Source organism: Psychrobacter sp. UBA3483 (assembly GCF_002377905.1).
Classification (GTDB): Bacteria; Pseudomonadota; Gammaproteobacteria; order Pseudomonadales; family Moraxellaceae; genus Psychrobacter.
Genome location: NZ_DFQS01000044.1, coordinates 1 through 115,343, shown reverse-complemented (window position 1 = coordinate 115,343; position 115,343 = coordinate 1). Strand labels below are relative to the sequence as shown.

Below are 115,343 nucleotides of genomic sequence, written 5' to 3'. Positions count from 1 at the left end.
CTGCCATTCGCGGTACGCCGATGTTGGTGCAGCTATTTATTATCTTTTATGGCTTGCCAAGTGTTGGCGTGAAGCTCGACCCGTTTCCGTCAGCGATTATCGCCTTTTCGTTGAACATTGGCGCTTATGCGTCGGAAACGGTGCGTGCGTCGATTCTGTCTATTCCAAAAGGTCAATGGGAAGCGGGCTCCACAGTTGGTTTAACCTATCTACAAACCTTTCGCCATGTGATTTTGCCGCAAGCGCTGCGGGTGTCGGTACCGCCATTGTCCAATACCTTTATCAGTTTGGTAAAAGACACGTCTTTGGCGTCATTGGTGCTGGTCACGGAGCTGTTTAAACAGGCGCAAATCATTACCGCCCGTAATTATGAGTTTATGCTGGTTTATACTGAAGCGGCGTTTATTTATTGGGCAATTTGTCTGTTTTTAACCTTTATTCAGGGCAAACTTGAAACCAGGCTTGATCGTTATGTGGCGAAATAATTTTTGCTAAAAAATATAGCCATCTTGTCGTTTTTTACCATCAGCGTTTTTTCATTTGTAAGCGGAAACCTCTATGATTCAAGTCACTAATATCCACAAAGCCTTTGGTAGCAATCAAGTGCTCAAAGGCATCGACTTGTCCATTGAAAAAGGCAAGGTAGTGGTCATCTTGGGTCCATCAGGGTCGGGTAAAACCACGTTTTTGCGCTGTCTGAATGCGTTAGAGATTCCTGATCAAGGGGTAATTGCATTTGATGATGGCAGCTTGACCGTCGACTTTGCCACCAAGCCAAAAAAGAAAACCTTACTCGCTTTGCAACGCAAGTCAGGCATGGTATTTCAGTCTTATAATTTATTTCCGCATAAGTCAGCCATTGAGAATTTGATGCTTGGGCCGACGGTGGTACAAGGACAAAGTAAAGCGCAAGCGCGTGAGCAAGCGTTGGCGTTACTTGATAAAGTCGGCTTATCGGATAAAGCAGATTTGTATCCGTTTCAGTTGTCTGGTGGTCAGCAGCAGCGTATTGGTATTGCTCGTGCGCTGGCGATTGAGCCGTCATTGTTGCTATTTGATGAGCCAACTTCGGCGCTTGACCCAGAGTTGGTACAAGATGTGCTTGGAACGATGAAGCAGTTGGCTTCTGAAGGCTGGACGATGGTGGTGGTGACCCATGAGATTAACTTTGCGCGTGATGTTGCTGACCATGTGGTCTTGATTGAAGATGGTCACATAGTCGAAGAGGGTAGCGCCAAGCAGCTATTTGAAGATTCAACGCATCCACGCACGCAAGCGTTTTTGCAGCGTATCGAGCAGTAGTTCATTTTGAAAAAAGACTGGCTTCTAAATAGCCAGTCTTTTTTATTGTATAGTAAGTGAAAAGCAATACCGTAGCGTTTTTAGGACATTTTGACTATACCTTTATGCTTTTTAACATTAGCCTTTTAAAACCCTGCATTACACCTGCAATAAAAAATTCGTTAATAAACGCTTCGCCCCCTCAGTCGCAAACGACTCTGGGTGAAATTGCACACCTTGTATCGGGTAGTCAGTGTGCGCAAGTCCCATAATCTCATCACCTGCGACCGCTGCATCTGTCAGTCTTAAGTCATGATGGGCGTCATTACTCACGACGGCGGTAACAGTTAAGCAATCTGGTAACGTATCTGCCTTTACCATCAAGGAATGATAGCGCATGATTTCTATCTCTTGTGGCAAGCCTTGATAGACACCTGCATTATCATGGCGAATGGCTGAGACTTTGCCATGCATTGGTACGCTGGCTCGTACCACTTCGCCGCCAAAGACATGCGCAATGCCCTGCATGCCCAAGCAAACGCCCAATAGCGGCGTCGTCTTGCCCATAACCTCAATCACTTCGGCGCAAATACCAAAATAGGCCGAGTCGTCAGGCGCACCAGGGCCGGGTGAGATGATAATGCGGTCAAGATTCATCGCCTGCACATCAGCCAAGGTAATTTCGTTATTACGTTTGACGATGACATTTGCCGCTTGTTTAGCGCCGTCTTTATCACCATCCATGGTTTGTAAAATCTCGCCAATATATTGATAAAGGTTAAAGGTAAAAGAGTCGTAGTTGTCGATAATTAAAACATTCATAAGGCATAAGCTCTTTAGCAAAAGTACAATGGATTCACGCTGTCATAAAGCTGTCTAACACCACTTTCATCGCTGACAGCTTACGCTGGATTTCTAAGTATTCATCAGCAGGATTGGAGTCGTAAACATTGCCGCCGCAAGTTTGCGCATAAGCCGGCTCACCATTGATAAATAGACTGCGAATAGGAATGGCAAAAATACAATCACCATTAAAATTAAAGGAGCCTAGCGCGCCGCCATAAGCACCGCGGCCATCAGGCTCAAGCTCATTAATCACTTTAATGGCTTCCACTTTTGGCGCCCCTGATAAAGTACCGGCGGGGAAGTTGCTGGCAAGGGCGCTAAACATGTCTTCATCGGGATGCAAGATCCCGACGATTTCAGAAGAAATATGCTGCACGTGTGAGAAGCGTTTGATATCCATGAGATTACGCACCTTTACCGTACCAAATTGTGCCACACGGCCGATATCGTTACGATGCAAGTCAACGAGCATATTGTGCTCGGCAATCTCTTTGGCATCATTCAGTAGCGCGCGGGCAAGCTTACGGTCTTCTGCGATATCGACGCCGCGCTTGGCAGTGCCCGCTAATGGGTAGGTTTCCATCTCACCTTGACGCAGGCGAAACAGCAACTCAGGCGAAGCGCCAATGATGCATTGCTGAGCAAATTTCATAAAATACATATGCGGTGACGGATTAACCGCGCGTAGCTTTTCGTAAATTGGCATCTTGTCGCCGACAATGCGATATTTGGATTTAAAGCCAACTTCGCACTGAAAGATGCGCCCAGAGATGATGTCTTCTTTGACTTGCAGCACCGCTTTGGCGTGCTCCTCTTGACTCATGCCATCCCCCAAAAACTCTACTGAGGGTGGTTCATAATTGGGGATGGGGGCTTCAAGTAAGGCTTTGATTTGCTCGATGCGATTTTCTTGCTGCGCGGTTGGATAGTAAAAATAGAATATTTCGCCGGTCATCTTATCAAGCGTTAAGCCATCTAAATACACACCAAATTTGAAGGGTTCGAAATCATCACTGGCTTTGGCGTTGAGACTTGGCTCAAAAAAATTGACACTGTCATAACCCAAGTAGCCAACCAGTCCGCCGCTTTGGTCGCGCGCAATAACGTGCTGCGGGGTGATGCTGCGTAATAGCTGATAAGGATTGTCAGTTTGATAATGTGTGGTTTCGGCGGTTTTATTATCAGTAATTGCTAAGGTGGTACGGTCGATAGCGGCAATAGTCATCACTGGGTCAAAACCAATGGCATGGTGGCGCGCCATATGTCCATCCTCGCCCAATGATTCAAGCAAATAACAAGTTTCAAAAGCGTGCTCAATACGCTTAAATAACGCAAAAAAATCTATATCCTGCGTGAGTTTGATACGCTGTGGTTTGCTAGGAATTTCGATAGCAGCAGGTTGGTCAGGCTTGGAAGTAGAAGCGGTCATAACGATGTCCAAAATAGTTCAATGATTTATCAAAAAAATAAGGCAGAATGAAATTATGTTTTTGCCCAATTAAGCGTCTTTTTTATGCGTATTTTCTCTATGAGTTTTAAGTAGGGCGCTCACATCGTGACTTTGCATGGCTTTCGCACCGCGCGAGACAGTGGCGATACCGACGCCGAGCTGCTCAGATATCTCACGCTGGGTGATACCGCGCTCTAACAAATCAAAAATACGGATGCGATTGGCGATTTCTTGTTGTTCTTTATCGGTCAATAGCGCAGTAAATAGCTCGTCGATAGCGCTACTATCGTGACAGCTGGCCAAATGAGTTAATAGACTGTGATAAGGATTGGCGCTCATAATATATAATCTTAGTAAGAGAAAGGATAATAAGCAAAATATTGTTTCGTTTCAGTATTCTAGTACAGTAGTACAAGAAAAACAAGTAACGTGTTTGGACGTTTAGCGTTATTTGTTTAACGCTTGATGTTGAAGGTTAAATTGAAAATAAAAATAATAGCCAGCGCATGGTGATATGCTGGCTTTTAGGTCATTTATAATTTTAGATAAATTAACGCTGTGGACGTATAAACGGCATGTGTCTATTTACGTCTTTATAGAGTAAATACCTAAATGGACCAGGGCCCCCGGCGTAACAAGATTGCGGGCAAAATGCGCGTAGCCACATAAAATCACCTGCTTCAACTTCGACCCATTCACCGTTTAAGTGATAGACGGCTTTACCTTCTAGCACATATAAACCATGTTCCATGACATGGGTTTCATCAAACGGAATTACGCCGCCTGGTTGAAAAGTAACGATATTGACGTGCATATCGTGACGCATATCAGACTGTTCGGTAAATCTCGTGGTTTTCCAAACACCATTGGTTTCTGGCATCTCAATTGCTTCAACATCATGATCGCTGGTGACAAAGGCTTCTGGCGCATCAAGTCCTTCTACAAACTGATAGGCTTTGCGAATCCAGTGAAATTTAACAGGCTCATTACTATTATTTTTTAGCGTCCATTGACAGGCAGGTGGTAAGAAAGCATAACCACCGGCTTCAAGATGATGGGCTACGCCTTCGATAGTAATATCCATCTCACCTTCAACGACAAACAGCACGGCTTCGGCATTAGTGTCGAGCTCAGGCTTGTCGGAGCCGCCGTTTGGGGCGACTTCAACGATGTACTGTGAAAAAGTTTCTGCAAAACCGCTTAAAGGACGCGCAATCACCCACATGCGCATACCTTCCCAAAACGGCAGGTAGCTAATCACAATATCGGTGAGCACCCGTTTGGGGATAATCGCATACGCTTCGGTAAAAATAGCGCGGTCAGATAACAGTTGCGTTTGCGGCGGTAAGCCGCCAGTTGGGGCGTAATAGGTACTTTTAATTGGCATTATTAATAATCCTTAGGGGGTTTTGCTGTGTTAAATTAGTGTCTATCTTCAAGAGATAAAGGGTGAGTACGGCTGTTTAAGTCTTATTTTCATTTAAGCAAGGCATTAAAAATAGCTTAAATAGTTCAGCTTAGTCTGCGATTTGTGTATTTGGTTCGGCTTGTTCATTTGCTACTTCAATATTTACTTGCCAATCATCAATGGCCAGCTCGTAGCAGTTATTACCCTCACCATTGATACGGTCAATGACCAAAAAATCTGAGTCGCGACCAAGTGCCAGCAGCGGATGATGCCAGACATTGGCATCGTATTGCACGCCTTGATGCGATTTGGCATAAAACACTGATAAATCAGCGGCCGAACGTGGTGGTTCACCAGCTTGTGCGACGACGACAATATAATCTTGACCATTCATCGAAAAAAACGCTTGCGACCCAAAGGGATGATACTCCATCACCGATAAGGCGATAGGCAGTTCGCGCTTTTTGGCACGAAAGATACTGAAGCCAACATCGCCGCCGTCAAGCGTAGCCTGCGTAATCGCATGATGTCGACACGCATAACCTTTATTAATAAAGAAGCAGTTTTCAGAGGTCTGCTCTTCTTTGTCATAGGGTTCAATCACCGTACCATAAGGTGCAAATTCGGCCTTGGTTAAAGGCCTCGCGATAATTGTGGTAGTCATGATGTCACCTTTTGTTTAATGAGCAGTTTTATGTATTTAGTTTAGCTAGCGCCAGATGATTACATCCAGTTGGCGCTGTTGTCAGCCGTTGCCGGATGGTTTTCATACCAGTGTTTGGCAATGTCATCGCGGCGGCATATCCAGACATCGGGTTTGCTAGTAATGTATTGCAAGAACTTTTTGAGGGCGGTGATGCGACCAGCACGACCAATGATGCGGCAGTGCAAGCCAATGGTCAGCATTTTGGGTGCGTTTTTGCCATTTTTATCGCCTTCTTCATACAAGGTATCAAAGCTGTCTTTTAAGTATTGATAAAAAGGCTCAGCATTGGTAAAACCGGGGCTTGAAGCAAAGCGCATGTCATTGGTCTCTAGGGTATAAGGAATGACCAAATGCGGCTTGCGAACGATGGTGTGCCCATCTTCTACCTTGACATTGAGCCAGTAGGGCAGCTCGTCGGCATAAGAGTCTGAATCATAGATATAACCGCCTTGTTCGGCGACCAGCTCACGGGTGTTGGGACTATCGCGGCCGGTATACCAACCAAGTGGCTGACGACCGAGCATACGCTCAAATATTTCGGTAGCGCGGCGCACGTGTTCACGTTCCGTTTCGCGGTACATATACTGATAAGTAATCCAGCGTAGCCCGTGGCTAGCGATTTCGTGACCATCTTCTAGCACGCGCTCGATAATATGCGGCGTTTTTTCAGCGGCGGCGGCGCAGGTAAAAGTGGTGATAGGCAGGCCATACTCTTTAAAGGTATCGAGCACACGCCAAACGCCGACTCGGCTACCATATTCAAAGGCGGATTCGATAGATTGATGGCGGTTGTTAAATTCGGGCGTACCTAGTACATCCGATAAAAAACGCTCTGATTGACCATCGCCATGAATGACACTGTTTTCCGCGCCTTCTTCAATGTTTAGTACAAATTGTACCGCAATTTTTGCACCGCCCGGCCAATTGGCATTTGGCGGGTTGCCCGCATAGCCTTTTAAGTCGCGCGGATAGGTGTCGTGACTAAAATCACTGGTTATTTTTTGACTCATTTTAACTATCCTAAATACAATAAAGCAAAATAAAGGTGAGTATGGCTAATTATCTATTTTTGACTAATTAACTGTTTCATTAAATGACACGCTCATTAAAATAACTACAAACCTGAAGTATAAGCAATGATTTGCTGGCGTTCTGCATCAGTTAACTCGGTAAGATTGCCCAGTGGCATATAGCCAGTTTGTACCGCTGTGACGATTTTGGCTTGATGGATTTTTATATCGGCTGGGGTCTGCAAAATGATGCCCGCTGGCGGTGCGGCAAATCCTTGCTGGGTTGGCTGCGCTGCGTGGCAAGTGGTACAACGGGTGTGGACGATATCCATGATGGTATCATCCACTGAGGTAGCGACAGGTACAGCGTTGGCAGCGTTTTTATTGACCGCAGTATCAGCTTCAGTAGCAGCGCTCATTGCTAAGCTATCAGTCGCTAGCGGCTCATTATTTGGGGTAGCCGTATGAGTAGAAACAGAGGCATTAGCAGCGGGTAAGGGCTCAACAGGTGCAGGACGCATCCAAATAATCAATAAGATCGTTGCCAATGCCGGAATCCAGAGGAACTTTGGCTTGTGATGCCCCAAGTGTTTTTGATTAAAATAATGACGTACCGTTGCCGTAATGATACCGACAAATACCAACACCAACCAGCCGTGCGCATGTGAATACATCATCGGATAGTGGTTGCTAATCATGGTAAAAATAAGCGGCAAGGTAAAGTAATTATTCATTAGCGAGCGGTTTTTTGCTTGTAGCGCCAAATCGGCCACTTCTTTATCCGGTTTCACGCCGCGGCGCACACAATCAACCAGAGCGCGCTGGGCGGGCATGATGCCGAAGAAAACGTTCCCCGCCATTACCGTACCCAAAATAGCACCGATATGGATAAATGAAGCGCGATCACTAAACAGCTGATAAGAACCCCAGCAAGCGATCACTAGTAATATAAAGATAAGGCTGCTAAAAATCAGCGAGTTTTTACCAAGACGACTACGAACAATCACTTCATACAGAAAGTAGCTACCAAATAAAAACAATAAGCTGGTCGAAATCGCGCCGATACTACTGCCAAAAGCGACTTTACTGGGATCAATCAGATAGGCAGTCGCATTGAAATAATAAACGATAGCCAGCATCGCCATGCCAGTAAGCCAAGTGGTATAAGCTTCCCATTTAAACCAATGCAGGGTTTTTGGCATCTCTTCTGGTTCAAGCTTATATTTGGCTATTTCATAAAAGCCGCCGCCATGTACCGCCCATAAGTCACCGGATATACCCTTGTCCGCCTTCCACTGTGGCGGCTTACGTAAACTCATGTCTAGCCAAACAAAGTAAAAGGAGGCGCCAATCCACGCCACGCCAGCGATGACGTGAAACCAGCGGAAAAATAAAGCGACCCAGTCGAGAAGATATGCACCCATGCGCGAATTGTCCTTTTCTTTGCAATACTTTTTTATTCAATGTTTGGTTCAGCGTTCTGTCGTTAATTGAAAACGGTAAAACAGACAGCTATAAATCCATTAAGCCATTCATTTATGAACCGCGATAGGTACTATAGCCGTGTGCGCTGAGCAGTAGCGGTACATGGTAATGACCGCCATCACTGATCATAAAATCGATGACTACTTGCGGGTAAAATGCCGTGAGATTTTGCGCGTCAAAATAGGCTTGGGTCGCAAACGTCAAGGTATAACGGCCAACATCTAAATGATATTTAGCGATATCGATACTAGTATCAAATTTCCAGCTGTCAGCGGCAACTCGACCATCGGCGTTGGTGACACCTGTTGCCAATAGATAGGTCTCACCGTTTGCAGGCACGCGGTGGAGGGTGACTGCGATATCAGCGGCAGGTTTGCCAAGATGGGTATCTAAAATGTGGGAAGAGAGAGTGCCTGACATGATCATTCCTTTTATATAGTAAAAATAAGCACATTTGCTTTAAGCAGCGCCGAGTAGTTTTTGTAAGCGTAAACGGGTAATTTTATTTTGCTCAGTAGCCGCATTTAGTAGCTCAGTGGCGCGGTCGTTTGGCAGGCGTGTGAGTAATAAATCCAGCATTTCTTGCGCGCTTTTGCCCGTCGCAAAGACGATAAAGATAAAGCCAAATTTAGCAAGATACTCTTGATTGCCTTTTGCCAATGCTTCAATGACATCCATGTCAGCATTATTGGCACCAGATTGCTCATGCGCCGCGCTGTCTTGCGTATTGCGGTATTTTTCTTTTAATGAGTCAACGTTGCCGATTTGTGGATGACCATCAAAGGCCTCAAGCAAATTGGCTTCTTGGGTTTGCGCTTGCTGCCAAGCCTTGTCGCTACTGGCAAGTAGGTAGTCTATATCTGCAAAAGGGCGAGCGCCTGCTACGTCATGCGCCCATTTGCTGCTAGTGCAGCAGGTCAATAGTTTTGAGAGTGCTTCGTCTGGCGAGAGGGCATTAAATTGCGCTAGTGTTAAGCTCACGGTGACATCCTTTTCATTTAAATTTAAAACTCTTTATTCTTATGTTTAATTGAGTGATAAGTGGTTTAATAACATCCATTCTGCTTAAACCTGACCATTTGGTCAACTGTTTTATGCAAATTATTTTTATACGCTGGCGAAAACCCTGCTATATTTTCGCTAAATAAAAAATAAAATTGGCTTATCAGTGCTGTTATATGTTGCAATATGGCTACTTATTTATCCTCCTATCCAATGGTTTATCTTATGACCCAACCTAATCAAACATCTCAAGCGTCCGATTCTGAGGCGCCTATTCATCGTAATCAGCAAGATATCCGCGCCCAAAATCAAGCAGTAATTTTGGCAGCTGCAGAAGAAGAGTTTGTATTACAAAGCTATCGCGGCGCTACGATGCAGGGCATTGCTGATCGGGCAGGACTACCAAAAGCCAATGTCCATTACTACTTTAAAAATAAAAAAAACCTCTACAAAATGGTTTTGCGCTCTATTATTGAAGAATGGAACGATGGTTTGGTGACAATGACCGTCGATAGCGACCCAAAAGCCGTGATAGAGAAGTTTGTACGCACCAAATTACACCAAGCGTTTGTGCATCCAAACCGTCATAAATTGTTTGCGTTAGAGGTCATCGGCGGCGCCCCATATTTACATGACTTTATGTCGACAACCATGAAAGAGTGGGCGCTTGATAAATCACAAGTGATGAAAACTTGGCATGAGCAAGGCAGAATTGGCATCGCTGACCCATTGCAGCTGTTGATTTTGATTTGGGCAACGACGCAGCGTTATGCAGAATTTGAAACAGAAATCGTCGGTCTGCTACAAAAAGACGCTTATGATAAGCAAGATGAAGCGCGCGCGGCTGACTTCTTAATACCCTTTATTCTGCGCGGTTGCGGGCTTGAATAGCGGATTTTACATAGCGCGCCATTTATTCAACCAAGCCCGCTGCCGTTATAACGGCTGACCTTCAACCTCACTTTTCGACAACACGCGCACAGGTTTTAGACCATCTTCTATATGTTGATCAGACGTATCAAACTCGACGCCATAGTTCTTTGGCAAAATCATATCCAACGTGATAGCGACGATACCTGACATGGTCACTGCCGAGCCAAAGATATTGCGGAACAGCTGCGGCGTTTGCGCAAAGACATCAGGAACAAACGCGATACCCATCGATAAACCAAGCGAAGTCGCAATAATTAAGATATTACGGTGGGTAAAATTCACTGTGGATAGGATGCGGATACCCGCAGTAGCAACGGTTGCGAACATCAATAGCGTCACGCCGCCAACCACAGGCTTTGGCAGCTGCGTAAAGATAGCGCCAAGGATAGGGAATAGCCCCATGGTAAATAAAATCGCCGCCACATAAAAACCCACATAGCGGCTGGCGATACCAGTCATTTGAATGACGCCGTTATTTTGGCTAAAGGTAGTGACGGGAAAGGTATTAAATACCGCGGCAATCCACGAATTGACCCCATCACCTAGCACGCCGCCTTTGATACGCTTTTCGTAGACAGGACCTTGAATAGGTTCGCCTGAAATCATTGAAGTTGCGGTCAAATCGCCTGAGGTTTCGATACTGGTAATGATATACATAAAGGCAATCGGAATAAACGCTTGCCAATCAAAGCTCAAACCGTATTTAAAAGGAATAGGGACGGTAAGTAATGGCGCTTCAGAGACTAAAGAGAAGTCAATACGCCCCATCAACATCGCCGCAAATAAGCCCAGCATCAAACCGATAAAAATAGCGCTTGAGCGAATCACTTTATTGTTGACGATACTAATCAGTACCACACTGACCAGCACCCCGCCGCCCAGTAGTAAATTTTCCATACTACCAAAGTTTTCGGCACCCACCCCGCCTGCCAAATCAGTCAGACCTGTTTTGGTTAAAGACAAACCAATGGTGACAATGACGCAGCCAGTGACGATAGGGCTCATCAAAGATTTGAGTTTGGTGATGAACTGGCTTAAAAATATTTCGACAAATGCGCCGAAGAATGACACGCCAAAGATGACCGACAAAATCTCCTCTGGGCTACCGCCTTTATTTTTTACCACAAAACCTGCGGCAAGGACGGCAGCCAAAAAGCCAAAACTGGTGCCCTGTAATGCCATCAGCCCCGAGCCGACGGGCCCGACTTTACGGGTCTGAATAAAGGTGGCGACCCCTGATACCATCAGTGACATGCTAATCAGATAGGGGATGTGCTCTCCCAATCCCAAAGCGCCACCAATGATTAAAGAGGGCGTGATGATACCAACGAACGCGGCAAGTACGTGCTGTACCGCGCCTAAGAATGCTTTTGCAGGAGCGGGGCGGTCATGCAGTCCATATAATAAATCAGGGTTTCCTTGAGTAACTTCACTCATTTTGGCTTTCTCCTAAAGTGACTTTTAGTCCAATCTCTGAAGGTAAACCTAAACAGCGTAGGAAAACTGATGATTTGAGAGTTGAGTCCGTGACTTAAAAAAGCCTTTCAGTAAACTCTAGATCTTCATCTTGTTTCTCTAGCTATCTAAGCATTTACTAATTTTCCAACAGAGAGTCGCACTTTTCCGTGTGCTAATAAATAAAAGCAGCTCACCATTATTTATCAATATTGCCAGATATGGTGATTAAAACCTGACTAATTAGTCAGCTATCTAAGGGTATAGCGAAAGCCTTGCTTATTGCAATGTTTTTTTTGCGATTAAAATATTAATTTGTTTCATCTCGGCGATTTAACAAAACCTTAATGCGCTTATGACAAATAAAATTACGACTGCTATTAAGTACTTAATAGCAGTCGATGTTAGGTGCTGCTTAACTTTCACAATGTCATCTATCTGGTTGAATTAAATTCCTCACTTTATTTATTGCCAAATTGTTAATACTTCGTTATTATGCCTGTCATATTTCAAATGCTAATCATTATCATTAGTATTAATCATGTTATTTCTATATGTGTTTATTGACTAAGTAGGCGTGGTCAATCAATAAAACACAAAAGTTTTAATAGAGAGTAAAAAGCAAAATCCCAAACTGTCTTTTTCGGACCATCTTTTTCAAACTGTCTTTCTAAAGTGGCACTTAAATCCTTCAATCCTAATAGTAAGTAAAGTGAGTGTGTTATGCGTGAAGTTAAGTCAGCAACATTTTCTAATCAATTAACGGTGTTATCGGTCGCTGTTTCAGCAATCCTGTGTTCACAGCTGGCGGTTGCGGCAACGGATGTGCCTAGTACGACCTTACAAACCATCACCGTGACGGCCAATAGCTCGGTACGTGAAAAGGTGCAAGAGGATGGCGTCGATGTCGAAGACTATACGCCTGCACAGCAAGCGAGCCATTTAAGCGATTTCTTAAATGTGGTGCCAGGCGTGACTATAGGCGGTACGTCAGCGGTCAACCAGCGCATTCGTATTCGCGGTCTCGAAGATAGCAACCTAAAAGTCACCATTGATGGCGCGCGCCAAGAAGGCAAGCTGTTCTATCATATGGGCGATATCACCATTGATCCTGATTTGCTCAAACAAGCGGATGTGGCAGTGGGTAACAATTCTGTCACGCTCGGTAATGATGCACTTGGCGGCGCGGTTGCTTTTAAAACGGTCGATGCCGCTGACTTACTTAAACCTGGTCAAAAGATTGGTGCCAAGCTAAAAGCAGGTTATGCCAGTAATAATGATGAGCTACTGACGTCTGCCACGGTTTTTGGCGCACCATCTGATAATGTCGATTTATTGGCTTATTATGGCAAGCGTGATACCAGCTCGGGTGAAGACGGTGAAGGTCGTGAGTTGTTTGAAGACAGTGAGAGCGAGAGCTTCTTATTAAAAGCCGGTGCTTATGTTGGTAATGACCATCATGTAGGTGCAAGCTTTAGCCGTACTGAGAAAGAAGGGATTTTCCCATTCCGCCCAGATTTTCCGAGTCGCTCTGAGCCACCAATTCCGCAACAGGTGAAGCGCGATACTTATGGTATTGATTATAAGTTTAATCCTAGCAATCCGCTGATTGATATAGATACCAATGTGTATCAGACTAAAACCCGTATTTTGCGCGATTCTGATTATATCAATGATCCAGGTTTTGATTTTAACGCGCAAGTTCAAACCACAGGCGCAAAAATCCAAAACACCAGTGACATTGCTACGAATGTTGGCACGCACAAGCTCATCTCTGGGATTGAGCACTACAAAAAAGAATCGGAGATGGAGCGCGACTTCGTTAAAACAGGGTCAGACGAGGCAACAAACACCTCTGTTTATCTAGAAGACCAATGGCAAATGGGCAAGTTTAGCTTAACGCCAGGCGTGCGTTATGACCGCTACAAATCTCCTGAGTTTATTTCTGGTGGCAAAACCTATGACAATGTCGTCGGTGCACTTGCTGCAAGCTATGAGATTGCACCACTAACGCAAGTATTCGCTAGCTACACACAGTTATTTAATGGTCCTGATTTAAGCCAAACAATCTTTAATTCAGATGGTGATAAAACGTATGTTAATAATGACTTAAAAGCAGAAGAAGGGTCTAACGCTGAAGTGGGAATCGTTACAACCTTACGTGACCTAACGGTCGCCGGTGATGCCCTGCAACTAAGCGGTAAATACTTTGAAACTGATATCGAAAACTATATTGAGTTTGTGAGATCAGGTGGGACAAGACCGGGCTTGAACTGTGCAAATGGACAACCAGGTGGCGATTGCCAAGGCGTCATCAATAAAGATGAAGATTTTAAAATTAAAGGCGTTGAGCTCGCCGCTGATTATAAAATGAATAACTTTAGTATGGGTTTGAGCTATTCGCGAGCGCGCAGTAAAGGCGACAAAACAGGCTATAGTATTCCATCAGTGACCGGAAGCAGCTCAGAGTCGGGTGATAAATATATGGTCAATTTGGCTTATAGTCCAACGGAGACCACAGATATCGGCTGGCGCAGTACCTATGTCGCTTCAGTGATGCCAAATACTGGCGAAAATGACATTGAAAAACCAAGCTATAATGTTCATGATATCTTTATGAACTATTCGCCAAAACAAGTTGATGGATTAAAAGCCACGCTTGGCGTTTATAATCTTTTCGATGAAGCTTATGCTAGCCACTCATCTCGCCTAAACCCGATTGATGATGTTGCTACTGACTTCGAGCCAGGTCGTAATATCAAAGCTTCTTTAACCTATCAGTTTTAACCCTGTATTTATTTTCTAGTCGCAATAGAGCCAGCTTTTTATAAAAAAGAGCTGGCTTTTTTATCGCTATTTTTTGGCACTCAAACTTTCTTTTTAAACATTACGCTTCGGCTGTAGCCCCATTAATCCTATATATTCATAAAGAATCAGCACTCATGACTTCACTTTCATTATCTTCTTTTGCATCGAATATACGCCGTATTTGTCTATGGATTCATCGTTATACTGGGCTTGTGATGGCAGGCTTTTTAATCATGGCTGGCATTACTGGCTCGTTATTAGCTTTCCATGCCGAGTTGGATGATATGTTTAATTATAAATTGGCTCAGATTGAGCGGCAAGATGCGCCACAGCTTCCTATTGCAACCCTGCACGATAAGGTGGTCGCCGCCTATCCAAAGTACAATTTTTCTAGTATGCCAACATCATTAGAAGCGGATAAATCTGCAGTATTTTCGGTCGATAGAGCCAGAGGTGAAAGTACCAAAAATCAACCTAAAGCCCTGTTTCAAGAGGTTTATGTCAATCCTTATAACGGCGATATCGTAGGAACGCGTGATAAAGACGCGTGGGCGTGGCGTAATACCATGTGGAAAGTGTTTTGGTTACACCGTGATTTATTGCTTGGCGATATCGGTAAGCTGCTGCTAGGTGTGATAGCCCTTATTTGGACGATTAACTGCTTTATTGGCTTTTACTTGACCTTTCCTAGGGCGGTTAACAATAAAAAAGTGTCGCAAAAAACTGTACCTAAAACTACGCCTAAAAAACGTGCGTCTTTTATTAAGCGCTGGCTACCGGCGTGGAAAATCCGCCGCAAAACCAATACCTTTAAGCTCAATTATGATTTGCATCACGCTTTTGGTTTATGGTTGTGGCTGATGCTATTTGTCATTGCGTGGTCGAGTGTCGGTTTTAATTTAAAATCGGTGTATCAACCCGTGATGCAAGCAGTGGTTGGGTTTGAAGGTAGAGAGGGTAAAAGAGAAGAAAAAGGCAAGTCAAAGACAACAGATAAATCGAGCGAGCAGGCTATGTCAGCCGTTGCACCAATGAGCACTGAAACGGGTAGTAATACCTTTGTTAATAAAGCGAATAGTATTGCGTATTTAACTGAGCAAGCGCATATTGCTGCGCAAAAAAATGGCGTAACCGTACAGCAGACATTGGGTATCCGCAGGCTTACAGAGGAGGGGCAATGGCAAATGCGTTTTAAAACCGACAAAGATGTCGGCACTCACGGTGGTGCCTCGTCTATCACAGTGTCTGCGGCGACTGGCAAAGTTGAAAAGGTTAATTTCGGTTATCAAAGCGCATTTGGTAATAAAATCGACCAATGGTTCTCAATCTTACACATGGGGCATATTGGACAGGGTAACGCTCATTTACTGTATCAAATATTCTTAGCAATGATAGGGTTGGCCGTGGCAGTTTTGTCCGCTACCGGTGTGTATTTATGGGTCAAAGGTAGTCAAAGCCGATTAAAGCAAAAATTGACCATTAAAAATAAATTTTCAAACCATTACGGAAAACCGGCTATTAAAAAACAGCTATAAAACACCCCGTACTTAAACGGTATCGACAATCACGGGTCGCCCTTGATGGTTAAGGACAGTCACATCGACTTTGTACAGCTCTTTCATGGTTTCATGCGTGAGTACATCAACAGGCGCGCCGGTTGCCAGTACGCGACCCTCTTTCATCGTCACTACCGTATCGGCAAATTGCGCAGCTTGATTGATGTCGTGCAAGACAATCACCACGGTTTTTTGCTCAGTATGACTCAATTCGCGCAGCTCACGCATCAGACGGCCAGCATGGTACATATCTAGATTGTTGAGCGGTTCATCAAGGAGTAGGTACGGTGTATCTTGGCAGACAATCATCGCAATCAGCACGCGTTGACGTTGACCCCCAGAGAGCGTCGATAAAAAGCGCTCGGCTAACGGCTCAAGCTCAAAGCGTTCGATAATTTCCTGCACTTTTTGCTGATCATCAGCCGTTGGTTGTCCTTGATGATAAGGATAGCGCCCAAACATCAGCAGCTCATGCACACGCAACCGACCTTGTACTTGGTTGTCTTGCCCAAGCATGGCTACGGTCTTAGACAGCGTTCGTGCATGACAGCTGACAATGTCATGCTCCTCATTCCCTATAACGAAACTGACCTGCCCTGATTGTAACGGTTGCAAGCGCGACATCACCGAAAACAGCGTCGATTTACCCGCACCATTTGGCCCTATTAAGGCAATCACTTGCGAGGGCGGTAAAGACAGGCTGATGTCATGCAGGATTTGCTGTTTGCCAATATGGTGGGAGACATTATTTATTTTAATCATAGCAGTTCTTGTTTTTAGAAAAGTTTAACCGTTGCGTTTTAAAAAGTCATCATTAGCGGCGATAGGTCATAAATATGAGTAATAAAAATACCAAGCCGCCTGCCAGTTCAATCACCACTGACAATACGCCTGCCATGCCGAGCACTTGCTCAAATATGGTTTGACCGAGGACCAAGCAAATCATCGCCACCAAGCTGACCAATATCAGACGCTCACTGTGATACATATGGCGCGCGATACGATTGGTCAAGGCGCAGACCAGTAAGCCAAAAAAAGTTACCGGACCGACCAAGGCGGTTGCCGTAGCGACTAATACCGCAATGACCGTTAATAGCCCAAAGGCGAGGCGTTGATAGTTGATACCAAGGTTAATTGCTTGTGGTTTGCCCAGCATCAAGACATCGCATTGATAGCGCCAGCGCCAGATAAATAGCGCACTGATGACGCAAATAACAAAGCTAATGCCCAAAAGCTGCGGATTGACCGTATTAAACTGCGCGTAACTGGCCGATTGGACTACCACGAAGTCATCGGGGTTAATGAGCCGTGCAACTAGCGCTGATAAGCTGCGAAACAACACGCCAAAGATAACGCCTACCAGTATCAGCCGCGTTAAATCCTGACTGCTTTTTGAAAACAACAGTCGAAACAACAATAACGACGCGCCAAACATGAGGACGATTTCAAGGGTAAATTTGGTAATGGGGTTGATGCTGGTAAAACTAATTGCGCCTAAAAAGAACACCAATAAGCTTTGTAATAACACATACAGTGAGTCAAAGCCCAATAAGGAGGGTGTCAAAATAGGATTGTGGGTCAAGGTTTGAAAGAGCAGGGTTGATACGCCGATGGCATAACCGACGACCATTAGCGCCAGTAATTTTTTACCCCGTAATGGCAGGGCAAAGTCCCAATAGCCGTTGACGTTAAGTGTCAAAAACAGCGTCATCGAGATAAGTAAAATAATCGCGGCAATGGATTTTGGATGACCAGCGATAAAGGTCCAAAGTTTTGCTAAAAGGTTTTGACGACAAGTATCTTCAAGGCTGTCATTGTCTAAAGTAGCATTTGCTAGAGCGCTCTTTTTTGCCGAGCCAGTCTTGGTAGAATTGTCGTTTATAAAGTTATGCTTAGACGATGAGAACATGAATAAATCCTACTATGCTACCTTCAATAGTAACAACGCCAAGCTTATCTAATCAGACAACAGGACGAATAAATTAAGAAAAGTGTTAACAATCAGGCAGCGACAAGATTGCGCTAGGGCTTATTGCTCAGCAGGCGCACGTAATAACAACCATAAAAATATCACCGTGCCGACCACACCAAAAACTGTCGCCACAGGCACTTCAAAAGGATAACGAATGGAGCGCCCGATAATATCACAAAGTAGCACGGCTGATGCGCCCAAGAGCGCGACTGCGGGCAAGCTGCGACGTAATTTATCGCCCATAATGCGGCTAACGATATTGGGTACGACCAAACCGATAAAGGGAATCATACCAACGGTTACGACGACGACAGCGCTCATCATCGCCACCATGCCAACACCAAGCCACGTCACTTGTCGTTTACTAATCCCTAAGTTTAGCGCGATATTGTCGCCTAAACCAACGATGGTCAGTTTATCAGCGATAATATAAGCCAGCACGCATAGTGCGCCCGTCAACCAAAGCAATTCGTAACGTCCAGCTAATACCGAAGAGAAGTCGCCAAATTGCCAAACGCTGAGCATCTGTAATGATTCAGTTTGGTAGGCGATAAAAGTGGTTATCGCCTCGATAATGCCACCAAAGACAATACCAATCAGTGGAATCATCAAAAAATCCGTCGGCGGAACGCGATGTATCAGCAGCATAAAGAGCATCATGCCAGCAACTGCCGCAATGGTTGCGACACCCATTTTGACCAGTAGCGCACTAGCTGGGAACAATAAACTGACTACCAGTAATCCTAATGCGGCGCTTTGGGTTGCCCCAACCATCGAGGGTTCCACGAAGCGGTTTTTCAGCACCACTTGAATAATCATCCCAGCCACCGCCATCGCGATACCCGTCAAAATAATGGCAATGGTGCGCGGAATACGGCTCACCAACATTAATGAGCTATCAGAGTTGGCGCTTTGACTGATAAGGCTTTGCAAAATACCTGACCACGAAAAATCTGCCACCCCAATGGATAAGCTTAATAACACCAAAAGCCCCATAATAATGAGGCTGGCTGTGTTTATTAACCACGGCGGTATCGCCGCGCGGCGCTTTTTATCACGGGCGTAGCGGCTGCCACTACTTGCACTCGGCTGCCAGCTTGATGGCGCAGCTGGCAGAGTAGAGCTGGTTTTAACGCTGGCTTGAGCACGAGGTGAAAATAATGGCATAACGGCTACTGGCTTACGAATAGGGTGTGAAAATTTTTATGGATAGCAACTGTCATAAGCAACAGCTGCTACTTGTATCTTGTATAGCGTCAAAATTTATTTTGCCTTAGTAAAGGCGTTTTTAATCGTCGTTAAATCCTGTAGCCACTGATAATAACCACCAAAGGCTAAGTAAGAGTCTGGGCTTAGATACACTACCTGGGCTTTATCCCACGCAGTGGTTTGCGCCACCAGTGGGTTGTCCAATACGGCTTTGGCACCCGCACCATCTTCACCGATTGCAGCGCTACGATCGACGACGAACAACCAATCTGGATTGGTCTTTTGTATGTATTCAAATGAGATAGGCTGACCGTGACGCGCATCAGTGATTTTATCATCTGCCATTGGAATATCTAATACGCTGTGAATAAAACCATAACGCGACTTATCACCATAGGCTGACAGCTTATTGCCATTGACCATGACCACCAAGCCTTTGCCTTTATTTTCTTTGGTTAAGGCTTTGGTCTCGTCAATCAGCGTGTCAATATTGCCTTGCAATTTTACTGCTTGATCGCTTTTGCCAAATAACGCACCCAAATCGTGTAAGCGCTGCTTGCTTGACTCATAAATATTTGCCGTATCAATGCTCATATCCAGCGTGGGTGCGATACTCGATAGCTCATTGTATTTTTCTGCCATACGTGAGCCGATCAAAATTGCTTGCGGCTGCATGGCGTTCAACGCTTCAAGATCAGGCTCAAATACCGTGCCGACTTCTTTAGGATCAGGATGTACTTTTGACTGTAAGTTATCTAAAAGTAGCCCACTTGGCATACCGTCAACCGCTACGTCAAGCGCCGCCAAATCTTGCATCAAGGTCATATCATAAACGACCAATGGTGATGGATTCATGGCCAAATCGACTTTACCTTTTACCGTATCAACTGCGATGGTCGCAACAGAAACGTTGTCATTTTCAGCTACATTCGAGGCCGCATCAGCCGTTTGGTTTTCAGCTTTGGTTTCTGTTATCTCATTATCACTTGAATCAGGCGAACTACAACCTGCTAAGCCAACACTAGCAATGAACGCGGTCATCATGGCGGTCAATAATGGACGTTTAACAAGGGGGCTTGCGGTACGATTAGAACATAAAGTAGTAGTCATAAATAACTCGGTATATCAAAGGTTTGGTTGGTATTGTTATAAGAATGCTAAAAAAACAGCAGAATAATGATAAAAAATAGCGGCTTTATAATTAAAGTTTTACGATCATTTGCTATTTTTACTATAAAAACAACTGCCATAATAAAGTAATTGAGACTTATTATCAATATTAACGATAATGGTTTTTATTAACTGACTTTTCATTCATTAAATTTTTAGTTTTAAACAACTTTGCTCAAGAACTTTGCTTAAGATAGGCAGTAAAAAAATGGAGAGATTAATAATTTACTATTGATAATAGTTATCGTTTGCATTATTATCTACGCTATTCTATAACGGTTAAATGTTAGGGTGTTATGAGTTCAACGGATTTAGAGGCGCCACCACTTAGATTGATACTTATCGCTATTATTTTAGTGGTCGGGCTACACCTGCTTACCGCAATCGCTTTGGTGATCATCAAAGCGCCTACGCTTAAAGATGAGCCCATTAAAGAGACGCCGCCGCTTGAAATCCAAATGGTCACATTACCTACTCAACCCATCGAAAACGTGGTTACTGAGGTAGAGGAAGTGCCGCAAAGTAAAGCTGAATCTATACCAACGTCTAAACCCGAACCCAAGCCTGAACCAAAAACGCAACAAAAAATGAAAGCGGTTACGCCAGTAGATCCAGTGGTAAGAGAAGAAGAACCAATCGTTCAGAAAGAAAAACCTGTACAGACGCCGCCTATAAAAGAACCACCTGTAAAGAAAAAAATAGAAGACAAGCCACCAGTTATTGATAAGTCAGTCGCTGACGAACAGCGCCGTATAATAGCTGCGCAGGCAGAAAAGACAGCGCAACAAGCGGAAAGACAAGCGCAAGCAAAAGCGCTGCAAGAAGCGCAGGCAAAGGCTGAAAGAGAAGCGGAAGCCGCTGCTCGAGCAAAAGCAGAGGCTGCAGCCAAAGCTGCGGCTGCGGCAAGTAATGAGCCTGTCAACTTTACCGCCAGTGCTGCGAACTGGGCATCGGCGCCAAACTTTAGCTTTCCTGACCGCGCCGCTCGCCGCGCCCGTTCGGGAGATACGCTCAACGTGGTGTTGGTATTAAGAGTCAATAAACAAGGCGGTATCGATAGCATACGTGTGGCCCAATCGTCAGGAAATCCGCTGTTAGATAAAGAAGCACAGCGCCAAGTGCGTTCAGGTAAATTCAAACCCTTTACCAAAAACGGCGCGCCAGTGGTCGGCAATGTCACCCTGCCAATTGCCTATGCGGTTCCTTAAATATAAAAGACTGGGTGTAGAAAAGCGCATTTATACAAGCAGATATAAAACAACCGACACATACAAAATATAGTGAAACACAGCGAAATATAGCAACGATGTACGAAAATAGTTATCAAAACTCGTACTGCTAACAATCATAAAATGACAAGTAACGACATCCCACATTAAGGAGTCTGATATGGACTTTACAACCTACTGGCAATATAGCGATATGGTGACCAGAACCTTATTCTTTTTGCTTCTTATTTTATCTATTGCCTCTTGGGTGACGGGTATCATTCGCATATTGCAAAGTCGCAAACTGGCAGCTAGCGTCGCCGATGACTTGAGTGCGCAGATTCATAGTAAGCAGGACAATTTGGTTGAAAGCGATGCCGCGTCTCGGCGTTTGGTGATTGAGCAGACGTTACTCAAGCATATCGGTCGCTATCGTTTTGCCAGTGAGCGCGGTTTGCCGATACTTGGTACGACAGCAGCAATCGCGCCGTTTATCGGTCTGTTTGGCACGGTGTGGGGTATTTTCCATGCGCTGCATAATATCGGTGTCAGTGGTCAGGCAGGATTAGGACAAGTCGCAGGACCTGTCGGTGAGGCTCTTATTATGACTGGTTTAGGGATTGCTGTTGCGATTCCGGCGGTGGTGTTTTATAACCTTGCGATACGTATCAATCGCCGCGTCATGTATCACGCCAATGATAGAGCGCATGATTTATTGGCACAATCTAGCGAGCTTGCTGCAGTGCAACAAGCGCCAATTCAAAAGCCAGCAGTCCAACGTGATACTACTAATCAAGTAACGCAGTTAACGAAGCAGTCAAATGCAGATAAACAAGCTGAGCATTATCATAAATCCGCACCATCGCAGTTGTAGTGATGGTTCAGTAGAGATAATAAGCCAAAAAAGCACGAGCAGCAAAGACGACAATTAACGGTATTGAGAACAATTATGGCATTTCAATTGGGTGACGATGACAGTCAAAGCATGAATGAGATGAATCTTATTCCGCTTATCGATATCATGCTGGTATTGATGATTATCTTTTTATTGACAGCGACCGTACTGAATCCAACGGTGCCATTGGATTTACCGAAAACCAGTGCCGAGGTCAATGAAACACCGCCCGAGGCGATTCAAATTAGCATCGATAAAGATGCAGGTTTGTTTTGGGATGACAAGCCTATCAGTATAGAAGCATTAGAAGTGCGTCTGCAAGAACAGTCGGCGAATGGCAAGGATCCTTCTATCCAGCTGCGTGCCGATAAAGAAAGTAGGTATGATACCGTGGCGCAAGTGTTGGCGGCAGCCAGTCAAGCAGGATTAACGAAGGTGGCTTTTGTTAACGAATAAAGTTTAAACGACTGATTAATAAGTAGATGAGCAGTAAAAATAGTTTTTAAAACAATAAGCTAGCAAGGTAAATAAGTAAGCTTAACAACAAGAAAATAACCACGACAATAACAAGAATAATTAAAATAATAAACTTTCTCTCCCGCCTCGCTTGGGCAACCTTGCGAGGTTATCTTTTTTTAGCAACCCTTCAATTTAGTAGATTGTATGGCATTCGGTGGGTCATATAGTGAGTGAAAAGTAATATCGATACATCACGCACTGCTGATATCAATTTTTCTTGTTTGCTGTGCCTACGCAGACAGAGGCTACAAAAAATTGATATCAGCAATACCGTCGCGTTTTCAGGATGTTTTGACTGTATAGCGACCATTAATCATAGTAATTACCAACCATAACCAAACGGGCGATAACCGTAGCCAAAGCGTCCAGGTCCATAACCGAATGGATACGGTGAGCGCAGATAGTCAAGGTCGCGCTGACGTATATAATAGTAGCGTCCTTGTGCGTAGGCTTCCTCAAGCTTTTCGATGCCTTCGAGCGGACAAACAGGCTGCCAGTCATAACCTTCGCGGCCAAGTTTATAGGCATTGAGTTCGGTACAGTAGTTTTTTAGTCCTTGCTGACGACCTTGCTCCCACAATATGCGGTTTGGCGTTGCGCCAACGACACTTGCACATTGATTGGTATAATTGCCAAAGTAAGCACCCGAGCGCCCGTGAAGTCCATCGACATAGCCGACTTCTTGCCAGTTACTATTTTGGCATTGTTCAGGCGTCAGACTTTGGGTGGTCGCGCAGCCCGATAAAGTCAGTAAAGCTACGCCTACTAGCGAGATGGTCAGCCCAGATTTACCTATAAGTTTGCCGACACCTTTACTTACTGATGCAGCAATCGATGAGTTTTGTTTAATAAGATAATTCATAATAAACCTGCGCGCGTTTAAAATTATGGTTTATCATAGCACCTTTTTAGGCGACCAACTTTTTGCATCTTGTTATCGGATCAGTGGTTTTATGTACTAAGTATTTGATATGCCACTATAAATAGCAAGGCGTTGGTAAATATCAGGTGTGCCTAGCAGCTAGCCCTTTATAGAAGATAGTATTTACGAGCGTTTGTTTTTTAAAGGTTTACGCTCATTATAAGCGACTAGATAGTCGCCGTTTATATTTAAGCTGTTATATAAAGAGCCACGCTGATAGATTATTCAGCCCGTTTTAATCACTAGCACACCATTAATTTTGTTAAAAGGTCAGACTGTTATGGGAATGTGGATTGCGATCGCCATTGTACTATTTGTATTAGGGAGTATGATGGCGCTTAAACCTAGCGGTATCGACCAGCGTTTGGATAAGCTGCGTATGACGGCGCGCCGTTTGCAGCTCAATCCCAAGTTAGTTACTTGCCCTGATTGGGTAAAAGGCCGTGACAATGAGTATGGTCGCGGCATGATTGGGCAATATGGTTTGGTGCTCGATAATGTCAAGCTGCCATTAACTCGCTATCAGGTGCTAGATGGACAATGGCGTCCGGCAAGTAACGCCAGCAGTAGTGATAACAATAGCAGCGACAATAAAAGCTTACCCGTACAAGCCAATTTTAGCTTGGATAAAGAACCTTTAGCGCTGCCAGCCAGCATCGAGCCATTTGTGAAAGCATTATTGGTGAAGTCGAATAGCATTGTTATTTATTGGGAAGATATTGCTTATGTGCGTCCGGCGACCAATCCTGCTTATCAGCAGCAAACGATTGAAAGCGACTTATTAATCATGAAAGAGAACCTTGAGAAATGGGCATTACAGATGCAAAAGTCGGCATAAAAAACGCACGGTGCTAGTAAAAAATTTTTTCGTCTCCATAAAGAGGCAATATGCAAGTCCTTTTGGCAAACTCTCAGTCATTTTAAGTTGACAGCTTAACGCTTTGCAGTGTAACGTCTTTATAACTGTATCTATGCGTTATGGTTATTGTTTGTTTTATAACCGTTTTTATCGGCCGCCATTACTACAATAATTCGCTGAGCCATTATAACTAACTATTATAAATTGCCAGCTGCCGAGTTTATCCTTATTTTAATTTACTTATTATGGTGTCGTCACTTATGGCAAAAACCGCAACCAAAAAAAGCCCAGCCACGGCAAAAGACCAACCCAAAGGCAAGTCTTTGGTGATTGTAGAATCACCCGCCAAGGCAAAAACCATTAATAAATACTTAGGCGACGACTTTATCGTCCGCTCAAGTATCGGTCATGTCCGTGATTTGCCAGTGGGCGCGAGCAAAAGCGCGAAGAAGCCAGCCGCGAGTAAAAAAGATGACAGCCTAAGCAAAGAAGAAAAAACCCAGCAGGCATTAGTACGGCGCATGGGCGTCGACCCAGAACATGACTGGGCGGCTGTCTATGAGGTATTGCCTAATAAGACTAAGGTTATCAAAGAGCTAAAAGCCCTCGCCAAAGACGCTGACAAAATCTATCTAGCAACGGATATGGATAGAGAAGGGGAAGCGATTGCTTGGCATCTCAAAGAAGTCATCGGCGGCGCAGACAGTAAATATGAGCGCGTGGTCTTTAATGAGATTACCAAATCCGCTATTCAAAATGCCTTTAAACAGCCCTCAAAGCTCGATATCGACCGCGTTAATGCGCAGCAAGCGCGGCGCTTTTTAGACCGCGTCGTTGGTTTTATGGTATCGCCGCTACTTTGGCAAAAAGTCGCTCGCGGTCTGTCAGCTGGTCGCGTGCAGTCGGTCGCCATGCGTTTGGTCGTCGAGCGTGAACATGAGATTCGCGCCTTTATCCCAGAAGAGTATTGGCAGATTCACGCTGATACTCACGTTGCTGATAGTAAAGTCAAGAAAGCGGCAGACGCTGAGCACATTGCGATTCGTCTAGAGGCAACCAAGCAAGGCGGCAAAACGCTAAAGCTTGTTAATAAAGAGCAGACCGATAAAGTCCTAGAAGTTCTTAATTCAAACGACTTTATCGTGAAAGAGCGCGAAGAGAAGCCAACGCAGTCGCGTCCGAGTGCGCCGTTTATCACCTCGACATTGCAGCAAGCTGCCAGTACGCGCTTGGGCTTTTCAGTTAAGAAAACCATGATTTTGGCGCAGCGTTTATACGAAGCTGGTCATATTACTTATATGCGTACCGATTCGACTTTCTTGTCTGGTGATGCATTAGCCGCCGTACGTGGCTATATCGAGGACAGTTATGGCAACAAATACGTGCCAGAAAAGCCAAACTTCTATGGCAATAAGCAAGGCGCACAAGAGGCGCATGAGGCGATTCGTCCGTCTAACGTCAATATGAAATCGACGCAGTTAAAAGGCGTTGAGCGTGATGCCATTCGTCTATATGAGCTGATTTGGCGTCAGTTTGTCGCTTGTCAGATGACGCCTGCGAAATACTTATCCGTGAATCTATTTGTCGCTGCCGGCGATGTCGAGCTAAAAGCACGCGGTCGCACCCTAGTGTTTGATGGCTTTACTAAAGTCATGCCACCAGCGAAGACTGACGATACTTTATTACCTGATGTCAAACAAGGTGATAAGTTAACGCTCGATAAGCTCGATCCGAGTCAACACTTTACCAAGCCGCCACCGCGTTACACAGAGGCAAGCCTTGTCAAAGAGCTTGAGAAAAAAGGCATCGGTCGACCTTCGACTTATGCGTCTATCATCTCAACCATTCAAGATCGCGGTTACGTGAAGCTTGAAAACAAACGTTTATTTGCTGAAAAAATGGGCGATATTGTCACCGATAGATTGACCGCCAGTTTCCCAGATTTGATGGATTATACCTTTACCGCTGCGCTAGAAGACAAGCTTGACCATGTTGCTGAAGGCGATACCGACTGGAAAGATGTCCTCGATAACTTTTATGGCGACTTTAAAAAGACTCTAGATCGTGCCAAAGAAAAAGATGGTATGCGTCCGAATGATCCAACCGATGTGCCAGACGTCCATTGCGATATTTGCGATCGTCCGATGCAACTACGTACCGGCTCAACGGGTGTATTCTTAGGCTGTACTGGCTATAATTTACCGCCAAAAGAGCGCTGCAAAGGTACCAAGAACTTGATGCCAGTCGAAGCGTTTGCCAATCTTGATGATGGCGACAGCGATGATGAAGCAGCCGAAGTTAAAGATTTGATGGAGAAAAAACGCTGTCCGAAATGCGGAACGGCGATGAATGGCTATATCGTCGATGGTGGTCTAAAGCTGCACATCTGTGGTAATAATCCTGATTGCGACGGCTATATCCTAGAAGAAGGTAAGTTTGAAGTACCGGGTTCAGATGCGCCAACCATCGACTGTGATAAATGCGATGGACAGATGGAACTAAAAACCGGACGTTTTGGGCCATACTTTGCTTGTCAGAAATGTGATAACACGCGTAAAGTGCTTAAAACTGGTGAAGCGGCACCGCCGCGTATGGAGCCTATCCATCTGCCGGAGCTAAAATCGACCAAACATGATGATTACTTTATCTTGCGTGAAGGGGCGGCTGGGATGTTCTTAGCCGCGTCTAAATTCCCAAAAGTACGCGAAACCCGTCCACCAAAGCTGGCTGAGTTACGCGAAATCAAAGATAAAATGGAAGATAAATTCCAGTATCTGTTTGCAGGTCCAGATGAGGATCCAGATGGCAATCCAACCATTCTACGTTGGTCACGGAAGAAAAAAGAGCAGTATATTGGCTCTGAGAAAAACGGCAAAGCCACCCGTTGGGGCGTGTACTGGCGTAATGGCGAGTGGGTAGAAGAGTAAACCTCTGTAATCACCTTATCTTTAAACCATAAAAAACCTCTTAGATAATCTAAGAGGTTTTTTGCTATTAACTTTTGGGCTATCAGTTCTTTTCGATGATACCGCAAGCAACGCGATCGCCTGCGTTACCAGCAGGCTGGCTCTTATAATCATCAGCACCGCTATGGACGATAAAGGCTAGACGGTTAACACTGTATTTACCTGCATCAGCGGCAGAGATTTTCTTATTCACATAGTTGATAGTAGCAACACCATCAGCATTGGCGGTTAAGTTCGGCAAGTCGCCTGCATGACCATTCATATCATCAGGGTTAGAGTGCGGTTTATTATCTGGATTAAAGTGACCACCTGCCGCTTTACCCATATCAGCACAGCTACCCGTTTCATGGATGTGTAGTGATACTGTTTTACCTGGTTGCAGGTTCATGAGCTTACCGTAGACTTGTACGCCGCCATCAACTGGACGTAGGAATACTTGACCCACTTCATTTTTATTACCAGCGACTGCATTGATAGTAGATTTTAGCGCAGGTTGGCTCAGTGGATTGCCGGTTTGCATTTGTCCTTCGACGGTTTGGCAACCCGTCATTACCAACGCTGAACCACATAATAGAGCACTTGCAAGCATCGTCTTATTCATTATTATCTCCATTTATATTTATTTGTTGTGATGAATGTCTATTGTTTTATTAAAATACTCAAACATTGCTTAATGTCGCAATCAGTATAGCTAAGGTTTAAATATAACTATTCATTAAATGCGCAACAATCGGTTAATAAATGTAAATAACGTATGCGTTTGAAAAAGGTTTACAGCGTTTTCTTTACTTCGTTTTGCCAAACTAAGGTTTCGCCTGTTGCCATCGTTTGCAATAAATTATAACGAGGCATATCGGTCTGATTATCTGCTGTTGGCGATGTTGGCTGTGAGGGTTGTAAGCTTAATGTTAGCTGACTGCTGCTATTACGCATCAAGTCAAACAAAGCGCTTTCAATGCGATTGCCTGTCTCACCGCAGCCCATTACAGTGCTGATGATGGTACCGACTTTGAAAGTATTATCATTGAGTAAAAAATAGGGCGCGCGTGAGCCGTTACAGCCTGAGCTAAAGGATGCGTATTGATTGTTAGGCCAACTCTCAAAGCTCGCTGAAATAGGGTGCTCAGGGTGATAAAAATTGCCCAAAGATTTTCTATCTAATTCCCCTTTTTCATCATAAGTATTACTGACGGCGCTCACCAGCGTCCAATGATATTTCTCCAAAAGCTCGTTAGTAATGGGCAATCCAGTGGGAGCTGCTAATGCTTTAGGTGAACCTATAAAAATTAAGCGATTACCGTTTTCGATATTAAGTGCCAAACGTTTAGGGGCAGTCCGTATCGCGACTGACGCTGATTCTGATGTTAAATGCGAATTTGGCAATAACTCAAAATTAAGCCTAACAGGTGCGTACTTAACAAATAACGATTGAATGCTATTATCCTCTGTAATCACAGTTTTACTATCAAGGGCATTGTCATCGTTACAGGTTGTTGGAACTTTGGCAAGATGAGAGTAGTAGGGGTAAGGTGGGGCGGACATCGAATGAAAATCCAGCATATATTGCTCGCAACCTTGATAAAAACTGACTGAACTGGGTTCTATTGCTAAGGTAATCGGTGCGAAATTTTCGATATCGACTATGTTACCGTTTTGATTAATTACTTGCACCAATTGCCAGTCATAGTGAGCTACCCATTGCATTACTTGTGATTCTTTAATTACTATCTCGTCAGTAAAGTTAGATTTATCTTTAATAACAGGGGCGTTGACGATAGTGGTCTGCTGGGTACTATTCAATGGCGCAGACTGGCAGCCCATTAATCCCACTGCTACAGACAAGCTGATAATAGTTAATGAGCGCTTTATAGTTGGCAGGAGCATTGTAAAATCCTTTTTAAAAAATATGAAAATGAATAGGGGCTAAGGTATTTTCTTTACTTCGTTTTTCCAAATGAGTGTTTCGCCCGTATCAAGTTTTTGAGTAAGTAAATAATAGGGTAAGCTTGAGGAGTCGAGGTTGGTATTTGGTAATCTTTGTAAGGTCAATTGGCTTTTGCTTAACTGTTCAAGTTCTCTGATTTTATCTTCTGCCGCTTCACGTTTAGGACTACACCCCATCATAGTTTGGGGGCTTGAACCAATCAACAATTTATTGTCAGGCGTTAAAATGTAAGAACCACCAACACCATTACAATCAGAGCTAAAGCCAACATGATGCTCATCGTTATACATTGGGTAAGCAAAATAGGCAGTCACTGGAAAATCTGGACGACTAAGCTCAATGATGGTTTTTTGATTGCTATCGACTGCGCTTACCAATCGCCATTGATATTCTTTTAGAAACTCATAAGTAATGGCTAGTCCCGTTACTGGTTGTAGGGTCTTAAGTGTACCTTCAAATACAAGCTGCTTGTCCTGAACATTTAAGACCAGCTCATAAGGCGTTGGTTTTTTTGGAGTAAGTTTATTCAAAAATGAAAACGATTTTGTTTGTGTAGATGGTGAAGTGATTCTAAGGTTAAAACGTCCTCTGCCGTATTCAGGAAATAATCGTTCTAAATACTGAAAGATATTGTGAGCTGCTTGTTTATTAGTTATTAAGCAAGAAGGCTGCGTAATGGTAGTTACGCCGTATGAGCTGTAAGTGTAATCTTGATAACCATCATGGTTTAAGCGATAGCGCTGGCAGTCATATTTAAACACTAAATTGCTAGGACGCACGTCAAGCATTAACGGCGGTACGGTATCGACATCATTAACAATACCTTGATTGTCTATCCAGCGCACCAATTTCCAATCAAAGCGATTGACACTTTCAACATTTATCACTTGCTCAGATAGTATTGGAGCAGAAGTGCTAGAGCCAGTCACTATTGAGTTAGCAGGTGTAGAATTATCTTTTGCAATATTAGACTGACAACTTGTTAATGCTACCGGAAGCGAAACAGTAAGTAATACAGATAGAGTTAAGCGGTTTAAAATCAGGTGGTTTAACATTATGGCTATTACCAAATAAACATTTGTCTAAAATATAGCACAGGGTCTTAACCAGATTGTTTTTTATTATTACCAAAAAAAGCCGCCCATCATGACGATGAGCGGCTCTTTAATTTTTAAGACGGGATTAGTAACTAATCAGATTAGTTATGCAGCGCTTTGCTTGAGGTTTTATCAACCGTCACTTTAGCTGGTTTAAGCGGCACTGGCATACTTACCAATGCTACTTTTAATATCTCATCAATCGTCGCTACTGGCTGGATGGTCAATCCTTCTTTGACATTATCAGGGATATCGGCCAAGTCACGCTCGTTGGTCGCTGGAATCAAGACGTGCTTGATGCCACCGCGATGCGCAGCTAGCAGCTTCTCTTTGAGACCACCGATACGTAGGATTTTACCGCGCAAGGTAATCTCGCCTGTCATCGCAATATCTGGACGAATGGCAATGCCCGTCAAGGCAGAGACCAGCGCTGTCGTGAGCGCACCACCAGCCGATGGACCGTCTTTCGGGGTCGCGCCTTCTGGCATATGCACGTGGACGTCAGTAGTTTTAAAGGTCTCGTAATCAATCCCTAAGCTGTCACCGCGAGCACGTACTACGCTCATGGCAGCACGAATAGACTCTTTCATTACATCGCCGAGTGACCCTGTAAAGCTCAGCTCGCCTTTACCTTTCATCGCGACCGCTTCGATGGTTAATAGTTCGCCACCGACTTGCGTCCAAGCAAGCCCAGTCACGCGACCAATCTCAGGCTCTTCTTCTGCCAGACCATAATCGTACTGATGGACGCCTAGATAGTCATCGATGTTTTTGTCATCGACTACTACCAGCTCACGTTCGGCTTTTTTAGGAGCACGTGCACCATGGGTTTCAACCGAACCGCGAACCACTTTGCGGCAGATTTTATTGACTTCACGCTCAAGGTTACGCACACCAGCTTCACGCGTATAGCTACGCACGATGCTATGTAATGCCGCTTCAACGATTTCAATTTCGCCTTCTTTAAGGCCATTATTTTTAATCGCTTTTGGCACAAGATATTTCTGCGCGATATTGACCTTTTCTTCTTCGGTATAACCCGGTAGACGAATGACTTCCATACGGTCAAGCAGGGCAGGTGGAATATCCATGCTGTTGGCAGTACAGATAAACATCACTTGTGATAAGTCTAAGTCCATATCCAAATAATGGTCGTTAAAGGTATCGTTCTGTGATGGATCTAGCACTTCAAGCAACGCTGACGCTGGATCGCCGCGGAAGTCTTGCGCCATTTTATCGATTTCGTCTAATAAGAATAGCGGGTTTTTAACTTCGACTTTCGCCAGTGATTGAACGATTTTACCTGGCATCGCACCGATATAAGTACGGCGATGACCACGGATTTCCGCTTCATCGCGGACGCCACCAAGTGCCATACGTACAAACTTACGACCCGTTGCGCGCGCAATTGACTCACCCAACGAGGTCTTACCGACACCCGGAGGACCGACTAAACAAAGAATTGGACCGCGCAGTTTTTTCACCCGCGATTGTACGGCGAGGTATTCTAGGATGCGGTCTTTCACATCTTGCAAGCCATAATGGTCTTCGTCTAAGACGGTTTTCGCTTTATCTAAATTGATAGACACTTTGGTCGTCGCATTCCACGGCGTATCCAAAATCCATTCAATATAATTGCGCACCACTGATGATTCACTCGATGCAGGCGGCATCATTTTAAGTTTTTTCAGCTCTTGCTCGGCTTTTTTGCGCACATCTTCTGGCAAGTCAGCATCTTCTAAACGCTGCTCAAGCTCAGCCACGTCGTCTTCATCGAACGCGCCGTCATTCATATCTGACAGCTCGTTTTTGATGGCTTTCATCTTCTCGTTTAAGAAGTATTCGCGCTGATTGTCTTCCATTTGCTGACGAACGGCATCTTGGATATCTTGCTCGATATTTTGCTCAGCGCTTTGTTTAACGAGATATTCGGTCAAGGTATTGATGTGGGTTTTGATATCGTCTTCTTCTAAGAACGACTGCTTAATATCCAAATCCATCGACACACGGGTTGAGATAAAATACACCAGCTCAAGCAAATCATCGATGCGTTTTGCCACGCGAGTTAGCTCACGAGCATTACGCAGACGAGCATCGGCATAGCCTTCAAATAACGTCGTTAAGGCCTGAATGGTGTTTTTTTGTTGGCTCTCACTCATGCTGATATCGAGATCAGCACGCGTAAAGCTTGCCATCAATAGCTCGTCGTGATTTTCAATATTATCAACGCGCGCACGGTATTGACCTTCAATCAATACTTTGATGCAATTTTCATCGCTATCATGCGGCATAGTGCTGACGATGCGGCACACCGTTCCGTACTGATACAAGTTATCTTGATCAATATCTTCAGTTAGCGAGTCTTTTTGCGCCACGACCAATACTTTATTGCCGTATTCAGCTTGTGCCAATTCAACGGCTTTTACCGACGGCGCACGGCCGACAAATAACGCAATTTGCATATGCGGATAGACAACCACATCACGCAATGCTAGTAGCGGCAGATAACTCTCTTCACCGTCTTTTGCCTTAACGTTTTCAGCTTCGATGTCTTTAGCGCTGTCCTGAATAGTTTTAGACGCCGAGACGTTTTCTAAGGTATCGTCAGATGAAGTATTTAGCGCCTTATCATCAGCAACGTTAGATGAAACGTCGACATCGATGTCGATATTGTCTTGGGCAATTTTATGTTCACTCATATATTCTTCCTCGTTCACCAGACTTGTAAAGTCAAGTTAGTGGTTCATGTTTAGATAAATGGTGTTGCTAAATGAAATTGCAAGGCTATATGACGAGCAGTCATGACAATATTGCGTCTTTATTTGCAGGGTCGCTCCTGTCTGCTAAGTTTTGCGCGTGGGATTTATAGCTAAAATCAGGTAAAATGACGCGCGTCTTAACCGCTCCGTTCAAATAGCAACTATATGGGTTAACGTGTGAGTTAAAACGCTAGGGCGAAATAAATAGGTCGGCAATGTGCTAATAGCGTGCCAATAGTCAATAGCGGACCAAAAAACATAGGGTAAGGGGCGAGAATATGACCATCAATGCGGTGCTACTAGCGGTAGTCATCATGCTAGGCCTGTCTTTGGCGCGGGTACACGTGGTACTCAGTTTATTAATCGGCGCGCTGGCAGGTGGGCTGATTGCGGGTCTTGGTATGACCGATACCTTAAATGCCTTTCAAGAAGGTATCCGTAATGGCGCGCAAATTGCGTTGTCTTATGCCTTATTGGGCGCTTTCGCGGTAGCGATTGCGCATTCGGGCTTGCCGCAATCTTTGGCAGGGGCGGTGATTAAACGCATTGATGCTGGCGGGGCAGGTATAGGTACAGGTGGCATGATTAAATACATGCTGTTTGCAGGGCTCGTCACCATGAGCTGCTTTAGCCAAAACTTAATCCCGATTCATATCGCCTTTATTCCTCTGCTTGTACCGCCTTTATTGCTTGCCTTTAACCGCATGCAAATCGATAGACGCCTGATTGCCTGTCTGATGACTTTTGGTCTTGTGACCACGTATATGTTTATCCCTTATGGCTTTGGCGATATTTATCTTAATCAAATCATGCTTAAAAACGTCGGTGAAGCCGGTATTGATGTATCGAATATTTCGGTCACCAAAGCTATGGCGATTCCGGCACTTGGTATGCTCGTTGGTTTGCTAGTGGCGGTATTTATCAGCTATCGTAAGCCGCGCCAGTATGCCCAATTAGCCATTGATAAAGAGGCTCGCGATGCGGTAGTAGAAAAAGACGCGTTAAGCAAAACAGCTGCCGATGCCCAAACGCAAAGCAAGATGAAAACCATCGTCGCGCTGATTGCTATTGTGACCGCCTTTGTCGTACAGCTTTATACCGATTCATTATTGCTAGGCTCGATGTTTGGTTTTGGCGTCTTTATGGCAACCGGCGTGGTCAAATGGCGTGATGCTGATACCGTTTTTAATGACGGTATTAAGCTCATGGCGATGATTGGCTTTATTATGATTACTGCCCAAGGCTTTGCCGAAGTCATGAAAGCGACCGAGCAAATACAGCCGTTGGTTGATGGCGCCGCATCGTTGTTTGCGGGAAATAAAGCGATGGCTGCATTTATTATGCTATTGATTGGCTTGATTGTGACCATGGGTATTGGTTCGTCTTTTTCAACTATTCCTATTTTGGCGGCGATTTATGTACCATTATGTATCTCTTTAGGGTTCTCACCTTTAGCAACCGTGGCGATTATTGGTACAGCTGGCGCGCTTGGTGATGCCGGTTCGCCTGCGTCAGACTCGACGCTTGGACCAACCTCTGGTCTAAACGTTGATGGTCAGCACGACCATATCAAAGACAGTGTGGTACCAACCTTTATCCATTACAATATTCCGTTATTGGTATTTGGTTGGATTGCGGCGATGGTGTTGTAAAGCTATCAAAGTTAAGTAGAGTTTGGTGTAGGCTGGGTTTTTAACCCAGCTTTAAAATATCAATTACCTTGTTATTAAACTGATTCTCTACGAAAAAATCGCCTTAAAAAAAATAAACAGACCTGCCGAAAGCAAAGCAATAAAAATAGTAAAGATGACAGGAATGTCCAAAAAATCATCCCACCTAATGACGGCGGTGCATGCATCGCCATCATACCGAAACCAAATAAAAATAAAATGCTAGTCAACAGCATAGCGAAGAACTTCCAGCGACTATCCATATATACATCCATAGTTACCAGTAGGCTTAAGTGAAACAGCATCGCCATTATTAATATAACGACTAATTCTATAGGATAGGGGTGCGGAGGAGGAATATTCTGAACGTGAAGTAAATAGGGATTTGTGCTAAAACCTAACGTGATAATAAGACCGACGAAAATGATCCACAAGATAGTAAAAACTACCCTTAGTGGTTTTGAGCAAAAGTAGCTCATTGTTGTCTTTATAAATCCTTTATGGGTCTTTATTTTTATCTTCAAAATCCTCAATCTCACCACTTAGACTAGCCAAAAAAGCATCACTGTCAGCCAGTAATTCATTTAAGCGTTTCTTATTAACCACCTTTGCTAATTCGTCGGAGTTAAAGGCTTGTTCTTGACTGTAGTAGAGCTTCTCTCTAGCGTCATCATTTCCCAATGCTCGTAAGTACGTATCAACACTATCAGCGCTAGATGCTTTGTCATAGCGGCTTGTAATCTGATTTCGTTTAAACCACCTCAAGCCACTTGGTGTTATCAAACCATCTAAAGGCACATCCCACGCTTGGCGCTCAAGCTGCTCAACCACTTGAAAATCATAGCACCAACCAATTTTCAATGGTTTTTTTAACCCTGCCTGATGGCTTTTACCAAGGGTTGTATCATAAAATCCACCACCCATGCCCATACGATTGCCGCTTTTATCAACCGCCACGAGCGGACAGATAATCACATCTAATTCGTGTGCCCAAAGTAACCTGCGATGATGGTTTTGCTTCATACCTAAGCTGTGAATGCGCGTCGGTATATTCAGCAGTTTCGACTGATAAATAGGTACAAAGCGCAGACGTTTATCATCATTACCATTTTTAGTACGACCGAGCGAACCAACCACAGGCAGATACGGCTGATAATTCGAACGTATAATCCAGTCCAACAGTGGCTGAGTGGGCAGCTCACCAAAGCCATCATAATATAAGCCAATCTTTGCATGCGGCGGTAAGCGTTGTTGCAATTTAATTAAATGTAAGCTTGCCATGCGCGCATATTGTCTACGCTCGCCAGCTGTTAATTGCCGACGCTGGCGGGTAAATTGTCGTCTGGGTGGATTAGCCAAGCTATCAGCGACTTTAACCTCCTTTTTAGAGCGAGCGTCATCAGCCGATAACTCAGGTAATGAGTTAGATAATTCAGTAGCAGAATGTTGTTGGCCGGTGTTTTTAGACATCAGTTAGCCTCACGGACTTGGAGAAATTTGTGATAAGTCATGCTATCATAACGCCACTTTACATCGTATTTTCCTTTATGTGCAGCGTGTGTTGCACTTTTTTCAAAGCAGCTATACAACAAACCATCAAAGAGGGTAGTTATGTCGACACAGAATCAGGCAACTCGTACCGAAAAAGATACCATGGGCAACGTGGAAGTCCCAGCTGACGCTTATTGGGGTGCGCAAACTCAGCGTAGCCGCGAGAACTTTAAAATTGGTGGCGAGACATTGCCACGTCCGATGATTGAAGCAATGGCGCTAGTGAAAAAAGCCGCTGCCATTACCAATGCTAGCCTTGAGCGTATCGAAGGCGATAAGCGCGATTTAATCGTGCAAGCTGCTGATGAAGTTATCAACGGTGGTTTAACGGATCAGTTCCCACTCGTAGTATGGCAGACAGGTTCTGGTACCCAGTCAAACATGAACATGAACGAAGTATTGGCAAATCGTGCCAACGAAATCGCAGGGAACGCGCGCGGCAGCTACACGCCGATTCACCCGAATGACCATGTTAACCATGCACAGTCTACCAACGACAGCTTCCCAACCGCGATTCGTGTGGCGGCTGCCCGTCAGATTAACAGCCTGCTTATCCCAGCGGTAAAAGCACTACGCGATACGCTAGATGCCAAAGCCAAAGAATTCGATAGTATCGTTAAAATCGGTCGTACGCATTTGCAAGACGCGACGCCTTTGACCCTAGGTCAAGAATTCAGCGGTTATGTCAGCCAACTTGACCATTCATTAACTCGTATCGATAACGCGCTACAAGGTCTATATGAATTGCCACTAGGCGGCACAGCGGTTGGTACAGGTCTAAACGCTCACCCTGATTATGCGGTAAAAGCAGCTGAACAGTTATCAACCTTGACTGGTCTGCCGTTTGTCACCTCACCAAATAAATTTGAAGCACTAGCGGCTCGTGATGCTGAAGTATTTGCTTCTGGCGCATTAAAAACGCTAGCAGGTAGCTTAAATAAAATCGCTAACGACGTACGTTGGTTGGCATCAGGTCCTCGCTGTGGTTTGGGCGAATTGACGATTCCAGAAAATGAGCCAGGCTCATCTATCATGCCGGGTAAAGTAAACCCAACGCAGTCAGAAGCAATGACCATGGTCGTCGCTCAAGTCATGGGTAACGATGTCACTATCAGCATGGCTGGCGCGTCAGGTAACTTTGAGCTCAACGTTTATAAGCCAGTGATTGCCTTTAACTTATTGCAATCTATCAAGCTATTGGGTGACGCTTGCAACAGCTTTAACGAAAATTGTGCGGTTGGTATCGAGCCAGTCAAAGACAAAATCGATGACTTCTTGCATAATTCATTAATGCTAGTGACTGCTTTGAACCGTCATGTTGGTTATGAAAATGCGGCGAAAATCGCTAAGACGGCTTATAAAGAAAACAAAACTTTGAAGCAAGTGGCGGTTGAATTGGAGCTGTTAACTGAAGCGCAGTTCGATGAGTGGGTAACCCCTGCTGATATGGTACATCCTTCTTAAGTCGTAAAATAAATAACGACCTGCTATGGTGTCAGACTCGCTTAATGTACGACAGGTACCATTTGCGCTCATCTTCCGTGTAGTAGTGTCATATTTGTTCCACTAAGAAGTAAGTTATTTGAAAAGACCTTGCCATCCTTTATAGAGGAATGAGCAGGGTCTTTTTTTATCTATCAATTGAAGCACCTACATCGCGCGCAACAATGTCTTACGCTCAGACAACAAGCGTACCAATAGTTATAACAGCGCTAACAAAAATTTTGCTTATAATGAGTACCTAGATAAGGGCTCGTGAATCAAAGTTTTAAAAAAATTTTAAATCACGACAAAGACAATAAGAGCAAACGATTAGACTAACTAAAAATAGTTCGCCGCTAACGTCCATATTTCTCTTATCTATGACCATTCTATTTATATCATTGAGGTAATTTATGAAAAAGTTAACTGCCGCTCTATCATCAGCTGGTATTATGATGGCAATGCTGGGTTCTGGTTCTGCCATGGCTTACTCGGACCAAGTAATGGAGCCAAGCGAAAGTTATGATACCGCTGTTAAAATTAGACAAGTCAACTATACTTGCCAAAGCAACAAGAAAGTCAGCGTGACTTACGGTTTTAACAAAGAGTATTTACCGACCTTTGCAGAAGCCAATTTGAATGGCAAAAAAAGATTTTTACCCATTAACTTAGGTCGTTCTGACACGGTTGATACCGTGTTTGGTGATGAAGACAACTTTAGTATTATGACGGGTGCGCTGCGTTTGAATAACTACCATAAATCATCGGCCAATATCCAAAACGCCAGCAGTGAAATCCTTTATAAGGGCTGTAATGTTGCCTCTATCAAAAAGCTTAAAGGCTAGTTTTTAGCAGGCTGATAGAGTTAGATAAAAAAAGACCTTGTTATCCTTTGAGAATGGGATAGCAAGGTTTTTTTTGATCTTTAGACAGAGATGTATAAAATATTCTTTTATAGCAAAGTATTTACATCTACTTCTTAAGAAAATTTTCGATTAACTCACGTTTGTTCTTTATTGGGGAGTACTAATGCTAATATAAGCGAAGATTGAAATCTGCATGTGATAAGGAAAAAGGGATGGAAAGTGCATTAATTGGTTTAGTGGGAGTATTACTTGGAGCCTTAATTGGAGAGCACTTTAGGAGAAAGAATCGTATCGAGATTTATTCTCAGAGAATATTTGATAAGCGTTTAGCTGTTCATGAAGAGCTATACGCATTGTTTGTTGGAAGCAGTAACGTTATATCAGAGGTGATGACGAATACAGAGTTGAATGAGTATGATAGAACTAGTTTGATAAGCTCAATTATAGTTCCTCTTTGTGAATTTATGGATAAAAACGGCTTCTATATAAACAGGTATTTGACTGTTCAGGTCGCCACTTCTTATATAGGAGCCGAAAATGTTCTAAATCATGATAATGAGCTAGATATTATATCAGCAAGATTGAAGGTCTATGAGACAGCTAAAATAACAAGAAAAATGATATTGGAGGAGGCTAGAGTTAGTGAAATATTCAAGCATTTTTCTACAATATCTAAGTCTAAACCTGATTCAGATATAATCAAGAGAATAAAAGAAATTGAAGGCCTACGAGAATAATTGGGCGTTCATATAAATATGACAACCTTATTTTAGATAAAAATTCGACGAAAGCATGATTTTTTAAAAAATAATAAAGATAGGGTTTTTGGTGCTTGCACCGTTTTTCTTTAGCATAAAATATATTTCAAGGGGAAGTGAATGAAGTACTGGAGAATGCAACTACACCCAGATGACAGTCAAAAATCTGGTTTTTATTCAAATCAAAGTATTGCAGCTGGTTTTATTGGTTTGGACTTTGCTACTGAGGTAGGAGACTTACTAGCAGAATCACAGAAAGATATTCTATCAAGTCAAAAGGACTACATAAGTTTTGCAAAAGATATGCAAGTTGGCGATAAGGTTCTTATTATATCTCATCATTTCCCCGTAGCACTTGTCACTATCAATAGCGAATATAACTATATTAGAAGAGCGGAACCAAAGCTTGGGGTATGGTTCAGACATTTTCGTAGGATTAAAGATGTTGTGTATTACGCTGACTTTAAGACTAACGCAAAAGCTTGGGATCAATATATCATGACAGATACGATTTCTATTCTCAAAGATAAGAACTCCAAATCGTATAAGCTTATTGAGAAAATGAGTAAGGTTGAAATATATTAAACCGAGCTAGAGCATCCTACATGTAAAACTATTAAATAAAAAGACCTTATCGCCATAACGCGGCAAGGTCTTTTTTCTATCCAAAATCTAAAATTTATTAAAACTTATAAAGCAATCCTAGCGTCGTCGTGGCATCCGTACGCGAATCAACCATTGGGCTGTCGTATTGTTCATTTGGCAGATAGCTTAAGCTTTGATTGGCAAATCCTGCCCAGCGCTCATTAAAATCATAATTAGCGCTAATATTGATATAAGGGTTTAAGCTATTATTTGACTCATAAGCAGCGACGCCTGTCTTCGCTGACTCTTGCGCACTAACGCCATAATAATAGTTATTGTAGTCGGCATCATGATATTCAAAGCCAATGCTTGGATAAACTGTTAGCTTATCTTTAGTGATTTTGGCAAGATAGGTCAAGCGCGCCGTATTGCCGCCACTATTATCTAACACGTCGGTGGCGACTTGCAGGCGAAAACCACCCACAGGCGTACGACGCAGATACGATAGACCAGCAGCGGCTGAAGCCTTACGTTTATCCAGACCTTGCAGCGCGCCAGTCGCATCATCAGGGTCGAATTCACTGCCATCAAGCTGCGCATAAGCGGCTAGCTGATTGGTGCCATCATTGATAATATAAGCGCCAGCCTGCGCACCGCGTGCATAGATTCTGTTGTTATCATAAAACACACCCGGCAATACTTTTATGTCGGTGCTGTCTTCCAAATCATAAGCTGACTTGACCGCCATGACGTTGACGCCGACGCTTAAGATGGCATCTTTATCAGTCGGTAAGTTGTTTTTAAACAGGGCAGCATTAGAGAAGCTAGCGATACTAAATAGGGCAGTGGCGGTCAATGCGCTAAGGACAGTGCGCGTCAACGGTTGCGATAGCGCTGATGGTTTAAACATGGTTTACTCTCATAAGTGGGTGGGATAAATAGTAAAAACAGAGTCGATAAATAGAATAATAAATAAGTCTGGCATTTTACTCAATGGCTGCTAGCACTTGTAATATTTGCTGATGAATATCTTGCCACCACCATATAAAACCAATACTGATCAGCAGCATGACCAGCCACGGTAGCAATTGCCAAATAAGCGTCGATTTGGTCGCTGTTCGTTGTTTGTTAAATTTGCTGTGATTAAGACTTGCTTGATTGGCATAGCTATCTAAGGGTAAGTTTACAGCAGAGTCGTGATTAAAACTGCTGTTATTATCAAAATTACCCTCATTATCAAAGCGAGGAGCGTGAGTAGAAGTAGGGATGGAAAAGTCAGTATCGCTACTTGTTGGAGAGTTGATATAAGTGGTGTGATAAATGTCTTGAGCTGCGCTAGGTAGATGCTTTAGCGTCGCAGCCAAGCGCTGACGGTAGGCAATGGCAAACGCCAATGCAATCACCAATCCTGTGACCGCGCCGCCAATATGACCAGCATTATCAATCCCCGGTACGGCAAAGCCATATACCAAATTGATGCCCATAATAATGATCAGGCTTTTCAGATTGAGCACCATGCCATTGACTGGTATTTTAAACAGCGCGGCTATCAATAGCGCGGCACCGATACCCATGATACCGCCAGACGCGCCCGCCGATATGCCCGGTTGTCCAGTGCCATCTAAGATACCTTGCCACGTAATATGGTTGTTCAGTAGGTTGCCACCGATTGCCGCGAGTAAAAATAACGCCAAAAACTTTACTGAACCGAACATCGGCTCGGCAATCTGGCCAAAAAAATACATGGCAAAACCATTAAACAATAAATGCATCAGACCGATATGCAAAAAGGCACTACTTGCCAAGCGCCATGGTTCATTATCCATGGTATAAGGCAGAGCATTGGCGCCCCATTTTAGCAATGCTTCAGTCGATGGATTATTGGCATCGACGCCGCTTAGCACCTGCATGATAAATAAACCGATAAAGCTTATTAATAGCAAAGTGGTGACGGGCGCGGTTTTTAATAATTGTTGAATGGTCATAAACGCAAACTATCAATAAAAAGTGATGAGTAGAGTATAAAGGCTAGGGTTAAGGCGTGTCACCTATAAGCGGGTTATAGTCGATTCAACTGCAAAACGATATAGGGTTGCTAGAATGAATTTTTCGCAGCCTCTGGAGTGCGAAGCACACAGCAAGCAAGGAAAATTTATTCTAGCAGCATGCTATTTTGAACATATCCTTTTCACACCGAACTGAATATATCAATATTTAATAAAGTTGGGTTTTTTAATAAGGACTAGCTTTTTAATAAGCATGAGTTTTAAGATTCTCATAAGTGCCTTTAACCAAAATGTCATCCGTCACTTGATTGATATCGGTATGACCACAAAACGCCATACTGATATCACACTCGTTATAAATAAGCTCTAGCGCACGGCGCACGCCATCTTCGCCATAAGCGCCAAGCCCATACAAAAACGCGCGACCAATCATTGTACCATTGGCGCCTACAGCGAGTGCTTTGAGCACATCTTGACCGGAGCGAATACCACTATCGAGCCAAATCTCGATATTGCTATTTTCCGCTCGTACCGCTTGCACGATATCAGCGAGCGCGGCAATGGAAGACAACGCCCCATCAAGCTGACGGCCGCCATGGTTTGAAACCACCAACGCATCGGCACCGCTACGGGCAGCCATGATGGCGTCTTCAGGTTCCATGATGCCTTTGATAATGAGCTTGCCGCCCCACATATCTTTAATGCGTGCGACGTCATCCCAGCTTAGCGCTGGGTCAAACTGTTCAGCCGTCCATGCCGAGAGCGATGAGATATCCTCGACGTTTTTGGCATGACCGACGATATTACCAAAGCTATGCCGTTTGGTACCGAGCATATTCATGCACCACTGCGGCTTGGTCATGAGGTTTAATATATTAGCAAGCGTAGGTTTTGGCGGCGCAGATAGACCGTTTTTGATATCTTTATGACGTTGGCCGAGGACTTGTAAATCCGCGGTTAAGATAAGCGCAGAACAATTGGCCGCTTTAGCGCGGCGAATCAGGTTTGCCATAAATTCTTGGTCGCGCATCACATAGAGCTGGAACCAAAACGGCGCACTGGTGTTTTCTGCCACATCTTCGATAGAGCAGATACTCATGGTTGAAAGCGAGAAGGGCACGCCAAATTTCTCCGCTGCCCGTGCGGCGTGAATCTCACCATCGGCCCACATCATGCCAGTAAAGCCAGTTGGGGCGATAGCAACGGGCATTTTGACTTTTGAGCCCAGCATATCCGTGGCAAGCGAGCGCCCTTCCATATTGACCAGAACCCTTTGGCGCAATTTAATACGGTCAAAGTCGGTTTCATTGTTGCGATAAGTAGTCTCAGTCCATGAGCCTGAATCGACATAATCATAAAACATCCGTGGTACTTTACGCTCGGCAACACGGCGCAAATCCTCAATTTCCGTTATTTTCTTTAAATCTTTCATAAGTTTCTCATTATTATCATTTTTTACGTTGTCTGTTTTATGACGCTGCTAATAATTGCTGCAAATCCAACACTGAAAAAGGATAGTTCAAGCGTTTTGATGGCGTCAATATCACAGGAATCGTAGTAGCAAACTCCATCATCAGCACCTCATCAAAATCAGCAATATCAACATACTGATAGCGTATCGGCTGCACCGCTTGAAATTGGCTAAGCAGCTGCTCAGCGATGTCACAAAGATGACAGCCAGTCGTTCCGAGTAGCCACCATTTATCCTGATTTTCAGCCGTACCAAGATTGGGATTGGCGGCAATCATGCGTGCCCGTAACATTGCTACTGTATTATTAGCCATATTTACACTCTTATTCTTATATCTATTTATCGCCAAGCGTTAGTTTTAAATTTTTAAAGAAAAATATTCATAGCACTTGGCAGTATTTACATAATAAAGAAATAGGGTAAATAATGACAGCGATTGTGAGATTAGGTAAGATGACCTGCTATTTATGATTAACGCGTTAGGGTTAACAGTTTATTATGTTGACTATTTTTTAACTACTTGGATATCGCTCGCATGGCAAGTTTTGGCACATTTCTCAAACGCTTATTACTGGCATTCATGTTGTTGGTGGTGGCTTTTCATATATTGGTCGCAGGTCTGCTACTGATTTGGAAGACCCAGCCGATTAATAATAGCATGTTTATGCTGACCCATCGTTTAACGGGTGGCACGGTCACGCAAACGTGGGCTGAGTATGACGCCATTGCCAAATCTGCCAAACAAGCAGCGATTGTCAGTGAAGATTCGACCTTTAGCCAGCATAATGGCTTTGATATGAAAGGCATTAAGGCGGCACAGAAAAAGAACGAAGAAACGGGCAAAATGTCAGCGGGCGGCTCAACGATTACCCAGCAATTGGCCAAAAACTTATTTCTTACCTCGCATCGCTCTTATACCCGTAAAGCTGAAGAAGCGATTATCACAGTAATGATAGAAACCTTTTGGGATAAGCAGCGCATTTTGACCGCTTATCTCAACGTCGCTGAGTTTGGTAACGGCATTTATGGTGTTGAAGCCGCCGCCCAGCATTATTTTGATAAATCAGCGGCCAACCTAAATCGTGATGAATCGGCTTTACTCATCGCCATGTTGACCAATCCAAAATACTACGAAGGTCATCAAAGTGACAAACGCTTGCGCAACAAACAACGTATCATTAAAAAACGCATGAAAAATGCCGTCTTACCGCAATCCGCTTAGAAAACGATTGCCTTACAATACAATCAGCTTAAATTGACGGGTGGCATTAAACAGCGTTCATAAAAAATAAAAGATGACGGCATATCGATCACGTAAAGGAATAAAAGGTGGCAGAGATGGTTAATAAGCAAAATAACGATCATAAAATTAACGATAGTATTGATGTTAGTACAAAAACAGATATCAAGGTCAGTACAAGCCTAGTCACAACAGAAGCAGAGCTAACGGCAAGCTCGAGCAAAGGGTTAAGTGAAATAGACTGGCAGCGTTTCGACGATGGCAGCTATTCACCGAGCAGCTATATCAATCGCGATTTGTCATTGTTGCAGTTTCATCTGCGGGTGCTGGCGCAGGCGGCCAGTCCGCGTCATCCTTTATTAGAGCGCTTGTTTTTCCTCATTATATTCTCTTCCAACATGGATGAGTTTTTTGAGATTCGTGTCGCCGGTATCATGCAAAAACTCAATATGGGTGATGTCTCAACCAGCGCTCATGGTATGCGCCCAAGTGAGGTGCTCAGAGAAATCTCTGCTGTCACTCATAAAGCCATCAGCGAGCAATACCGCATTTTAAATGAAGATATCCTGCCAGCCCTTGCCCAAGAAGACATCCGCTACTTAAAGCGTGACGAGCTAACTCCTGAGCAATCGGCGTGGATGAAGCAGTATTTTACCGAGCAAGTCTCACCAGTTTTGACCCCGATTAGTATTGATCCGGCGCATCCGTTTCCGAGATTGGTAAATAAAAGCTTAAACTTTATCGCCACGCTAGAGGGCAAAGATGCCTTTGGTCGTGATATCAATCTCGCCATTGTACCAGCGCCACGCAGCTTACCACGTGTCATCCGCTTGCCGGATGAGCTGACGGGTGGTAAAGAGCATCATGTGATGCTATCGGCGGTGATTCATGAGCATATCGGTGAGTTGTTCCCGGGGATGAATGTCACTGGTTGTCATCAGTTTAGACTAACGCGCAATGCCGATTTGGATTTGGCAGAGGATGTCGATGATATTGCCAAGGCACTAGAGGGCGAACTTGAAAACCGCCGCTTTGGCGACAAGGTGCGTTTAGAGGTCACTACCGATTGCCCAGCGCCGATTAGCGATTATTTGCTCAATGAGTTTGAGCTACATGACAATCAACTTTACCGCGTCAATGGGCCGGTGAACTTAACGCGCTTGCTGTTTGATTTTAATATCCCAGCGCTACGCTATCAGCCTTTTACCCATGTCGTACCTAAGCCGTTCCGCCGTGAAGTCGATAAGCTCGATAAAGCGACCAGCATGTTTGCCGCGATGCGTAAGAGCGATGTCTTGGTTCATCATCCGTTTCATGCGTTCTCGCCGATTATCAATCTATTATGGCAGGCAGCAAGTGACCCAAAAGTGCTCGCCATTAAGCAAACGCTATATCGTTCAGGTACCAACTCAGAAATCGTTAAAGCACTAGCGGCGGCGGCACGCAATGGTAAAGAAGTCACGGCGGTTATCGAGTTACGCGCCCGTTTTGATGAAGCCTCAAATATCGCAGTGGCTAATTATCTGCAAGAAGCAGGCGCGGTGGTGGTTTACGGTATCGTCGGTTACAAGACTCACGCCAAATTGATGCTTATCATTCGCCGTGAAAACGATAAAATTCGTCGTTATGTGCATCTCGGTACGGGCAACTATCATGCTGCCAATGCCAAAGTCTATACCGATTATGGTTTATTTAGTGCCGACCCTGATATCTCAGAAGACGTACACAAAATCTTCCAAGAGCTGACGGGCATGGGTAAACCTGCCAATCTAAAAAAACTCTTACATGCGCCGTTTACATTGCATGAAAAGCTCATGAGCTTTATCGATGATGAAATTGCTCAAGCCAAAGCAGGCAAACGCGCTCATATTATCATCAAGGTCAATGCGCTGACCGAGCGCCGACTGATTGATAAATTGTATGATGCGTCGCAGGCAGGCGTTAAGATTGAGCTGATTTTGCGCTCCATGTGCTGCCTGCGCCCGCAAGTAAAGGATTTGTCCGAAAATATCACCGTCCGTTCTGTGATTGGGCGCTTTTTGGAGCATACGCGCATTTATTACTTTTATAATGCTGGCTATGAGCGCTTGTATTGCGGCAGCGCCGACTGGATGGACCGCAACTTATTCCACCGCGTTGAGGTGGCGTTCCCAATCGAAGACAAAAAGCTATTCAAGCAAATTTATCAAGATGGCTTAATCAACTATCTACACGACAATACTCAGGCTTGGACGCTTGATGGTAATGGCGTTTGGCAGCAATTACAACCAGCGGCAGATGAAACACCGCATATCGCACAAGAGCATTTATTAAAGGTCATCAACGGCGTTGGCGAGACAACTTAGACTAGTTCTCAACAACCTTTTTAGATTCAATAAGCATTGAAAAATCCAAATAAAAACCAAGCATCTGTATTTATCGGATCTTGGTTTTTTTATTTAACAGCGCTTATAAAGTTGCGGAATAAATTACTAAAAAGTAGCCACTAATGAAAAGCAAGTTACAAACTGTCGGCTAACCTCACATTTATTCACACATTGATACGGCAGTACACTGGTGAGCAGTCAAAAATTATTCTTATAATTAAGTTATACCTTGTCTCTGATAGCTGATAGACAGCAGTCTATATATCAATAATTTATAAAGAGCGAGCAAGGATAAGCTAATTATAGCTAGTACAATTTTATTATAAATAAATTACAAATAAGAGGAGTTGCACCATGAGTAATACCAATAATGACACATCTGATGTAAAAAAAGCGGCAGAACAAGCAGATAGCCAACAAATCGAAAAAAACCTAACCGATAACAAGCAAGTCGATAAACCTGAAAATCTAAGCGAAGAGCAAAAAACGCCTTTTATCGAAGATGATTTGCGGACTGATAAATAATAAAACTAATCTGCTGCTCTACACCAAACGCGAGGGACACGCCATGAAAGACTTTACCCAACCTAATGATGAAGAACCGGTACTAATTGATGATCCAGCGGCATTAAAGCAAAAAAATCCTAAAGACAGTTACAAAGGTCGAAAGTACGAGCCGGATATTGATGGACCTAAGCAAGCATCACAGGAAACCGATGAAGTATATGTAGACCCACGTAAAGAAGAGGATTTGCCACCTGGTGGTAAAAACGTTGCTGATTTAAACGCTTATGACTTGTCTCAAAAGAATAATGAGTAAACGTGAGAACGATAAGCGAATTTACCATAACGATAAAAATAATAATTTAAAAAACAATAAGGACATTATGATGCAAGCCAAAGATATGCCAACCAAAGATCCTGAATTAACCAAAACTCGTATTCAGGAGACTGATATTCGAGAAACCGCTATTACAGAGAATGAGGTTCATTCATCTGTTGCTCATGATGAAATCGAAGACAATACTAGAGTCAATAAAGGAACCGATACCTTTAAAGAAGGTGTGATAGAAACAGAGCATGTAAACAAAAATGACAATCCTGCGCGTCAGCCAGATCGCCGCGATCAAGAAGGTAATGCTTTCGACGAAGGGATAAATGAGCATACCACCATGCCTGAAGCGGCCAAAAGCACCGATATAAACGATTTAAATCGCTATGCCAATGTCGATAATGCGCAAACACGCGTACTAAATCCTGACGAAAAAGATTTCTAATAGTTAAGGTTGAAGGTGTTTAGCGTGGCTAAGAGTGCTAGCAAATATAGATAGCTATTTTTTATATGCTTATAATTATAAAGAGAAGGCCTATGACTATACAAAACGACAAGAACGTTAATGCTACGGACGTTAATGATAAGGATGTTGATGTGAATCAGCAAAAGCTGAATCATCCAGAAAATAACTCTAATCTAAAAGATGCCGATGACAATAATGGTATTGTACCTGACGATGCCCTGCAAAAGGTCAATCCGGCAGAAGCAGAACGGTTGACGGATGACCACGATCCGCATCATGTGGTAAAAAATCACAAACAATATGATACTTCGATAACCGAAAGCGATAAATAATGGCTTTCAGGACAATAAAAGATTGAATAATATAAGAACTTGACAGTTTGTAATGTTGTTTTAGATTGCAGTATTTAAAAGGTTTAATCATTAGTGAGGTTTTATACGCTAACGGTTAAACCTTTTTTATTTCAAGTACCCCACTCTCAACTTATTTTTCTAAGGTATTGGTTTACTTGGTTTTTAACATTTCAGTTAAAACAATTAAAATTTTAAATTCTATAAAAATCAAAAGCCTACGATAAGTTGAGATTGGCGTTTCAAGTGAAAATTAATAAGATGCTTAGTTAATTAAGCAGGGTTACCACTATGAAAGCGTAGCTCGCTATCTGGACTTGATATCAGCTCTGCTTCAACTTCTTTAAAAAAGGCGACACGCTCGTCAATACTATCTTCAGCTAGTGATTGTGCTAATGCCAAATAATCTTCAAAATGGCGACTTTCTGACTTAAGTAAGTAGCGATAGTATTTCGCCAATCGTTTATCATTAATGACTTCCGCCAGCGCCGCAAAACGCTCACAAGAGCGCGCCTCGATAAATGCCCCAATAATTAAGACATCTACCATCGCGGCTGGCTCGTAAGTGCGTTTATGCTTGAGCATGCCTTTGGCATAACGTCCAGCGCTCAGATATTTCCATGCTTGCCCGCGCTCATTCATGATGCCGAGCACTTGCTCATAATGCAGCATCTCCTCGCGTATTAATTGTGCCAATTTGCGCTGTAAGTCATAAGAAAACTCATAACGAAAGATTAAATTCATCGCCGTACCAGCCGCTTTTTTTTCGCAGTTGGCATGGTCTTGAATGATTAACGGCAAATCCGCAAGGGCAGCATTGACCCAAGCTTGGGTGGTACGCGCGCCTAAGAATTCATAAATAGGCGATAGGTCTACTTTTAGTGGCGTTCTTAATTGCGCGATGTCGACACTGTCTTCTTGCGTACTGTCTTCATGATGATTTTCTTCGATTAAGGCTGCAAGGTTTTGGGTATTGATAGTCATAGTTTTATCGGATGTCATTAAGATTTATGGAGAAGTGGAATATTGAAAGTATTGATAAAATAGGTCTTTTAGCCGTGAATGTGTTGTATAGCGTCTAGGGTGATTTTTACTCTTATATATTGTCGCTACATAAATAACCATGAGGCATAGGTTGCTGTTGTAATGATTACTTCCCGTTTATGGAAGTAATTGTCTATATAGGTGCAAGCAAAGTATTTATGGTGCTTAAGGCTTATGTCCTATAGGGTATCATTTATAGACAGCCTAAGTATTTACTTGATGAATGGTCTTTCCTTGTTTATTTCATTATTTGATAGTAGGATGAGATTTTGCTTTTAGGATATTTTGTCTTACTATTATTGTCAGTGAATAAATAGCTAATCGATATTATATCAACTAACGATGCTAGCGCAAAAAGTAACGCTTAGCGCCCTAGCATTTGCTCAACACTGCTCTAAATAGTAGCAATATAGATAAGTAGCAATTTAGGATTAACACACTTCACGAACAGATAAGGATAACAATATGAGCCAGTCTTCTAACGCCAATCGTATTCAAAAGGGCATTCTTGCCATCGATAAGCAGATGTTCGATTTTATTGAAAACGAAGTGCTGCCGAAAGTCGGTGTTGATTCAGACAGCTATTGGTCAGGTTTTGAAAAGGTTATTAAAGAATTTACGCCGCGCAATAAAGCGCTGCTCGCGACCCGTGCCAAAATCCAACAACAAATTGACCAGTGGCATCTCGACAATCCTGCCAAAAATGGCGATATTGATTACCCAGCTTATAAAGCGTTTTTACAAGAAATCGGCTACTTATTACCAGAAGGTGATGATTTCAAAGTCAGCACCCAAAACGTCGATGATGAGATTGCCCATATCGCAGGCCCGCAGTTAGTGGTACCAGTCCGTAACGCGCGCTATGCATTGAACGCAACCAACGCGCGTTGGGGCAGCTTGTATGACGCCTTGTACGGCACAGACGTCATCAGCGATGAAAATGGTCAAGAAGCCAAAGGTGGTTATAACCCAACGCGCGGCGCCGCTGTCGTCGCCTATGCCAAAAAATTCTTAGATGAAAACTTTGCATTAGCATCAGGTTCATACACTGATGCAACTGGTTTTAAAGTTGTCGATGGCAAGCTTGAAGTTGTGCAAGGCGATAGCAGCACTGAATTAAAAGATGCCGCTCAGTTTGCAGGCTTTGTCGGTGAGGCTGAAAATCCTACTGGTATTTTGTTAAAAAACAACAACCTACATGCTGAAATCCAAATCGATAGCAGTCATCCAGTTGGTAAAGACGACCCAGCTAACATCAAAGACGTATTACTTGAATCTGCTATCACGGCGATTCAAGATTGCGAAGACTCAATCGCTGCCGTTGATGCCGAAGAAAAAGTAGAAGTGTATCGTAACTGGTTTGGTTTGATGAATGGCGACTTGCAAGAAACTTTTGAAAAAGGCGGCAAAACTCGTACGCGTAAACAGAACCCAGACCGCGAATATACCACGCCAGATGGCGGCGCGCTTATCCTACCAGGTCGCTCGCTACTTTTAATTCGTAACGTTGGTCATTTAATGCAAAACCCGGCTATCTTGGTCGACTTGGGTAACGGTCAAGAAGAGATTTTTGAAGGTTTAATGGATGGTCTGATTACTCCGCTATTGTCTTTAAATGATTTGAAAGGTAAGAACGAGCTATCAAACTCGCGCAAAGGCTCGATGTATATCGTTAAGCCAAAAATGCACAGCCCTGATGAAGTCAAAATGGCGAACGATTTGTTTAACGCCGCTGAAGACTTGTTAGGCTTAGAGCGTAATACCATAAAAATCGGTGTGATGGATGAAGAGCGCCGTATGACGGTTAACCTCAAAGAAGCGATTCGTCAAGCAAAAGAGCGCGTTATCTTTATCAATACGGGTTTCTTAGACCGTACGGGTGATGAGATGCACACCAGTATGAACGCTGGGCCCTTTGTACGTAAAGGCGATATGAAGTCGCAAGCGTGGCAGCCCGCTTATGAGCAGTGGAACGTTGATATCGGTTTAGAGACCGGTCTACAAGGTCACGCTCAAATTGGTAAAGGCATGTGGGCGAAGCCTGATGAGATGAAAGAGATGATGGAAAGCAAAATAGCGCACCCACAAGCGGGCGCTAGCACAGCTTGGGTTCCATCACCAACGGGCGCGACTTTGCACAGCATGCATTACCATGAAGTTAATGTTGCCGATGTACAAGACAGCCTAAAATCCCGTGAGCGTGCCAGCTTAGATGATATCTTGACCATTCCATTAGCCAAAGATACCAACTGGACAGAAGAAGAGAAGCAGCAAGAGCTTGATAATAACGCTCAAGGTATCCTAGGTTATGTTGTGCGCTGGGTAAACCAAGGTGTTGGCTGCTCTAAAGTACCAGATATCAATGATGTAGGTCTAATGGAAGACCGTGCAACCTTACGTATCTCAAGTCAGCATATCGCTAACTGGTTGCATCACGGCGTGGTAAGTGAAGAACAGGTCATGGATACCATGAAGCGCATGGCAAAAGTCGTCGATGAGCAAAATGCGGGCGATAATGGCTATCAGCCAATGGCCAATAACTTCGATAATTCTTACGCCTTTAAAGCTGCCTGCGATTTGGTCTTTAAAGGTCGCGAGCAGCCAAGTGGATACACTGAGCCATTATTGCATCAAGCGCGTTTAGACTTAAAAGCCAATACTCATTGCTAGTTCGCTTTAGTCTTAGTGTTGATGAGTGGCATTGAGCAATAGGTAAGCGCAAGCTGCTATTTTTAAGCGTGACTTTAGGGCCACTTATCACTGTATAAGTGGCTCTTTAAGAGCTGGCATGTGCATGCTTATTTAAAGCAATGTATTTCTACTCTGTTTATTTATAAAAATTACCCCTATTTGCTAATGGCGAGTAGGGGTGTTTTTTATTTTTATCTAAACAATCGTTAAACCTTAGATGAAACATGGGTTTTAGAATTTTTCGTCATGAAAGACTTAAAAATATGTTGCAAATTATGTCAAAGTTGTTATGCTTGTAATCGAAGTATGAGTTTGGTAACGGATGTTACGCAACAGAACGATAAAGACCAGCATTTACATGGCAGTTACGATTCTAACCCCAGTTATGTAAGTCATGGTTTTTTTCATCTTACGGTAATAGCACTTCGCCACACTTGTTTCTGACTAATCTCGGTAGCCAGTTACACATTATATCTTTGAGGATTTGTGACGATACCATTTTGGGCACCGGCTAATAATAGCTCGCTCATTACTAAAATTGTAAAGTGGAGATACCCCATGAAAAAACTACTTTTAGCTACAGCAATCGCTGCCCTATCTGTATCTGCCGCCAACGCAGCACCTACTATCTACGGTAAAGCTTTTTTAGCTGCTGACTATGTTAATGCTGAATTTGATGGTCCTGCTGGCAACATGTATGATGAAGATACAGTAGAAATTAACTCTCATGCTTCACGTATCGGTCTTAAAGGTTCTGAAGCCATGACCGCTAACACTGATGTTATCTATCAGTTAGAGTACGGCACACGCATTGATGGCGATAAAGATGGTTTCACTAACCGTGATACATTCCTTGGTGTTGTCAACAAGCAATTTGGTGAGTTCCGTGTTGGTAAAAACCAATCAAGCCTAGCGCGTATCGATAACGTTGTGGTAAACCAAGGTTACTTTGATAACTTAGGTACTACGAAAAATGAGAATGAAGTTGTCGAAGCGTTAAACATGGCGGATAGTAACCGCATCCCAAGTTCAATCATTTGGACTGCACCAAAATATGATGGTCTACCACTAGAAATCTCTGCAATGTATAGCTCTGATGATGCTAATGGTAATGATAACTCAGGTTTCGGTGTTGCAGCACTATTTGACCAAGGTACTGGCTTTACTGCTGGTCTAGCTTATGACAAAGACCAAAACATCGAAGGTGATATCATCCGTGGTACTGCTACTGTAGATCTAGCTAAATTCATGGCAGCTCCAATCAGATTAGGTGCGTTATATCAAGTAGCTGATTATGATTATGGTACTTCTAAAGAAAAAGGTTTTGTCATCAGTGGTGAGATGCCTCTAACTAACTTTGCTCGTCCAGCGTCTGTCTATGCACAGTACAATAACACCTCTAACCTAAATGGTTTTGATGACGCTGATTCAGATCAAATCGTTGTTGGTGGCAAATACTTCTATAAAGACAACATCATTGCTCATGCCTATGCTGGTATGAACAAAGCTGATAATGTTCCATACTTAACAACTACAGGCGATGCTGAAGTATTCGTACTTGGTACTGGTCTAGAATACAAATTCTAATCTAACCATTAGAATCTGACTCTAAAAAACTCATCCTTCGGGGTGAGTTTTTTTGTTATGCCCTTTTTAAAGCGGCAGTGGCGTATAATAGTCATGCTTATGATAGATATGCACTGATGCAGGCGAAGCGCTAAAAACGGAGTGTTTTAAAGAGTTTGTGCTTTTGCCCTATATTTTGTGGCGTATTTTTAGTAAAATCCTTCTTTACCAATTACCGACAGAGTACTATGACCAAGTTTATATTTGTGACCGGTGGGGTAGTGTCCTCACTAGGAAAAGGTATTACCGCAGCCTCTCTTGCAGCAGTCCTTGAAGCACGTGGCGTGAGCGTGACGATGACCAAAATGGATCCGTATATCAACGTCGATCCAGGCACGATGAGCCCGTTTCAACATGGCGAAGTGTTCGTCACCGAAGATGGCGCCGAGACCGATTTGGATTTAGGCTACTATGAGCGCTTTTTACGCCATTCAAAGATGAGTAAGAGCAATAACTTCACCAGTGGCCGTATCTATCAGAACGTTTTGAATAAAGAGCGCCGCGGTGAATATTTGGGCGGTACGGTACAGGTGATTCCGCATATCACCGATGAAATTAAAAGCAAAATCCTTGCCAGTGGCGAAGGCTACGACATCGCCATTATCGAGATTGGCGGTACCGTTGGTGATATCGAGTCACTTCCCTTCATGGAAGCGGTTCGCCAAATGCAAGTAGAGCTAGGTCGCAATCGCGCCATGCTGATGCATTTAACGCTGGTGCCTTATATCGCCAGTGCGGGCGAAACCAAAACCAAGCCTACTCAGCATTCAGTTAAAGAGCTACGTTCTATCGGTCTGCAGCCAGATATCTTGATCTGCCGCTCTGACCACCATATCTCACAAGACAATCGCCGCAAGATTGCACTATTTACCAACGTCGAAGAGCGTGCGGTGATCATGTGTGAAGATGCGCAAAGTATTTATCAGATTCCGCGTACCCTGCATGAGCAAGATCTTGATGATTTAATCTGTGAGCGTTTTGGTCTTGATGTACCAGAAGCGGATTTAAGCGATTGGGATAAAGTGGTCGAAGCACAGCTCAATCCTGAAGCGACGGTGACGGTCGCAATGGTAGGTAAATATGTTGAATTGCCAGATGCTTATAAGTCTATCAACGAAGCCTTGCTACACGCTGGTATCACTCATAAAGCCGACGTCAAAATTGACTATATCGATGCTGAGCTGTTAGAAACCGATGATGCTTTATTTGCTCGTCTAAACGATGCCGATGCTATTTTAGTACCGGGCGGTTTTGGTGAGCGCGGTACCAATGGCAAAATGAAAGCCATTACTTATGCACGCGAAAACAACGTACCGTATCTGGGCATCTGTCTTGGTATGCAATTGGCTGTGATTGAATATGCGCGTAATGTGTTGCATATCGATGCCAATTCTTCTGAGTTTAATCGTACCGCAGCTGAACCTATCATCGGTTTGATTACCGAGTGGTTAGATGAGCGCGGCGAATTGCAGATTCGTAGCGATGATTCAGACCTCGGTGGCACCATGCGTTTAGGTGCGCAGCAAGCGGAACTGGTGGCTGGTAGTAAGCTTGCCCAAATCTATGGCGCAACCAATATCACTGAGCGTCATCGCCATCGTTATGAGATGAACAATCGTTATATCGAGCCATTAGAGCAAGCAGGTATGACGATATCGGGTTATTCTGCTAAGCAGCATTTGGTTGAGTCGGTTGAGATTCCTAACCATCCTTGGTTTGTCGCCGTACAGTTTCATCCTGAATTTACAAGCTCGCCACGTGGTGGTCATCCACTGTTTAACAGCTTTGTAAAAGCAGCAAGAAACTATAGCGATAATAAATAATCGTCATCGTACAGCTGCTTAATAATGATAAAAAAGACTGATCTTCGGATTGGTCTTTTTTTGGCTTTAATTTAACCTTTTAATAGCCGTTTTTATCAAGATGGTTTTTACCAAGACAGTCTTCTTATTTATTCATCAGTATTATCGATGAAGCGTAATTGGGTGTAATTGAATCTAACTACGCTCAATTACGTCCAATTACGCTTAGATACTTATTTTTATCAGCCTATCGGTTACAATAGGGAAAAACCAGATGAATAATAACTGTTGATAACGACAGTAAATAACAATAATGAGGGTCAGCACTTCATGGAAAATTTATTAACCGCACAATCACATATCAAGCTTAATACGCCAAATGGCAAGACGATTAATATCGGTAACGACCAACCGTTTGTCTTATTCGGTGGTATGAATGTCTTAGAGTCCAAAGAATTGGCGTTCGAGATTGCCGAGCAGTATGTGGATATCTGTCAGCGTTTGGGCATTGGCTATGTTTTTAAAGCCAGCTTTGATAAAGCCAACCGTTCAAGCTTACATTCATATCGCGGGCCGGGTCTAGAGCAGGGTATCGATTGGCTAGGGCAGATTAAAGAAAAATTCCAAGTACCGATTATTACGGATGTGCATGAGCCTTATCAAGCAGCGCCGGTCTCGGAAGTGGCTGATATCATTCAACTGCCTGCTTTTTTATCACGTCAGACTGACTTGGTGCATGCGATGGCAAAAACCGATGCGATTATTAATATTAAAAAAGCGCAGTTTTTGGCGCCGCATGAAATGCGTCATATCGTCAATAAATGCCTTGAGGGCGGTAACGATAAGCTGATTTTGTGCGAGCGCGGTAGTGCTTTTGGTTATAACAATTTGGTCGTCGATATGCTGGGCTTTGATACCATGAAGCAGATGGATATTCCGGTATTTTTTGATGTGACGCACAGTTTGCAGCAGCCGGGAGCGCGTAGTGACAGTGCGGGCGGTCGCCGTGAGCAAATCACCACCCTTGCTCGTGCAGGTATGGCGACAGGTTTGGCAGGTTTGTTTTTAGAGGCGCATCCAAACCCAGAAGTGGCGAAATGCGATGGTCCATGTGCGTTGCGAACCAGCCAGTTAGAGCCGTTTTTACGGCAGCTAAAGCAGATCGATGAGTTGGTCAAAGGCTTTGAGGTATTGGATACGCATTAATGCTATAAACGATAAGGGGATAAGATCATGGCCATTAAAGTTGCACAAGTAAGTATCGAGAATATCGATGATACCGAAGGGTTTGAGAGCGTGATGACGGCGCTAAAAAACATTACCGGTGTCACAGAAATTGAGCTACAGCCTGAAAACAGAATGGCATTTATCCATTATGATGATACCAAAACGACGGTACATGCATTTGTTGCAGCAATTAGCATGGTTGATTACGTGACTCAGCCATTTCCTATCGATGCCCCGCAAAATCCGCGTTACCATGATTAACGTTTAGTGAGTGACTATTTATTGCGGTGTTTTTAACGCTTGATAGTTTCATAAGCCATGTTTATAAAAATTTCGTTTTTATGAAAATACTTGAAGCAACAACACTTTAATAAACTTACAACCAAACGGACTTGTTGTTGGCTTTGTTTCAGCTTATGCTAGTTACATACTGTGTTTATAAGTAAGCGTATAAAGACCATTATAAAAGCAGTTTTTTAAATTATAAAAATATTCATTAATAACAACTCAGTTATAAGAATAAGGAGCCTCTCATGGCAGACCAAACTAGAATCATTAATATCGATGGCATGACTTGTGGTGGTTGTGTGGCAAGTGTTCATACCGCAACTGACGGAATTGACGGCGTAGAGACAATCTCTGTTGATTTGGCTGATAACCTAGCGACAGTTACCTTTGATGACAGTAAGACCAGCATTGAAGCGATTGCCGCTGCTATCGATGATGCAGGCTTTGATGCCACCGTCGCTAACTCTTAAGATTATTTTTATTTATAAAAGAACCAGCTCTGATGGCTGGTTTTTTTAATGACTAAAAAATAATGAGATTGCAATAACTAACGTCTTTTCATTTATACGCCAATAGCTGTTGATGAGTTGCCACCATAGAAAAAGTTGAATTACCGCCAATCATAACCATTTAATAGTTATCCCAGTAAGTTTAGAAAAGGGCGCTTCAAATACGCTTTCGTTTAAAAGTTTTACCAAGTCGCTGAGTTTTTTCGCGTAAACGACTGCCTAAATATCTAAACGCTATCACGCGCTTTAACGCAATAACGAGTTCTCTCTATGAATGACGCTACCAGTACCGCTAACAATGACCCCTATGAAGTTGAGACTGACATTCAGTCAAACACGCCGCTTGCGCCCGAGCGTGCGCACCTGCAACTGGCGATTGAGGGGATGACATGTCAGGCTTGTGCGTCTCGCATCGAGAAAGTTCTTAATAAGAAGCCGGCGGTGTATGAAGTCAACGTCAACTTCGCTGGCGAGACTGCCAATGTCGATTATGATCCAACGCAAACCACACCTGAGCAGGTAACAGAGTGGGTAAATAAAACTGGTTTTGTGGCCAATTTGCAGGCGGCCGATAGTTTGTTTGCGCAAACAGATGAGGATACCGCAACTGAGTATCCATGGCGCTTGATTGCCCTATGGGTGTGTTTGCTACCGTTTTTAGTGGGTATGGCAGGCATGCTGGTTGGACAGGGTATGGCGTGGATGCCGCCGGTTTGGATTCAATTTATCTTAGCGACCATTGTCCAATTTGGGCTGGCATTACCATTTTACAAAAGCGCTTGGGCCTCTATCAAAGGTGGTCTTGCCAATATGGACGTATTGGTGGTCATTGGCACAGTAACTATTTGGGCGTATTCGACCTATCTATGGCTGACCCATGGCGATGGTACGTTAAGCAGCTTATTACAAAGCGGGCATGCAGGCGGACACGGACCAGCCGTTTATTTTGAAGCAGGGGTGATGGTTATTGCTTTTGTGCGTACGGGTAAATATCTTGAGGAACGCACCAAAAAGCACAGCTTAAACAGTATCGATTTATTATTATCTTTAACGCCTGATGAAGTCGAGCAGCAGCAGCCAAATGGCGACTTTCATAATGTCGCGCTACAAGCGGTGCAAGTAGGCGATATCTTGCGTGCTAAGCAAGGCAGCCGCGTGGCGACTGATGGTGTCGTTATCGGCGGTAGTGGTTGGTGCGTTGAGAGTCATTTAACCGGCGAGTCTGTACCGCTTAAAAAAGAAGCAGGTGATATACTGCTAGCAGGGGCGTTGGTCGAAAATGGCAGCTTACTCTATCGCGTCAGTGCAAAGGGTAGCGATACCAAGCTCGGAGATATGGTACAAGCGCTGAGCGATGCACAAGGTTCAAAAGCCAATTTAGCGCGCCTTGCTGATAGAGTGACGGCTATTTTTGTCCCCGTGGTAGTAACGATTGCTTTGGTTACTTTTGGGCTGACGTGGTGGCTAACAGGCATGGTTGATACCGCCTTGATGCATGCAGTGTCGGTGTTGGTTATTGCTTGCCCATGTGCGCTTGGTTTGGCAACGCCAGCGGCTATTATGGCCGGTATGGGCGTCGCCGCGCGTCATGGCGTTTGGTTCAAAGACGCGCAAAGCTTAGAGGCGGCAGGCAATATCGATACCGTGGTACTCGATAAAACCGGTACACTGACTATTGGCAAACCGACTATCGTCGATCAGGTGATGGTGGATAAATCGCTTGCCGTCGATGATGTGCTGCAAATTGCCGCAAGTGTTGAGGCGCACGCCAGCCATCCATTAGCAACGGCATTGATTAATGCGGCTCAAGAGCGTAACTTGCCATTGATGACTGTCACTGATATCAGTGTCATCAAAGGTGCGGGTATACAAGCCAATATCGAAGGCTTAGGTGTGGTAAAAGTTGGTACGGCAGAGTTTGCTAATCTAACCCTGCCAAAACTGATGCCAAAAGTATGGCAAATTGCCAGTACTGTCGCCATTAGTATCAACGATGAGCCGCTAGGCGCGTTTGCCTTAGCTGACGATTTAAAAGACGACACGCCGCAGGCAATTACTGCGCTACAAGATGCGGGTATCAATGTCATTTTGATGAGTGGCGATAAGCAATCGGTCGTTGACCATGTGGCAGGGCAGCTGGGTATTGAGCAAGCGTACGGTAAAATGAGCCCACGTGATAAGGCGAGCCAAATTGCCCTGTTACAAACAGCGGGTCACAAAGTGGCGATGGCAGGCGACGGCGTCAATGATGCGCCAGCAATGGCAACCGCCGATGCCAGCTTTGCGATGTTTGAGGGTACGGATGTCGCCCAGCATAGTGCCTCTGCACGCTTGATGGGTGAGTCGCTGATGCACATCGATGCGGCGCAAAAAATTGCCAATGCAACCGTGCGCAATATCAAGCAAAATTTATTCTTTGCTTTTATTTATAATTGCCTTGGTATTCCGCTTGCCGCTTTTGGTTTTTTAAACCCTATGATTGCCGCGGCTGCGATGGCGCTGAGCTCTATTTCAGTATTGATGAATGCGCTACGTCTGACGCGATTCAAAACCGAGGTTGAGCTAAATAACACTGTCTCTAATACTCATACTGACAGTAAGCGTTTAACAAAAGCATAAATGCCAAACTGCCTGTTATATCGCCGCTGTTAGTAGGGATTAAAACCCTTCTTTGATGGCTGATATTACAGGCTATATTTCATTTTACGGGCGCAAGTTGGGGTAAGATAAGGGAAGTTTGGCGAAATTTATGCTATAATGCCAAGCACGATAGCTGACACTTAAAGTATTAGATAATACCTTTAATAATACATAAAACCAGCCAATTACATGAATAGATGCTGCTGGTTTTGCTATAAGTGCTATACGATATTTTGTTTTACCTTTTTTGTATTGTAGTTGCCGTTATTTATCCCTCAAACTTGGCATGACCATAGGAATTAACAGACATTATGTACGCTGAAGAAACCACCAACGTCGCCGCAATTATAGACATTCGCGCTCGTGAGATTTTAGACTCGCGCGGCAACCCAACGATTGAAGCTGATGTCATCTTAGCTGACGGCACAATTGGCCGTGCTGCTGCCCCAAGTGGCGCCTCAACTGGCTCACGTGAAGCGCTCGAGCTACGTGATGGCGACCAAAGTCGCTACATGGGTAAAGGCGTCAAAAAAGCCGTTGCCAATGTCAATAGCCAGATTCGTAGCGCGCTTATGGACAAAGACGTCACTGAGCAGCAAGCGATTGATGACGCTATGATTGCGCTCGATGGTACAGAAAATAAAGACAACCTTGGCGCTAATGCCATGTTGGCTGTGTCTTTGGCAACAGCAAAAGCGGCTGCCCAGTCACAAAGCCTGCCATTGCATCAGTATATCGCAAACTTGCGCAATCAGACGTCATTGACGATGCCGGTACCGATGATGAACATCTTAAACGGTGGCGAGCACGCGGATAACACGGTTGATATCCAAGAGTTTATGATTGAGCCAGTTGGTTTCACCAGCTTCTCAGAAGCCCTGCGTGCGGGTACAGAGATTTTCCATAGCTTAAAATCTGTCCTAAAATCCCAAGGCCTCAATACTGCGGTCGGTGATGAAGGCGGTTTTGCCCCAAACCTACGTAGCAACGAAGAAGCCATCACTGTTATCATGCAAGCGATTGAACAAGTCGGCTATAAAGCAGGTGATGATATCCATCTAGCTTTGGACTGTGCTGCCAGTGAGTTTTATAAAGATGGTCAATATATCTTGGCAGGCGAGGGTAATAAATCTTTTGATAGCCAAGGTTTTTCAGATTACCTCGTAGGCTTGACGCGTCAATATCCTATTATCTCTATCGAAGACGGTCTTGATGAGTCAGATTGGGATGGCTGGAAATACCTAACTGAACAGATTGGTGATAAAGTTCAGTTGGTTGGCGATGATTTGTTTGTGACCAATCCTGCTATTTTGCAAGAAGGCATTGATAAACATATTGCCAATGCGATTTTGATTAAGTTTAACCAAATTGGTACCTTGTCAGAAACCCTAGATGCGATTTATCTGGCGAAGAAAAATGGCTATGCAACGATTATCTCGCATCGTTCAGGTGAAACTGAAGACAGCACCATTGCTGACTTAGCAGTGGGTACAGCAGCCGGTCAAATCAAAACTGGCTCACTATGCCGCTCAGACCGCGTCGCGAAATACAACCAGCTACTACGTATCGAGCAGCAAGTACGTGCAAGCTACCGTGGCCGTGAAGAGTTTATTGGTTTACGTGGCTAATCAGCTGAGTAGCTGAAAAGTTAGGATTAAAGATAAGCGCTATATTGTCATTCACAGGATGATATAGCGCCTAACTTAATCAAATTTTTTTTAATTATTATCCCTCTATCATTTGGCGTTAATACTTTATGAAATACTTTAGCCAATTTATCTTACTTGCTTTAGCGGTCGCTGTACTGTTAGGGCTGCAATACCAGTATTGGCTGGGTGAAAACGGTCAATTTGAGCATCATAAATTATTGACCCAGATTGAAGAGCAACAACGTTTAAATGACAATCAAGTAGCGGCAAATAACTTGCTGCGTACGGACGTTCATGATTTAAAGACCGGTCTTGAAGCGGTAGAAGAACATGCACGTTTAGATTTAGGCTTGATTAAGCCTAATGAAACCTTTGTACAAGTATCAACGGCGCCAACAACGCATAGCCGTTATTGATTTTAACTACGTCAAGATAAACGATTATCTATAGTTTGTTCCGTTTATATGTAAAGTATGATTTTCTTTAACCCTCCCTGCTATTCAATCCCGTCATATCATCATGGAATCTGACCATGAATATTAATCAAACCCACTCTATGAATCCCACACCTAAAATACATGCTATGATCGTCGCTGCTGGTCGCGGTAGTCGTTTTGGTGCCTCTGTTGCTAAGCAATATACCATGCTACAAGGGCAGACCTTGTTACAGCATAGCGTGGCGCGGCTTGCACGTAGTCGTTATATTAATCAATGCTTATTGGTGATTGCAAAAGATGATGATACCGCGCAGACGCTTGATTTTGCATTGCCTATTGAATATACGAGCGGTGGAGCAGAGCGTTGGCAATCCGTGCAAGCAGGGGTAGAGGCCATACGCCAGTCAGGTGCTGAGGATTCAGACTTGGTGCTTATCCATGATGCCGCGCGTCCAGCGGTGCCTCAACAAGACATTAATAAAGTGATTGAAGCGGCGCTGTGCGAGCCTTATGGCGCCATTTTAGCGACCCCAGTTGCCGATACTCTAAAACAATCCTATACAGCGTCCTATGAGCACGCTAGTACGGATACTGAAGCTATTGCTAGTATTGATAGCGCTAAAGCTCAGCAGCATTCTTATATCATACGTACACTTGAGCGTAGCAATATGTGGCAAGCGCAAACGCCGCAAGTTTTTCGCTTAGGTCAGCTGCGAGAAGTGTTGGACTACATTGAAAAGCATGACCTTACTATCACCGATGAAGCAAGCGCGTTTGAGTGCTTAGAGCTGCCAATTCGCTTGGTCGTTGGCAATCGACAAAACATTAAACTCACTTATCCTGACGACGCTATTTTGCTTAGCGCGATTCTCAACGCCCAGTCCCAACGGTCTTAAAAATTAGACGGCCTCATCTGCATTTATTATTTTCTTTTCTGCTAAGTATTTTTCTATAAAGCTTTATGTTCTCAGTATTCCAATTGAGCGCCTTTTCTGTCACTGCGTCTGCCTTTTATCTTTTCGTTTCTAATACTTCTAAATCAACTGTTTTATAAAGAAGCATGCATTTATGCTATATTTTGAATATAAATGGTTTTAAAGCATCGTGTAGTATTAATAAGTAGTCATTTAAAATAAACATATATTGCTTTGATGACGAAATTAGCCTATGATGTAACCAACTTAATACAATTAATATAAACATTTATAAATCAATAATATAACAAGCCAATTTGTTACTTCTAAATGCCTTGTTGCTCTATTTTTTCTAAAGTTAGTATGGTTGTCTTAGCTACATTTACCTGATAATAGGGAGAAGCTGATTGTCAACAGTGAATGATTCGACAAATCCAGTAACGCCAGATCTCTGCCAGCTTGTATATCTGAGCCACATTACGTCGACTGGTCTTGCAAGTGCGAGTACGCTTAATGACATCGCAGAGGTCGCGATTGAGCGTAATCAAGCCGATAACATTACCGGTATCCTTTGCTACGGCAATGGCTACTTTTTCCAATGTGTAGAAGGTTCTGAACAAGCATTAACCGATCTCAAAAACCGCTTGTTGGTAGATGACCGGCATAAAGATTTAAAAATATTGGATTTTTCGGCAATTGCTGAGCGCCGTTTTAAAGGCTGGTCGTTACGTTCGATCACCCTTGAGCGCTGGATGATGAATGAGCCTAAGCTAAAAGCCTTTATGCCATTTAAGCCTCATACTTGGGAAGCCGATGGCTGGCAGCAGTTTTTGGATATTCTGCAAGGCTATTACGAAGAGCAAGAAAGGACTGGTGAACTTGACACCCAGCCGATAAAATACAATACCTTAGGCGTCACCTTAGGTAAAGTAGTCGGTCAGCATCAAGCGTTTTTCCTAATTCAAACCGTCTTAGCTGGCTTAATCGTATTGGCGCTGCTTTGGTTGATGTTAGCCGATAAGATTTGGTAGATTGTTCTAAATCATGAGCGCGTAGATATTTAAAAAGCCAGCATTCAGTGCTGGCTTTTTGCTGCGAGAGAATAATATAAATCATGCTCGCTCTATTAATGAGTATTTATAAATATTGATCAAAGACAGATAAATATTCGCGAAAAATAAATAGGCATAAAAAAACCCCACTCATATTTCTATGAGTAGGGTTTTGCTGGTGTGCTTATTAGTCTTATTGATGCTATACAGCAAGTTTGCTAATAAGTGACGCCAAATAGTGGCGTCCCCAGGGGGATTCGAACCCCCGTTACCGCCGTGAAAGGGCGGTGTCCTAGGCCTCTAGACGATGGGGACTAGTAACAACGCTTCAGCTGCTTTCACCATTTATGCTGAAGTGGTGCGTATTTTAATGGCGACCGCGCTTGCTGTCAAGCCTTTTTCGACGTCTTTTTGAAATTAAGTATCTTTTTTTAAGGGCGCGCTGTGGATGTAGGTCTTTTCGCTTTAAATGATGCCGAATCCACAACGATGTACAAGCGCTAATGGTTAACGCCAGTAGCATGTAACCGATAATGGTTGCCCATAATTTAACCTGTGGTTCCATAGTAAAGTCCCTTTTGTTAAGCTCAACTAATCCATCATAAGCGATTAGCTATAGATAACACTATTCATTGAGTTTAACAATGCAAAGGGCGTATGCTTTATTTTACTTGGCGTCGTCAGCGTTGCTATCATCAGCACTTTTAGCGGCTGTCTCGGTATTTTCCTGCTCGTTATGTATGGCGTTCGCTAGCATCGGGTAGCTATTTAGAATGTGGCAAAACAGTTCAGCCGTCTTTTGGGTATCATATAGTGCTGAATGTGCGTCATTACCATCAAAATCAAGCCCAGCAGCCTTACAAGCGCGCGCGAGGACTGTTTGTCCAAATGCCAATGCAGACAGCGTCACGGTATCGAAAACTGAGAAGTTGTGAAACGGATTGTGATTTTTGCTATTGGTACGCAACACTGCCGCATTTAAAAATGCTAAGTCAAAATGGGCGTTATGGCCAATTAAAACGCATTGACGGCAGTCTTCCGCGCGGCGTACCTCTTTTAAGCCTTTAAAAATACGGCGCAGCGCCGTTTTTTCATCTTCAGCGATGGCTTTGCGCAGTGGATTATTAGGATCAATACCGGTAAAGGCAAGCGCGCTTGGCTCAAGATTTGCGCCTTCAAAAGGCTCGATATGGGCGTTAAATGCCTCTCCTGGATAAAAAACGCCTTGCTCATCAAGTAGCACAGGAATACAAGCAATCTCTAACAAAGCGTCGGTTTGCGCATTAAAGCCTGCGGTTTCAACGTCGACGACAACAGGCAAAAACTTACGAAAACGCTCTTTTAAGCGCATGGGTGCTAGCTCGTCTGTCGCGCTGGCGCTGTTGGCAGTGGCGCTTGGGGCAGTATTAAGGCAGGTATTGTTTGTATTAGCCCAATCGTTTTTAGGTAAGGCGGCATCATTTTGAGTGGTCATATCAAGTTAAATCGCTTTTATCAATCGTGCTGTGGTATTGAATGAAATAAAAAATACCTATCCTATGATAGGAGGCTGGACCTTGCTAAGCGTACTAGCAAAAGCGCGAGACCTTACATAGGATATGGCATAAAGGCAGGCAAATAGCGTTATGTCATTGCTGTTAAGCTTTAATAGACCAAGGTAACGTCTCGCCCGCTAATAGGGGCGTTAATGACGCGCCATCAAAGTAAGGGTAATGGGTCGGTACTTGCATCGGGGTATTTATCAACGTAATCGTGCTGTCATTTAATGGCAAACCATAGAACTGAGCGCCAAAGCGGCTGGCAAATCCTTCGAGTTTATCGATTTTACCTACGCTATCAAAAGCAGTGGCGTATAGCGGTATGGCTATAGCAGCGCTATAGCAGCCTGCACAGCCGCAAGCCGATTCTTTTGCGTTTGTTGCATGGGGCGCCGAATCTGTGCCTAAAAAGAATTTTGGATTGCCACTGGTAGCGACATCCAACAATACTTTTTGATGGCTTTCACGCTTCAAAATAGGCAGGCAGTAAAAGTGCGGCTTGATACCGCCAACCAATAAATGATTGCGGTTAAACATCAAGTGCTGCGGCGTAATGGTCGCAGCAATTTGATTGCCTTGTTCTAAAACGAAGTCGGCGGCATCACTGGTGGTGATATGCTCTAGAACAATTTTCATCGTCGGGAATTTGACGATGATTTGCGCCAACACTTCGTCTAGAAAGCGCTTTTCACGGTCAAAAATATCGACATGGTCGTGCGTGACTTCGCCATGTAAGAGTAGGGGTAGGTTGTATTTTTCTAGCGCTTCAAAGACATCGACGCAGGCATTGATATCGGTGACACCGTCAGCAGAGTTGGTCGTTGCGCCAGCAGGGTAGAGCTTGACCGCTTGCACGATACCAGATTTTGCCGCCATTTCGATATCCTGAGCGGTGGTTTGATCGGTGAGATACAAGGTCATACGTGGGTCAAAAGCTGCTTTACGCTCCGCACTCAAATCGCTTGCTTCTAAATGCTGCAGGATACGCTCACGGTAGGCTTGCGCCGCATCGATATTTTTAACAGGCGGTACCAAGTTTGGCATACAGATGGCGCGGTTAAAACTCTGGGCGGCGTGCGGAACGGTAGTCGCCAACGATTTATCGTCGCGCAAATGAATATGCCAATCATCTGGCTGTAGCAGGGTTAATTCTCTAATCGAATCGGTCATAGTATCATCGCGCTCTATATCTTTATACGGCAGTAAAAGGGAGTGTAGCTGAGCTGCTATCATAACAGATTTGCCTACTTGACTAAATATGCGGCGAACTATCTGTACATAAAAGCGTTGTGATTTCGTTGATAAGTAACCAGCGCCTATGTATGCATTTATGCTAATTATCAGTGAAAACCTAGCACCGAATGGCGCTGATACTTTTGCCGCTCGTAAATATGATGTACACTGAGCAGGCAATCTATTTTTTATTTATTTCATCCTATCCTGCGCATTTTTATTTCTCATTAAATGTATTCGATAATAAATTCTTATATTAGGAGTTATTCATGGCTCAGCTTGATCCAAAAAATATTAATAAAATCGTCTTGGCCTATTCCGGCGGTCTCGATACCTCAATCATCGCTAGATGGCTACAAGAAACCTATGATGCAGAAGTGATTACCTTCACCGCTGACATCGGTCAAGGTGAAGAAGTTGAGCCGGCGCGCGCCAAAGCTGAAGCCATGGGTATCAAGCATATCCATATCGAAGACTTACGTGAAGAGTTTGCCCGCGATTATGTGTTCCCAATGTTCCGCGCCAATGCTATTTATGAAGGCGAGTATCTGCTCGGGACTTCTATCGCGCGTCCTTTGATTGCTAAGCGTTTGGTTGAAATCGCTAAAGAACATAACGCCGATGCTATCAGTCATGGCGCGACCGGCAAAGGTAACGACCAAGTACGTTTTGAGCTTGGTGCGGTTGCTTTATCACCCGACGTGGTGACCATTGCGCCGTGGCGTGAATGGGATTTATCAAGCCGTGAAAGCTTGATGAAATATGCTGAAGAACACAACATCGCCATCGATTATGCTGGCAATAAGAAAAAATCTCCCTATTCAATGGACGCCAACTTACTGCATATCTCTTATGAAGGCGGCATCTTAGAAGATCCATACGCCGAAGCTGAAGACGATATGTGGCGCTGGTCAGTCAGTCCTGAAAACGCTCCAGATGAACCGCAATATTTAGAATTAGAATACAAACAAGGTGATATCGTTGCGATTGACGGCGAAGCGCTTAAGCCTTATGAAGTAATGATTAAGCTGAATGAGATTGGCGGTAAGCATGGCATCGGACGCTTGGATATCGTTGAAAACCGTTACGTTGGTATGAAATCACGCGGTTGCTATGAAACCCCAGCCGGTACCATTATGCTAAAAGCACACCGCGGTATCGAATCATTAACCCTTGACCGTGAAGCGGCGCATCTAAAAGATGAGCTGATGCCACGTTACGCTAAAATTATCTATAACGGCTATTGGTTTAGCCCTGAGCGCATGATGCTACAAGCCTTGATTGACAAATCACAAGAATATGTCAACGGTACCGTACGCGTCAAATTATACAAAGGTGCGGTAAGCGTGGTCGGTCGTAAGTCAGACGATTCATTGTTTGATGAAAAAATCGCCACTTTTGAAGATGATGCCGGTGCTTATGATCAAAAAGACGCCGAAGGTTTCATCCGTTTAAATGGTCTACGTTTGGCGATTGAAGCCAGCCGTGGTCGTGATTTATCGAAGTAAAAGATTCTTTAGACTGTGTTAGATAAACCATAAAAAAAGGCGCTAATAAGTTAGCGCCTTTTTTGGTTTTTTTAAGGGTTGCTCGACTATTTTCGTCTACTTCAAAATTTATCTATGAATTATTCTCATTGAGCCGCTTCTTTTGGTTCCTTAGCACCATCTTCATCGTCGTCCATCATAACAATCGCTATATCCTGCTGTTGGCGCTCCTTGATAAGGTCTTGTTCGATGACTTCTTCTGTGGCCAGTTTTATACCGTCAGATTTTTGGCTTTGATATTTGAGCGCTGCTAGTCCGCCCAGTACGCCAATAACCGCAATAATGATTAGGATAACGGGATTTTTCCAAAGCGGTATAGGTTCGTCGTATTCAATCGGCTTTTCGCTGGTGGTGGTTGGCGTATTGTCGTTATTGCCACCGATTAAGCCCAAACTGACCAATGGCGGTTTTGGTGCGCTGGCAGGCTCCGAGGTGATGCGTAGGCGGTTACGCTGCAAGTATATTTCTGAGATTTTCGCCAGTTGCAGCAGCCAACGTTGATGTGGCAAGCTAATAGCGGCCATTTCGGAAAATACTAATAAGTCATTATGTTTGCCTTGCTGAGCATTGGCAGAGGAGCGTCCGATGACTTTTAAATAATTGCCCGTCGCTAGTTGCATGTCTTGTACAGGCTTTTGGTTTTCAGGTTTAAATGTCGTCAACTCGTGCCAATGCAGGTTAAAAGCCGGCGGAGTATCAGCGAGTTGCGCTGTACTTAACAACGTACGTTCAGGGGCGTTTTTTGCTTCTGTCTCTACATCTACTTTTAAGTCTGACTGTAAAGCAGCTTCTGTAGAAGTGGTCGTTTTTCCATTCTCATTAGGTTCAGCCCGCTCGGTAGATTCTAACGCGGGTTTATTGGCCACAAACCGCTCGACGGATAAAAACTGCGGCTGCAAGGCGAACCATTTGTCTAACTCATCATTATCAAGCTGGCTATATTCTGCTAAAATCGCCAGTTCACGCAGCACTATTACGCACAAAGAGGTGAGTAGTATTTGCACTTGCTGTGACGTCGCCTCAATGCGCTCTGCAATGTAATCACTGGCTTTAATCACGCGCGCATTCTCATGAAAAATTGCATCAGCCACCTCTTGGCGATAATATAAAGTCGCGTTGATGGTCGAAAAATTCATTGAGTTATATCGTCTGAGTTCTTTGACAGCGGTACGAGTAAACAGTTTTTTACTCACGGCCTGGCCATCATTATGCTGCTGATAAGCAAGTAAAGCACTGACAATGGCTTGCAAGCTAGCATCCAACGCCAAGCGCGCTTGCGGTAATGACAGCTTAGCGGCATCTGCTAATAATGACACCATCGGCTTGGTATCTTGATAGAGAAAATCATACATCGACACACGTGTCGGTGAAATAGTCGTCATAATCTGCTAGCATCAAAAAGTGTGCCTCTATATTACGGTGACAAAAGCCTTGATACAATCCCTTAATAATAGAAAAACGCAAACATTTCGCTCACCATTTACTCTCAACGCAATCGATAATAACCACTGTAGATTTATGAGCGCTGGAAAACCTTATGACAAATAATGAAGAATCTAAAGAAAAGTTTAACGAAAAATCTGATGTGCAGCTGGTTATTAACATTGCTCAGCAAATGTTAACGCTATATAAATACGATAAACAAATGACTCAATATACGGTGTCGACCGCTAAAAATGGCATTGGCAGTCAGCAAGATAGCGGCTGCACACCCCTTGGCAAACATTTTATCGCCAAGAAAATAGGCACAGATGAACCCATAAATGCGGTGTTCATTGGACGTGTCCCTACGGGCGAGGTCTATAGTGCAGAGCTTGGTGAGTTGCATCCTGAGCGCGATTGGATATTAAGCCGTATTTTATGGCTGAGCGGTCTTGAAGAGGGATTGAATAAAGGCAGCAATGCTCATGGCGGCTGCGATACTTATCAGCGTTATATTTATATTCATGGCACGCCAGACAGCGAACCAATGGGCGAGCCTCTCTCGCACGGATGTATACGGATGCGCAATGAAGATATTTTGGAGCTATTTGAGCAAGTTATCGAGGGCACAGCTGTGACCATTGTTGCTCATTGATATTTACTCGAAAACCCTATGCTTAAAAAACACTACGCTTAGAAAACATTGTGCTTAAAAAACATCAGGCTTAAAAACATTACGCATAAAAAAAAGACAACGTACCTTATGGTCACTGTCTTTTTTTTGAATTATGTAAAGGTTAAGTTAAGTATAAGTAAGAGACAGGGTCAAAAAGCCAGTTTTAGTTTCTATTACCAAAACTTATCTACAGATTTAAGCTTAGCTAAGCATTTTTCAGTTTTTTTGTTAGCATTTATCAAAGAGGCGTTTAACCAGCCTGCGCCATACCAAGCATTAAAGTCAGTACCAGCTCTATGTTGATAGCACTGTTGATAATAAGTGATAGCACGTTGTTGCCCAAGCGCTTGCTGTGCTTTTACGAGACGTTTTAGGAAGCGCTTACTTTTCTTTTTGGATTTTTTACTGTTGAGCTTATTGTTTTTAAACTTTTCATTGTTGATTAAGGGCGCTGCAAACTCACTAACATAGCGCAATTTTTCAAGCTGACGGTACAATTTATACTGGGCTTGTTTTTCGCCCTTGACTGGTAAATCTACCGCCTGCGCCTGCAGACTTTGCGAATCCGTATTTTCTAAATTAACGCCTTCTAAATTAACGTTTTCTAAACTCGTACTATCTAAATCTTTGCTATCCACTTTAGCATTTCTAGCTTCATGGAATTTTCTCTCAGCTTTCAGCAATTTTTTATAACGTTTGTTCAATACTTTTCTAAGCTTATGAGCCGCGCGTTTATCGGCCTGTGGTTCAAGGTTAGGGTCACTCATGGTGAAAGCTATCAGCTCAAGCAAGGTCAATTGCAAATTGTTGGCGCGTACCGCTTCAATAGGGGTAATCTTTAATGCTTCGATTTCTACCGTCCAATCAACGCTTGGGGCATCATGTTCTTGTAGATAGGGTTCGATATGACTGGCAAGATAAGCAAGCTTGCGATAATCAGTCAGTAAAGTCGTTGTTTGCTTAAGGATGGTTGACCAATCAGGATTGAGCTCATCAGAGAAGCTGCCAAACACTTTGAGCGCGGTACGTAAGCGCTGAATACCGTCATGTAATTGTAAAACATGCTCATTGTCCGTGCTACCTGCGACGATGGCGCTACTATTGGGTAATATTTGTAGTAGACAATTATGTACGACAGCCCGTATAAATGCTGGCCTGCTGCTGTCTTTATCGACAGTTAGGGCGCTAAGATTGGCGCTAACCGCTGGGCTATGTTGTTGCCCCGTAATTAATAGGCCACCACGCTCGGCTTTGGTCACCGTAGAGAGGCAGAGTTTATGACGTTGACACCAGGTTTTGGCGGTCGTAAATAAAAAATCTACATCGCCTGATATGAGCTCAAACTCGATTTCTTGAATGGTATAGCGCTGACTGGTATCGCTGCCGTGAATAATCTCTCCGTAGTCGTATGCCATCTCAATCTGATTACTGCATTCATTATCGTTATTGTCTACCAGCATCCGTGTTATACGCTCGACATCGGTGACATATAATCGGTTAAGCGTTTTGGCCAGTTTCGTTAATTTAAATGACTCTAGAGCAGCGGCAATGGCGGTATCTTTATAGATACCTAAATCAGGCATAAGGGTGTCCGCTTCCAACATTGCTTGGACCTGTTGGTTATCTAGTACCGCATTGTGCTCTAAACGTGCCGCAATACCATCGCCACCTGCTTTGATGGTCTGCACCCACGCATCGCCTTCCTGACGAATACGTAAGCCAATACCCGCCTTAGCGAGCTGCTGATCGGGAGTGTCATAATAATGCGCGGCCAGCCGCGTGAGCTGTGAGGATTTAATATTTGCTTGGCGCATCAAACCTTTTAAGCGTGATTCTGGTACTAGAAATTTCAGCTCTATCTCTTGCATGATGGCTCCCGATTATAGTCATGAATGATTGGTAATACCTGTTAAATAATTACCATCGTATGAGAGCTATCGAACAATGACAAGTAAAAGTTTTACTTTGGCTGATTAGCTGATACTAGGGCGTGTCCTCAATTCAATCGATGGACATCTAAATGGTCTAAAAATGGCTATTTAATAACGCTATCGTTTTATATAGGGAAATTATTTAAAGCCAGAAAAAGCCGCCCTACAAGGTAGGACGGCTTTTCTATAACGGTTACTTATAAAATGTACTTATAAGTAATCGGACATTAGAACTGGTTCATGGTGTTTTTGCCACCACCAGCTTTAAGGGCGTTTTCACCAGAGAAGATTTCTTTGTGATCATCGCCAAGGTCAGAACCCGCCATTGCTTGGTGTTTAACACAAGCGATGCCTTCACGGATTTCTTTACGTTGGACGCCAGCTGCATAAGCAAGCATACCTTCTTCACCGAAGTAGCCTTTAGCAAGTTCATGAACGCTAAGTGCAGTGGTGTGGTAAGTAGGTAGCGTGATTAGGTGATGGAAGACACCCGCTTCGCGTGATGCGTCACGTTGGAAGTTCTTCGCAGCGATGTCAGCAGCTTCATCAAGCTCAGTACCGTCGTAATCAGCACTCATCAAGTTGTCTTTGTTGTAGGCAGAGATGTCTTTACCTTCTTCTTCCCACTGAGCGATAACTTGCTTACGGAAGTTTAGCGTCCAGTTGAACGATGGGCTGTTGTTATATACAAGTTTCGCTTTTGGCTGCTCTTCTTTAATACGGTCAACCATCATTTTGATGTGTTCTACGTCTGGAGTAGGTGTTTCGATCCATAGTAGATCAGCACCGTTTTCTAGAGCAGTGACACAGTCAAGTACGACGCGGTCGATGTTGGTTTCTTCACGGAACTGATATAGACCGTTAGCTAGACGCTTAGGACGAACCAATTTGCCGTTGTGCTTAAGAAGGCTGTCATTTTCTTTTGCTTCTTCGATGGTCACTTCTTCCATTTCTAGGAAGTCGATATATTGAGAAGCAAGGTCGCCTGGCTCATTTGATACTGGGATTTTTTGCGTTAGTGATGCGCCTTCAGAGTCAGTACGAGCAACGATAACGCCGTCTTCAACACCTAGCTCTAAGAATGCATAACGAATCGCATTAATTTTTGCGATGTAGTCTTCATGCGGTACAGTTACTTTACCCGCTTGGTGACCACACTGTTTTGCGTCAGATACTTGGTTTTCAACTTGGATAGCGCAAGCACCCGCTTCGATCATTTGCTTAGTTAGCAAGTAAGTCGCTTCTTCGTTACCGAAACCTGCATCGATATCAGCAATGATTGGCACAACGTGTGAATCAAAGTTTTCGATTTTTTCTAGGATAGCTGAAGTGTCTTGACCCGCTTCTTCTGCAGCGTTTAGCTCACGGAAGTAGTCGTTTAACACTTTAGCATCAGCTTGACGTAAGAAGGTGTAGATTTCTTCGATTAGCTTAGGCACAGACGTTTTTTCGTGCATAGATTGGTCAGGTAGAGGACCAAACTCAGAACGTAGGGCAGCGACCATCCAACCTGATAGGTAAATGTAAGTTTTAGCCGTCGTACCGAAGTATTTTTTCTTAGCGTACATGGTTTGCTGAGCAACGAAACCATGCCATGCACCTAAAGATTGCGTGTACTGAGACGTATCATTGTCATAATCTTCCATGTCTTGACGCATGATTTTTGCAGTATACTTGGCGATATCTAAACCAGTTTTGAAACGGTTTTGCATCATCATACGTGCAGCATCAGTCTCGCTGATATTCTGCCAGTTACCGTGCTTTTGCTTTAGTTCACGTACTAGATCAATCGCTGATTTATATGCAGTTGACATCTATAGTCTCCTTGGTGGGGTGGGGATTAAAGGGGATGTAAATTAATCGAGTAAAATATGCAGATAGTGGTTGCTTATAAAATAATGATTCTTAAAAAGAAGTACATTAGCAAAAGTAAAATTTGGGATATAAATTTTTTGCCTGAGCACCCTTTATTAAACTATAAGAAAATGGTCGTAAAAGCAAATAAAACCTGTCTTTTTGGTCAGCTTTTATTTCTTGGGTTAAATCGGCGTTTTTATAGATAAGAGGTAGTCGCCAGCTAAACTGCTTATTACCCTAAAGCGTACAAGACATTTATTCAAGCTTAAAAACTGCTGCGAGCAAAAAGTTAAATTTATAACAAAGCTGATTTCACAATAAGGTTTACGCAATAAGTTTTCTGTCCATCTTTTAACGTAAAAGTGCGATAAAATAGTATGCATCATCGATTCGTTAAAACACATGCTGATGGGATAATATTTGAAAATGACTTATCAGCGCTTGCTAAGCACTATAGCTAGGTTACCCTGATTTATCTAGTTTATGATTATTATCTTGGGTATTTCATTTGGTTATAGTATAGACAAAACAATGGCTTGAGCAGGGTAACTTGGGTTATAATAAGCATATATTAAAGCTATTTAGATAGAGAAATGCTTAATTTAGACAGTGATAACCCAGTTTTATAAAATAATAGGACGGAAGATGCCGCGCTTTTCTAAGCTTATGGTGGCGTTTATTCTACGGTAAAGAGAAATAGATATGAATTTGCAGCGGGTTGATTTGAATTTGTTGGTGCATTTAGATGTACTACTTCGCGAAAAAAACGTCACACGTGCAGCTGAGCAGCTCGGCATTACTCAGCCAGCGATGAGTAATATTTTGCGGCGTCTACGTAAATTGTTTAATGACCCATTATTGGTGCGTTCATCGGAAGGTATGACGCCGACCGAGCGCGCGCTTGAGCTGCAGCCGCGTATTCGCGAGATACTGGCCGACTTAACGCAAGTGCTTGAGCCGCGTACCGAGTTTCGCCCTTATAGTACCTCGCGCGTTTTTCGTATCATGACTTCAGATTATGCTGAGGCGACTTTGGTGCCAAAACTGGTCAAAGCGCTACGCTCTGAAGCGCCCAATGTGATTTTGGACTTCTTGACGCCCTCTGATGTTTCCTACCGTGATATGGAACAGGGGCGCGTAGATTTAGCGATTAACCGTTTTAATGAGATTCCGCAAAGCTTCCATCAAGTATTGGTTTGGCGCGATACATTTAGCTGTTTATTGTCGGCTGAAGGGCCATATGCCAATCGTTTTAATTTAAAAAATTATCTAAAAGCGCAACATGTTTGGGTGTCCAAAACAGGTATGGGCGTTGGCTTTGGGGTTAATCCAGAGAAATCGGGTGGGCTTGGTTCTATCGATCAGGCATTGCAACGCCTAGGTCAAAAGCGCCAAATCAGCGTCTTTACCCGTCACTATCAAATGCCAGCGATGCTTGCGGCCAATAAAGATTTGATTGCGACTTTGCCGACGCGGGTGGCGAGAATGCAGGCCAATAACGACAGTATTATTATGGAAGAGCCACCATTCTTTATCCCTGAGTTTGAGCTGACCATGGCATGGTCACCATTATTACAGCACCATCCAGCGCATCGTTGGTTACGTCAACTAATTATGCATGTGGCGCGGCAAGTGGTTGCCGAAGAAGAAAATCCGCCGCCAGAGATTCCAGTCATTAACCATTTGTTTTAGTACAACTTTTAAAGAACCAGCACATGTACCATGGGCTGGTTTTTTATTGCCTCTATTTTTTAGATCAAGCTTTTTAAATTGAAAAGCTCTTTAAATCAAAAGGTTCTCTAAATTTAGTTTTTTTAAATCAAACGAGTCTTTATAGGGGCGTCACATTATTAACATCTTACGCACACTTCTTCATAACTTGTAAAACTATAGCCAATGCATTTTGCTATGCTAAATAGACATTAAGAAAAAAGACAATTAGAGCGAGCATTGTTAAGTGATTCGATAATATCAATTTGTTTAGTGGTAGATTGTTTTTTAACAATTAGGCCTCGCTCATCAGGTATTCATTACATACAATGCTTCACTACATAATAAACCCCACTCTCAACTTATTTTTCTAAGGTATTGGTTTGCTTAGTTTTTAAAATTTCAGTTAAAACAATTAGAATTTTAAATTCTATAAAAATCAAAAGCCTACGATAAGTTGAGATTGGCGTATAATAAACAAATAACTAAGGATAATTATCATGGCAGATATTACCACTGTGAACCCAGCGACGGGTAAAGACATTAAAAACTATACTTATATGAGCAGCGATGAAGTTAATAAAATCATCGATGCCTCACACGAAGCGTTTTCAAAATGGCGTTTGGTCAGTGCCGATGAGCGCGCCAAAGTCGTTAACTCGATTGGCGAGATGCTAATGAAGTATAAAGACGAGCTTGCGAAGCTAATGACTGAAGAGCGTGGTAAGACCTTAGAGGCGAGCTTAGGCGAAGTAGATTTATGTAAAGCGATTTGTGATTTTACGGCAAGCGAAGGCGTTGCTGCCTTAGCTGATGACGAACGTGATATCGAAGGTATTAAGAAAGGCTTAATCAGCTATGATCCCATCGGTATCATTTATGGTATTCAGCCGTGGAACTTTCCAGCTTACCAAGTATTCCGCTATACCATTGCTAACTTGATGGCGGGTAATAGTATTTTACTTAAACACGCCTCAAACGTGACTGGATCTGGGTTATTGATTGAAAAAATCATGCAAGAATCTGATTTGCCAGAAGGCTTATTCCGCGCATTGATTATCAGTCATGACCAATCTGAAAAAGTGATTGAGCATGAAAAAGTACGCGGTGTTACCTTAACGGGTAGCGATGTCGCTGGTCGAGTAGTCGCGCAACAAGCAGCAAAAGTACTGAAAAAGACCGTTATGGAGCTTGGCTCGAACGATGCCTTTATCGTATTAGACGACGCTGACTTAGATTTAGCAGCGGCAACCTGTGCCCATGCGCGTTTATATAACAACGGCGAGACTTGTATTGCGGCTAAACGTTTTGTGGTCGTCGATAGCGTTTATGATAAATTCCGTGATTTGGTTATCGAGAAATTCAACAGCTATAAAGTTGGCGATCCAATGGAAGAGTCGACTGACGTAGGTCCGATGTCTAGTAGCAAACAGCGTGATACGTTGCACAAGCAAGTGCAAGAAAGCGTGGATAAAGGTGCGACCATCACGATCGGCGGTGAAGTGCCTGATAAGCCGGGCGCGTTTTATCCACCAACGATTTTGGAAAACATCAAACCCGATCAACCAGCTTATAAAGATGAGCTATTTGGTCCCGTTGCCGCGCTTATTCGTGCCAAAGACCAAGACGATGCTTTCCGTATTGCCAATGACAGTCGTTATGGACTCGGCGGTGCTATCTTCTCAAAAGATGAAGAAAAAGCAATTAATCTAGCCCAGCAGCATTTCGATACGGGTATGGTTTATATCAACGGGTATGATCTAGTCAATCCAGGTCTACCATTCGGTGGCGTGAAAGATTCAGGCTATGGCCGTGAACATGGCGGCTTTGGTATCAAAGAGTTTGTTAATATTAAAGCAGTACATGTCGTTAATAAAAAACCTGCTTAATGATTAAGTTGTTTTAGACTGTTAATTTTAAATACCTAGCTATTAAGTAACGAGGTATTTTTTTACTAGCCATTTTCTATAAACACCTCGTTATTTAAGCGCATAAAAAAAGCAGAACCCATTACGGATTCTGCTTTTTTATTTATAAATAAAGTCTAAAGCTTAGTTATCTAACCATAGTCTTAAAGGTAAGGCTGGTAGATAAGATGATACAGTATCGTCAGGTGGATTATCTAAGTCAATAATGCCCTTAGCAATCAGTAATAGAGTCCATGGTAAGAGTTGATGTTCGCCTTTTTGTACGCGTGCTTGCAGGCTATCCACAGTGTCTTTGTAATTAACTTCAAGCAGCGCTTGGGTCAACACCGCACCGGCATCAAGCTCTGCAGTGACCACATGAATACTACAGCCATGATGACGTTCACCCGCTTGTATGGCGCGCTGATGGGTATCTAGGCCCTTATAAGCGGGCAGTAGAGCAGGGTGCAGGTTAATCATTGGCGCAGGCGCATTATCGATAAATGCGCTACTTAACACCCGCATAAATCCTGCAAGAACAATCAAATCAGGCTGCCAAGTAATTAGCTGTGCGCTGGCATGGGTTTCAAAGGTTTTGATACCCATGCGTTTGCCGCTAGCAACGTGAGATAAGACGGCAACGGGAATCGCAGCGTCATTGGCACGTGTGATGGCATAAGCATCTTCACGATTACTGATAACGCCAACAATCTCAATCGGTAGCGCGCCAGCTTGCATGGCATTAATCAAAACTTGCAGGTTGCTACCACTACCCGATACCAAAACAGCGACGCGTAACGGCTTAGCTGATTTTTTTGCCATGCTTTTTAAATTGTCGTCTGGCATTAACGGTACACCACGGCGTCCGCTTCACGGCTCACCATTTCACCCAATTTCCAAGCTTTTTCGCCCGCATCATTTAAGGTTTTGATAGCCGTTTCAGCTTTGTCTTTAGGCACAACGATGACAAAACCGACGCCGCAGTTAAAGGTGCGGTACATCTCACTTTGCTCGATATTGCCTTGGGTTTGTAGCCATGTGAATAGCTCTGAGAACTGCCAGCTGCTCGTATCAATACTAGCGGCTAAATTATCTGGTAGTACACGCGGCAGGTTATCGGTTAAGCCGCCGCCGGTGATATGTGACATCGCATGTAAGGCTGAGCTACCAAGGGTATCTTGCAACGATTTAATGGCTTTAACATAAATGCGGGTAGGTGCCATCAGCGCATCTTGAATAGGCTGACCGTCTAATTGCTCATCGCTCGTCGTCACATCAATACCGCTGACTTCGATGACTTTACGTACCAATGAGTAGCCATTAGAATGCGCGCCACTTGAAGCAAGGGCGATTAATACATCGCCCTCGCTGACGTTTTCACCAGTAATGACTTCCGCTTCTTCGACTACACCGACGCAGAATCCTGCTAGGTCATAATCATCATCTTGATACATGCCCGGCATCTCAGCGGTTTCGCCGCCAATGAGCGCGCAATTTGATAATTTACAACCTTCGCCAATGCCCGTGACAACGGTTGCCGCGACATCGACATCAAGCTTGCCCGTTGCATAATAATCTAGGAAAAATAACGGCTCAGCGCCGCAAACCAATAAATCATTGACGCACATAGCGACCAAGTCGATACCGATGGTGTCATGGCGGTTTAATTGCAAGGCCAATTTGAGCTTGGTACCGACACCGTCAGTGCCCGAAACCAACAACGGTGAGGTATAACCAGTCGGAATACGACAAAGCGCCCCAAAACCGCCAAGTCCGCCCACAACCTCAGGACGAGAGGTGGCTTTTGCCACTGATTTAATACGTTGTACCAACGCATCGCCAGCATCAATATCAACGCCAGCATCTTTGTAGCTTAAAGAAGGCTTGTTACTCATGGTCATCTCACAAATTTTATAAGGAATGAAGGTCGGTCAGTAGAAAAGCGGATCGGTCATGTTAATTTTGCAGATAGTGCGCGCATTATACCCAAAAATGACCCTTAGCCGCAAAGCAACTTACCAATATTTGGCGGATATTTGCATAAGAATGCTAATAAAGATGTTATCAGGCGTAATAAAAAATTAAGAAACAAAAAATGACTGCTTTTTTGTCGGACTCTGCGATAATAGAACGCCAAAGTCGTTAGCAAAACCTACGACGATGACGCTGCTAATTACCATTATAAATACAAAGTTGCTGAAGACATATTTCAGTGAACAAACCATTAGACGCCAGAATTTTACATAGACTTAATCGTAGGGTTACCCTTAATGATAAACCAACCAATAGATCCCTTTTTTCGGCGCTTATTTATCGTTGTTGCGATTGTTATAGCGGTATTTTTATTGTATTTGATGATGCCCGTCATCGTGCCGTTTGTCGTTGCTTTTGTACTGGCTTATTTGTTTAACCCACTGGTTAAGCGTTTATCAAAATACATCAAGCGCTGGATGGCGATTATTATTGTTTATTCGACGATTACGCTTGGTATGGTTCTGCTGCTTTGGTGGCTAATACCAACCTTATGGCATCAGCTGCAAGCGGCGTGGGAATATCTGCCCAAAGTATTAAATTGGTATAATCAAGTCGTGCGTGAGTGGTTTGCCAATAATAGTCGCATTCGTCTGCCAGAACTCGAAGCCAAGGGCTTTTCTGAAACTTTGGTTGATTATATGCAGACCAACTATAAATTCGCTGATGCCAGCAGTATGATGAGCCAAATACTGGCCTCTAGTATGAATTTTATTAACAATGCGGGCTTGATTGTGCTGGTACCGATTTTGACCTTTTATTTCTTATTTAATTGGGATCAGCGCCTGCAAACTTGGAAGATGGCTATTCCTGCGCCTTATTGTAAAAAAGTGGTTGCCATTGCCCGAGAATGCGATCAAGCATTAATGGCATTTATTAAAGGTCAACTATTGGTCATGGTATTATTGGGCGTCATTTATGCTGTACAGCTCCAGCTTATTGGGCTTGAGCTTGGTTTGATTATTGGTATGGTGGCTGGTATCGCAAGCTTCGTGCCGTATTTAGGCTTTGGTATTGGCTTTATCGCCGCGATTATCGCCTCTTTGTTCCAATTTGGTCTGGATTGGACTTATTTAGCCTTGGTGGTTGGCGCGTTTTTGGTCGGACAAGCGGCAGAAGGTTATATTTTGCAGCCGTTGTTATTGGGCGACAAAATCGGTTTATCACCTTTATGGGTTATTTTTACAGTATTGGCAGGAGCAAGCTTATTAGGTTTCGTTGGTATGCTGATCGCGCTACCGGTGTCCGCTGTGCTTAATGTCTTATTCCGCCATTTATACGCGCATTATCAATCGACTGACTTTTATAAAGGCCGTAAACAATTGGCGTTATTTGAAGAAAAATAAATCGCCCAGATATTCTATGAATAAGGTTTGATTGGGGTTAATGGGTAAAAGACTTGTCAGTCATTTTGCAAATATGTTATATATAGGCGCAGTATTAATGGTATTTACCGTTATTAGGTTGGCTTTGATAAGTGTAAAAGTTAGCAAAGCCAGTTTACAGAATATTAGTCGTTTAGCCTTTTTAGTGATTGCGCTACGCAAACCGAGTTGATGATTCATGGCAGAAGCACAGCTAAGTCTCAATCTGGACATTAAGCATGATGCGAGTCTCAGCGACTTTGCCGGTCCAGGTTGGATGTCTATTATCGATGCAGTGCGGCAGCTACATGTCGGCCTGATAGGTCAGTTGTACCTATTTGGCAGCCCAGAGACGGGCAAGTCGCACCTATTATCCGCCATCTGTGAGTCGTTTATCGAGATGGACAAATCAGCGATTTGTCTGTCATTGAATGAGCTGATTCATACCGATGTTAATGTTCTATCTTCTTTAGAGAATTTTTCCCTGATAGCGATTGATGATTTAGAGGTGCTTGAGCAAAGCAGCCAATGGCAAGAGGCCTTGTTCCATCTGATTAATCGAAGCCGTGAAGGGCAGCGGCAGCTGATTTTTGCTTCTAATAAACCGGCGACCGAATTACCGTTTCAGTTAACAGACCTCCTCACCCGTTTAGCGCAATCGCCAAGCTTTAAAGTGCCAACCGGTCATGATTTGGCAGACCGTCAAGCTTTGCTACAATCTATCTTACGCCGCCGCGGTTGGCAGTTTGATGAGCGTATTATCAATCATTTACTCACCGAAGGGCCGCATCGTATCGGCGCTATGATGGACGTCCTAAATTACATTCAGCCAATGTTTTCTAACCTTGGTCGTAGTAATATATCCAAAGCGGTCATTAGCGATGCGTTACGCACGATTGATGAGCAGACGCTCGCCGCCGAGCTTGCCGATATCGCCCAAGAAACGCAAGGTGATAATGAGGTCGCCAGTCAAGACCAACATACCATGCCACTCGACTTTTAACCTTTCGTTTTTTGACCTTTAGCTTTTAATAATTAGTTTTTAACGTTCATAGACACGCCCTTTATACCGCTACTTTACTATCCTTGGAATAACTTATGAAACCAAACGCTTCTTTGCTAAAAAAACTGACGATGAGCACGCTATTGATTACTGCAGGCTCAGTATCGATGTTCTCGCACGCTGCAGTCACTCTGCTTGTTGATGACCATATCAAAGTAACCGCTATTAATGGACAAGAAATCCAGCAAAGTCCGTTTCAGCCATTGAAGAAGTCGTTTACCTTAGAGCCAGGTCAGCATGCGATTACCGCTAAGTATGATCGCTTATATAACTTGCGCCGTGATGAGCACGATTATTTGCGCTCAGGTAATGTGAGTGTGACGGCAGAATTGAAAGACAATCAAACGTATCGTCTGACCATGCCAAATCAGCCAGAAAAATATGAAGCCGCAAGAGAATTTGCCAAGCGTCCAACGTTGGCAGTGCAGCAAAATAATACGGTGGTTGCCAGTCAGCAGGCGCTAGAGGGTAGTCAAGGTGGTTTGCTATCAGGTTTGGGTAAAACATTGGGCGGTGTATTTGGCGGCGCAAATGATGCCGAACTACAAAACCAACGTGCCATAGCTGCATTAGGTCAATCTACTGCCAGCACTATCAATACAGGTGCTGTGACCACAGTTCAGCAAACGACTAGCGCTGCTACTTCTACCAGTACTTTAGATCAGTTTATGCAACTTTGGTTACAAGCAACACCAGCCGAGCGTGAAAAAATACGTCAGTGGATTCAGAAGTAAAGTCATTGAAACATAAGTAGCATTGGTAAAGAAGCATAAAAAAAGCACCTAAATTAGGTGCTTTTTTCTTACTTACTATTTATTCAACTAATAAGCCAATTTACTGATAGATTGCTTTATCTATTTCGCCGTTATTTAGCCAAAAAAGCATTATACATCCAAATAAGCTTTTCTTGTTGTTGTACATACTCATCAACTAAGTCTGCTGTACCTTGGTCTTCCGCTCGTTCAGCTAATGCTGACACTTCACGTTGCTCTTCAATCAGCGCTTGTAGACCAGTCACCACACCTTGTACGCAAGCATTACCGTCTTTGACGTTTTTATCTTCTTGAATGTTGGTATGTTGACTAAAGTCGCTATAAGCATGCAATGGCGTGCCACCTAATGTCAAGATACGCTCAGCGATTTCATCAATTTCTACTTGCAAATTGGTATATAGCTCTTCGAACTGTGGGTGCAAGGTGAAGAAATGCTCACCTTTTACGTTCCAGTGATAACCACGTACGTTGATATAAAACATATGATAGCTTGATAGTAGATCGTTTAACTTATCAATCACTTCGCTCATATCTGCTTTTTCTAGACCGATTTGGTTGGTTGCATTATTAGTATTACTCATAATATTATCCTTATAGTTTGAGTGTTCATTTAAGAGACTGGTTATTTTTATAAACTTAGACTTAATCATCTAAGGCAAATGTAGAAGTCTAAGAGTGTAGCAAGTCATATCCTGCATTGCTATGCTCGTTATATATCTTCTACAGGTTTTTAGGTCTCTATACCTTGTCTGTTTATGCTTATTATAATAGCAAAGATACCATGATAAGTTAAATTCAATTAATCTAAGGCTGTGATTGATTTTATAGAATTATAAAATCATAGTATCCACGCTATTCATACTATTTTATAAAGCCAACACCTATACAAGTTTAATGCTGAATTATAAAAAACGACCAACCACAGCACTCTAAAAGCCACTTCTTAATTTAAAAGTCACTTTTATAGTTTTGCAGGTGGCTGTAAGTTTTCAGGGTTTAAGCCTTTAACAGCAATGACTTCTTGTAGGTGCTGACGTACGGTATCGATTGGGAATTTTTGCGTTTGTAAACGCTTAGGAATGATTTGGCTGCCTTGTTGACCTTTTAGCTCAAACATCATGAAAATATAGTCATCAGTTTCATCCCAGCTTTTGACGGCGCTCCAAGGAATAACCGCCTGCTGAGTGCTACCAGCACGCATCTGCATACCGCGCATCTGATTGCTATTAAACATGTCAGGCTGATTGACCGGCATTGCCATGACCAGACCATGCTTTTGCACGCCCAATTTCATCTGACGCATCTCATCAGGCATTTCTTGGTCAGCAACTTGTTTTTCAAACTCTTTTTTGACATACCATTTAAAGCCAAGGGTACGTACCAATAGATAAATGACCACCGCTGCTAGCATCAACCAAAAAATAATGGTCGAATAACCAGTTAAAAAAACCAAGCCCGCGATGGCTAATATGACGACGACCGCCATAATAATCCACTCTTTCATCTTAATACTCGACAGACCAAACGACGGGCTGGCACTGGCAAATAGCTCATATTGGGCTTGATGAAATTCGGCCTCGGTTAGGTTTAAGGCGACAGGTTGAAGCGTGTAGGGGTACAGGGCCATAAAGGTTTCTCAGATACGTATGTTAAAAGCGTGGGATGAAAAGCGCCAAAGTGAGACTACGCTATCGTGCGCTACCATGCTTGGCGGAAAGTAGAATAAAGATATGCGCTTATCTTACCGAAAACTGCTCTTAAATGAAACATATAAGCGGGCATGTCGACCAATAGCTCGGTTATTTTTTAGATAGCATCCTTATTCATACTAAGGTCAATGAGAGAACTTGCTGCACAAGAGCATGATGTGGCTTCTATTATTTGTTATTTAACCCATAAAGCTTGTGCAAAGAACAGGCTAGATTGTGGCAAAATATAGCCAAAACATGGTCAAATCTGCTCGGTATTGGTATGATAGTGACTATTATTTATTCTTATAATTGACATGGCGTTATCGGGCAGCTTTATAACGATTTTATAAGGCTGGGCACGCTATTTCATGTTTTTTTCATATAAATTGGCTATTATTTTCATTTTTCTTTCTTACTCACTTTTGGCGCTACAGGCAACTATTATGATTGACCCAAAACTCTTACGCGGTGATTTAACGGATTTACAACAGCAGCTGGCCACGCGTGGTTATGCGCTTGATATGGCGTTTTGGCAAAGTATCGAAAACGAACGTAAGTCTTTGCAAGTCAAAACCGAAGAGCTGCAATCGCGCCGTAATGCGGGTGCTAAGCAAGTGGGTGCGCTAAAAAAATCGGGCGTAGATGCTAGCGAATTATTGGCTGAGATGCAAAGCGTCAGCGGTGAGATTAAGACAGCTGAAGATGAGCTGCGTACCTTGCAAGAGCGCATTAGCCAAGCGGCCATGCAAATCCCAAATATCCCAGCCGCCGATGTGCCAGTCGGGACATCAGAAGATGATAACGTCGAAGTGCGTAAATGGGGAACGCCGCGCGCGTTTGATTTTGAGATTCAAGATCATACTCATATCGGCGAAACGCTGGGTATGCTCGACTTTGAAGCCGCTGCAAAATTAACAGGTAGCCGTTTTAACGTCTTAAAAGGTCAGCTTGCGCAAATGCATCGCGCCCTAATTCAGTTTATGCTCAATACTCATACCATCAAGTACGGTTATACTGAAACCTATGTGCCTTATATTGTGAATTCTGAGAGTCTAAAAGGTACGGGTCAATTGCCAAAATTTGAAGATGATTTGTTTAAATTGACCAATCATACCAATAACGATGGTACAGATTTTTATCTGATTCCGACCGCCGAAGTACCCATGACCAACTTGGTACGTGGTGAGCGTTTGGATATCAAAGAGCTGCCATTAAAATTCACCGCTCATACGCCATGTTTCCGTAGTGAAGCAGGCTCGCACGGCCGTGATACCCGTGGTCTGATTCGCCAGCATCAGTTTGAAAAAGTTGAGATGGTTAATATCGCCACTAGCGAGCAGTCCGATGATTTGCTTGAAGCGATGACGGCACAAGCCGAGTACATTTTACAGCAGCTTAATCTGCCATACCGCGTGGTCAAGTTATGTACCGGTGATATGGGCTTTGCGGCGCAAAAAACTTACGATATCGAAGTCTGGTTACCGAGCCAAGATACTTATCGTGAAATATCAAGCTGCTCAAACTGCGGTGATTTCCAAGCCCGCCGTATGGGTACACGCGTTAAAGACGGTAAGCAGACGAGCCTAGCGCATACGCTAAATGGATCAGGTTTGGCAGTCGGTCGAACCTTACTTGCGGTGATGGAAAACCATCAAAACGCCAATGGTAGTATCACCATTCCTGAAGTATTGCGTCCATTTATGGGCGGTGCTGAAACCATTTTAGCTTAATGATTTAGCTTTTTATCTAAACTGCGGGTTGGTTGCTGACTTGCAGTTTTTTATCAGTATTGGTTTAATAAAACTGATACGAATGATTATTAAATACAAACGCTTATGTCAGCGCATTTTTAGATTGCCTAGTAGCAAATATGTTAATATTGCCCTTTGATTTTATACTCTATCTTTTGATGACGTCCATTGTGTTTTTGCTATATTTTTGATGGACTGCCCTCTGAGTAACCCCTTCTTTTATGCTCCATACTTTTCATTCGAATATTAGGACACGCTATGCCGACCCCAATTAATGAACGCAAACTTGCCAATGCCATCCGTGTACTGTCGTTTGACGCGGTGCAAAAAGCCAACTCTGGACATCCAGGCGCGCCGATGGGCATGGCTGATATTGCGGAAGTGTTGTGGCGCAAATTTTTGAAGCACAATCCTGCTGACCCGCAATGGCATAACCGTGATCGCTTTGTATTGTCAAACGGTCATGGCTCGATGCTCATTTATTCATTGCTGCATTTAACGGGTTATGATGTCAGCGTCGATGACCTAAAAGGCTTCCGTCAGTTGCACTCAAAAACCCCAGGTCATCCTGAGCTTGGTTATACGCCAGGGATTGAAACCACGACGGGTCCATTAGGTCAGGGTATTGCCAACGCGGTTGGGTTTGCGATTGCAGAAAAGACACTAGCAGCGCAGTTCAACCGTGACGGCCATAACATCGTCGACCATCATACTTATGCATTTCTAGGTGATGGCTGCTTGATGGAAGGTATCAGCCATGAAGTTTGCTCATTAGCGGGTACCTTAGGTTTGGGCAAGTTGGTATTCTTTTATGATGACAATGGCATCTCAATCGATGGTGATGTCGAGGGCTGGTTTACTGACGACACGCAAGCGCGCTTTGAAGCATATGGCTGGCAGGTGATTAAAGTTGATGGTCATGATACCGATGAGATTACCAAAGCCACTGAGCAAGCCATTGCTGAGACCACTAAACCTAGCTTAATCATCTGTAAAACGACGATTGGCGCCGGTAGCCCAAACAAGCAAGGTTTAGCGGCCAGTCATGGTGCACCACTGGGTGATGACGAAATTGCCTTAACCCGTGATGCGCTATCTTGGAAGCATGCACCGTTTGAATTAGATGATGAAATCTATGAAGCGTGGGATGCAAAAGCCAAAGGCGACGTCCAACAAAAGAACTGGGATGCCGATTTTGAAGCCTATAAAAAAGCCTATCCAGAATTGGCAAGCGAGCTACTACGCCGCTTAAACGGTGAATTGCCAGCAGATTTTGAAAGCCAAGCACAAGCCTATATTCAGCAAACCCAAGAGCAGGGCGGCGATGTTGCCAGTCGTAAAGCCAGTCAAAATGCGATCAATACTTTGCAGCCGTTATTGCCAGAGTTATTGGGTGGTTCAGCGGATTTGGCAGGCTCAAACCTTACGCTATTTAAAGGCGCGAAAGGCATCGAAAAAGACGCTGATGGCAACTATATCTATTATGGCGTGCGCGAGTTTGGTATGACCGCCATTGCCAATGGTATCGCGCTGCATGGCGGCTTTATCCCTTATGTGGCGACCTTCCTGATGTTTATGGAGTACGCGCGTAATGCGGTGCGTATGGGCGCACTGATGAAGCAGCGTATCATCCATGTTTATACTCATGATTCAATTGGTTTGGGTGAAGACGGCCCGACGCATCAGCCGGTTGAGCAACTAACGAGCTTACGTACCACGCCAAACCTACGTACATGGCGTCCGTGTGATGCGACCGAATCTGCTAGCGCTTGGGTTGAAGCGATTAAGTCTGAACACAATCCATCTGCTCTTATCTTTAGCCGTCAAAGCCTGCCACATCAAGCACGTGACAGCGAGCAAGTCGATAACATTGTTAGAGGTGGTTATGTCCTAGCGAAAGAACAGGGCGAGCTACAAGCTATCATCATCGCAACAGGTTCAGAAGTTGGCATTGCTATGCAAGCGTATGCAACGTTGAGCGCAAATGGCGTTGGCGTCCGTGTGGTCTCTATGCCTTGTGCCGAGATTTTCGTTGAGCAAGATGTTAGCTACCGTGAAGCGGTATTGCCAGCTAATATCCGTGCTCGCGTTGCAGTGGAGGCTGCCCATGTAGATTACTGGTATAAGTTTGTCGGTCTTGATGGTAAAGTCATCGGCATGACCACGTATGGTGAATCGGCGCCTGCGGATGAGTTGTATAAAGAGTTCGGTATTACCACTGAGGCGGTGGTTGAGGCGGTAAATAGTTTGGTCTGATTAATCAAAGCGTAGACTTGATTTTTGAGTTTATCAAAGAGCTACTAGAGAAATCTGGCAGCTCTTTTTTTTGTGATTAATCTTTGGTTCTGAATAGTCATAAATGGATTGGTACCTAGTTTTTCGTTGAGGTACGATACCTAATGGATTGTTAAACGGTAAAGTAGGATGCGCCTTAAGCGTCAACGCATAATTATGAAACAATAAAATGAATATATTTATTAACGCAAACGACTCTAGGCTAAGCTAATGATGAACATTTTTTTAATTTTAGAATAATTGATATTAACTGATTCTTGGTTTTAACCAAGCTTAATGTGCTGTTTTATAGTCGACCATTATTATTGTTATATCTATTTTGCTAATTTAAAGCGAGCTTAAGGGCGTGTACCTGTTTTGTACTGGCACGTTGATTAGACATGAGGATTGACTTACCATCAAATATCTAAGTATTTTATAAAATACGACTAAGGAGAGCCATCATGTCGAATAAATCGGTCAACAAACAAGCGAAAGATGATATTACGTTAAGTAAAAAAGTCAAAAAGAAGCTAAGTAAGCTGAATTTGCAGCGCCAAAAAGAGCAAGATAAAATAGACAAGGTGCGTCAAAAAGAGCTAGATAAGGTAGATAAGCAGCGTCAAAAAGAACAGGCCAAAGTTGATAAGAAGATTCAAGCAATGATAGACGATATCAACCAAAAGGCGATGAAAAAGCAGGAAAAAATAGATACTAAAATTCAGAAGAGAAGAAATAAAATAGACAAAACTGGCATAGCAGAAGAGCAAATATGGCAGTACTAAAAATGTTATAAAATATGTTTTTAATATTTAATCGATTTTCGAGTGATTTTACAGGTCATAATGTTTCTAAATAATTAAGCGTTTCTGTAAATATCGTCTTAAAAATCTATGGTGTTATCTACCCAACTTAGAAGCTTCTAAGTTGGGTTTTTTGTCACTTAATTAATTAGCAGCAATCAGCTTTCCTGATATCTCAAGCGGAATGATATTGCTAATCATTTTTGGGAAGGCCGTCACCCCGTAATTAAAGCGATCTACCATACCTGTCGCGCGAAACTTTAACGTCGGTTGAGAGGTGGCGGGGTCAATCTCTACATCAGATAAAGTCACTCTTACCGTTAAGGGTTTGGTTTGACCTAAAGCAGTAAAGTCGCCCGTGACATTGGCTTCTTTCGGCGTAATCATCTTGATTTTTTTTGAGACGAACGTCATCGTCGGATATTGCTGCGTATTGAGCAGCTCTTTACGTCGCAAAAAACTGTCACGTAGCCTGCGCTCGGTATCGATGCTATTGGTATGCACGGTAAAATTAATGGTCGTACTCTCAGGCTTTTTGACGTCATAATTGATCGCGCCGTTTACTTTACGAAACTTGCCGTCAGTGGTCGCCTTGCCTAAGTACTTGACCTCAAAATCAGCGCTGGTCTTAGGCACATCCAGCTTCCACTTTTGTGGCGCCGTGTTGGCGGCGACTCCCATTATAGGCAAAGATAATAATAAAGAGGTGCCAAGCGTGATTTTTAGCAAAGAGGCGGCGCGAGTATTCATACGTATGATCCAAAGGGTAGTAATAAAGTCGTCAGTATTGAACATGCTTTTAGAGCATAACTGAGCGTTATAACTGAAATATTAATGCAATAGCCTACTACAATTGTGCTGTTTCAATGTATTATTAAAGTTATGAGCGATTTAGAAGTAAGTCTTATACTGGCTTATCGCTTAAAATAACCAATTTGACTTTTTATATAGTAGAAAACCATGTCTTTGATGTCCAGCTTTAAAGGTATCGTCGGCGAGACCGTCATCAATGTAGCTATGTGGCTAAAACTTGAAAAAGACGTTTATCATCGTCTAAACAATATCACTTTGCCATTAGCAGATGGTGGTAGTACCCAAATTGACCATGTTATCGTCTCTAGGTATGGCATCTTTGTCATCGAAACCAAAAACTATAAAGGCTGGATTTTTGGTAATGAGAAGCAAAGACAGTGGACGCAAGTCATCATGGGTCGTAAGTATAAATTTCAAAATCCATTGCGACAAAATTATCTACATATAAAAACGCTGTCTGATTTATTAGAACTGGAGATGAGTTATTTCCATTCGATGATTGCCTTTATCGGCGAGTGTGAGCTTAAAACTCGTGATGAGTTACCAGAGCATGTATTGACGAACGGCATGGCATCTTATATTAAGAAAAAACAAGATAAAATGCTTACCGATGAAGAGGTCAAAGCCATCGTTGAGCAAATTGAAAGCAATCGATTTAGCAAGTCTTGGCGTACTAACAGAGCGCATAAAGCCTATTTAAAACAAAAGCATAGTCCGTCAAATAAGCAAGCTAGTGATAAACCAAATGTTCAGTCAGTTACCACATCAGCTAATCAACCTGCGTCTGAGTTAATAGTAAAACAACCTCTTAAAAGAACCACTCTTCAAAGCAGAGAAGTACTGCGATGGTCTGGGCAAACGGACGTTGAAGCGGTCAATGTACCGATTGTCTCTTCTAGCAAGGTGCTGCCTATCTCTCAACTCAATAATGATGATTCTGTCTTTATTACCCCATTTGAGGTTTTGCAATCAGAGCCGAAGATAGAGAAAGCTGCTACTAGGGAGCCTTCTATTATCGAGCAAGCTGAAGCGTCAATCGTTTCCGATAATACTCCCGCTTGCCCGAAGTGTAATGGTGAGATGGTCAAGCGCGTTGCTAAAAAAGGTCAGCAGCAAGGTCAGACCTTTTTTGGTTGCAGTCAATTTCCTAAGTGTCGCGGTGTGGTGAATATTAATTAGGTGATAGTTATCCTAAAAACTAACGGCTACTTCATAATAAAAGCGACGTCAAAATCATGGGTTGGCACAAAATTACTTTCTTTTATTTCAAACGTCGTTGGTCCAATCTTTTTGATTTTACCTTTACCTTTCCAACAGAAGGAGACCAGTTCGTTAAGGTCGCGTTTGACGGTCAGTTTGAAATGAGTAATCGGTTTGGCCCAGTTTGCTCCCGTCGTTAGGATATAGCTTAAGGCATGATAGGGCCGTCCGTTATTATTAAATCCTCGCTGAGTTGATTTATCTACACAAAAACTTGAAAATTCTTCCTCGCCTAAAGATACTGATCCACCTACTAACGGTTTATACGTGTGTTTGACCTGGGTGATCGTATTGGCTTTGAACTTTTGCTCCCAACTATAAATCACCTGTGAATTCCAAGGGATATAGAGACTTTCTCTATCACTGATAAACTTATCGAGTGCCTTGCTATTACAGTCCAAAAGCCGTTGATTGATATCGTCGGTATCAGACCGATAGGTCCAAGGTGACATCATTTCAGCGTCACTAATACCACAAGCCTTGAAAATATTGGTGGTATCAATAGGGGTTTCTGCATAGTTCCGCTCACCATTTTCGATGATAATCGGGTACATAAAAGTGCGGACATGCTGCTCAGGAATGATAGGCTTGCCATTGGCCCAAATTTTAAAGTTATCATAAGTAGCACTAGTATTAGCGTAATCTGAGTCTGTAAAGCTAGGTACAGCTGGCATAGGAAAAAGAACCGTCTCGGTAATGTCTTTATTGCTTAGATTTTTAAATTCATAATTGACGCGGACTTCATCTTTTGAGATGTATAAATCTTCACTATGCATGCTGATATGTTTATTTTTAATATACCCAACCCCGCCTGTCCCAACATAGCCGGTAGAGTCATTGGCTTGGGCAGCAGTCATCACGATCAGCACCGCACAAGCTAATGTACCGCTAAACACAAAATGCCGCTTATCCATAAATCTCTTCCAAACGTAAACACGCAACCAAGCGGCCATCCCATTCGCGCAGTTTTGGTTCTACTTCGCTGCATTGAGGTTTGGCATAAGGGCAGCGTTTATGTAGCGCGCAGCCACTTGGCGGATTAAGCGGACTTGGCAGCTCACCATGTAGCGTTAACTCATTTTTATGTCCACTGACAGTTGGCGCCGCCGCCAGTAAAGCGATGGTATAAGGATGCTTTGGCGCGTTATAAATGGCTTCTTTTGGCCCATGTTCGACGGCTTGACCTAAGTACATGACCATCACATCATCGGCGACATGGCGGACTACGGATAAGTTGTGTGAAATAAAAACGTACGCAGTATGATATTCGTCTTGCAAATCCATAAACAGATTCAATACTTGCGCCTGAATCGATACATCGAGCGCTGAGGTCGGTTCATCAGCGACGACGATTTTTGGATTGAGCATCATGGCGCGGGCAAGGGCAATCCGTTGGCGCTGACCACCCGAAAACATATGCGGAAAACGCCCAGCATGTTCGGGACGTAGACCGACATTTCTCATCATCTCGTTTATTTTTTCGCGCTTATCTTCCTTTGATAGCTTGGTATGAATATCTAATGGCTCGGTTAATTGATAACCGATCGTATGACGCGGGTTGAGACTGCCATAAGGGTTTTGGAACACCATCTGAATCTCAGTGCGCAAATCTTTTAACGCTTTTCTGCTATAGCCAGTCGTCGCCTCATCGTTGATAAATAGCTCGCCATCAGTTGGCTCTTCAATTAGGGTTAATTGGCGGGCAAGAGTGGATTTACCGCAGCCTGACTCACCTACGACCGCGAGCGTTTTGCCCGCTTGAAGTTCAAACGAGATACCATTTAATGCTTTAACATATGCTTTTGGTTTACCCAAACCTTGCGATACTGGGTAATGCTTGTGTAGGTTGTCTGCTTTTAAGACCACTTTATCACTCATACTTGGGACTCCAAAGTAGCAGGGTGCGGTGTAGAAATGCGAGTAGGTAGGCTTGGAAGTTCGGCGTGAATACAGCGCACTTTGCCAGTAGGCGTCTCTAAAATAGGCGGAGGCACTTCGCAAGCGGGTTCTTTATACGGACAACGAGGCGAGAGCAAACAGCCACTTGGACGGTCATATTGGCTTGGTACCACACCCGGTAAGCTATTGAGCCTATCTTGGCCGATAGCCAGCTCAGGAATAGCTTGCAATAAAGCATTGGTATAAGGGTGAGCAGGATGCTGGAAAATCTCCGGCACTGTACTGGTTTCAACCACTTGTCCGGCATACATAACGGCGACATCACGTGAATTTTGCGCGACTAAACCCAAGTCATGGGTAATCAGTACCATGGCCATCTGTTTTTCGCGTTGTAAGCGCCCGAGCAAATCCATAATTTGCGCTTGTACCGTGACGTCAAGCGCGGTGGTGGGTTCATCGGCGATGAGTAGTTTTGGCTCGCAGGCAATAGCCATGGCAATCATAATACGCTGACTCATACCGCCCGATAATTGATGCGGATAAACTTTCAGTCGGTTTTTGGAATCGGGCATCTCAACCAACTCAAGCAGCTCTAAGATGCGCGTGCGAACCGCCGAACCGCGTAAACCAAGGTGTTTACGCAGTACTTCACCCAATTGCATCTCAACGGTAAAGCTCGGATTTAGGCAGGACATGGCATTTTGAAAAATCATCGAAATGTCTTTGCCAATGATGCCGCGTTTTTCTTTAGCGGACATACTCAGCATGTCTTTATTGTCAAATATCACCCGCTGTGCGCGAACGGTTGCAGAAGGCGGCAATAAGCCCATCAGCGCCATCATAGTGACCGACTTACCTGAACCGGATTCCCCAACGACAGCGAGAACTTCACCTTGGGTGATTTTCAACGATACATCATCAACGGCGCGAAAAGCGCGCGCGCCTTGACCAAAGGTGACCGAAAGATTTTCAATATCCAATAAGAGTGGCGCTTCTTTTTTTAATGAACCAGTCATCGAAGTTTCAGTAGTGACGGTTGTATTTAACGTATCAGTCATTTAGGTCACCTGCTTTAATTTGGGATCTAGCGCATCGCGTAAGCCATCACCCGTCAAGTTAATTGACAGGGCAGCTAGGAAAATAGCGACGCCGGGCCAAATGGCGAGCCAAACATTACTTTGAATATATTGTCGCGCCGTACCAAGCATCGCGCCCCATTCAGCATCCGGTGGTTGTACGCCAAAGCCTAAGAAACCAATTGCCCCTGCTTCTAAAATAGCAGAGGAAAAAATCATCGTCGCTTGGACGATAAGCGGCGCCATACAATTGGGTAAAATGGTGATAAATAATAGGCGTAGCACGCCAGCTCCCATCACTTGCGAGGCAATAAAGTACTCGCGTTGTAGCTCGACCATCGCCGTTGCCCGCGTCAGGCGAATAAAGGGCGGCGTACAAACCAGTGCAATGGTAATAATGGTGTTGGTCATAGAAGGGCCTAAAATAGCCGCAATAATAATCGCCAACAGCAAGCTCGGATAAGACATCAAAATATCATTGACCAGCATCACCGCTTTGCCCCAAACCTTTGGCCAAAACGCCGCGCTCAGTCCTAAAGAAATCCCGACCAACATCGCAAGGGTTGTGGCACTTAGTCCAATAAATAAGGAATAGCGTGCGCCATACATTACCCGCGATAGCGTATCGCGGCCGGCATCATCAGTACCCAGCCAAAACATGCTATCGCCGCCACTTAAAAAGGCGGGCGGTAATTGCTCTTGACCAGTAAATAACTCATAAGGGTCATGCGGCGCAAGGGCTGGCGCAAGTATGGCAATAATGACCATCAAGGCTAAGACAAGAAAACCAAGTACCGCACCTTTGTTTCGGCAAAACGTCGACAAAAATAATTGCAAAGATGACGGCGGTGCGGCGCCTATCAGATTGAGATCAGAGGGAAGAACAGAATGCTTCATGAGTAGTTCCTATAGTGGCCAGCGCTGAGAGCATGTAGAACCTCATTTCCTGAAAAGTTGAGGATTGGCTAAAAATTGCTCTAAATCATGCAAGCGCGTATCACCACTATTTATAATATGGGTATTTATCATTATCAAATTAAGAGGTATGTCGAATACGCGGATTGATCAAACCATACAAAATATCAATAAATAAACTGACTAAAATCAAGGCGGTGGCGACCAATAAAATACCGTTTTGTACAATAGGGTAATCACGGGTAAAAAAGCCATCGAGTAGCCAATTACCAACGCCCGGCCAACTAAAAATGGTCTCGGTGATAATAGCGCCAGCAAGCAAGGTCGCCATTTGTAAACCAATCACAGTGACTACAGTGATTAAAGCGTTGCGCATCACGTGTACCAATATTACGCGGCGCGGCGATAAACCTTTTGCGCGAGCCGTGCGCACATAGTCTTCATCCAATACCTCTAGCATCGCCGAGCGTGTCATGCGCGCAATCATCGCCAGTGGAATGGTCGATAAGGCAATAGAAGGCAAAATAAAGTGTTTTACTACGTTCCAAAATGCGCCAGGCTCACCGGACGTCAAAGAACCTAATAGCCAAGAGCCATACAGTGGATGGACATCTAAAAACTGTGCGACAGAAATGACCCCAGCGACCGGCAACAGGTCTAAATAATGGGCAAAGATACCGGTTAGGATAGGCCCTAATAAATAGATGGGCATTGAGTATCCTGCCAGCGCACCTGACATCAGAGTGTAATCAATCCACGTGCCACGGCGCAGTGCCGCAAAGATACCTAAGCTGACACCGATGACACTCGCAATGATAATGGCGCATACTGCCAGCTCTAATGTAGGTACAAAATGGGCAAAAAAATCTTGCAATACGGGAGCACGCGTACGAAAAGACGCCCCAAAGTCACCGGTCAATATACCGGTTAAATAATCCCAATATTGGACAATGAGGGGTTTATCTAATCCAAGCCTTTCTAAAGCGCGGGCATGTAGCTCTGGATCGACCATACGCTCACCCATCATAATCTCGACGGCATCTCCAGGTACGAGACGAATCAAAGTAAAAGTGGATAGCGTTAAGCCAATATAAACAGGAATTAAAATAGCGATTCGACGCAGAATATAAAGTAGCATGGGCTGCTCAATAGTTGAGGTTTAAAAGTGATAGATCGAAGATTCAAGCATTAGGGGTGATAAGAGCGTCCTTGACGAAAGGCATAACAAAGTACGTGCTTAACTAAGCGCTTAATTAATATAAATTCGGCTGGAACAAACAAAGCGTCTGACCAGCCGAATATGAAATATGAATTAAATAACCGTGCCTGTCGTACCGGACTTTATTGGCTGATGCTATTCAACTTTCACACCATCGAAGCGTATTGAGCCAAGTGGACTGATTTTATAATCGACGACGTTTGGAGCGGTAAATACGGTCACTACCGAATGCGCCATTGTTGTCCAAGGCAGCTGCTCTTTAAATATTTGCTGAGCTTTTACATAATCACTCACACGCTCATCTTGATTGGTAATCTGACGCGCGTTAGTGACTAAGCTGTCGAAGTCTTTATTACACCAACGCGAGTAGTTATTACCACCGACCGCATCACAAGATAATAATGAACCAAGCCAATTATCAGGATCACCATTGTCACCGGTCCAGCCTGCTAAAATAACATCAGGTTCGCCTTTAGCGGCGCGTTTTAGGTACTCGCCCCACTCATAAGTAACAAGTTTAGTATTCACACCAATCTTCGCCCAATCTGCTTGTAGCATTTCAGCCATCAGTTTGGCATTGGGGTTATAAGGGCGCTGAACTGGCATATACCATAGGTTGATAGAAAGATTGTCCGCGCCTGCTTCTTTGATAAGGGTTTTGGCCTTTTCGACGTCATAAGGCGCATCTTTAATCGATTTATCGTAACCCCATTGGGTAGGTGGCATAGGATTGGTTGCTTTTAGTCCTTCACTTTGATAAACCGCATTAATAATAGCGTCTTTGTTGATGGCCATATCTAACGCTTGACGAACTTTAAGATCGCTAAGCTTTGGTTTTTCAACGTTGTAGCCGACATAACCGACGTTGAAGCCAGGTTGATCAAGTACGGTGGCTTTGCCGGATTTTTTGACAGATTCAATTTCGGCAGGTTTTGGATAAGCGGACACATGACATTCGCCAGCTTCAACTTTTTGCGCGCGTACCGCTGAGTCTTTAGTGATGACAAACACTAAATTATCGATATGAATGTCATCTTTATTCCAATAGTCTGGGTTTTTGCTATAGCGAATTTGTGCGTCTTTTTGGTAGGAAGTAAAAACGAAAGGCCCGGTACCAATTGGTTTGGTGTTGATATCAGCCGCGTTACCAGCAGTCATTAGTTGGCCGGCATATTCGGCAGAGTCGATGTAAGCAAAGGCCATCGCTAGGTTTTGTAAAAACGGGGCGTTGGTTTCGCTTAAGGTAACTTTGACCGTGTTTTCATCGACTTTTTCAATATTGGAGATCAGGTCAGGCAAACCCATACCGACCGAATATGGAAACTCAGCAGGGTAGGCTTTATTAAATGCAAATTCTGGGTTGGTGAGACGTTCTAGGGTAAAGACAACATCGTCAGCGTTAAAATCACGGGTCGGGGTAAAGTAATCGGTTTTACCAAACTTGACGCCTTTACGTAGATTGAAGGTGTAAGTTTTGCCATCTTCGCTAATATCCCAGCTTTCAGCTAATGCTGGCTGAATCTCGGTGCCATCTCTTTTAAATTCTACTAAGCCATTATATATCGGATAAGCGCTGGCATCGAAATCGGTGCCTGAAGTATATTGAGCTGGGTCGAAACCAGCAGGGCTGCCTTCTGAACAATAAAGTAAGGTTTTTGCGCCTTTAGCGTCTGAGTTGGCAGCAGCACCATCGGTGGTTTTATTGTCGCCGCTACAGGCACTGATACCCAAGATAACCGTCGCTAACAGGGTCAGTTTGAAAAGTGATTTTTGCATTCTTACATCCTATGTAATGATAAGTAGTCACCAACATAACTATCGGTTCATAAGCGAACTATAGATATAATCAGCGAGCTGCTAATTCCCTTTAAAGTGTCTATAAATAAAGTATTTATACTATACAACATAAAAATGAGTCAGATGTCTTTAACTCAAATTGTAGGCTGCCATAAATAGCGATATAAATAAGTGTTTTAAATATACTACCTTACACAGTTGTAACGCAAGGTATCTATATATTTAATTTGATAGAAAATGTCCCATTTTAATATCCGATTTTTTGAATGTAAGCGCTGTTCTTTGGAAGACGAGATGGTTAAATAAAAGCCCTTACCGTAAAACATTTCGCTTGCGTTGCTCTATGATGAGATTTGCTCAACATGATGATGTTTCGCCTTAATCAAGTCAGCCATTTTTTCGGCAATCATAATCGTTGGTGCATTGGTATTAGCGCTAATCAAGGTCGGCATCACGGACGCATCAATAACGCGTAATCCATTAACGCCGCGCACTTTTAACTCTAAGTCGACCACAGACTTATCATCTGAACCCATACGGCATGTGCCGATAGGATGATAGATGGTATCTGATTTATTACGGATGTAGCCAAGCATGCCGTCTTTTTCGATATAAGGGGCAGGGTAGTCTTCGGTGATATATTTGGCAATTGGTGCTTCTTGCATGATGGCGCGCGTACGCTCAGCGCCTGCTAACATATACTCTACGTCTTTAGGATGGGAGAGGAAGTTTGGATCAATCAATACGCACTCTGAGGGGTCAGCTGACGCAAGCCTGACGGTACCGCGACTTTCAGGGCGCAAGTAGCAGGCGTGACAAGAGATGGCAAAGCCGCGCCTAAGGTCACGTCCGTGCTCAATCACCCGCGATATCACAAAATGCAGCTGGATATTCGGCCACTCTTTTGGGGCGTCACCAACGCTAAAGAACGCGCCTGCTTCGGCGTAGTTGGTAGACAGCAATCCTGTGCCATCTTTTCTCCACTGCCGAATACTTTTGGTCAAGGTTGAGAGCGTTGCCATGCCAATCCCAATAACATCGGTAGTATTGACTTCGTAATCAAATACCACGTCTAAATGGTCTTGTAGGTTACCGCCAACCTCGGGCGCATCGACCAACACATCGATACCATGTGCTTGCATGTGCTCTGCAGGACCAATACCAGATAGCATCAAAACTTTCGGCGAACCAAAAGCCCCTCCTGACAAAATAACTTCCTGACGCGCCATTACCGTATGCTCGACGCCATCTTTTTCATAAGCAACGCCAACGGCTTGTTTGTCTTCAAAGATGACACGATTGGCTTGGGCATGGGTGATAACGGTTAAATTTGGCCGACTTTTTTGTACGGGGTGCAAGTAAGCCGCAGCGGCAGAGCAGCGTTGACCTTGTTTTTCGCCATGAAAATGGGTGACTTGATACAGTCCTGCGCCGTCTTGTTTTTTGCCATTAAAGTCTTGATTGTGCTCCAAGCCATTAGCGACGGCTGCTTCTACAAATGCTTTAGAGATTTCACGCGGACTTAATAAATCGCTTACATGCAAAGGGCCACTATCGCCGTGTCGCTCGTCTGCGCCGTGGACATTGTTTTCAGCTTTAATAAAGTAAGGCAGTACATCGTCAAAGCCCCAGCCTTCGCAGCCTTGATCAACCCAGCGCTCATAATCAAGCGCGCTGCCGCGAGTATAAATCATCGCATTAATCGCAGAGGAACCGCCCAAGCATTGACCGCGCGGTTGAAAGCCGCGCCGATTATTAAGATGCGTTTGCGGGGTGGTATGAAAGCACCAATTGTTTGATTTTAGCGGTTTGCCTGGTACTAAAAGAATCAAACCTGCCGGTACGCGAATCGCAAGGTCTTTGCCTTCACCGCCGTATTCTAACAGACACACACTGATATCAGGGTTTTCTGTCAGGCGGCTGGCAAGCACGCAGCCTGCAGAACCGCCGCCAACGATGACGTAGTCAAATCTTGGATCAACTTCCATGTTATCTTCCTTTTAGCATCCATGCTTATTAAGACGTACTCTTTAAAACCAACTGATTAAAATTGGCTTCTCCTTACAGTATCTATTATTTTGCTAAAATAATGCAATAAAAATGACTAAGGCGTGTTATTCACTTATACGCTTTGGAAGAGAAGTGCTGAAACTTTTACGCTAAGAGTAGAGTTATTGATAATAATCGCTGCTTTATACGTCACATATCTCTGAGCGCACGATAAAGCGTTTGCCCTCAGGTATTTCTAGTGAAAAACTTGCCCCGCGTCCATTGACCACATCAATGGTCAAATCGGTATGTTGCCAAAGCTTGTACTGCGCTTTACCCATATAAAAAGGGCAGCCAGCCAGCTCGCCAACCAAGACATCTTGCCCGCCTACTTTAAACTCGCCAAGTGGGTAGCACATCGGTGAGCTGCCATCGCAGCAGCCACCAGACTGATGAAACATCAGCTCGCCATGTTTAGACTTTAATAATTCAATGAGTGCTTTACATGAATCTGTCGCCGTCACTTTCATCATGAACTCCTTATCACTATCACTTATGAGCAGTTTATGCTTATTAATGCTGTATTAAGGCAAAAATGCAATCTACCTTGCGACAGATTGCATTGGTCTATTTGCAGATTATGCAAAACGGGGTCTAAAAGAAGCCCATCTTCTTAGGACTATAAGAGACCAGCATGTTTTTGGTTTGTTGATAATGATCGAGCATCATCAGATGGTTTTCGCGGCCGATACCCGATTGCTTATAACCACCGAAGGCGGCGTGTGATGGATAAATGTGATAGCAGTTGGTCCATACGCGCCCCGCTTGAATGCCGCGGCCGAAACGATAGGCTTTATGGACGCTACGAGTCCAAATACCTGCGCCGAGGCCATACAAGGTATCGTTGGCAATGCTCATGGCTTCGTCATCGTCTTTAAACTTAGTCACGGCAAGTACGGGTCCAAAGATTTCTTCTTGGAACACGCGCATATCATTGGTGCCTTCAAAGATGGTCGGCTGCACATAATAACCGTCGCCAAGATCGCCATCATGCTGGGCTTGCTCGCCGCCAACCAAGACTTTTGCCCCTTCTTTTTTACCGATATCAAGATAAGATAAGATTTTTTCTAATTGGTCTGAGCTGGCTTGTGCCCCAATCATGGTGTCAGTGTCTAATGGGTTGCCCATTTTGATGGCTTTAACACGCTCGATACAGCGTTTCATAAACTCATCATAGATACTTTCATGAACGAGTGCGCGCGATGGACAGGTACAAACCTCACCTTGGTTTAAGGCAAACATGACCAAACCTTCGACCGCTTTATCCAAGAAATCATCGTCTTCATCCATGATATCGGCAAAGAAGATGTTTGGACTTTTACCGCCAAGCTCAAGCGTTACAGGAATGATGTTCTCACTGGCATACTGCATGATAAGGCGACCAGTGGTGGTCTCGCCAGTAAAGGCCACTTTGTTGATGCGCGGATTCGAGGCCAGTGGCTTACCGGCTTCGACGCCAAAACCATTGACGATATTGAGTACACCTTTTGGTAATAAATCTGCGATACCAATGGTTTCTAGCATAAATAAAATAGAAGCAGGCGTTTGCTCAGCAGGCTTCATCACGATACAGTTACCAGCAGCAAGCGCGGGTGCAATTTTCCATACCGCCATTAAAATCGGGAAGTTCCACGGAATAATTTGTCCAACGACGCCAAGCGGCTCATGAAAATGATAAGCAACGGTGTCTTCATCGATTTGACTGATGCCGCCTTCTTGGGCGCGAATGGCACTGGCAAAATAGCGGAATTGGTCAATAGCCAATGGGATGTCTGCCATTAAAGTCTCGCGCACAGGCTTGCCATTTTCATAGCATTCAGCAATGGCGATCGCCTCTAGGTTGGCTTCCATTTTATCAGCGATTTTTAGGAGTAGATTGGCGCGCTCAGTGACACTGGTTTTACCCCAAGCATCTTTGGCAGCATGGGCGGCATCTAAGGCTTTTTCGATATCGGCTTCTTTTGAGCGCGCTACTTGGCAAATGATTTTGCCGTCGATTGGGCTTGGGTTATCGAAGTATTCGCCATCGACTGGCGCGACCCATTCACCATTGATAAAGTTGTCGTATTTTTCGCGGAATTGGACGGGACTGTTTTCAGTATTGGGATAAGCGTATAACATGAACGATTCCTTGTTGGGTATTATGATGGTGTAAACATAATGACTTGGCCTTCCTGACCAAGTTATCTTTCTATCCTACTGAGCTTTTCGATAGAGCGATAATGACTTTTTATAATGATATATTTTGTATCGTATAACTTTAAGTTATTAGCGACTTAACGGTTAAAAAGGTTCGCAAAGCGGATGCAGCTGTTATAATCATGACAGCTATTTTTTTATGCTCTTTTTCTTATTACTATTTATTTAATTGGTTTAGATATATGCGTCAATCTTCTGCTCTTGATATTTTAAAAACGGGTCAAAATGTATTTTTGACTGGCTCAGCAGGTTCAGGCAAGACCTATACACTCAACCAATATATCGATTATCTACGCGCACGCCGTGTCCCCGTTGCCGTCACGGCCAGTACGGGGATCGCTGCCACCCATATGAACGGCACCACCATTCATAGTTGGTCGGGCATTGGGATTAAAGACGAGTTATCTGATCGCGATTTGGCCAATTTATCTCGTAAACAGTTTTTGGCCGATAGATTAAAAGACACGGCGGTACTTATCATCGATGAGATATCGATGTTGCACGCTAAGCAGCTGAATTTGGTCAGTCAAGTTTTAAAGTATGTGCGCAAAAACGACAAGGCCTTTGGCGGTATTCAGGTCGTCGTTGCAGGCGACTTTTTCCAGCTGCCACCGATTGGGAGTGAAGGCGAAACCAACCGAGAAAAGTTTGCCTTTATGAGTGAGGCGTGGCTTGAGGCCAAATTTCATATTTGCTACTTATCTGAGCAGCATCGACAGGTGAGCGAAGCAGCAAATGGCGGGCTTGATTTAGACGATATCCTCAATCAAATTCGCCGTCAAGAAGTGACCTTTGAAGCCGTTGCTGCGCTCGAGGCGACCTTTGATCAAAACGTCGATATCAAGCGCACGCGTCTTTATACCCATAATCTCAACGTCAATAAAATCAATGATAAAGAGCTGGCCGCCTTAGATGGCGAGATGATGCGTTTTGAGGCCACCTCGACTGGCGATAGTAAATTGGTTGAGACCCTCAAAAAAACTGTGCGTACCCAAGACGATTTGGTATTAAAGGTCGGGGCCAAGGTGATGTTTATCAAAAACAATAGCGAGCTTGGCGTCTCTAACGGCACGATGGGCGAGCTGATTGGTTTTGCTGCGGTAAAAATTGACGATAGTAAAGATACGAGCGATGATTTAATTGAAGACAATACGAAAAATGCTGAAAGCGCTACTGATAAGAGTGTAAAAAACAAAGACCAACAGACTACCAAAGATAAAGACAGTGATAAAAAGCCACCAAAAGATAAAAAGCCAACCACGCAAAAAATGCCGGTAGTGCGGCTAAACTCTGGTCGTGAAGTCATTGCTGAGCCTGAAGAATGGATTATCGAAGATGAAACCGGCGACGTGCTGGCAAGCTACTTACAAGTGCCGCTGTGTTTGGCTTGGGCCATTACCATCCATAAGTCGCAAGGCCTGACCCTTGAAGCGGCCGAGATTGATTTATCGCGCACCTTTGAGCTTGGACAAGGTTATGTGGCATTGTCACGCTTAAAGTCGCTGGCAGGTTTGCAACTACTCGGTATGAATGACATGAGCTTGCAGCTTGATCCGCTGGCACGCGGCGCCGATAAACGCTTTTTGGCACTGTCAGAGGAAGCGGATGCCAATTATGCCATGCTCGATGAAGAAAGCATGACGCAGGCGCATGAGAAATTTATTCTAAAATCAGGCGGCACGCTTAGCAAGTCGGTGATTGAAGCGTATGCCAATTTGCAGAAAAAACGCCGCGAGCAACAACAAGCTCAGATAGATAAAAAACAGAAACTCGGCAATCAAGTTTCTGATAAATCGGACAGCACCTTGCTGGCGACTCGTATTTTATTAGAAGAGAGCTTATCGATTGCCGAAATTTCACAAGCGCGGCAGCTGTCACAATCGACCATCATGCGCCATATTGCAGAATTAAAATCGCAAGATCCAAGTTTGGCGTGTGATCATCTGCGCCCAGACGACGAAGTGATGACGGCGGTTGGCAACGCTTATGTGGCCATTAAGGTCGCCAATAACCCTAATGACTTTAACGATGATGGTAGTATTAAGCTGCGTCCAATCTTTGAGCATCTAAAACAAGCGATTGATTACAACACCATTCGTTTGGCATTGATTTTTATTACGCCGTAGCCTCCAATCAGTGAGAAAAAATCTCTAAAGATAGACTCTCATCATGCTGATAATATTCAATGTAGCGCGCCACTCTTTTTATATCTCTTTATAGCGATACCCTTTTATGTCTGACGTTATGCCTGATTTTTCTAGCGCAACTTACCAATTGAACGCCGAACCTAGAGTGGCGCTTACGCATGCGACAGGCGAGCATACGCAGCCGCTGAGAATTGCTATCAATGGCTTTGGCCGTATCGGACGTAATGTACTGCGTGCCTTGTTAGAGCGCTTTGAGGTGTTAGGGCGCGCTATCCATGTGGTGGCGATTAATGATTTGGCGCCAGCTGATATTTTATTGCATCTATTAAAATTCGATAGTACTCATGGCCGCTTAAGCCGACTTGGCGTCAGTGCAGAGGTTTTAGACGATAAAAACAATACTCAGCTGTGTTTGACTAAGAATAATCTGACCTACTGCATCAAAATGCTCTCAGAAGCTGACCCAAAAAACCTGCCATGGCACACGCTTGGTATTGATGTGGTGCTAGAGTGTACGGGGCATTTTCGCTCTTATGAGCAAGCACATCTACATATAGCAGCGGGTGCACAACAAGTCATTATTGGTGCTGCGCCCTTTGATAATGTCGATGCTTGTATTGTTATGGGCGTCAATACCGCTGAGCTCACGCGCAAGCTGCCGATTATCTCGAGCGTTTCTTGTACCACGCAGGCATTGGTACCGCTGATTGATACGCTTGATAAGGCATTTGGCGTTAGGTCTGCAATGATGACTGAGATTCATGCTGTGACGGCAGATCAGACAGTGCTCGATCAAGCGCACCGCGACCCAAGACGCGCACGCGCCTCCGGCTATAATATTATTCCGACCACCTCGAGTAGTATCGCTGCGACAGAACGGGTATTACCTGCAATGATAGGGAAAATAAACGGTCACTCGATACGCGTACCGACCATCGATGTGGCGGCGATTGATGTGACGTTTGTCTTTGATACGCCAGATGTGAGCATCGATGCGATACGAAAAAGATTAAAAGCTGCCAGCGTTGGTGATTTGATTAATATTATGGCTTATACCGATGAGCCGCTAGTTTCCAGTGATTTTATCCATCAGCCAGAATCGCTGATTATCGATGGGCAGCAGCTGATGCAAGTAGGCGAGCAATATAAGGTTTTTGCTTGGTACGACAATGAATGGGGCTATGCCAATAGGCTGCTTGATATGTGCTTACATCTCGCTTCAAGTAAATAACATATTTGAAGTGAATATATTGAGATAAAAGGCTGAGTAGAAAGAATTGACACAAGCTAAGTCATTGATTTAAAACTGGCTGTAAATTAATTTCATTTTTTTAATATGAAGCGCTTGCATTATACGATGATATCTATATAATGATGCACCAATGGAGACGTGGCAGAGCGGTTGAATGCACCGGTCTTGAAAACCGGCAAGGGTTCATAGCCCTTCGAGAGTTCGAATCTCTCCGTCTCCGCCAAATTCGAAAAAGCCCCAATCAGTTATTGATTGGGGCTTTTTTTATGTTTGTATAAATGTGGTTTTTAAAAGCTTTGCGACCGCTTCATAGCAGCCTTACGTTAAAACTGATACCGTGCGACTGGGATGAATTTTCCGCAGCCTCTGCACTAGTAGAAAGCAAGGAAGATTTATCTCAGTCGTATATTGCTATAAACGTAAATTTTATTTTGCATTGATGATATAAGTTCTCTGTTATTTCGCTAGCGTTTGGTTATTTCGTTAACATTTGCTTAAATACGACTTCTTGTCCATCTACCAAAACCAGTTTGCCTTCGCTAATCTCAATATGTATGCCCGTATGGTTTTTAATCGCGCGCATGACATTGATGTCTTCAATACTACTTTCGATGATAATTTTACCAGACTGCTCAGGTTCGATTGGTGGTTTGAACTGGGTCAATGGTACATTAAAGCTTTTGCTTTTGGTCAAATTCGCCTCTTGCATGGTGAGCTTACCTTTAAAGCTTTTAATTGCCACCTTACCGTGGTTTGAAAGCATAAACTGTAGTTTTACTTGGTTCAAACTGTCACTATCGCTGGTTTTGACGGGCAGTAAAGCGACAGGATAGTTTTGCGCTTTGGCGGTATGCACTTGCGGACTGGTGACAATCGGGCTTCTTTTACCAGTGGGATTATTTGGATGCAAGCGTTCATATTCACGCTGCTGGATAAGCGCTTGCTTGATGGTGATACGCGGCATCGCTCCGGACTCATACGCGCCGCTGAGCTTCATCCGTAGCATATAGCGGCTCAAGAGCTGTCTATCAGCCTCAGGCAGACGCTCAAACGTATCGCCAAGCTTCTTTTGCCATTGGTCAGAGTTGGTTGGTATGGTTTGTTTACTTGGGTCGGCGGTCGGCTGTGAGCAGCCATTGATAATAAGCGGCATCACCAAGGTAAGGGCTAATAACGTTACTTTGCCTATATGGCCTGCATGTTTATATAAACCGATCATCATATGCCTCCTTCTCAATCCATATCAATGCGAATAACTTTTATACCAATATAGTGCCTATCAATATAGCGCCTATGATAATTTTGTCTGTTTGTTTATCGCTAATAGTTATTGGGCATCAGTACATTCATCGAGGAGGGTGTGTTGTAATTGACAAAATTAAGTAGCAAGTTAATTGGAAAAAAAAGACCAAGCGCTGTTCAGCTAACTTAGTCTTTTTATTATGTATATATGGAGCCAAACGCCAGCGTTATTCTTTATCTTGCAGCTCAGATAGCGGGTGAGTGGTGTTATTATTATGAGTCACCACAATCGCCTCATCAATAATACGTTGGCTGACCCCGCGCTTACGCAGACTTTCAATAAATACCTCATCATGCGCTAAGGTATAGTCCTGATGGTCGCGATCCAACCCTTGACGAATGTATAGACGAATCAGACCTTGGATACGTTTAAAGCCTAGCTCTGATGAGGTAGACTCTAACAATCTAATCATCTCTTCAGACAAGCGAATACTGATCGGACGCGTGATTTTTTGCGGATGATCAGAGAATTTATTTTTTATGCGCACAGGTATCATAATAAACCATTACTTTTAGTGAGTAGGAATAAAACACTCAGACAAAAACGAACTTGGTCACAGCTAATCCTACCATACAATAAAAGCCGCTAAAAGAACACCATCGCCGTATTAATATTGTGTTGGTTAATAAGGTAAGCCATTAAGGATTAAATAGCGACCATAAAAAAGACCTCCATCAAATACTTGATGAAGGTCTTTTAGAATATGGCTCTCCAACCTGGGCTCGAACCAGGGACACACGGATTAACAGTCCGTTGCTCTACCAACTGAGCTATTGGAGAATAAGTTGTGATAACGGTTAATAAAAACAAGTTTTACAAAGCGTTTGGTAGGTGCGATTGCTTATCTTGTTTGCGTTATGTGGGGCACATTTTAGCCAAGTAGTTATGGGCTGTCAACCTTATTAGGCAATAAATTATAAATATAATGACAATCTATATGAAATTGCGCTTTTTTACTTTTAGAGGGGTTCGATTATCGACTTTTCCAATAAATAGGCATAATCGCGTCCATCTAAGAGATAGATAAAACGCTCTGACAATAAAGCTGGTAATTTTTTACTTTTTTATCTTGTGTTATTAGACTATCTATTTGAAAATAAATAAAAAATTGTATTAGGTTAACTCTTAAAATCGCTATTTCAAGCACCCATATAAACCTATAAAATAGCCATCTCAGCTTTTTATCGGTTTTGCTTTATTTATTTTAAGATTGCTGCTGCCATACAAGCGTTTTTTAACCAGTTATTTTATGAAAAACACGTTCTAACCAATATAGGTGCCCTAAATATGAGTCCAACCATGATTGCTTACGGTTACCTTGCCACCGCTATTGTCTGCGAAGTCATTGGCACTACCTTTTTAGTCAAGTCAGAGCAGTTCACGCGTTTTGTACCCACGCTGATTATGGCGGTGCTTTATGCAATTTCGTTCTACTTATTGACCCAAACTATAAAAACCATACCGATTGGCATTGCTTATGCCTTATGGGGCGGACTCGGTATCGTATTGACCTCATTAGTGGGACTGTTCTTTTTTAAGCAAACGCTTGATACCGCAGCGATCATCGGCATTGCGATGATTGTTGGCGGCGTGGTAGTGATGAACTTACTGTCTAATTCGGTGGCGCATTAAATAAATACCAACGATGAGTCATTAAAAAAATAAAACGTCAAGGATAAATACATTGACCACGTTAAAGTATATCGCACATTACTCTGAGCAGATTCAAAGCCAAGCGGCGACGCTGATTAGCACGGGCAGACTGGGTGAATATTTGGATAAAAACTATCCAAACCGTCACCAAGTACAAAGCGATAAAGCGCTATATCAATATATTAATGAGATCAAAAATCAGTATATGCGCAAAAGCAGTCCGCTGTCGCAGGTGTCTTATAACAGTAAGCTTGCCGTGCTCAATCAGGCGCTTGGCATTCATACCTATCAGTCGCGCGTGCAAGGCCGTAAGCTAAAATCGCATAACAGTATTACGGTAGCCAGCCTATTTAAGGAAGCGCCGCCTGAGTTTTTGCGTATGATCGTAGTGCATGAGTTGGCACACTTTAAAGAGCAAGAGCATAACAAAGCCTTTTATCAGCTTTGCTGTCATATGGAACCGAACTATCATCAATATGAGCTTGATACCCGTTTGTGGTTGCATTGGCGTGAGCGCTAATCTATCTTGGTGCTAAGCAATAGTTAGCTGAATTTTTTTAAGCCGACTTTTAGTAAATATAAAACTGAACAAGGACGTTTTTATGAAAGTATTGGCCATAGGTGGTAGTGGCGGTATGGGGCGTGCCGCGGTGCGTGCGGCGATGAGCTTTGATTTTGTTAGCGAGATTATCGTCGCTGGTATTGACAGTGAGCTGGCGGAGCGTTTTGTTGCCGAGTTAAATAGCAAATCGCTAAATAGAGGAAATACGGAAGCGATTAAAAAACCTGTCCGCGCGCTTTACTTGGACGTAACAGATAACAGTAGCCTACGCCAAGCGATTGGCGACGTCGATGTGGTCCTAAATTCAGCAGGGCCTTTTTTTCGCTTTGGTGTACCGATTTTAACGGCGGCGATAGAGGAAGGTAAGCACTACTGTGACATTTGCGATGATTGGCAACCGACCGTCGAGATGCTTAAATTAAGTGCGCGTGCAAAACAAAATAATGTCACCGCCGTGATTGGTTTAGGCGCGAGCCCCGGTATTTCTAATTTACTGTGTGTGAAAGCGGCAACGGCGTTGGATGAAGTGGATACTATCGTGTCGGCATGGAAGCTATCGGACGCTGTGAATACCGATGATGGATTTAGTCGGCCAGCCAATGAGGGTCAAGTTGATGCAGCGGCAGTACATCTTATACATTGTTTATCTGAAGATATCCGCGTGTTAGTAGCTGGAAAGATGGTCGATACGAAACCATTAGTCCATTCAAAAATTGACTTCCCAAAGCTTGGTGAGCTTGATGTTTGGTCACTTGGGCATCCTGAAGCGGTCACTTTAAATAGGCGCTTTCCACAGCTAAAAAACTGCCATAACGGTATGCTTGGTATCGATGATATCGTTGATAATCTGGGCCAAATTGCGTCGGCAGTAGCGGCGGGACAGATGTCTGTTGAGAATGCAGCACGGTTATTGACTGATAAAGATAGTCGCAAAGCACGCCAAACCCATTTAGCCGAAAGCGAGGAAAAAGAGATTCCAGGCTTAATAGCCTATGCGCAAGGACGCAAAAATGGTCAACCTGCCAGCGCTGGCGCTTTTATTCGCAATACGCCTGCAGGTGGAATGGCAACGGTCACTGGAATCCCGCAAGCGCTATTTTTACCGCTGCTACATCAAGGTCATTTAAAGCAAAGCGGTGTCTTTGCACCAGAAGAAATCATTGATCCCGATGTGTTCTTTGCTTTATTCGATACTTTTTGTGGACCACAAGGTTCCGGTTTAACAGTACTTACCTCAAATTAAAATTTTCTAGAGCGCATCAACAAAGCTTAATAAGGTTAAACTTCATAAGTAAAACTGGACCTAATATAATAGCCGTATTAACATTAAGGTAGTCTATGAGCAGGTCAGCGCAGCAAGGTATGGCTAAAGGTAAAAAAGCGTGGCTCATTCCTGTACTGTGTTTGATCGCGGGTGGTGGATTGATCGGTATTTCTACCAATCTAGCCAAATTTGCAGTCGAGGTCGGTCTGACGCCGCTGGCATTTCTGTTTTGGTCTATCACAGGTGCGGCGTTGATTTTATTTAGTTATGCATTTCTACGCCGCGAGCTGCCGCCGTTAAGCAAACCAACCTTGAGCTATTATCTAGTGGCTGCGTTAGTGAGTGTGGCAGGCTCCAATCTCATTTTTTTCTCTGCTATTCCGCATGTCGGCGCAGGTTTTGTCGCCTTAATTATTTCTTTGCCGCCGCTCCTAACTTATCTGGCCGCCCTCATCTTAAAAATAGAGCGCTTTACTAAGCTGCGCGCGCTTGGCGTGGTCTCTGCACTTGCCGGAGCAGGTGTGCTCGCCGCCCGTAAATTTGCTGCGCCCGATGCCAGTGTGTTTTGGATTGGGCTCGCGCTTTGCGGTCCGGTGTTATTAGCAATTGGCAATATTTATCGCACCTTATATTGGCCTGATAATCTCTCTCCAAGCGCGCTGGCACCGGGTATGCTAATAGCGGCCTCAGTGTTACTTGGTTTGGTTAGTCTCATGCCGCACTTTTCACTAGCGGTTCCGCTAGCTGAGATGTTGGCGCTAGGATTGATTGCGGTGCAGGCGTTCGTTTTCGCTGGGCAGTTTTTATTGTTATTTTTACTACAAAAAACGGGCGGCCCAGTATTACTAAGCTTATTAGGCTCAGTTGGCGCGGTCGTTGGTGTACCTGTCGCTATCTTTTTACAAGGGGAGCGTCCGCCAGAAGGGTTGTTTTTGGGTGCGTCATTGATAGCGCTGGGTGTCGTCTTAGTCACCTATGGCGGGGTAAAAATGGCGACATCTATATCGGATAAGGGATAAGATAGGGATATACTCATTAACTTATGTTGGTATTATTAACAGCTTATAAAGGTTCTTAATATCCTTATTTGCTTTCAAAGCTTTTTTATCTGCAAACGTAATGTTCAATAGGTGACATATGGATGTGTTTTCGTATTGGCAAGGGTTTTATCATGATCCTTGGTTTTGGCAGTTCCCCATGGCGACGCTTGCCATCAGCACAGCAGCCTTTCTAGCAGTCGCTATTCCATGGACGATAGTGGCTTGGCGCGATCCGGTATCTTTGCGTAAATATAAAATTCAACAAAAACCGTTTGAGATGAAACAGTTTTTATTACCGTCAATCGGCCGCATTGTTGTTAATAATGTTATTTTAGCCGCGTTATTGGTGATGGCTTGGCCACTGTTAAAGCTAACTGGCGTGCATAATGGTGCAATGCCGGTTTGGTATATTATCATCGCGCAGTTGATTTTTTTCGTGTTACTTGATGACTTTTTATACTATTGTATGCACCGTTATATGCATGAAAATAAATGGCTGCTAAGAAATATCCATAGTGTGCACCACCGCATTCGTAATACCTGCGGTATCAATGGCAATTATATGCATTGGGTCGAGTATTCATTGACGGCGGCGCTGACGCTAGTGGGTCCAATTATTCTAGGAGCGCACATCTATGTGGTATGGATGTGGGTGATTCTACGTCAAATCGAAGGCGCGGATGGGCATATTGGCTACGATATACCGTGGAATCCTGCGCATTTATTGCCTGTGTATGAAGGTCCTGTTTATCATGATTTTCACCATGCCAAATTTAAAGGCAATTATGCGGGATTTTTACCTTATTTGGATAAATACTTGGGTAAGACCCATATCCCAGCTTATCTAAGTTATCTGAAAGGTAAAAAAAATGGTTTAACGCCGTTAGAAATTGAACAAAGCGAATTAGATGCTAAAAAACGCAAAAAGCAGCTAAACCGTTAAGTGTTTTTAGGATTGAAAGATTAGGTTTAAATATTAGTAGTATTTGCTATGCGATTGAGCATGGCGGCTAAGCGCGCATTGTTATCGGCGATAAATTTATCGCCAAGCGCAATTATCTCAGCCGCTGATTGTACCGTTTTAGGATGGTCGATTAGCCCTTTTTGAATGGCATTGTCGCCATTTGCTACCATTTTAACGATGCTTTCTTTAGTCACCTCAAAATGGCACTGCCAAGCCATGACCCAAGTACCGAGCGCTTTCTGCTGCGGCGTTTGATACAGAAAGCCTTGATTGGGCCATGCTTCTGACGTCGCTAAAGGAATCGCTCCTTGTGGATATTCAAAACCATCACCATGCCAATGAAAGACGGTAAACGGTTGCTGTGGTAAGTCCTGTAATAAAGGATGCGCCTGAGCATCTTCGGTCAACTCAATAGGTAGCCAGCCGATTTCTTTTACGCCCGCTGATTCTACGCTTGCACCCAAACAATACGCAATAAGCTGCGCACCCAAACACACGCCAATGACGGTTTTTCCGCTATACATACTTTGTTTAATCAGACGTTTTTCTTCAATCAACCAAGGATGATCGTCCTCATCGTGGACACTCATCGGTCCACCCATCACGATTAACCAATCAAAGCTGTCGAGCGCTGGTAAGGCGTCTTTATTATAAGAGCGGGTGTAGGTAATGCTGTGCTGATGATTGTTTGACCAGTGCTTAATAAAACTGAGGTCTTCGTAATCTGTGTGAAATAAGGCATGAATGCGTAAGGTCATGTGATGGCCTCTATTAGGAAGTTGTGTTTTGATAAGATGAAAAGTCTATAAGGTATAGACTGTCTTCGATAGCTTAAACTATTTAGAACACCCTAATTCTCTTAAGTATCTCATTATAAAGCGTAAAATTAGTTATTCTCATAATAAGTAAATATTGTGATAGAAAAGGCTTGCAAAGTTTTAAAAACTTGCTAAAATGCATGTCCTAAATAGGCGTATAGCTCAGTTGGTTAGAGCGCTACCTTGACATGGTAGAGGTCGCTAGTTCGAATCTAGTTACGCCTACCAGATTCGAAAGCCCCAATCTTTATGGTTGGGGCTTTTTTTATGCCCATTTTATAAGGGTTATAGCGCAAATCAAAAGTATATATCAGTTAACCGATGGCGTCATTCGCGTCCATTACGGGCGCGTAGGTTTAAATGCTTAAGTCAGTCTGTTTGCTCAACCAAAACCATATCGCTTTCATGGCTAGCTTCGAGCAGTTGCATCGCCACCTAAATAGTCTGTTATAAGCGATTCCATTATTATCGCAGCCTATTTTAAGTGGTCTATTCATAAGGTTGAGGGGTGAAATAATTGGTTCCGCTGAGGTATATGAGCTATGCTGAAGAAACCGTA

97 protein-coding genes and 4 tRNA genes (1 of these 101 running past the window's edge) are annotated in these 115,343 nt (G+C 43.7%); 52 read left to right on the top strand and 49 right to left on the bottom strand.

All coding sequences use genetic code 11. The features are described from left to right. A protein-coding gene (locus B2866_RS08230) for an amino acid ABC transporter permease (RefSeq protein ID WP_180952590.1) crosses the window boundary here: on the top strand, positions 1–485 show its 3' portion. 199 nt of this gene lie to the left of the window's left edge; 485 of the gene's 684 nt are visible here — the last part of the coding sequence; the start codon falls outside the window, past its left edge; its stop codon occupies positions 483–485. 73 nt (positions 486–558) lie between these two features. Continuing rightward, a complete protein-coding gene (locus tag B2866_RS08225; RefSeq protein WP_102077631.1) occupies positions 559–1,302 on the top strand; it encodes an amino acid ABC transporter ATP-binding protein in 744 nt (247 codons plus the stop codon). 138 nt (positions 1,303–1,440) lie between these two features. Here B2866_RS08225 and B2866_RS08220 read toward each other — a convergent pair whose 3' ends face one another. The 9 genes from B2866_RS08220 to uraD all read right to left on the bottom strand — a co-directional run bounded on the left by B2866_RS08220 (position 1,441) and on the right by uraD (position 9,167). Continuing rightward, the gene (locus B2866_RS08220) at positions 1,441–2,103 is read right to left on the bottom strand and encodes an anthranilate synthase component II (protein ID WP_144296992.1); all 663 of its coding nucleotides are present in this window, start codon (positions 2,101–2,103) and stop codon (positions 1,441–1,443) included. Positions 2,104–2,137: 34 nt separating this feature from the next. Continuing rightward, positions 2,138–3,556 (bottom strand): anthranilate synthase component I family protein, encoded by a 1,419-nt coding sequence (locus tag B2866_RS08215; RefSeq protein WP_296192639.1) that lies wholly within the window; start codon positions 3,554–3,556, stop codon positions 2,138–2,140. Between the two features lie 69 nt (positions 3,557–3,625). Further along, a complete protein-coding gene (locus B2866_RS08210; protein WP_068407232.1) occupies positions 3,626–3,916 on the bottom strand; it encodes a Trp family transcriptional regulator in 291 nt (96 codons plus the stop codon). 211 nt (positions 3,917–4,127) lie between these two features. Further along, positions 4,128–4,964, bottom strand: coding sequence for a bifunctional allantoicase/(S)-ureidoglycine aminohydrolase (locus B2866_RS08205; protein ID WP_068407228.1), 837 nt, complete (start codon positions 4,962–4,964; stop codon positions 4,128–4,130). 130 nt (positions 4,965–5,094) lie between these two features. Next, positions 5,095–5,649 (bottom strand): ureidoglycolate lyase, encoded by a 555-nt coding sequence (locus B2866_RS08200; protein WP_068407225.1) that lies wholly within the window; start codon positions 5,647–5,649, stop codon positions 5,095–5,097. A gap of 59 nt (positions 5,650–5,708) precedes the next feature. Next, entirely contained in the window at positions 5,709–6,701 is a 993-nt protein-coding gene (puuE, locus tag B2866_RS08195) for an allantoinase PuuE (RefSeq protein WP_296192633.1), read from the bottom strand. A 104-nt stretch (positions 6,702–6,805) separates the two neighbouring features. Continuing rightward, entirely contained in the window at positions 6,806–8,125 is a 1,320-nt protein-coding gene (locus B2866_RS08190; protein WP_296192629.1) for a urate hydroxylase PuuD, read from the bottom strand. 112 nt (positions 8,126–8,237) lie between these two features. After that, positions 8,238–8,606: a hydroxyisourate hydrolase gene (uraH, locus tag B2866_RS08185; RefSeq protein WP_068407216.1), complete on the bottom strand. Its 369-nt coding sequence runs from the start codon at positions 8,604–8,606 to the stop codon at positions 8,238–8,240. Between the two features lie 39 nt (positions 8,607–8,645). Further along, the gene (gene uraD, locus B2866_RS08180; protein WP_296192627.1) at positions 8,646–9,167 is read right to left on the bottom strand and encodes a 2-oxo-4-hydroxy-4-carboxy-5-ureidoimidazoline decarboxylase; all 522 of its coding nucleotides are present in this window, start codon (positions 9,165–9,167) and stop codon (positions 8,646–8,648) included. A 246-nt stretch (positions 9,168–9,413) separates the two neighbouring features. Here uraD and B2866_RS08175 point away from each other — a divergent pair, with 246 nt between their 5' ends. Then, positions 9,414–10,079 carry a TetR/AcrR family transcriptional regulator gene (locus B2866_RS08175; RefSeq protein WP_068407211.1) on the top strand — a complete coding sequence of 222 codons (666 nt, stop codon included), beginning with the start codon at positions 9,414–9,416 and terminating at the stop codon, positions 10,077–10,079. 45 nt (positions 10,080–10,124) lie between these two features. Here B2866_RS08175 and B2866_RS08170 read toward each other — a convergent pair whose 3' ends face one another. Continuing rightward, a complete protein-coding gene (locus B2866_RS08170) occupies positions 10,125–11,558 on the bottom strand; it encodes a uracil-xanthine permease family protein (RefSeq protein ID WP_296192620.1) in 1,434 nt (477 codons plus the stop codon). Between the two features lie 741 nt (positions 11,559–12,299). On the opposite strand from B2866_RS08170, the gene B2866_RS08165 reads away from it, so the two are divergent. Together B2866_RS08165 and B2866_RS08160 are read left to right on the top strand one after the other, a co-directional pair. Further along, positions 12,300–14,363, top strand: a complete 2,064-nt coding sequence (locus B2866_RS08165; RefSeq protein WP_296192618.1) for a TonB-dependent receptor domain-containing protein — start codon at positions 12,300–12,302, stop codon at positions 14,361–14,363. Positions 14,364–14,518: 155 nt separating this feature from the next. Continuing rightward, positions 14,519–15,919: a PepSY-associated TM helix domain-containing protein gene (locus B2866_RS08160; RefSeq protein ID WP_296192615.1), complete on the top strand. Its 1,401-nt coding sequence runs from the start codon at positions 14,519–14,521 to the stop codon at positions 15,917–15,919. Between the two features lie 12 nt (positions 15,920–15,931). On the opposite strand, the gene B2866_RS08155 is transcribed toward B2866_RS08160, so the two are convergent. From B2866_RS08155 to B2866_RS08140, 4 genes are all read right to left on the bottom strand, one after another. Then, positions 15,932–16,702: an ABC transporter ATP-binding protein gene (locus tag B2866_RS08155; protein ID WP_296192612.1), complete on the bottom strand. Its 771-nt coding sequence runs from the start codon at positions 16,700–16,702 to the stop codon at positions 15,932–15,934. Between the two features lie 52 nt (positions 16,703–16,754). Next, entirely contained in the window at positions 16,755–17,849 is a 1,095-nt protein-coding gene (locus tag B2866_RS08150) for an iron chelate uptake ABC transporter family permease subunit (protein ID WP_191690455.1), read from the bottom strand. 120 nt (positions 17,850–17,969) lie between these two features. Beyond that, positions 17,970–19,079, bottom strand: a complete 1,110-nt coding sequence (locus B2866_RS08145) for an ABC transporter permease (protein ID WP_296192610.1) — start codon at positions 19,077–19,079, stop codon at positions 17,970–17,972. Positions 19,080–19,175: 96 nt separating this feature from the next. Then, entirely contained in the window at positions 19,176–20,231 is a 1,056-nt protein-coding gene (locus B2866_RS08140; RefSeq protein ID WP_296192607.1) for a siderophore ABC transporter substrate-binding protein, read from the bottom strand. A gap of 356 nt (positions 20,232–20,587) precedes the next feature. On the opposite strand from B2866_RS08140, the gene B2866_RS08135 reads away from it, so the two are divergent. The 3 genes from B2866_RS08135 to B2866_RS08125 all read left to right on the top strand — a co-directional run bounded on the left by B2866_RS08135 (position 20,588) and on the right by B2866_RS08125 (position 22,850). Continuing rightward, positions 20,588–21,499, top strand: coding sequence for an energy transducer TonB (locus B2866_RS08135; protein ID WP_296192605.1), 912 nt, complete (start codon positions 20,588–20,590; stop codon positions 21,497–21,499). 181 nt (positions 21,500–21,680) lie between these two features. Continuing rightward, complete coding sequence (locus tag B2866_RS08130) at positions 21,681–22,373, top strand: MotA/TolQ/ExbB proton channel family protein (RefSeq protein WP_296192601.1); 693 nt, start codon at positions 21,681–21,683, stop codon at positions 22,371–22,373. 75 nt (positions 22,374–22,448) lie between these two features. Continuing rightward, entirely contained in the window at positions 22,449–22,850 is a 402-nt protein-coding gene (locus tag B2866_RS08125) for an ExbD/TolR family protein (RefSeq protein WP_068407187.1), read from the top strand. A gap of 385 nt (positions 22,851–23,235) precedes the next feature. Here the strand turns inward: B2866_RS08125 and B2866_RS08120 are convergent, their stop codons facing one another. Next, a complete protein-coding gene (locus B2866_RS08120) occupies positions 23,236–23,775 on the bottom strand; it encodes a DUF2799 domain-containing protein (RefSeq protein ID WP_296192596.1) in 540 nt (179 codons plus the stop codon). Between the two features lie 340 nt (positions 23,776–24,115). Here B2866_RS08120 and B2866_RS08115 point away from each other — a divergent pair, with 340 nt between their 5' ends. Together B2866_RS08115 and topA are read left to right on the top strand one after the other, a co-directional pair. Beyond that, the gene (locus B2866_RS08115) at positions 24,116–24,673 is read left to right on the top strand and encodes a hypothetical protein (RefSeq protein ID WP_193032204.1); all 558 of its coding nucleotides are present in this window, start codon (positions 24,116–24,118) and stop codon (positions 24,671–24,673) included. 281 nt (positions 24,674–24,954) lie between these two features. Further along, entirely contained in the window at positions 24,955–27,621 is a 2,667-nt protein-coding gene (gene topA / locus B2866_RS08110; RefSeq protein WP_296192588.1) for a type I DNA topoisomerase, read from the top strand. Between the two features lie 82 nt (positions 27,622–27,703). Here topA and B2866_RS08105 read toward each other — a convergent pair whose 3' ends face one another. The 4 genes from B2866_RS08105 to lon all read right to left on the bottom strand — a co-directional run bounded on the left by B2866_RS08105 (position 27,704) and on the right by lon (position 33,251). Further along, positions 27,704–28,261 carry a superoxide dismutase family protein gene (locus tag B2866_RS08105; RefSeq protein WP_296192585.1) on the bottom strand — a complete coding sequence of 186 codons (558 nt, stop codon included), beginning with the start codon at positions 28,259–28,261 and terminating at the stop codon, positions 27,704–27,706. 170 nt (positions 28,262–28,431) lie between these two features. Next, entirely contained in the window at positions 28,432–29,544 is a 1,113-nt protein-coding gene (locus tag B2866_RS08100) for an META domain-containing protein (RefSeq protein ID WP_296192582.1), read from the bottom strand. Positions 29,545–29,583: 39 nt separating this feature from the next. Beyond that, positions 29,584–30,660, bottom strand: coding sequence for an META domain-containing protein (locus B2866_RS08095; protein WP_296192579.1), 1,077 nt, complete (start codon positions 30,658–30,660; stop codon positions 29,584–29,586). Between the two features lie 143 nt (positions 30,661–30,803). After that, positions 30,804–33,251, bottom strand: coding sequence for an endopeptidase La (lon, locus tag B2866_RS08090; protein WP_409520834.1), 2,448 nt, complete (start codon positions 33,249–33,251; stop codon positions 30,804–30,806). Positions 33,252–33,739: 488 nt separating this feature from the next. On the opposite strand from lon, the gene B2866_RS08085 reads away from it, so the two are divergent. After that, complete coding sequence (locus B2866_RS08085) at positions 33,740–35,113, top strand: Na+/H+ antiporter family protein (RefSeq protein ID WP_296192572.1); 1,374 nt, start codon at positions 33,740–33,742, stop codon at positions 35,111–35,113. 516 nt (positions 35,114–35,629) lie between these two features. Here the strand turns inward: B2866_RS08085 and B2866_RS08080 are convergent. Further along, positions 35,630–36,601: a 5-formyltetrahydrofolate cyclo-ligase gene (locus B2866_RS08080; protein WP_296192570.1), complete on the bottom strand. Its 972-nt coding sequence runs from the start codon at positions 36,599–36,601 to the stop codon at positions 35,630–35,632. 141 nt (positions 36,602–36,742) lie between these two features. Between B2866_RS08080 and fumC the strand changes: the two genes are divergently transcribed. The 4 genes from fumC to B2866_RS08060 all read left to right on the top strand — a co-directional run bounded on the left by fumC (position 36,743) and on the right by B2866_RS08060 (position 40,373). Next, positions 36,743–38,146 (top strand): class II fumarate hydratase, encoded by a 1,404-nt coding sequence (fumC, locus tag B2866_RS08075; RefSeq protein WP_296192567.1) that lies wholly within the window; start codon positions 36,743–36,745, stop codon positions 38,144–38,146. Positions 38,147–38,577: 431 nt separating this feature from the next. Continuing rightward, positions 38,578–39,009 (top strand): DUF7606 domain-containing protein, encoded by a 432-nt coding sequence (locus tag B2866_RS08070; RefSeq protein WP_296192565.1) that lies wholly within the window; start codon positions 38,578–38,580, stop codon positions 39,007–39,009. A 233-nt stretch (positions 39,010–39,242) separates the two neighbouring features. Then, positions 39,243–39,767: a hypothetical protein gene (locus B2866_RS08065; RefSeq protein ID WP_296192563.1), complete on the top strand. Its 525-nt coding sequence runs from the start codon at positions 39,243–39,245 to the stop codon at positions 39,765–39,767. A gap of 156 nt (positions 39,768–39,923) precedes the next feature. After that, complete coding sequence (locus B2866_RS08060) at positions 39,924–40,373, top strand: hypothetical protein (RefSeq protein WP_296192560.1); 450 nt, start codon at positions 39,924–39,926, stop codon at positions 40,371–40,373. A 97-nt stretch (positions 40,374–40,470) separates the two neighbouring features. Here the strand turns inward: B2866_RS08060 and B2866_RS08055 are convergent, their stop codons facing one another. From B2866_RS08055 to B2866_RS08040, 4 genes are all read right to left on the bottom strand, one after another. Beyond that, positions 40,471–41,283 (bottom strand): MipA/OmpV family protein, encoded by an 813-nt coding sequence (locus tag B2866_RS08055; RefSeq protein ID WP_296192557.1) that lies wholly within the window; start codon positions 41,281–41,283, stop codon positions 40,471–40,473. A gap of 76 nt (positions 41,284–41,359) precedes the next feature. Beyond that, the gene (locus B2866_RS08050; protein ID WP_296192555.1) at positions 41,360–42,358 is read right to left on the bottom strand and encodes a rhomboid family intramembrane serine protease; all 999 of its coding nucleotides are present in this window, start codon (positions 42,356–42,358) and stop codon (positions 41,360–41,362) included. A gap of 265 nt (positions 42,359–42,623) precedes the next feature. Then, entirely contained in the window at positions 42,624–43,811 is a 1,188-nt protein-coding gene (locus B2866_RS08045; protein WP_102077663.1) for an alpha-hydroxy acid oxidase, read from the bottom strand. A gap of 37 nt (positions 43,812–43,848) precedes the next feature. Continuing rightward, a complete protein-coding gene (locus B2866_RS08040; RefSeq protein ID WP_102077664.1) occupies positions 43,849–44,163 on the bottom strand; it encodes a glutaredoxin family protein in 315 nt (104 codons plus the stop codon). A 222-nt stretch (positions 44,164–44,385) separates the two neighbouring features. Here B2866_RS08040 and mtgA point away from each other — a divergent pair, with 222 nt between their 5' ends. From mtgA to B2866_RS08010, 6 genes are all read left to right on the top strand, one after another. Beyond that, on the top strand, positions 44,386–45,072 hold the full coding sequence (gene mtgA / locus B2866_RS08035) for a monofunctional biosynthetic peptidoglycan transglycosylase (protein ID WP_102077665.1): 687 nt from the start codon (positions 44,386–44,388) through the stop codon (positions 45,070–45,072). A 116-nt stretch (positions 45,073–45,188) separates the two neighbouring features. Further along, the gene (gene ppk1 / locus B2866_RS08030; protein ID WP_296192549.1) at positions 45,189–47,435 is read left to right on the top strand and encodes a polyphosphate kinase 1; all 2,247 of its coding nucleotides are present in this window, start codon (positions 45,189–45,191) and stop codon (positions 47,433–47,435) included. 375 nt (positions 47,436–47,810) lie between these two features. Then, the gene (locus B2866_RS08025) at positions 47,811–47,981 is read left to right on the top strand and encodes a hypothetical protein (protein ID WP_180952588.1); all 171 of its coding nucleotides are present in this window, start codon (positions 47,811–47,813) and stop codon (positions 47,979–47,981) included. A 43-nt stretch (positions 47,982–48,024) separates the two neighbouring features. Then, positions 48,025–48,276 carry a hypothetical protein gene (locus B2866_RS08020; protein WP_296192545.1) on the top strand — a complete coding sequence of 84 codons (252 nt, stop codon included), beginning with the start codon at positions 48,025–48,027 and terminating at the stop codon, positions 48,274–48,276. 67 nt (positions 48,277–48,343) lie between these two features. Beyond that, positions 48,344–48,733: a hypothetical protein gene (locus B2866_RS08015; protein ID WP_225211738.1), complete on the top strand. Its 390-nt coding sequence runs from the start codon at positions 48,344–48,346 to the stop codon at positions 48,731–48,733. Between the two features lie 92 nt (positions 48,734–48,825). Next, positions 48,826–49,086 carry a hypothetical protein gene (locus B2866_RS08010; protein ID WP_191692419.1) on the top strand — a complete coding sequence of 87 codons (261 nt, stop codon included), beginning with the start codon at positions 48,826–48,828 and terminating at the stop codon, positions 49,084–49,086. Positions 49,087–49,377: 291 nt separating this feature from the next. Here the strand turns inward: B2866_RS08010 and B2866_RS08005 are convergent, their stop codons facing one another. Further along, positions 49,378–50,088, bottom strand: coding sequence for a tRNA-(ms[2]io[6]A)-hydroxylase (locus B2866_RS08005; RefSeq protein WP_296192540.1), 711 nt, complete (start codon positions 50,086–50,088; stop codon positions 49,378–49,380). 525 nt (positions 50,089–50,613) lie between these two features. On the opposite strand from B2866_RS08005, the gene B2866_RS08000 reads away from it, so the two are divergent. From B2866_RS08000 to B2866_RS07950, 11 genes are all read left to right on the top strand, one after another. After that, complete coding sequence (locus tag B2866_RS08000) at positions 50,614–52,818, top strand: malate synthase G (protein WP_296192539.1); 2,205 nt, start codon at positions 50,614–50,616, stop codon at positions 52,816–52,818. Positions 52,819–53,397: 579 nt separating this feature from the next. Then, positions 53,398–54,426, top strand: a complete 1,029-nt coding sequence (locus tag B2866_RS07995; RefSeq protein ID WP_296192538.1) for a porin — start codon at positions 53,398–53,400, stop codon at positions 54,424–54,426. 227 nt (positions 54,427–54,653) lie between these two features. Continuing rightward, positions 54,654–56,288 carry a CTP synthase gene (locus B2866_RS07990; protein ID WP_296192534.1) on the top strand — a complete coding sequence of 545 codons (1,635 nt, stop codon included), beginning with the start codon at positions 54,654–54,656 and terminating at the stop codon, positions 56,286–56,288. Between the two features lie 309 nt (positions 56,289–56,597). Next, a complete protein-coding gene (gene kdsA, locus B2866_RS07985; RefSeq protein ID WP_296192532.1) occupies positions 56,598–57,473 on the top strand; it encodes a 3-deoxy-8-phosphooctulonate synthase in 876 nt (291 codons plus the stop codon). A gap of 27 nt (positions 57,474–57,500) precedes the next feature. Further along, on the top strand, positions 57,501–57,755 hold the full coding sequence (locus tag B2866_RS07980; RefSeq protein ID WP_068407125.1) for a hypothetical protein: 255 nt from the start codon (positions 57,501–57,503) through the stop codon (positions 57,753–57,755). 272 nt (positions 57,756–58,027) lie between these two features. After that, on the top strand, positions 58,028–58,252 hold the full coding sequence (locus B2866_RS07975) for a heavy-metal-associated domain-containing protein (protein ID WP_296192529.1): 225 nt from the start codon (positions 58,028–58,030) through the stop codon (positions 58,250–58,252). A 309-nt stretch (positions 58,253–58,561) separates the two neighbouring features. Then, positions 58,562–60,910, top strand: coding sequence for a heavy metal translocating P-type ATPase (locus tag B2866_RS07970; protein WP_296192526.1), 2,349 nt, complete (start codon positions 58,562–58,564; stop codon positions 60,908–60,910). Positions 60,911–61,242: 332 nt separating this feature from the next. Continuing rightward, positions 61,243–62,559, top strand: coding sequence for a phosphopyruvate hydratase (eno, locus tag B2866_RS07965; RefSeq protein ID WP_296192523.1), 1,317 nt, complete (start codon positions 61,243–61,245; stop codon positions 62,557–62,559). A 128-nt stretch (positions 62,560–62,687) separates the two neighbouring features. Then, positions 62,688–62,996 carry an FtsB family cell division protein gene (locus tag B2866_RS07960; protein WP_068407112.1) on the top strand — a complete coding sequence of 103 codons (309 nt, stop codon included), beginning with the start codon at positions 62,688–62,690 and terminating at the stop codon, positions 62,994–62,996. 116 nt (positions 62,997–63,112) lie between these two features. Beyond that, positions 63,113–63,913: an IspD/TarI family cytidylyltransferase gene (locus B2866_RS07955; protein WP_296192502.1), complete on the top strand. Its 801-nt coding sequence runs from the start codon at positions 63,113–63,115 to the stop codon at positions 63,911–63,913. 434 nt (positions 63,914–64,347) lie between these two features. Then, positions 64,348–64,962: a BLUF domain-containing protein gene (locus tag B2866_RS07950; RefSeq protein ID WP_296192717.1), complete on the top strand. Its 615-nt coding sequence runs from the start codon at positions 64,348–64,350 to the stop codon at positions 64,960–64,962. A 260-nt stretch (positions 64,963–65,222) separates the two neighbouring features. On the opposite strand, the gene B2866_RS07945 is transcribed toward B2866_RS07950, so the two are convergent. From B2866_RS07945 to pyrC, 3 genes are all read right to left on the bottom strand, one after another. After that, positions 65,223–65,298, bottom strand: a tRNA-Glu gene (locus B2866_RS07945). A 352-nt stretch (positions 65,299–65,650) separates the two neighbouring features. Continuing rightward, positions 65,651–66,457 carry a ribonuclease T gene (rnt, locus tag B2866_RS07940; protein ID WP_296192499.1) on the bottom strand — a complete coding sequence of 269 codons (807 nt, stop codon included), beginning with the start codon at positions 66,455–66,457 and terminating at the stop codon, positions 65,651–65,653. Positions 66,458–66,620: 163 nt separating this feature from the next. Continuing rightward, positions 66,621–67,691: a dihydroorotase gene (gene pyrC / locus B2866_RS07935; RefSeq protein WP_296192497.1), complete on the bottom strand. Its 1,071-nt coding sequence runs from the start codon at positions 67,689–67,691 to the stop codon at positions 66,621–66,623. A gap of 332 nt (positions 67,692–68,023) precedes the next feature. Between pyrC and B2866_RS07930 the strand changes: the two genes are divergently transcribed. Then, positions 68,024–69,262, top strand: a complete 1,239-nt coding sequence (locus tag B2866_RS07930; protein ID WP_296192491.1) for an argininosuccinate synthase — start codon at positions 68,024–68,026, stop codon at positions 69,260–69,262. A 125-nt stretch (positions 69,263–69,387) separates the two neighbouring features. Here B2866_RS07930 and B2866_RS07925 read toward each other — a convergent pair whose 3' ends face one another. Continuing rightward, positions 69,388–70,683: a hypothetical protein gene (locus tag B2866_RS07925; RefSeq protein ID WP_296192489.1), complete on the bottom strand. Its 1,296-nt coding sequence runs from the start codon at positions 70,681–70,683 to the stop codon at positions 69,388–69,390. 155 nt (positions 70,684–70,838) lie between these two features. On the opposite strand from B2866_RS07925, the gene B2866_RS07920 reads away from it, so the two are divergent. Next, positions 70,839–71,378: a L,D-transpeptidase gene (locus B2866_RS07920; protein WP_296192486.1), complete on the top strand. Its 540-nt coding sequence runs from the start codon at positions 70,839–70,841 to the stop codon at positions 71,376–71,378. A 194-nt stretch (positions 71,379–71,572) separates the two neighbouring features. On the opposite strand, the gene B2866_RS07915 is transcribed toward B2866_RS07920, so the two are convergent. Both B2866_RS07915 and B2866_RS07910 read right to left on the bottom strand, forming a co-directional pair. Further along, positions 71,573–73,267 (bottom strand): CYTH and CHAD domain-containing protein, encoded by a 1,695-nt coding sequence (locus B2866_RS07915; protein WP_296192483.1) that lies wholly within the window; start codon positions 73,265–73,267, stop codon positions 71,573–71,575. 290 nt (positions 73,268–73,557) lie between these two features. Next, positions 73,558–75,144, bottom strand: coding sequence for an isocitrate lyase (locus tag B2866_RS07910; RefSeq protein ID WP_296192481.1), 1,587 nt, complete (start codon positions 75,142–75,144; stop codon positions 73,558–73,560). 745 nt (positions 75,145–75,889) lie between these two features. Here B2866_RS07910 and B2866_RS07905 point away from each other — a divergent pair. Then, positions 75,890–76,879 (top strand): LysR family transcriptional regulator, encoded by a 990-nt coding sequence (locus B2866_RS07905; RefSeq protein ID WP_068407091.1) that lies wholly within the window; start codon positions 75,890–75,892, stop codon positions 76,877–76,879. Positions 76,880–77,397: 518 nt separating this feature from the next. Then, positions 77,398–78,786, top strand: a complete 1,389-nt coding sequence (locus B2866_RS07900) for an NAD-dependent succinate-semialdehyde dehydrogenase (RefSeq protein WP_296192475.1) — start codon at positions 77,398–77,400, stop codon at positions 78,784–78,786. Positions 78,787–78,948: 162 nt separating this feature from the next. Here the strand turns inward: B2866_RS07900 and purN are convergent, their stop codons facing one another. After that, entirely contained in the window at positions 78,949–79,650 is a 702-nt protein-coding gene (gene purN / locus B2866_RS07895) for a phosphoribosylglycinamide formyltransferase (RefSeq protein ID WP_296192472.1), read from the bottom strand. Next, the gene (gene purM / locus B2866_RS07890; RefSeq protein ID WP_296192469.1) at positions 79,650–80,699 is read right to left on the bottom strand and encodes a phosphoribosylformylglycinamidine cyclo-ligase; all 1,050 of its coding nucleotides are present in this window, start codon (positions 80,697–80,699) and stop codon (positions 79,650–79,652) included. The genes purN and purM overlap by 1 nt, the downstream gene beginning before the upstream one ends. Positions 80,700–81,074: 375 nt before the next feature. Between purM and B2866_RS07885 the strand changes: the two genes are divergently transcribed. The 3 genes from B2866_RS07885 to B2866_RS07875 all read left to right on the top strand — a co-directional run bounded on the left by B2866_RS07885 (position 81,075) and on the right by B2866_RS07875 (position 83,996). Further along, on the top strand, positions 81,075–82,181 hold the full coding sequence (locus tag B2866_RS07885) for an AI-2E family transporter (RefSeq protein ID WP_296192466.1): 1,107 nt from the start codon (positions 81,075–81,077) through the stop codon (positions 82,179–82,181). A 217-nt stretch (positions 82,182–82,398) separates the two neighbouring features. Beyond that, positions 82,399–83,202, top strand: coding sequence for a DnaA regulatory inactivator Hda (gene hda / locus B2866_RS07880; RefSeq protein WP_201541235.1), 804 nt, complete (start codon positions 82,399–82,401; stop codon positions 83,200–83,202). A 95-nt stretch (positions 83,203–83,297) separates the two neighbouring features. Continuing rightward, a complete protein-coding gene (locus B2866_RS07875) occupies positions 83,298–83,996 on the top strand; it encodes a DUF2057 family protein (RefSeq protein ID WP_201541236.1) in 699 nt (232 codons plus the stop codon). A gap of 131 nt (positions 83,997–84,127) precedes the next feature. Here B2866_RS07875 and B2866_RS07870 read toward each other — a convergent pair whose 3' ends face one another. Beyond that, positions 84,128–84,616, bottom strand: coding sequence for a Dps family protein (locus B2866_RS07870; protein ID WP_068407074.1), 489 nt, complete (start codon positions 84,614–84,616; stop codon positions 84,128–84,130). 380 nt (positions 84,617–84,996) lie between these two features. Continuing rightward, a complete protein-coding gene (locus B2866_RS07865) occupies positions 84,997–85,662 on the bottom strand; it encodes a YcxB family protein (RefSeq protein ID WP_201541237.1) in 666 nt (221 codons plus the stop codon). Between the two features lie 507 nt (positions 85,663–86,169). On the opposite strand from B2866_RS07865, the gene serS reads away from it, so the two are divergent. The 3 genes from serS to B2866_RS07850 all read left to right on the top strand — a co-directional run bounded on the left by serS (position 86,170) and on the right by B2866_RS07850 (position 90,536). Continuing rightward, on the top strand, positions 86,170–87,456 hold the full coding sequence (serS, locus tag B2866_RS07860; protein ID WP_296192451.1) for a serine--tRNA ligase: 1,287 nt from the start codon (positions 86,170–86,172) through the stop codon (positions 87,454–87,456). A gap of 279 nt (positions 87,457–87,735) precedes the next feature. Beyond that, on the top strand, positions 87,736–89,733 hold the full coding sequence (tkt, locus tag B2866_RS07855) for a transketolase (protein ID WP_296192448.1): 1,998 nt from the start codon (positions 87,736–87,738) through the stop codon (positions 89,731–89,733). A gap of 482 nt (positions 89,734–90,215) precedes the next feature. After that, entirely contained in the window at positions 90,216–90,536 is a 321-nt protein-coding gene (locus tag B2866_RS07850; protein WP_296192445.1) for a hypothetical protein, read from the top strand. 162 nt (positions 90,537–90,698) lie between these two features. On the opposite strand, the gene B2866_RS07845 is transcribed toward B2866_RS07850, so the two are convergent. Then, positions 90,699–91,304: a YceI family protein gene (locus B2866_RS07845; RefSeq protein WP_296192443.1), complete on the bottom strand. Its 606-nt coding sequence runs from the start codon at positions 91,302–91,304 to the stop codon at positions 90,699–90,701. Positions 91,305–91,514: 210 nt separating this feature from the next. Here B2866_RS07845 and B2866_RS07840 point away from each other — a divergent pair, with 210 nt between their 5' ends. Next, complete coding sequence (locus tag B2866_RS07840; RefSeq protein WP_296192440.1) at positions 91,515–92,546, top strand: NERD domain-containing protein; 1,032 nt, start codon at positions 91,515–91,517, stop codon at positions 92,544–92,546. A 26-nt stretch (positions 92,547–92,572) separates the two neighbouring features. Here the strand turns inward: B2866_RS07840 and B2866_RS07835 are convergent, their stop codons facing one another. From B2866_RS07835 to B2866_RS07795, 9 genes are all read right to left on the bottom strand, one after another. Further along, a complete protein-coding gene (locus B2866_RS07835; protein WP_296192437.1) occupies positions 92,573–93,541 on the bottom strand; it encodes a DUF4424 family protein in 969 nt (322 codons plus the stop codon). Next, a complete protein-coding gene (locus B2866_RS07830) occupies positions 93,534–94,505 on the bottom strand; it encodes a peptide ABC transporter ATP-binding protein (protein ID WP_296192434.1) in 972 nt (323 codons plus the stop codon). The genes B2866_RS07835 and B2866_RS07830 overlap by 8 nt, the downstream gene beginning before the upstream one ends. Further along, complete coding sequence (locus B2866_RS07825) at positions 94,502–95,584, bottom strand: ABC transporter ATP-binding protein (RefSeq protein WP_296192431.1); 1,083 nt, start codon at positions 95,582–95,584, stop codon at positions 94,502–94,504. Before B2866_RS07825 ends, B2866_RS07830 begins: the two co-directional genes overlap by 4 nt. Then, positions 95,585–96,499, bottom strand: a complete 915-nt coding sequence (locus B2866_RS07820; protein ID WP_296192427.1) for an ABC transporter permease — start codon at positions 96,497–96,499, stop codon at positions 95,585–95,587. A 139-nt stretch (positions 96,500–96,638) separates the two neighbouring features. Continuing rightward, entirely contained in the window at positions 96,639–97,655 is a 1,017-nt protein-coding gene (locus tag B2866_RS07815) for an ABC transporter permease (RefSeq protein ID WP_296192425.1), read from the bottom strand. A gap of 216 nt (positions 97,656–97,871) precedes the next feature. Then, positions 97,872–99,512 (bottom strand): ABC transporter substrate-binding protein, encoded by a 1,641-nt coding sequence (locus B2866_RS07810; protein ID WP_296192423.1) that lies wholly within the window; start codon positions 99,510–99,512, stop codon positions 97,872–97,874. 362 nt (positions 99,513–99,874) lie between these two features. After that, positions 99,875–101,521: a GMC family oxidoreductase gene (locus B2866_RS07805; protein WP_296192420.1), complete on the bottom strand. Its 1,647-nt coding sequence runs from the start codon at positions 101,519–101,521 to the stop codon at positions 99,875–99,877. A 204-nt stretch (positions 101,522–101,725) separates the two neighbouring features. Next, positions 101,726–102,052: a DUF779 domain-containing protein gene (locus B2866_RS07800; RefSeq protein ID WP_409520835.1), complete on the bottom strand. Its 327-nt coding sequence runs from the start codon at positions 102,050–102,052 to the stop codon at positions 101,726–101,728. Positions 102,053–102,176: 124 nt separating this feature from the next. Beyond that, positions 102,177–103,703, bottom strand: coding sequence for an aldehyde dehydrogenase family protein (locus tag B2866_RS07795; protein ID WP_296192414.1), 1,527 nt, complete (start codon positions 103,701–103,703; stop codon positions 102,177–102,179). Between the two features lie 260 nt (positions 103,704–103,963). Between B2866_RS07795 and B2866_RS07790 the strand changes: the two genes are divergently transcribed. The 3 genes from B2866_RS07790 (at position 103,964) to B2866_RS07780 (ending at position 107,403) form a co-directional block, all read left to right on the top strand. After that, positions 103,964–105,907 (top strand): AAA family ATPase, encoded by a 1,944-nt coding sequence (locus tag B2866_RS07790; protein ID WP_296192412.1) that lies wholly within the window; start codon positions 103,964–103,966, stop codon positions 105,905–105,907. A gap of 118 nt (positions 105,908–106,025) precedes the next feature. Continuing rightward, a complete protein-coding gene (locus B2866_RS07785; RefSeq protein WP_296192715.1) occupies positions 106,026–107,159 on the top strand; it encodes a type I glyceraldehyde-3-phosphate dehydrogenase in 1,134 nt (377 codons plus the stop codon). 153 nt (positions 107,160–107,312) lie between these two features. Then, positions 107,313–107,403: transfer RNA gene (locus B2866_RS07780), tRNA-Ser, on the top strand. Between the two features lie 252 nt (positions 107,404–107,655). Here B2866_RS07780 and B2866_RS07775 read toward each other — a convergent pair. The 3 genes from B2866_RS07775 to B2866_RS07765 all read right to left on the bottom strand — a co-directional run bounded on the left by B2866_RS07775 (position 107,656) and on the right by B2866_RS07765 (position 109,263). Beyond that, the gene (locus B2866_RS07775) at positions 107,656–108,402 is read right to left on the bottom strand and encodes a hypothetical protein (protein ID WP_296192408.1); all 747 of its coding nucleotides are present in this window, start codon (positions 108,400–108,402) and stop codon (positions 107,656–107,658) included. A gap of 247 nt (positions 108,403–108,649) precedes the next feature. After that, positions 108,650–108,979, bottom strand: coding sequence for a CopG family transcriptional regulator (locus B2866_RS07770; RefSeq protein ID WP_296192405.1), 330 nt, complete (start codon positions 108,977–108,979; stop codon positions 108,650–108,652). A gap of 208 nt (positions 108,980–109,187) precedes the next feature. Beyond that, positions 109,188–109,263 (bottom strand) — tRNA-Asn (locus B2866_RS07765). Positions 109,264–109,770: 507 nt separating this feature from the next. Between B2866_RS07765 and B2866_RS07760 the strand changes: the two genes are divergently transcribed. The 5 genes from B2866_RS07760 (at position 109,771) to B2866_RS07740 (ending at position 113,945) form a co-directional block, all read left to right on the top strand. Beyond that, positions 109,771–110,115 carry a DMT family transporter gene (locus tag B2866_RS07760; protein WP_296192402.1) on the top strand — a complete coding sequence of 115 codons (345 nt, stop codon included), beginning with the start codon at positions 109,771–109,773 and terminating at the stop codon, positions 110,113–110,115. 52 nt (positions 110,116–110,167) lie between these two features. After that, positions 110,168–110,656 (top strand): M48 family metallopeptidase, encoded by a 489-nt coding sequence (locus B2866_RS07755; RefSeq protein WP_296192400.1) that lies wholly within the window; start codon positions 110,168–110,170, stop codon positions 110,654–110,656. An 82-nt stretch (positions 110,657–110,738) separates the two neighbouring features. After that, on the top strand, positions 110,739–111,941 hold the full coding sequence (locus B2866_RS07750) for a saccharopine dehydrogenase family protein (protein WP_296192397.1): 1,203 nt from the start codon (positions 110,739–110,741) through the stop codon (positions 111,939–111,941). A gap of 95 nt (positions 111,942–112,036) precedes the next feature. Beyond that, complete coding sequence (locus tag B2866_RS07745) at positions 112,037–112,981, top strand: DMT family transporter (protein ID WP_296192392.1); 945 nt, start codon at positions 112,037–112,039, stop codon at positions 112,979–112,981. A gap of 118 nt (positions 112,982–113,099) precedes the next feature. Further along, entirely contained in the window at positions 113,100–113,945 is an 846-nt protein-coding gene (locus B2866_RS07740; RefSeq protein WP_296192390.1) for a sterol desaturase family protein, read from the top strand. A 26-nt stretch (positions 113,946–113,971) separates the two neighbouring features. Here the strand turns inward: B2866_RS07740 and B2866_RS07735 are convergent, their stop codons facing one another. Beyond that, entirely contained in the window at positions 113,972–114,724 is a 753-nt protein-coding gene (locus B2866_RS07735) for a type 1 glutamine amidotransferase (RefSeq protein ID WP_296192387.1), read from the bottom strand. 211 nt (positions 114,725–114,935) lie between these two features. Here B2866_RS07735 and B2866_RS07730 point away from each other — a divergent pair. Then, positions 114,936–115,012 (top strand) — tRNA-Val (locus tag B2866_RS07730). Positions 115,013–115,343: the final 331 nt, after the last annotated feature.

What these genes read in the sequence shown, in the direction of transcription:
- B2866_RS08225 (WP_102077631.1), top strand. Translation starts at nt 559, where the DNA reads ATGATTCAAGTCACTAATATCCACAAAGCCTTTGGTAGCAATCAAGTG.
- B2866_RS08220 (WP_144296992.1), bottom strand. Translation starts at nt 2,103, where the DNA reads ATGAATGTTTTAATTATCGACAACTACGACTCTTTTACCTTTAACCTT.
- B2866_RS08215 (WP_296192639.1), bottom strand. Translation starts at nt 3,556, where the DNA reads ATGACCGCTTCTACTTCCAAGCCTGACCAACCTGCTGCTATCGAAATT.
- B2866_RS08210 (WP_068407232.1), bottom strand. Translation starts at nt 3,916, where the DNA reads ATGAGCGCCAATCCTTATCACAGTCTATTAACTCATTTGGCCAGCTGT.
- B2866_RS08205 (WP_068407228.1), bottom strand. Translation starts at nt 4,964, where the DNA reads ATGCCAATTAAAAGTACCTATTACGCCCCAACTGGCGGCTTACCGCCG.
- B2866_RS08200 (WP_068407225.1), bottom strand. Translation starts at nt 5,649, where the DNA reads ATGACTACCACAATTATCGCGAGGCCTTTAACCAAGGCCGAATTTGCA.
- puuE (WP_296192633.1), bottom strand. Translation starts at nt 6,701, where the DNA reads ATGAGTCAAAAAATAACCAGTGATTTTAGTCACGACACCTATCCGCGC.
- B2866_RS08190 (WP_296192629.1), bottom strand. Translation starts at nt 8,125, where the DNA reads ATGGGTGCATATCTTCTCGACTGGGTCGCTTTATTTTTCCGCTGGTTT.
- uraH (WP_068407216.1), bottom strand. Translation starts at nt 8,606, where the DNA reads ATGTCAGGCACTCTCTCTTCCCACATTTTAGATACCCATCTTGGCAAA.
- B2866_RS08175 (WP_068407211.1), top strand. Translation starts at nt 9,414, where the DNA reads ATGACCCAACCTAATCAAACATCTCAAGCGTCCGATTCTGAGGCGCCT.
- B2866_RS08170 (WP_296192620.1), bottom strand. Translation starts at nt 11,558, where the DNA reads ATGAGTGAAGTTACTCAAGGAAACCCTGATTTATTATATGGACTGCAT.
- B2866_RS08165 (WP_296192618.1), top strand. Translation starts at nt 12,300, where the DNA reads ATGCGTGAAGTTAAGTCAGCAACATTTTCTAATCAATTAACGGTGTTA.
- B2866_RS08160 (WP_296192615.1), top strand. Translation starts at nt 14,519, where the DNA reads ATGACTTCACTTTCATTATCTTCTTTTGCATCGAATATACGCCGTATT.
- B2866_RS08155 (WP_296192612.1), bottom strand. Translation starts at nt 16,702, where the DNA reads ATGATTAAAATAAATAATGTCTCCCACCATATTGGCAAACAGCAAATC.
- B2866_RS08150 (WP_191690455.1), bottom strand. Translation starts at nt 17,849, where the DNA reads ATGTTCTCATCGTCTAAGCATAACTTTATAAACGACAATTCTACCAAG.
- B2866_RS08145 (WP_296192610.1), bottom strand. Translation starts at nt 19,079, where the DNA reads ATGCCATTATTTTCACCTCGTGCTCAAGCCAGCGTTAAAACCAGCTCT.
- B2866_RS08140 (WP_296192607.1), bottom strand. Translation starts at nt 20,231, where the DNA reads ATGACTACTACTTTATGTTCTAATCGTACCGCAAGCCCCCTTGTTAAA.
- B2866_RS08135 (WP_296192605.1), top strand. Translation starts at nt 20,588, where the DNA reads ATGAGTTCAACGGATTTAGAGGCGCCACCACTTAGATTGATACTTATC.
- B2866_RS08130 (WP_296192601.1), top strand. Translation starts at nt 21,681, where the DNA reads ATGGACTTTACAACCTACTGGCAATATAGCGATATGGTGACCAGAACC.
- B2866_RS08125 (WP_068407187.1), top strand. Translation starts at nt 22,449, where the DNA reads ATGGCATTTCAATTGGGTGACGATGACAGTCAAAGCATGAATGAGATG.
- B2866_RS08120 (WP_296192596.1), bottom strand. Translation starts at nt 23,775, where the DNA reads ATGAATTATCTTATTAAACAAAACTCATCGATTGCTGCATCAGTAAGT.
- B2866_RS08115 (WP_193032204.1), top strand. Translation starts at nt 24,116, where the DNA reads ATGGGAATGTGGATTGCGATCGCCATTGTACTATTTGTATTAGGGAGT.
- topA (WP_296192588.1), top strand. Translation starts at nt 24,955, where the DNA reads ATGGCAAAAACCGCAACCAAAAAAAGCCCAGCCACGGCAAAAGACCAA.
- B2866_RS08105 (WP_296192585.1), bottom strand. Translation starts at nt 28,261, where the DNA reads ATGAATAAGACGATGCTTGCAAGTGCTCTATTATGTGGTTCAGCGTTG.
- B2866_RS08100 (WP_296192582.1), bottom strand. Translation starts at nt 29,544, where the DNA reads ATGCTCCTGCCAACTATAAAGCGCTCATTAACTATTATCAGCTTGTCT.
- B2866_RS08095 (WP_296192579.1), bottom strand. Translation starts at nt 30,660, where the DNA reads ATGTTAAACCACCTGATTTTAAACCGCTTAACTCTATCTGTATTACTT.
- B2866_RS08085 (WP_296192572.1), top strand. Translation starts at nt 33,740, where the DNA reads ATGACCATCAATGCGGTGCTACTAGCGGTAGTCATCATGCTAGGCCTG.
- B2866_RS08080 (WP_296192570.1), bottom strand. Translation starts at nt 36,601, where the DNA reads ATGTCTAAAAACACCGGCCAACAACATTCTGCTACTGAATTATCTAAC.
- fumC (WP_296192567.1), top strand. Translation starts at nt 36,743, where the DNA reads ATGTCGACACAGAATCAGGCAACTCGTACCGAAAAAGATACCATGGGC.
- B2866_RS08070 (WP_296192565.1), top strand. Translation starts at nt 38,578, where the DNA reads ATGAAAAAGTTAACTGCCGCTCTATCATCAGCTGGTATTATGATGGCA.
- B2866_RS08065 (WP_296192563.1), top strand. Translation starts at nt 39,243, where the DNA reads ATGGAAAGTGCATTAATTGGTTTAGTGGGAGTATTACTTGGAGCCTTA.
- B2866_RS08060 (WP_296192560.1), top strand. Translation starts at nt 39,924, where the DNA reads ATGCAACTACACCCAGATGACAGTCAAAAATCTGGTTTTTATTCAAAT.
- B2866_RS08055 (WP_296192557.1), bottom strand. Translation starts at nt 41,283, where the DNA reads ATGTTTAAACCATCAGCGCTATCGCAACCGTTGACGCGCACTGTCCTT.
- B2866_RS08050 (WP_296192555.1), bottom strand. Translation starts at nt 42,358, where the DNA reads ATGACCATTCAACAATTATTAAAAACCGCGCCCGTCACCACTTTGCTA.
- B2866_RS08045 (WP_102077663.1), bottom strand. Translation starts at nt 43,811, where the DNA reads ATGAAAGATTTAAAGAAAATAACGGAAATTGAGGATTTGCGCCGTGTT.
- B2866_RS08040 (WP_102077664.1), bottom strand. Translation starts at nt 44,163, where the DNA reads ATGGCTAATAATACAGTAGCAATGTTACGGGCACGCATGATTGCCGCC.
- mtgA (WP_102077665.1), top strand. Translation starts at nt 44,386, where the DNA reads ATGGCAAGTTTTGGCACATTTCTCAAACGCTTATTACTGGCATTCATG.
- ppk1 (WP_296192549.1), top strand. Translation starts at nt 45,189, where the DNA reads ATGGTTAATAAGCAAAATAACGATCATAAAATTAACGATAGTATTGAT.
- B2866_RS08025 (WP_180952588.1), top strand. Translation starts at nt 47,811, where the DNA reads ATGAGTAATACCAATAATGACACATCTGATGTAAAAAAAGCGGCAGAA.
- B2866_RS08020 (WP_296192545.1), top strand. Translation starts at nt 48,025, where the DNA reads ATGAAAGACTTTACCCAACCTAATGATGAAGAACCGGTACTAATTGAT.
- B2866_RS08015 (WP_225211738.1), top strand. Translation starts at nt 48,344, where the DNA reads ATGATGCAAGCCAAAGATATGCCAACCAAAGATCCTGAATTAACCAAA.
- B2866_RS08010 (WP_191692419.1), top strand. Translation starts at nt 48,826, where the DNA reads ATGACTATACAAAACGACAAGAACGTTAATGCTACGGACGTTAATGAT.
- B2866_RS08005 (WP_296192540.1), bottom strand. Translation starts at nt 50,088, where the DNA reads ATGACTATCAATACCCAAAACCTTGCAGCCTTAATCGAAGAAAATCAT.
- B2866_RS08000 (WP_296192539.1), top strand. Translation starts at nt 50,614, where the DNA reads ATGAGCCAGTCTTCTAACGCCAATCGTATTCAAAAGGGCATTCTTGCC.
- B2866_RS07995 (WP_296192538.1), top strand. Translation starts at nt 53,398, where the DNA reads ATGAAAAAACTACTTTTAGCTACAGCAATCGCTGCCCTATCTGTATCT.
- B2866_RS07990 (WP_296192534.1), top strand. Translation starts at nt 54,654, where the DNA reads ATGACCAAGTTTATATTTGTGACCGGTGGGGTAGTGTCCTCACTAGGA.
- kdsA (WP_296192532.1), top strand. Translation starts at nt 56,598, where the DNA reads ATGGAAAATTTATTAACCGCACAATCACATATCAAGCTTAATACGCCA.
- B2866_RS07980 (WP_068407125.1), top strand. Translation starts at nt 57,501, where the DNA reads ATGGCCATTAAAGTTGCACAAGTAAGTATCGAGAATATCGATGATACC.
- B2866_RS07975 (WP_296192529.1), top strand. Translation starts at nt 58,028, where the DNA reads ATGGCAGACCAAACTAGAATCATTAATATCGATGGCATGACTTGTGGT.
- B2866_RS07970 (WP_296192526.1), top strand. Translation starts at nt 58,562, where the DNA reads ATGAATGACGCTACCAGTACCGCTAACAATGACCCCTATGAAGTTGAG.
- eno (WP_296192523.1), top strand. Translation starts at nt 61,243, where the DNA reads ATGTACGCTGAAGAAACCACCAACGTCGCCGCAATTATAGACATTCGC.
- B2866_RS07960 (WP_068407112.1), top strand. Translation starts at nt 62,688, where the DNA reads ATGAAATACTTTAGCCAATTTATCTTACTTGCTTTAGCGGTCGCTGTA.
- B2866_RS07955 (WP_296192502.1), top strand. Translation starts at nt 63,113, where the DNA reads ATGAATATTAATCAAACCCACTCTATGAATCCCACACCTAAAATACAT.
- rnt (WP_296192499.1), bottom strand. Translation starts at nt 66,457, where the DNA reads ATGACCACTCAAAATGATGCCGCCTTACCTAAAAACGATTGGGCTAAT.
- pyrC (WP_296192497.1), bottom strand. Translation starts at nt 67,691, where the DNA reads ATGACCGATTCGATTAGAGAATTAACCCTGCTACAGCCAGATGATTGG.
- B2866_RS07930 (WP_296192491.1), top strand. Translation starts at nt 68,024, where the DNA reads ATGGCTCAGCTTGATCCAAAAAATATTAATAAAATCGTCTTGGCCTAT.
- B2866_RS07925 (WP_296192489.1), bottom strand. Translation starts at nt 70,683, where the DNA reads ATGACGACTATTTCACCGACACGTGTGTCGATGTATGATTTTCTCTAT.
- B2866_RS07920 (WP_296192486.1), top strand. Translation starts at nt 70,839, where the DNA reads ATGACAAATAATGAAGAATCTAAAGAAAAGTTTAACGAAAAATCTGAT.
- B2866_RS07915 (WP_296192483.1), bottom strand. Translation starts at nt 73,267, where the DNA reads ATGCAAGAGATAGAGCTGAAATTTCTAGTACCAGAATCACGCTTAAAA.
- B2866_RS07910 (WP_296192481.1), bottom strand. Translation starts at nt 75,144, where the DNA reads ATGTCAACTGCATATAAATCAGCGATTGATCTAGTACGTGAACTAAAG.
- B2866_RS07905 (WP_068407091.1), top strand. Translation starts at nt 75,890, where the DNA reads ATGAATTTGCAGCGGGTTGATTTGAATTTGTTGGTGCATTTAGATGTA.
- B2866_RS07900 (WP_296192475.1), top strand. Translation starts at nt 77,398, where the DNA reads ATGGCAGATATTACCACTGTGAACCCAGCGACGGGTAAAGACATTAAA.
- purN (WP_296192472.1), bottom strand. Translation starts at nt 79,650, where the DNA reads ATGCCAGACGACAATTTAAAAAGCATGGCAAAAAAATCAGCTAAGCCG.
- purM (WP_296192469.1), bottom strand. Translation starts at nt 80,699, where the DNA reads ATGAGTAACAAGCCTTCTTTAAGCTACAAAGATGCTGGCGTTGATATT.
- B2866_RS07885 (WP_296192466.1), top strand. Translation starts at nt 81,075, where the DNA reads ATGATAAACCAACCAATAGATCCCTTTTTTCGGCGCTTATTTATCGTT.
- hda (WP_201541235.1), top strand. Translation starts at nt 82,399, where the DNA reads ATGGCAGAAGCACAGCTAAGTCTCAATCTGGACATTAAGCATGATGCG.
- B2866_RS07875 (WP_201541236.1), top strand. Translation starts at nt 83,298, where the DNA reads ATGAAACCAAACGCTTCTTTGCTAAAAAAACTGACGATGAGCACGCTA.
- B2866_RS07870 (WP_068407074.1), bottom strand. Translation starts at nt 84,616, where the DNA reads ATGAGTAATACTAATAATGCAACCAACCAAATCGGTCTAGAAAAAGCA.
- B2866_RS07865 (WP_201541237.1), bottom strand. Translation starts at nt 85,662, where the DNA reads ATGGCCCTGTACCCCTACACGCTTCAACCTGTCGCCTTAAACCTAACC.
- serS (WP_296192451.1), top strand. Translation starts at nt 86,170, where the DNA reads ATGATTGACCCAAAACTCTTACGCGGTGATTTAACGGATTTACAACAG.
- tkt (WP_296192448.1), top strand. Translation starts at nt 87,736, where the DNA reads ATGCCGACCCCAATTAATGAACGCAAACTTGCCAATGCCATCCGTGTA.
- B2866_RS07850 (WP_296192445.1), top strand. Translation starts at nt 90,216, where the DNA reads ATGTCGAATAAATCGGTCAACAAACAAGCGAAAGATGATATTACGTTA.
- B2866_RS07845 (WP_296192443.1), bottom strand. Translation starts at nt 91,304, where the DNA reads ATGAATACTCGCGCCGCCTCTTTGCTAAAAATCACGCTTGGCACCTCT.
- B2866_RS07840 (WP_296192440.1), top strand. Translation starts at nt 91,515, where the DNA reads ATGTCTTTGATGTCCAGCTTTAAAGGTATCGTCGGCGAGACCGTCATC.
- B2866_RS07835 (WP_296192437.1), bottom strand. Translation starts at nt 93,541, where the DNA reads ATGGATAAGCGGCATTTTGTGTTTAGCGGTACATTAGCTTGTGCGGTG.
- B2866_RS07830 (WP_296192434.1), bottom strand. Translation starts at nt 94,505, where the DNA reads ATGAGTGATAAAGTGGTCTTAAAAGCAGACAACCTACACAAGCATTAC.
- B2866_RS07825 (WP_296192431.1), bottom strand. Translation starts at nt 95,584, where the DNA reads ATGACTGATACGTTAAATACAACCGTCACTACTGAAACTTCGATGACT.
- B2866_RS07820 (WP_296192427.1), bottom strand. Translation starts at nt 96,499, where the DNA reads ATGAAGCATTCTGTTCTTCCCTCTGATCTCAATCTGATAGGCGCCGCA.
- B2866_RS07815 (WP_296192425.1), bottom strand. Translation starts at nt 97,655, where the DNA reads ATGCTACTTTATATTCTGCGTCGAATCGCTATTTTAATTCCTGTTTAT.
- B2866_RS07810 (WP_296192423.1), bottom strand. Translation starts at nt 99,512, where the DNA reads ATGCAAAAATCACTTTTCAAACTGACCCTGTTAGCGACGGTTATCTTG.
- B2866_RS07805 (WP_296192420.1), bottom strand. Translation starts at nt 101,521, where the DNA reads ATGGAAGTTGATCCAAGATTTGACTACGTCATCGTTGGCGGCGGTTCT.
- B2866_RS07800 (WP_409520835.1), bottom strand. Translation starts at nt 102,052, where the DNA reads ATGAAAGTGACGGCGACAGATTCATGTAAAGCACTCATTGAATTATTA.
- B2866_RS07795 (WP_296192414.1), bottom strand. Translation starts at nt 103,703, where the DNA reads ATGTTATACGCTTATCCCAATACTGAAAACAGTCCCGTCCAATTCCGC.
- B2866_RS07790 (WP_296192412.1), top strand. Translation starts at nt 103,964, where the DNA reads ATGCGTCAATCTTCTGCTCTTGATATTTTAAAAACGGGTCAAAATGTA.
- B2866_RS07785 (WP_296192715.1), top strand. Translation starts at nt 106,026, where the DNA reads ATGCCTGATTTTTCTAGCGCAACTTACCAATTGAACGCCGAACCTAGA.
- B2866_RS07775 (WP_296192408.1), bottom strand. Translation starts at nt 108,402, where the DNA reads ATGATGATCGGTTTATATAAACATGCAGGCCATATAGGCAAAGTAACG.
- B2866_RS07770 (WP_296192405.1), bottom strand. Translation starts at nt 108,979, where the DNA reads ATGATACCTGTGCGCATAAAAAATAAATTCTCTGATCATCCGCAAAAA.
- B2866_RS07760 (WP_296192402.1), top strand. Translation starts at nt 109,771, where the DNA reads ATGAGTCCAACCATGATTGCTTACGGTTACCTTGCCACCGCTATTGTC.
- B2866_RS07750 (WP_296192397.1), top strand. Translation starts at nt 110,739, where the DNA reads ATGAAAGTATTGGCCATAGGTGGTAGTGGCGGTATGGGGCGTGCCGCG.
- B2866_RS07745 (WP_296192392.1), top strand. Translation starts at nt 112,037, where the DNA reads ATGAGCAGGTCAGCGCAGCAAGGTATGGCTAAAGGTAAAAAAGCGTGG.
- B2866_RS07740 (WP_296192390.1), top strand. Translation starts at nt 113,100, where the DNA reads ATGGATGTGTTTTCGTATTGGCAAGGGTTTTATCATGATCCTTGGTTT.
- B2866_RS07735 (WP_296192387.1), bottom strand. Translation starts at nt 114,724, where the DNA reads ATGACCTTACGCATTCATGCCTTATTTCACACAGATTACGAAGACCTC.